This is a genomic window from Actinomyces sp. SKVG-SVH-4(1), assembly GCF_048514265.1.
GTDB classification, from domain to species: Bacteria; Actinomycetota; Actinomycetes; order Actinomycetales; family Actinomycetaceae; genus Actinomyces; species Actinomyces oris.
The window spans coordinates 57,672-173,014 of sequence record NZ_JBGEVE010000002.1 but is presented as its reverse complement, the minus strand read 5'-3'; the positions used below and the strand labels follow the sequence as shown (position 1 = coordinate 173,014).

At 68.4% G+C, this 115,343-nt stretch carries 90 protein-coding genes and 1 riboswitch (2 of these 91 cut by a window edge); of the genes, 20 read left to right on the top strand and 70 right to left on the bottom strand.

Annotated elements, in window-relative coordinates; genetic code table 11:
* Positions 1-536: the 3' portion of an ATP phosphoribosyltransferase gene (gene hisG / locus AB7V09_RS02660; protein WP_419142844.1), read on the top strand. 310 nt of this gene lie to the left of the window's left edge; only the last 536 of its 846 coding nucleotides appear in the window; its start codon lies off the left edge, out of view; its stop codon occupies positions 534-536.
* A gap of 54 nt (positions 537-590) precedes the next feature.
* Here the strand turns inward: hisG and AB7V09_RS02655 are convergent, their stop codons facing one another.
* From AB7V09_RS02655 to AB7V09_RS02605, 11 genes are all read right to left on the bottom strand, one after another.
* Complete coding sequence (locus AB7V09_RS02655; protein ID WP_419142843.1) at positions 591-1,574, bottom strand: ABC transporter substrate-binding protein; 984 nt, start codon at positions 1,572-1,574, stop codon at positions 591-593.
* Positions 1,575-1,638: 64 nt separating this feature from the next.
* Positions 1,639-2,634, bottom strand: a complete 996-nt coding sequence (locus AB7V09_RS02650; RefSeq protein WP_419142842.1) for an ABC transporter permease subunit — start codon at positions 2,632-2,634, stop codon at positions 1,639-1,641.
* A 133-nt stretch (positions 2,635-2,767) separates the two neighbouring features.
* Positions 2,768-2,918: riboswitch (FMN riboswitch) on the bottom strand.
* Positions 2,919-3,056: 138 nt separating this feature from the next.
* The gene (gene putP / locus AB7V09_RS02645; RefSeq protein ID WP_010615234.1) at positions 3,057-4,550 is read right to left on the bottom strand and encodes a sodium/proline symporter PutP; all 1,494 of its coding nucleotides are present in this window, start codon (positions 4,548-4,550) and stop codon (positions 3,057-3,059) included.
* Positions 4,551-4,811: 261 nt separating this feature from the next.
* Positions 4,812-5,318: a holo-ACP synthase gene (locus AB7V09_RS02640; protein WP_419142841.1), complete on the bottom strand. Its 507-nt coding sequence runs from the start codon at positions 5,316-5,318 to the stop codon at positions 4,812-4,814.
* Between the two features lie 143 nt (positions 5,319-5,461).
* Positions 5,462-14,914: a fatty acid synthase subunit beta domain-containing protein gene (locus AB7V09_RS02635; protein WP_419142840.1), complete on the bottom strand. Its 9,453-nt coding sequence runs from the start codon at positions 14,912-14,914 to the stop codon at positions 5,462-5,464.
* Between the two features lie 124 nt (positions 14,915-15,038).
* Positions 15,039-16,607, bottom strand: coding sequence for an acyl-CoA carboxylase subunit beta (locus AB7V09_RS02630; RefSeq protein WP_232622600.1), 1,569 nt, complete (start codon positions 16,605-16,607; stop codon positions 15,039-15,041).
* A 66-nt stretch (positions 16,608-16,673) separates the two neighbouring features.
* Positions 16,674-18,509, bottom strand: a complete 1,836-nt coding sequence (locus tag AB7V09_RS02625; protein WP_419142839.1) for a biotin carboxylase N-terminal domain-containing protein — start codon at positions 18,507-18,509, stop codon at positions 16,674-16,676.
* 383 nt (positions 18,510-18,892) lie between these two features.
* Positions 18,893-19,582 carry a ribulose-phosphate 3-epimerase gene (rpe, locus tag AB7V09_RS02620; protein WP_419142838.1) on the bottom strand — a complete coding sequence of 230 codons (690 nt, stop codon included), beginning with the start codon at positions 19,580-19,582 and terminating at the stop codon, positions 18,893-18,895.
* A 38-nt stretch (positions 19,583-19,620) separates the two neighbouring features.
* The gene (locus AB7V09_RS02615; protein ID WP_419142837.1) at positions 19,621-21,012 is read right to left on the bottom strand and encodes an RsmB/NOP family class I SAM-dependent RNA methyltransferase; all 1,392 of its coding nucleotides are present in this window, start codon (positions 21,010-21,012) and stop codon (positions 19,621-19,623) included.
* Between the two features lie 245 nt (positions 21,013-21,257).
* Positions 21,258-22,232: a methionyl-tRNA formyltransferase gene (gene fmt / locus AB7V09_RS02610; protein WP_419142836.1), complete on the bottom strand. Its 975-nt coding sequence runs from the start codon at positions 22,230-22,232 to the stop codon at positions 21,258-21,260.
* Positions 22,233-22,271: 39 nt separating this feature from the next.
* Positions 22,272-22,952, bottom strand: a complete 681-nt coding sequence (locus AB7V09_RS02605; protein WP_043537655.1) for an HAD family hydrolase — start codon at positions 22,950-22,952, stop codon at positions 22,272-22,274.
* Positions 22,953-23,295: 343 nt separating this feature from the next.
* Here AB7V09_RS02605 and AB7V09_RS02600 point away from each other — a divergent pair, with 343 nt between their 5' ends.
* From AB7V09_RS02600 to AB7V09_RS02570, 7 genes are all read left to right on the top strand, one after another.
* Positions 23,296-24,519 (top strand): arginine deiminase, encoded by a 1,224-nt coding sequence (locus tag AB7V09_RS02600; protein ID WP_419142835.1) that lies wholly within the window; start codon positions 23,296-23,298, stop codon positions 24,517-24,519.
* 65 nt (positions 24,520-24,584) lie between these two features.
* A complete protein-coding gene (gene argF, locus AB7V09_RS02595) occupies positions 24,585-25,592 on the top strand; it encodes an ornithine carbamoyltransferase (RefSeq protein ID WP_009405680.1) in 1,008 nt (335 codons plus the stop codon).
* Positions 25,593-25,595: 3 nt separating this feature from the next.
* Positions 25,596-26,576, top strand: coding sequence for a carbamate kinase (gene arcC, locus AB7V09_RS02590; RefSeq protein ID WP_279012396.1), 981 nt, complete (start codon positions 25,596-25,598; stop codon positions 26,574-26,576).
* Between the two features lie 209 nt (positions 26,577-26,785).
* Complete coding sequence (locus AB7V09_RS02585) at positions 26,786-27,913, top strand: serine/threonine protein kinase (protein ID WP_004564867.1); 1,128 nt, start codon at positions 26,786-26,788, stop codon at positions 27,911-27,913.
* A 187-nt stretch (positions 27,914-28,100) separates the two neighbouring features.
* A complete protein-coding gene (locus AB7V09_RS02580) occupies positions 28,101-29,114 on the top strand; it encodes a DMT family transporter (protein WP_314157322.1) in 1,014 nt (337 codons plus the stop codon).
* Positions 29,115-29,245: 131 nt separating this feature from the next.
* Positions 29,246-30,610: an MFS transporter gene (locus AB7V09_RS02575; protein ID WP_279012394.1), complete on the top strand. Its 1,365-nt coding sequence runs from the start codon at positions 29,246-29,248 to the stop codon at positions 30,608-30,610.
* 196 nt (positions 30,611-30,806) lie between these two features.
* Positions 30,807-31,469 carry a TetR/AcrR family transcriptional regulator gene (locus AB7V09_RS02570; RefSeq protein WP_201443644.1) on the top strand — a complete coding sequence of 221 codons (663 nt, stop codon included), beginning with the start codon at positions 30,807-30,809 and terminating at the stop codon, positions 31,467-31,469.
* Between the two features lie 47 nt (positions 31,470-31,516).
* Here AB7V09_RS02570 and AB7V09_RS02565 read toward each other — a convergent pair whose 3' ends face one another.
* The 12 genes from AB7V09_RS02565 to pyrR form a co-directional block, all read right to left on the bottom strand.
* Entirely contained in the window at positions 31,517-33,664 is a 2,148-nt protein-coding gene (locus tag AB7V09_RS02565) for a primosomal protein N' (RefSeq protein WP_419142834.1), read from the bottom strand.
* Positions 33,665-33,703: 39 nt separating this feature from the next.
* Entirely contained in the window at positions 33,704-34,909 is a 1,206-nt protein-coding gene (metK, locus tag AB7V09_RS02560) for a methionine adenosyltransferase (RefSeq protein ID WP_004564862.1), read from the bottom strand.
* Positions 34,910-34,978: 69 nt separating this feature from the next.
* Entirely contained in the window at positions 34,979-36,316 is a 1,338-nt protein-coding gene (gene coaBC / locus AB7V09_RS02555; RefSeq protein WP_314919724.1) for a bifunctional phosphopantothenoylcysteine decarboxylase/phosphopantothenate--cysteine ligase CoaBC, read from the bottom strand.
* A gap of 12 nt (positions 36,317-36,328) precedes the next feature.
* On the bottom strand, positions 36,329-36,727 hold the full coding sequence (gene rpoZ / locus AB7V09_RS02550) for a DNA-directed RNA polymerase subunit omega (protein ID WP_009405492.1): 399 nt from the start codon (positions 36,725-36,727) through the stop codon (positions 36,329-36,331).
* Between the two features lie 45 nt (positions 36,728-36,772).
* On the bottom strand, positions 36,773-37,366 hold the full coding sequence (gene gmk / locus AB7V09_RS02545) for a guanylate kinase (RefSeq protein ID WP_070510768.1): 594 nt from the start codon (positions 37,364-37,366) through the stop codon (positions 36,773-36,775).
* A gap of 57 nt (positions 37,367-37,423) precedes the next feature.
* Positions 37,424-37,735 (bottom strand): integration host factor, actinobacterial type, encoded by a 312-nt coding sequence (mihF, locus tag AB7V09_RS02540; protein ID WP_009406210.1) that lies wholly within the window; start codon positions 37,733-37,735, stop codon positions 37,424-37,426.
* 152 nt (positions 37,736-37,887) lie between these two features.
* A complete protein-coding gene (gene pyrF / locus AB7V09_RS02535; protein ID WP_419142833.1) occupies positions 37,888-38,766 on the bottom strand; it encodes an orotidine-5'-phosphate decarboxylase in 879 nt (292 codons plus the stop codon).
* Complete coding sequence (carB, locus tag AB7V09_RS02530; protein WP_419142832.1) at positions 38,763-42,122, bottom strand: carbamoyl-phosphate synthase large subunit; 3,360 nt, start codon at positions 42,120-42,122, stop codon at positions 38,763-38,765. Before carB ends, pyrF begins: the two co-directional genes overlap by 4 nt.
* Before the next feature lies 1 nt (position 42,123).
* A complete protein-coding gene (carA, locus tag AB7V09_RS02525; protein WP_419142831.1) occupies positions 42,124-43,347 on the bottom strand; it encodes a glutamine-hydrolyzing carbamoyl-phosphate synthase small subunit in 1,224 nt (407 codons plus the stop codon).
* Positions 43,340-44,662 (bottom strand): dihydroorotase, encoded by a 1,323-nt coding sequence (locus AB7V09_RS02520; protein WP_419142830.1) that lies wholly within the window; start codon positions 44,660-44,662, stop codon positions 43,340-43,342. Before AB7V09_RS02520 ends, carA begins: the two co-directional genes overlap by 8 nt.
* Positions 44,659-45,648, bottom strand: coding sequence for an aspartate carbamoyltransferase catalytic subunit (locus tag AB7V09_RS02515; protein WP_419142829.1), 990 nt, complete (start codon positions 45,646-45,648; stop codon positions 44,659-44,661). The genes AB7V09_RS02520 and AB7V09_RS02515 overlap by 4 nt, the downstream gene beginning before the upstream one ends.
* Positions 45,645-46,322, bottom strand: a complete 678-nt coding sequence (gene pyrR, locus AB7V09_RS02510) for a bifunctional pyr operon transcriptional regulator/uracil phosphoribosyltransferase PyrR (RefSeq protein ID WP_075413819.1) — start codon at positions 46,320-46,322, stop codon at positions 45,645-45,647. The genes AB7V09_RS02515 and pyrR overlap by 4 nt, the downstream gene beginning before the upstream one ends.
* Positions 46,323-46,713: 391 nt before the next feature.
* Between pyrR and AB7V09_RS02505 the strand changes: the two genes are divergently transcribed.
* Entirely contained in the window at positions 46,714-47,577 is an 864-nt protein-coding gene (locus tag AB7V09_RS02505) for a glycoside hydrolase family 16 protein (protein ID WP_075413818.1), read from the top strand.
* A 108-nt stretch (positions 47,578-47,685) separates the two neighbouring features.
* Here the strand turns inward: AB7V09_RS02505 and AB7V09_RS02500 are convergent, their stop codons facing one another.
* The 16 genes from AB7V09_RS02500 to AB7V09_RS02425 all read right to left on the bottom strand — a co-directional run bounded on the left by AB7V09_RS02500 (position 47,686) and on the right by AB7V09_RS02425 (position 64,879).
* Complete coding sequence (locus AB7V09_RS02500) at positions 47,686-48,393, bottom strand: hypothetical protein (RefSeq protein WP_256699439.1); 708 nt, start codon at positions 48,391-48,393, stop codon at positions 47,686-47,688.
* A gap of 146 nt (positions 48,394-48,539) precedes the next feature.
* Positions 48,540-49,199 (bottom strand): hypothetical protein, encoded by a 660-nt coding sequence (locus AB7V09_RS02495; protein WP_419142828.1) that lies wholly within the window; start codon positions 49,197-49,199, stop codon positions 48,540-48,542.
* Positions 49,200-49,405: 206 nt separating this feature from the next.
* Positions 49,406-50,260 (bottom strand): hypothetical protein, encoded by an 855-nt coding sequence (locus AB7V09_RS02490; protein WP_256699437.1) that lies wholly within the window; start codon positions 50,258-50,260, stop codon positions 49,406-49,408.
* A gap of 116 nt (positions 50,261-50,376) precedes the next feature.
* Positions 50,377-50,868, bottom strand: a complete 492-nt coding sequence (nusB, locus tag AB7V09_RS02485; RefSeq protein WP_419142827.1) for a transcription antitermination factor NusB — start codon at positions 50,866-50,868, stop codon at positions 50,377-50,379.
* Positions 50,868-51,431 carry an elongation factor P gene (efp, locus tag AB7V09_RS02480; RefSeq protein ID WP_009405746.1) on the bottom strand — a complete coding sequence of 188 codons (564 nt, stop codon included), beginning with the start codon at positions 51,429-51,431 and terminating at the stop codon, positions 50,868-50,870. Before efp ends, nusB begins: the two co-directional genes overlap by 1 nt.
* A gap of 90 nt (positions 51,432-51,521) precedes the next feature.
* A complete protein-coding gene (locus AB7V09_RS02475) occupies positions 51,522-52,088 on the bottom strand; it encodes a shikimate kinase (protein WP_419142826.1) in 567 nt (188 codons plus the stop codon).
* Positions 52,085-53,953: a 3-dehydroquinate synthase gene (aroB, locus tag AB7V09_RS02470; RefSeq protein ID WP_419142825.1), complete on the bottom strand. Its 1,869-nt coding sequence runs from the start codon at positions 53,951-53,953 to the stop codon at positions 52,085-52,087. Before aroB ends, AB7V09_RS02475 begins: the two co-directional genes overlap by 4 nt.
* A 76-nt stretch (positions 53,954-54,029) precedes the next feature.
* Positions 54,030-55,262 (bottom strand): chorismate synthase, encoded by a 1,233-nt coding sequence (aroC, locus tag AB7V09_RS02465; protein WP_043537657.1) that lies wholly within the window; start codon positions 55,260-55,262, stop codon positions 54,030-54,032.
* 70 nt (positions 55,263-55,332) lie between these two features.
* Positions 55,333-56,313, bottom strand: a complete 981-nt coding sequence (locus AB7V09_RS02460; protein ID WP_009406273.1) for a shikimate dehydrogenase — start codon at positions 56,311-56,313, stop codon at positions 55,333-55,335.
* Positions 56,306-57,517 (bottom strand): endolytic transglycosylase MltG, encoded by a 1,212-nt coding sequence (gene mltG / locus AB7V09_RS02455; RefSeq protein WP_009405606.1) that lies wholly within the window; start codon positions 57,515-57,517, stop codon positions 56,306-56,308. Before mltG ends, AB7V09_RS02460 begins: the two co-directional genes overlap by 8 nt.
* The gene (ruvX, locus tag AB7V09_RS02450; RefSeq protein ID WP_004564842.1) at positions 57,514-58,029 is read right to left on the bottom strand and encodes a Holliday junction resolvase RuvX; all 516 of its coding nucleotides are present in this window, start codon (positions 58,027-58,029) and stop codon (positions 57,514-57,516) included. Before ruvX ends, mltG begins: the two co-directional genes overlap by 4 nt.
* A gap of 39 nt (positions 58,030-58,068) precedes the next feature.
* Positions 58,069-60,780 carry an alanine--tRNA ligase gene (gene alaS / locus AB7V09_RS02445; RefSeq protein ID WP_278699131.1) on the bottom strand — a complete coding sequence of 904 codons (2,712 nt, stop codon included), beginning with the start codon at positions 60,778-60,780 and terminating at the stop codon, positions 58,069-58,071.
* A 237-nt stretch (positions 60,781-61,017) separates the two neighbouring features.
* A complete protein-coding gene (gene rpsD / locus AB7V09_RS02440; protein ID WP_009747225.1) occupies positions 61,018-61,641 on the bottom strand; it encodes a 30S ribosomal protein S4 in 624 nt (207 codons plus the stop codon).
* 256 nt (positions 61,642-61,897) lie between these two features.
* The gene (locus tag AB7V09_RS02435) at positions 61,898-63,301 is read right to left on the bottom strand and encodes a replication-associated recombination protein A (protein WP_009406229.1); all 1,404 of its coding nucleotides are present in this window, start codon (positions 63,299-63,301) and stop codon (positions 61,898-61,900) included.
* 129 nt (positions 63,302-63,430) lie between these two features.
* Positions 63,431-64,048 carry an L-threonylcarbamoyladenylate synthase gene (locus tag AB7V09_RS02430; RefSeq protein ID WP_419142824.1) on the bottom strand — a complete coding sequence of 206 codons (618 nt, stop codon included), beginning with the start codon at positions 64,046-64,048 and terminating at the stop codon, positions 63,431-63,433.
* 57 nt (positions 64,049-64,105) lie between these two features.
* Positions 64,106-64,879: a glycerophosphoryl diester phosphodiesterase gene (locus AB7V09_RS02425; RefSeq protein ID WP_043537658.1), complete on the bottom strand. Its 774-nt coding sequence runs from the start codon at positions 64,877-64,879 to the stop codon at positions 64,106-64,108.
* An 84-nt stretch (positions 64,880-64,963) separates the two neighbouring features.
* Between AB7V09_RS02425 and AB7V09_RS02420 the strand changes: the two genes are divergently transcribed.
* The 3 genes from AB7V09_RS02420 (at position 64,964) to AB7V09_RS02410 (ending at position 67,378) form a co-directional block, all read left to right on the top strand.
* Positions 64,964-65,293, top strand: coding sequence for an ArsR/SmtB family transcription factor (locus AB7V09_RS02420; protein WP_004564836.1), 330 nt, complete (start codon positions 64,964-64,966; stop codon positions 65,291-65,293).
* The gene (locus AB7V09_RS02415) at positions 65,277-65,600 is read left to right on the top strand and encodes a hypothetical protein (RefSeq protein ID WP_009405546.1); all 324 of its coding nucleotides are present in this window, start codon (positions 65,277-65,279) and stop codon (positions 65,598-65,600) included. Before AB7V09_RS02420 ends, AB7V09_RS02415 begins: the two co-directional genes overlap by 17 nt.
* Positions 65,601-65,821: 221 nt before the next feature.
* Positions 65,822-67,378 (top strand): serine/threonine-protein kinase, encoded by a 1,557-nt coding sequence (locus tag AB7V09_RS02410; RefSeq protein ID WP_050798015.1) that lies wholly within the window; start codon positions 65,822-65,824, stop codon positions 67,376-67,378.
* Positions 67,379-67,488: 110 nt separating this feature from the next.
* Here the strand turns inward: AB7V09_RS02410 and aspS are convergent, their stop codons facing one another.
* From aspS to AB7V09_RS02390, 4 genes are all read right to left on the bottom strand, one after another.
* The gene (aspS, locus tag AB7V09_RS02405; protein WP_419142823.1) at positions 67,489-69,288 is read right to left on the bottom strand and encodes an aspartate--tRNA ligase; all 1,800 of its coding nucleotides are present in this window, start codon (positions 69,286-69,288) and stop codon (positions 67,489-67,491) included.
* 106 nt (positions 69,289-69,394) lie between these two features.
* Positions 69,395-70,084: a DNA-directed RNA polymerase II gene (locus tag AB7V09_RS02400; protein ID WP_175284673.1), complete on the bottom strand. Its 690-nt coding sequence runs from the start codon at positions 70,082-70,084 to the stop codon at positions 69,395-69,397.
* Between the two features lie 178 nt (positions 70,085-70,262).
* Entirely contained in the window at positions 70,263-72,761 is a 2,499-nt protein-coding gene (locus AB7V09_RS02395; protein WP_419142822.1) for a hypothetical protein, read from the bottom strand.
* A gap of 408 nt (positions 72,762-73,169) precedes the next feature.
* Positions 73,170-74,429, bottom strand: coding sequence for an enterochelin esterase domain-containing protein (locus AB7V09_RS02390; protein WP_419142821.1), 1,260 nt, complete (start codon positions 74,427-74,429; stop codon positions 73,170-73,172).
* Between the two features lie 727 nt (positions 74,430-75,156).
* Here AB7V09_RS02390 and AB7V09_RS02385 point away from each other — a divergent pair.
* The 4 genes from AB7V09_RS02385 to AB7V09_RS02370 all read left to right on the top strand — a co-directional run bounded on the left by AB7V09_RS02385 (position 75,157) and on the right by AB7V09_RS02370 (position 81,228).
* Positions 75,157-76,347 (top strand): ABC transporter substrate-binding protein, encoded by a 1,191-nt coding sequence (locus tag AB7V09_RS02385; protein ID WP_009406218.1) that lies wholly within the window; start codon positions 75,157-75,159, stop codon positions 76,345-76,347.
* 6 nt (positions 76,348-76,353) lie between these two features.
* Positions 76,354-77,430 (top strand): ABC transporter permease, encoded by a 1,077-nt coding sequence (locus AB7V09_RS02380; RefSeq protein ID WP_009747434.1) that lies wholly within the window; start codon positions 76,354-76,356, stop codon positions 77,428-77,430.
* A 4-nt stretch (positions 77,431-77,434) separates the two neighbouring features.
* Positions 77,435-78,316: an ABC transporter ATP-binding protein gene (locus AB7V09_RS02375; RefSeq protein WP_009405974.1), complete on the top strand. Its 882-nt coding sequence runs from the start codon at positions 77,435-77,437 to the stop codon at positions 78,314-78,316.
* A gap of 305 nt (positions 78,317-78,621) precedes the next feature.
* On the top strand, positions 78,622-81,228 hold the full coding sequence (locus tag AB7V09_RS02370; protein ID WP_419142820.1) for a DEAD/DEAH box helicase: 2,607 nt from the start codon (positions 78,622-78,624) through the stop codon (positions 81,226-81,228).
* Between the two features lie 101 nt (positions 81,229-81,329).
* On the opposite strand, the gene AB7V09_RS02365 is transcribed toward AB7V09_RS02370, so the two are convergent.
* The 7 genes from AB7V09_RS02365 to AB7V09_RS02335 all read right to left on the bottom strand — a co-directional run bounded on the left by AB7V09_RS02365 (position 81,330) and on the right by AB7V09_RS02335 (position 90,377).
* On the bottom strand, positions 81,330-82,064 hold the full coding sequence (locus AB7V09_RS02365) for a DUF4097 family beta strand repeat-containing protein (RefSeq protein WP_419142819.1): 735 nt from the start codon (positions 82,062-82,064) through the stop codon (positions 81,330-81,332).
* A gap of 114 nt (positions 82,065-82,178) precedes the next feature.
* Complete coding sequence (locus AB7V09_RS02360; RefSeq protein WP_419142818.1) at positions 82,179-82,802, bottom strand: CopG family transcriptional regulator; 624 nt, start codon at positions 82,800-82,802, stop codon at positions 82,179-82,181.
* 84 nt (positions 82,803-82,886) lie between these two features.
* A complete protein-coding gene (locus tag AB7V09_RS02355; RefSeq protein WP_419142817.1) occupies positions 82,887-84,581 on the bottom strand; it encodes a GTPase in 1,695 nt (564 codons plus the stop codon).
* On the bottom strand, positions 84,578-86,374 hold the full coding sequence (locus AB7V09_RS02350) for a dynamin family protein (RefSeq protein ID WP_314919276.1): 1,797 nt from the start codon (positions 86,372-86,374) through the stop codon (positions 84,578-84,580). Before AB7V09_RS02350 ends, AB7V09_RS02355 begins: the two co-directional genes overlap by 4 nt.
* A complete protein-coding gene (hisS, locus tag AB7V09_RS02345) occupies positions 86,371-87,816 on the bottom strand; it encodes a histidine--tRNA ligase (protein WP_419142816.1) in 1,446 nt (481 codons plus the stop codon). The genes AB7V09_RS02350 and hisS overlap by 4 nt, the downstream gene beginning before the upstream one ends.
* Before the next feature lie 51 nt (positions 87,817-87,867).
* The gene (locus tag AB7V09_RS02340) at positions 87,868-88,683 is read right to left on the bottom strand and encodes an MBL fold metallo-hydrolase (protein ID WP_314132091.1); all 816 of its coding nucleotides are present in this window, start codon (positions 88,681-88,683) and stop codon (positions 87,868-87,870) included.
* 80 nt (positions 88,684-88,763) lie between these two features.
* Positions 88,764-90,377: an ABC-F family ATP-binding cassette domain-containing protein gene (locus tag AB7V09_RS02335; protein WP_419142815.1), complete on the bottom strand. Its 1,614-nt coding sequence runs from the start codon at positions 90,375-90,377 to the stop codon at positions 88,764-88,766.
* 293 nt (positions 90,378-90,670) lie between these two features.
* Here AB7V09_RS02335 and AB7V09_RS02330 point away from each other — a divergent pair, with 293 nt between their 5' ends.
* The 3 genes from AB7V09_RS02330 (at position 90,671) to AB7V09_RS02320 (ending at position 93,999) form a co-directional block, all read left to right on the top strand.
* Positions 90,671-92,368: a DUF349 domain-containing protein gene (locus AB7V09_RS02330; protein ID WP_419142814.1), complete on the top strand. Its 1,698-nt coding sequence runs from the start codon at positions 90,671-90,673 to the stop codon at positions 92,366-92,368.
* 390 nt (positions 92,369-92,758) lie between these two features.
* Positions 92,759-93,265 carry an EXLDI protein gene (locus AB7V09_RS02325; RefSeq protein ID WP_419142813.1) on the top strand — a complete coding sequence of 169 codons (507 nt, stop codon included), beginning with the start codon at positions 92,759-92,761 and terminating at the stop codon, positions 93,263-93,265.
* A gap of 365 nt (positions 93,266-93,630) precedes the next feature.
* Positions 93,631-93,999 (top strand): hypothetical protein, encoded by a 369-nt coding sequence (locus AB7V09_RS02320; RefSeq protein WP_419142812.1) that lies wholly within the window; start codon positions 93,631-93,633, stop codon positions 93,997-93,999.
* A gap of 242 nt (positions 94,000-94,241) precedes the next feature.
* On the opposite strand, the gene AB7V09_RS02315 is transcribed toward AB7V09_RS02320, so the two are convergent.
* Positions 94,242-95,114 (bottom strand): MerR family transcriptional regulator, encoded by an 873-nt coding sequence (locus tag AB7V09_RS02315; protein ID WP_419142811.1) that lies wholly within the window; start codon positions 95,112-95,114, stop codon positions 94,242-94,244.
* 170 nt (positions 95,115-95,284) lie between these two features.
* Here AB7V09_RS02315 and AB7V09_RS02310 point away from each other — a divergent pair, with 170 nt between their 5' ends.
* Positions 95,285-95,881 (top strand): hypothetical protein, encoded by a 597-nt coding sequence (locus AB7V09_RS02310; RefSeq protein ID WP_419142810.1) that lies wholly within the window; start codon positions 95,285-95,287, stop codon positions 95,879-95,881.
* A gap of 22 nt (positions 95,882-95,903) precedes the next feature.
* Here AB7V09_RS02310 and AB7V09_RS02305 read toward each other — a convergent pair whose 3' ends face one another.
* The 19 genes from AB7V09_RS02305 to thrS all read right to left on the bottom strand — a co-directional run.
* Positions 95,904-98,231, bottom strand: a complete 2,328-nt coding sequence (locus AB7V09_RS02305) for a RelA/SpoT family protein (protein WP_419142809.1) — start codon at positions 98,229-98,231, stop codon at positions 95,904-95,906.
* Positions 98,232-98,375: 144 nt separating this feature from the next.
* Positions 98,376-98,933, bottom strand: coding sequence for an adenine phosphoribosyltransferase (locus AB7V09_RS02300; RefSeq protein WP_004564814.1), 558 nt, complete (start codon positions 98,931-98,933; stop codon positions 98,376-98,378).
* Complete coding sequence (gene secF, locus AB7V09_RS02295; protein ID WP_419142808.1) at positions 98,930-100,033, bottom strand: protein translocase subunit SecF; 1,104 nt, start codon at positions 100,031-100,033, stop codon at positions 98,930-98,932. The genes AB7V09_RS02300 and secF overlap by 4 nt, the downstream gene beginning before the upstream one ends.
* Positions 100,030-102,093: a protein translocase subunit SecD gene (gene secD / locus AB7V09_RS02290; RefSeq protein ID WP_419142807.1), complete on the bottom strand. Its 2,064-nt coding sequence runs from the start codon at positions 102,091-102,093 to the stop codon at positions 100,030-100,032. Before secD ends, secF begins: the two co-directional genes overlap by 4 nt.
* 207 nt (positions 102,094-102,300) lie before the next feature.
* Positions 102,301-102,663, bottom strand: coding sequence for a preprotein translocase subunit YajC (gene yajC / locus AB7V09_RS02285; protein WP_279013755.1), 363 nt, complete (start codon positions 102,661-102,663; stop codon positions 102,301-102,303).
* A 175-nt stretch (positions 102,664-102,838) separates the two neighbouring features.
* Positions 102,839-103,879 (bottom strand): Holliday junction branch migration DNA helicase RuvB, encoded by a 1,041-nt coding sequence (ruvB, locus tag AB7V09_RS02280; protein ID WP_009405798.1) that lies wholly within the window; start codon positions 103,877-103,879, stop codon positions 102,839-102,841.
* Positions 103,872-104,525, bottom strand: a complete 654-nt coding sequence (gene ruvA / locus AB7V09_RS02275; protein ID WP_419142806.1) for a Holliday junction branch migration protein RuvA — start codon at positions 104,523-104,525, stop codon at positions 103,872-103,874. The genes ruvB and ruvA overlap by 8 nt, the downstream gene beginning before the upstream one ends.
* Before the next feature lie 114 nt (positions 104,526-104,639).
* Entirely contained in the window at positions 104,640-105,245 is a 606-nt protein-coding gene (locus AB7V09_RS02270) for a crossover junction endodeoxyribonuclease RuvC (RefSeq protein WP_279013783.1), read from the bottom strand.
* A gap of 70 nt (positions 105,246-105,315) precedes the next feature.
* Complete coding sequence (locus tag AB7V09_RS02265) at positions 105,316-106,080, bottom strand: YebC/PmpR family DNA-binding transcriptional regulator (protein ID WP_004564807.1); 765 nt, start codon at positions 106,078-106,080, stop codon at positions 105,316-105,318.
* 44 nt (positions 106,081-106,124) lie between these two features.
* Positions 106,125-106,862 carry a pyridoxal 5'-phosphate synthase glutaminase subunit PdxT gene (pdxT, locus tag AB7V09_RS02260; RefSeq protein ID WP_419142805.1) on the bottom strand — a complete coding sequence of 246 codons (738 nt, stop codon included), beginning with the start codon at positions 106,860-106,862 and terminating at the stop codon, positions 106,125-106,127.
* Positions 106,855-107,484: an NUDIX hydrolase gene (locus AB7V09_RS02255; RefSeq protein WP_419142927.1), complete on the bottom strand. Its 630-nt coding sequence runs from the start codon at positions 107,482-107,484 to the stop codon at positions 106,855-106,857. Before AB7V09_RS02255 ends, pdxT begins: the two co-directional genes overlap by 8 nt.
* A 44-nt stretch (positions 107,485-107,528) precedes the next feature.
* The gene (gene pdxS, locus AB7V09_RS02250; protein WP_419142804.1) at positions 107,529-108,431 is read right to left on the bottom strand and encodes a pyridoxal 5'-phosphate synthase lyase subunit PdxS; all 903 of its coding nucleotides are present in this window, start codon (positions 108,429-108,431) and stop codon (positions 107,529-107,531) included.
* A 163-nt stretch (positions 108,432-108,594) separates the two neighbouring features.
* Positions 108,595-109,899 carry a PrsW family intramembrane metalloprotease gene (locus AB7V09_RS02245; protein ID WP_419142803.1) on the bottom strand — a complete coding sequence of 435 codons (1,305 nt, stop codon included), beginning with the start codon at positions 109,897-109,899 and terminating at the stop codon, positions 108,595-108,597.
* Positions 109,900-109,903: 4 nt separating this feature from the next.
* Positions 109,904-110,671 (bottom strand): hypothetical protein, encoded by a 768-nt coding sequence (locus AB7V09_RS02240; protein WP_009747406.1) that lies wholly within the window; start codon positions 110,669-110,671, stop codon positions 109,904-109,906.
* 32 nt (positions 110,672-110,703) lie between these two features.
* Positions 110,704-111,885 (bottom strand): glycosyltransferase family 4 protein, encoded by a 1,182-nt coding sequence (locus tag AB7V09_RS02235; protein ID WP_009405677.1) that lies wholly within the window; start codon positions 111,883-111,885, stop codon positions 110,704-110,706.
* On the bottom strand, positions 111,882-112,880 hold the full coding sequence (locus AB7V09_RS02230) for a phosphatidylinositol mannoside acyltransferase (protein ID WP_009747570.1): 999 nt from the start codon (positions 112,878-112,880) through the stop codon (positions 111,882-111,884). Before AB7V09_RS02230 ends, AB7V09_RS02235 begins: the two co-directional genes overlap by 4 nt.
* Positions 112,877-113,509 carry a phosphatidylinositol phosphate synthase gene (gene pgsA / locus AB7V09_RS02225; RefSeq protein WP_009405560.1) on the bottom strand — a complete coding sequence of 211 codons (633 nt, stop codon included), beginning with the start codon at positions 113,507-113,509 and terminating at the stop codon, positions 112,877-112,879. Before pgsA ends, AB7V09_RS02230 begins: the two co-directional genes overlap by 4 nt.
* A 117-nt stretch (positions 113,510-113,626) precedes the next feature.
* Positions 113,627-114,241, bottom strand: a complete 615-nt coding sequence (locus tag AB7V09_RS02220) for an HIT family protein (protein ID WP_009747395.1) — start codon at positions 114,239-114,241, stop codon at positions 113,627-113,629.
* Positions 114,234-115,343 carry the 3' portion of a threonine--tRNA ligase gene (gene thrS, locus AB7V09_RS02215; protein ID WP_419142802.1) on the bottom strand. The gene runs 942 nt beyond the window's last position, so the window shows 1,110 of its 2,052 coding nt (coding positions 943-2,052); the start codon falls outside the window, past its right edge — the gene reads right to left on this strand; it ends in the stop codon at positions 114,234-114,236. Before thrS ends, AB7V09_RS02220 begins: the two co-directional genes overlap by 8 nt.

Below are 115,343 nucleotides of genomic sequence, written 5' to 3'. Positions count from 1 at the left end.
TGGCCGACGTCGCCGGGCGCCGGGTGGCCACCTCCTATGACGTCCTGGTGCGCAGCTACCTGGCTGCTCGAGGTGTGGATGCCCAGACCGTTCACCTCGACGGCGCTGTGGAGTCCTCCGTCCAGCTGGGCGTGGCCGACCTCATCGCCGACGTCGTCGAGACCGGAACAACGCTGCGGGCCGCCGGCCTGGAGACCTTCGGGGATCCGATCCTTGTCAGCGAGGCCGTGCTCATCACCACCGAGCAGTTCCGCGCAGAGCCCGGGCTGGCCACGCTCGTGCGGCGGCTGGAGGGGGTGCTGCGTGCCCGCGCTTACGTGCTCGTCGACTACGACATCCCCATGAACAAGCTGCACCTGGCGACGGCCCTCACCCCGGGCATCGAGTCGCCCACCGTCTCCCCGCTGCAGAACCCCGACTGGGTGGCGGTACGTGCCATGGTCCCGCGAGTGGACATGAACCGGGTCATGGACGAGCTCTACGAGGTCGGGGCGCGCGCCATCCTCGTCTCCTCACTGTTGGCCTGCCGGCTCTAGAGGCCTTCCACTGAACGTCCTCGTGCCAGATGCCCTGTCCTGATCTCCTGCGCTCTACTGCGTCAGGGGCACGCAGACCTCGGCGGCCTTGGGCGTCTTCTTGTCGCCCAGGATCTTGTGGGAGGCGAGGAACTCGATCATCGGTGTGAAGTCGTCGACCCGTACCGAGCCGACGGCCGCCTTGCCCTCCCCGCTGACCAGCTTGCCCGTGGCCACGGCGACCTCGCGGGCGTTGGCGGCCTGAGTGGAGTCAACCAGGTCCTGCACGTGCTCCTTGGTCGCCTCGACGGCGGCGTCGGGATCCTTGACGAAAGCGGTCATGCCCTCCACTGAGGCCTTGACCGCCGCCTGAAGGTCCTCACGCCTGGAGTCCAGCAGCTTACGGGTCGTCACCAGGGAGACGCCGATGAGGGGGATCGACTCGGCCGGCTGGATCGTGCGCACCGCGGTGCCGGCCTGCTTGATCTGCACGGCGTCGTTGTTGGAGAAGCCGACGACGGCGTCAACCTTGCCGCCCACGAGCGCCGCCTGCTGGGTGTAGCCGATGTCCTGGATCGTCAGGTCGGACTCGCTCAGCGAGGCGGTGTCCATGGCCAGCTGGAGGGCGTACCAGGTCTCCCCCTTGCGTCCCGGCGTGCCGACGGTCTTGCCCTTGAGGTCCGCTGGCGCCTTGATCGCAGAGCCCTCCGGGACAATGAGGCAGGCCGGGTAGGACTGGTAGTAGCCGCCGACGACGACGAGGTCGGACCCGTTGGAGGCGGCGACGACGGCCTCATCGGCTCCGGCCACGACGAGCTGCTCCTTCCCGCTCAGAAGGGCGTCGAAGAGTCCCTCCTGGGCCCCGTGATGACGCAGGTTCACCCCGGAGGCGTACTTGCTGTCCTTCTTGGCCATGTAGAAGGGGGCGAACTGGATGTTGGGCGTGTAGGTCAGGCCGATGGTCAGTGGGCTGCTCGCCTGTGAGGAGCAGGCGGCGAGCACGCCGGTTCCGCTCAGGACGAGACCACTGGCGAGCAGGTGGCGGCGTGAGAGGGGCATGAGTGTTTCCTTTCCAGGGGATCGGGGTGGGGCGACGGGTGCGAGGCGCGATGGTCGAGGTGGCTCAGCCGGCGCGCCGGCCGCGCAGGGCGTCCACGGTGCGGCTGCGCTGCTCGAGCTCGTGGAGCGCCCAGTGGATGGTGGTGGCCAGGATGCACAGGAGGGTGATGGTGGAGAACATGCCGGTGGTGTCCACCTTGTCGCGCTGGGTGGACAACAGCATTCCCAGGCCGTCGCCGCCCATAATCATCTCTCCGACGACCGCGCCGGTGATGGACAGGGTGAACCCTGTGCGCAGTCCGGTGTAGATCGCCGGAAGCGTCATGGGCAGCTCCATGTGCACGAGCATGCTCAGCCCGTGCGCGCCGTCGAGCCGGGCCGCGTCAATGATGTCCGTGTCCAGGCCCCGCAGCCCCAGCAGCACGGTGATCGTGATGGGGAAGAACACCATGAAGGCGCACAGAATCACCACCGGCAGAGTGCCGTAGCCGATCCACAGGACGAGGAGCGGGGCTAAGGCGATACCGGGAACCGCCTGGCTCGCAGCGACATAGGGCAGCACCGCCCGGGAGAAGAACCGCCAATGGTGCAGCACCCAGGCCAGTGGCAGCGCAAAGGCCGCGGCCAGCAGACAGCCCAGGAGCGCCTCCTTGAGCGTCACCCCGGCGTAGGCGGCCAGTCCTGCCTGGGTCAGGCCCAGCCACATCCGCGTGATGACGGCCAGCGGACTGGGCAGGAAGATGGCCGGAACGGCGCCTGAGGCCGCGGCGGCCTGCCACGCGACGAGCAGAGTAGCGCCGAGAAGGAACGCCGGCCACGGGCCGTGGCGGCCTGCAGTACGGATAGGAGGCTGACGATGAAGCGGCGGCGTCTGCGGCGGCTCTAAGACGGACCCCGCCGGCGAGGGCGCTGGCGAGCCTGAGGACGTCACCGGCTCGTGGGCATCGCGGGATACTGCGGTGGGGGAAGCGTAGGAGCGTGCGGCCTTGCCGATGGGGCTGGGGCTGTACACGGCGGTGTCCTCCCGGATCGTTCCGGGAACGGGTGCTCCCGGCTGCACCGGGGTCCGCCTGTGTGCCGTCGGTCGGCGCACACACGTGCTGGGCGCTCGCCCGGTTCACCTCCCGGTGAGCTCACGGCTGTCCGTGAGCTTGGGACGTTGTCTCGAGCTGCGGGTCTCCCCGCTGAGCGCCACGCGCATCCTCCCCTCCGGACTTTCACCGTCGGTGCCGGGATTCCACCGGCTCAGCCGCTGCATCCATGGCCGCCTCAAGCGGCTGCGGTGCGAGCGGGTCGCGGACTGTGACCGCCGGTTCGGACTTTCACCGACCCCGGAGCACGTTGCTGGCCGCAAGGATACAACGTTGATCGCTACGGGGCCACTGCCGCTGCGGTGACCATCGTTCTGGGTCACCACAGCAGTCGTGGACCGCTCAAGGCGCCATGATGATCCACAGCGCCGCGAGCAATGGTGTGGGCCGGCTACGCCCGTGAGGCCGCAACGGCGGCGTCGAACTCCTCGGAGATCTCCTTGGAGGGCTGACTTGCGAGAGATACGGCCACGGCCACAGCGAGGTTGCTCAGGAATCCGGGCACGATCTCGTAGAGGTCGAAGACGCCGCCCGGGCCACCGGAGACGTTCCCCCAGATCATGACGACGACGGCCCCGGTGATCATTCCGGCGAAGGCTCCCATGGCGCTCAAGCGCTTCCAGTACAGCGACAGCAGAATGGTGGGGCCGAAGGAGGCGCCGAAGCCGGCCCAGGCGAAGGCCACGAGGTCGAGGATCGTTTTACTGGGGTTCCAGGCCATGACCGCCGCGACCAATGCGATGGCGAAGACTGCCATGCGTGAGTAGAGCACCATGCGGTTGCCGCTGATCTTCTCCTCCCGGGTGCGGGCGAAGGAACCGTACAGGTCCTCGATGAGCGCCGAGGAGGTCACGAGCAGCTGGGAGGAGATCGTCGACATGATGGCGGCCAGAATGGCAGCCAGCATGAATCCGGCGACCAACGGGTGGAAGAGCAGCTTGCCCAGGGTGATGAAGACGGTCTCCGGGTCGGCCAGCTGCTTCTTGTCGTGCTGGTAGGTGGCCACGCCCACGATCGCGGTGCCGGCTGCACCGAGCACGGCGAAGAGCATCCAGCCGATTCCGATGGTGCCTCCGGCCACGGCCTCCCTGGGGCTGCGGATGGCCATGAACCGGACGATGATGTGCGGCTGGCCGAAGTAGCCCAGGCCCCAGGCCAGCGCCGAGATGACGCCGAGCAGCGTCGTCGTCGGACCCCAGATGACCCAGTAGTGAGGGTCGACCTCAGCGATGGCCTGCCTCAGGTTGGACAGTCCCCCGAGCCGAATGACACCCGCGACGGGCACCATGACCAGGGCGGTCACCATCATGACTCCCTGGACGAAGTCGGTGTAGGACACGGCCAGGAACCCGCCGATCAGCGTGTAGACCACGGTGATGGCGGCGACGATGACCATGCCGAGGCGATAGTCCATTCCGAAGGAGGACTCGAAGAAACGGCCGCCGGCGACCATGCCGGAGGAGACGTAGAAGGTGAAGTAGACCAGAATGATGAGGCCACTGGACCAGCGCAGCAACCGATGCGTGTCGTGGAGTCGGTTGTCCAGGAAGCTGGGAACGGTGATCGAGTTGTTGGCGACCTCGGTGTAGGCGCGCAGACGCGGGGCCACCAGCAGCCAGTTGGCCAGGGCTCCGACCGTCAGTCCGACGGCGATCCATCCCTCGACCAGTCCACTGACGTACAGGGTTCCCGGCAGTCCCATCAGCAGCCACCCCGACATGTCCGAGGCTCCCGCCGACAGTGCCGCCACCCAAGGATTGAGGTCGCGGTCGGCGAGCATGTAGTCGTCGAAGTTGTCCGTTCGCAGATAGGCCCAGCCCCCGATGGCGAGCATGGCCACGAAGTAGACGATCATCGCGATGGCTTGATAGGTAGTGGCAGTCATCTATATGTCCTCACGTCAGTCAGAGGGGAGATATACCGCTGCAGCCGTTGGAGAAAGGACTCCTGGAGTCTCGTGAGTGATCCGGATCGGCGCACGCGGCATATCGCGGCTCGTCGTTGATGTTCCTGATGGCGCGACCATGAGTGACAGATCAAGCACTACGGATGATGTGCAAATCCGTACATGACATGACGGGCAGCAGTGACCGCTCACTGGATCATGGTCAAGGTTTCCTCACCGGTCCTTCTGTGTGGGCACGACTCAACGCACGTGAAGGACGATGGCCGCGGCGTAGTCACCGTCATGGCTCATGGAAACCGGCCAACACCCTGGGGTTGATACCTCCTCTCCGAGGCTGCGCTCAACAGCGTGGGCAACGGTGCCGCTCAGGCGCAAAGAAGGCCGGCCCCACCGATCGGTGACAACCTCGATCTCACGCCAGTCGACGTCCTCGGCCAGGATAACCGGAGAGGTACTCGTTCCGCGACATTTTGCGCACAGAACGTGTGCCTGGCTCCAGGCCTTGATGAAGGACTCCTTGGCCGCCCATCGTGCTGCCAGGTGCTGGGCCGGGGTCGTTCCCCTCTCCTCCGAACGATTTCGGGCCTCTCGGAGCTCGCGCGCCGTGAAGGCGCGTTGTGCGAAGACGCTGCCGGGCTGATCGAGCTGGGCGGAGAAACCCGGAATGTGCACCAGGTCCGTACCCACTGACACAACAGCAGAACCGGGGGAAGGCTGTGGAGCATCTGGAAGCCGCGGCTTTGTCATCGCCGAGCCCCAATGAAGAAGAGCTTACAAATCATCGAGGAATTTCCTTTTGGAAAGACTGTGCGAGCACAAACAGTACCGGTTCCACGGAAATGGAACCCATTAGCCGTGAAACCGGTCCTGTGAGCGCTCAGGTGAGGTGGTTACTCCCCCGCGTGGTAGACGCCGTCGGAGCCCAGGCGAGCATCGGGGTCGAGCAGCATGGCGGCCTCGACCTCATGCGGGTCGCGCTGCTTGGACTCCTCCCCCAGGCGACGGCCCTGAACCTGCTCGAACAGCGGGGCCCGACCGATCATGCCGGCGCGGCGGCGCCTGGTCCCGGCGGCTAGGCGGGCGTTGGCGGAGGCCAGCCAGGCGTCAACCGCCTCCTGGCCCTCGGCCTGACGCAGGGCGGCCTCGAAGGCACCGGGGTGGACGATCGCGATGAGACCGGAGACGTGTCCGAAGCCCAGCGAGGTCAGCAGACCGGCTCGCACCGGGCCGGCGCCCGGGACGCGCCCGTCCTGGCCACCACGGCCGGCCAGACGGATGGGCCTGCGCGGCCACACCCAGAAGGCGTCCTTGGCCAGCGGGGCGTCGACGACGTCCAGGGAGGCGTTGCCGGGAGCCACACCGGAGGCGAGGATCTCGGTCAGGCCCGCAACCTGGAAGACGGCGGCGCCGCCCTTGGCGTGACCGGTGATGGTCTTCTGCGAGACTGCCACCAGCGAGTTGCCCTCGGAGCGTCCCAGTGCGCGCGCCAGACGCGTGTGCAGCTCGGACTCGTTGGGGTCGTTGGCACCGGTGGAGGTGTCGTGCTTGGAGACCAGTGCGATGTCGTCGGCCTCCACACCCAGGGCCGCCAGGGCCTTGGCCAGGCGCGAGCTGCGCCCGCCGCGGCCGGCTCCCAGGGCGCCCAGGCCGGGCGCCGGGATCGAGGTGTGGGCGCCGTCGGCGTAGGAGGAGACGAAACCGACCACACCGGCCACCGGGAGCCCCATGCGGGCCGCCACCGAACCACGGGCCAGGATCACCGTGCCGCCGCCCTCGGCCTCCACGAATCCGCCGCGACGGCGGTCGTTGGCGCGCGAGAAGTGGCGGTCGGAGATGCCCTTGGCGCGCATGGCCGCGGCCTCCGCGGTGGCGTTCATGTTGCCGAAGCCGACGACCGACTCGATCGAGATGTCGTCGATGGCGCCGGCCACGACGACGTCGGCCTTGCCCAGGGCGATCTTGTCCCAGCCCTCCTCAATGGAGACGGCCGCGGTGGCGCAGGCGCTCACCGGCTGGACCATGGCGCCGTAACCGCCGATGTAGGACTGCATGACGTGGGCGGCCACGACGTTGGGCAGGGCCTCCTGGAGGATGTCGCTGGGACGCTCCTCCCCCAGGAACCGGCCGACGAACATCTTGCGCATCGACTCCATGCCACCGAACCCGGTGCCCTGCGTGGAGGCCACGTCGGAGGGGTGGACGGCCTTGAGGAGCTCGGCCGGGGTGAAGCCGGCCGACAGGAAGGCGTCGACGGCGGTGACCAGGTTCCAGGAGGCGATGGGGTCCATGCCCTGGGTCATCGAGGCGGGGATGCCCCAGCGCTCCGGGTCGAAGTCGCGCGGGAACTGGCCGCCGACCGTGCGCGACAGCGCGGCGCGTCGCGGCACCCGGGCCAGTGAGCCGGCCAGTCGGGTGACGGTCCACTCGCCGGTCTCGGCGTCGGGAACCACGAGCGTGTGCTCGGGGTCGGAGGCCTCGATGGTGCGGGCCGTGGCCTCGTCAGGAACCGACAGGGTGATGTCGCGGTCGAGGTAGACGGTGACCTCCTCGTCGGCGATCGGCGCGATGACACCGTCGTCGACGAACTCGCGGATACCGCAGCGGGCCACGACCTCGTCGCGGTAGCGCTCCAGGATGTCGGACTCCTCGACCATCTCCCCGTCGGTGTCGTACCAGCCGGCCTTGGGGCTGTCCTGCCAGGTGAGCAGACCCATGCCCCAGGCGAGCTCGAGGACACCGGCAGCGGTCAGGTCGACGTCCTCGCCGCCGCTCATGCCCAGCTCGGCCTCGCGGCGCGTACGGCCCGATCCCCAGGTGGAGACCTCTCCGGTGGAGATGATGACGACCAGGTCATCGAGGTCGGTGCTCACCTCGCCCCACTGGGGGGCGGTGGGCTGGGTCGGGACCACCGGAGTGGGCAGGGCCTTGATGACGGCCGGGGCCTCGGTCTCCTCGGCGGGCGCAGCGGCCTGCGCGGCGGCGTTCTCACGCAGGGCCACCAGGTCGATGTCGTCACCCAGTCCCCCCGTGAGGTCGGCGTTCACCGGGGCCTGAGCCGCCCGGGTGCGCACCTCGGTGGTGCACAGGCCGGTGAGCTCGGAGGCGATCTCCTCCGTGGTCCAGGTGCGCACCCCGGCGGCCTCGACAGCGGCGACGAGCGGGTCGTTACCGCCCATGAGGCCGGTGCCCTTGACCCAGCCGATACGGGGGTGGGCCAACGTCACGCGTTGGGCCCAGGCCCGCTCCGAGGACCAGCGGTTGACGATCGCGTCCAGGGCGGACTTGACCTCGCCGTAGGCGCCGTCGCCGCCGAAGGTGCCCCGGTTCGGGGAGCCGGGCAGGACCACGTGCAGACGGTGGTCGACGTGGGTGTCGGTGCCGATGGCGCTCAGGGCGGCGATGGTGCGCTCCACCGACCACAGCAGCAGGCGGGTCTGGGACTCGGCCGCGGGGCCGGCGTCGGCCAGCGTGCCCGAGACTCGCGGCGCGGCGAAGGGGAACAGGAGGGTGGGAACCAGGGCCTCCTTGACGACCTTGGTGGAACCGCCGGAGGTGACCACCTGGTCGTTGCCGATCCACTCCGCCAGGGCGTCGACGTCCCGGTAGGAGGACAGGTTCGCGGGAACCATCCACAGCTTGGCGCCGGCCGCGGCGTGCTCGCGGTACAGGGTGGTGGCGAACTCGAGGCGCTCGTGGGTCAGGCGCGAGCTGGTGGCCACCACGGTGGCGCCACCGGCCAGCAGCTCCCCGACGACGGCCGCGGCGATGGAGCCGGGGGCCACACCGGTGACGACGGCGACGTCCTCGGACCAGCGCACCGTGGCGTCACCGGCCTGCGGGGTCTTCGGCGCGGCCTGGGCGATCGCGGTCAGGACGGCGGCGCGCTCGGCGCCGTCGGCCAGGTCGGAGGCCTTGGCCTGCTTGGCCCACCAGGTGGCGTGATCGGCCACCGCCTGTCCCAGACCCACGAAGCGCTCGGGGGCCAGGAGCCGGCGGAAGGCGTCCAGGTCGGTCTCGCCGGAGCCGAGTCGGGCGACGTCCTCACGGGCCGTGGCCCAGCGGTCATCGATGAGGACGGCGCGCTCGGGGGCGAAGGCCGGGGTGACGGACTTGACCCATCCGGCACCGAGCTCGGCGTCCAGGGCGGCCATGGCAGCCCTGGTACGGGAGGCCTCGTCATCGGCATCAGCCGCGACAGTGGCCTTCTCGGCCAGCCCCAGGGCGTCCAGGAGGGTGCGGGCCGTGGTGGCCAGGACGCCCTCGGAGCCGGTGACGCTCTGGGCGAAGGCGTCCAGGGCCGCGGAGTCGACCACTGCGCCTCCGGCACCGCCGGCACTCGGCTTGGCGACGCTCACACCGTGGTCGGCGGCGACGGCCTGGACGGCGGAGTCGATGAGGGCGTCCACGGCGCTCGCGCTGGTCAGCGGGGCCGAGGAGCCCAGGGAGGCCAGGTCCTCGCCGCGCATCGAGGCGCCCTCCCGGGTGCCCAGGAACAGGGCGGCGGTCACGTGGGAGACCCAGCCCTGCCCCAGTCCCCAGGTGCCGGTGACGCGGTCGGCGACGCGGGAGGCGCGCACGCCGGAGGGGCCCAGGAGCCGGCCCAGCCCCACGCGGATGGCCTCGGTGAGGACCGGACCGAAGGCCTTGTAACCGGGAGCGCCCTTGGCGACCGTGGCGGCCAGGGCCGTCATGTCGGCGTCGGCGGCACCGTCGATGGAGGCGAGCTCGAGCTCGGTGCCCAGGTCCATGAGGAGCTGGTTACGACGCGAGGAGACTCCGTTGGTGAGTGTCTCGGTGGTGTCCGTGGCGCCGATCTGCTCTGGGCGGATGCGCGAGGCGTGGGCCAGGAGCACCGTGAGGGCGTCGGTCGCACCGAAGGGCAGGTCGTCCACTGGTCCGGCTGCGGCTGGAGCCGGACCAGCGGGTGCGGCCTCGGCGGCGGGGGCGGGAGCCTGCTCGGCCGCAGTGCTCTGAGCGGGAGCCTGGGCCTCAGCAGCCGGCTCCTCGGTGGCCGGAACGTCGAAGTCCGGTTCGGAGAGCTCGACGGCCGGGTCGGTGTCGGTGGCCAGCACCCGGGCCTCGTCGCGACGAGCGTTGTGCACGGTGACGTGGCGCCCGGCGTGCTGGGGCAGACGCAGGGTGTTGGTGGCCAGGTTCGCCAGGGTGGGGGAATTGGCCAGGCCCACCTCGACGATGTGCTCGATCCCCAGGCCGCCCTCGCTCGGGGAGGACAGCAGGACCTCCTGGGTCTCGATCCAGCGCACCGGAGAGGCGAACTGCCAGGCCAGGAGCTCGACGAGCAGGACTCGGGCCAGCTCGGTGGGGCGCTTCACCCAGGAGTCCCAGTCGGCCAAAATCTCCTCAACGGGCTCGGAGGGCACGACCTCAAGGATCGAACGGGCGAAGTCCTGGGTCAGCGCGAAGGGCCGCGCCACGAGGTTGGGCACGTAGTGGCCCACCAGGCGCGCGACATCCAGGTCCTCGGGGACGAGCTCGAGCAGACGGCCACGGAACTCCGGCACACCGGGGCGCAGCACCTCGGAGTGGAAGGGCACATCAATGCCGGGGACGAACATGAAGGGGTTCTTGCCCCCGCGGGCCTTGGCCTTGGCACGGGCGTCCGCGGCCAGGGCGTCCAGGCCCTTGATCGTGCCGGCCACGGCGTACTGGACGCCGGCCAGGTTGTGGTTGACGATCTGGAGGAACTCGCCGGTGGCCTCGGAGATCGAGCGCACGTAGGCCTCGACCTCGTCGGCCTTGATGCCCGCCTGGTTGGGGCGCAGGGCCCCCATGCGGTAGTTCGAGGCGCCGTCGGCGTCACGGGGCACCAGCGAGTGCATGGTGGAGCCGCGCTGGAAGACGATCGAGATGGTCGTCTCCACGGGCATGACGCGCCCGTAGGCGCTCAGCGCCGTGTACTCGCCCAGGGAGTGGCCGGCGAAGGCGGCGCTCTCCACCAGGGCACCGGCCTCGGCCAGACGCGCAGTGGTCGCCATGGCGACGGTGGCCAGGGCCACCTGGGTGAACTGGGTGAGGTTGAGCAGGCCCTCGGGGTGGCGGTAGGTGACGCCGCGGGCGGTCATCTCGGTGGGGTTGTCGCGCACCAGGTTGATGACGGAGAAGCCCAGCTCGGCGCGGGTGTGGGCGTCGGCCCGCTCCCAGATCTCCCGGGCGGCCTTGGAGGAGTTCATCTCGTCCAGGCCCATGCCGGGGGCCTGGATGCCCTGGCCGGGATAGACGTAGGCGGTGGGTTCGGGCGTCGTCACGGCGGTACCGCGGGAGACGACCTCGCCGTTGATGCGGCAGATGACCTCCAGGACGTAGCCGCCGCCGACCACCAGTCCGGTGCGCTCCACGGTGATCTCGACGTCGTCGCTCAGCTCGACCGGACCGGTCATGACGTAGGTCCAGCCGGCCAGGACGTGGCGCGAGCCGTCGGCCGCGGTGGAGGCCGCCACCTGCTGGGCAGTGGCCGACAGCCACATGCCGTGGACGAGCGGGGCTTCCATACCGGCCACGTGGGCGGCGTTGTAGGAGGTGTGGATCGGGTTGAAGTCACCGGTGACCCGGGCGAACGCGGTCATGTCCGCGGGCGCGGTGACGGTGGTGCGGCGCAGGATGCGGCGTGCGGCCGGGGCCGTCTCGCGTCCGGTGCCGCCGGCGAGCTCGGGGGCGCTGGGCACGGCGTTGCCGGAGGCGCGGCCGCGGATGGCGAAGCGCTCACGCATGAGTGCCACCACGGTGCCGTCGGTGGCGTCGGTCAGCTCCAGGCGCACGTCGACGACGCGGCCGGCGCTGGACTCCTCCAGTGCGGCGACCCAGCCGGTGACGTTGATCGTGGGGCTGGTCGTGGCTGCGGCCTCCTGGAGCTGGTGGAGGGTGAGGTGCAGGTCGATGGTGTGGTCCAGGTGGACGGCACCGAGCAGGCCCTCGATGAGCGGCATGCCGTCCTCGACGACGCTGCCCAGGGCGGCGTAGACCACCGGCCAGCAGGGGCCGAGCAGGGCGTCGGGCACGAAGGGCGCGGCGGACAGGTCCGACGGCAGGGCGTCGGCGGTCACCGAGGCGTGGTCGTGGCCCAGGGTGCTTGCCAGGGTGAAGGAGCCGTGGATGGTGCCGAAGGGCTGGGTGGTGGGGCGTCCCAGGACGTCCGTGGCCCCGGCCTGCGCGGGGCGGACCTCGGGCAGGTGGTCGACGTCGTCTCCCGTGATGGACACGGCCCCCACGCCGGCGGTGGCCCGCAGCAGGTCGTTCATCGTCTCGCTGATGCGCTCGGGGTCGACCAGCGGAGCAGCGCCGTCCCAGGCGCGGGCCAGGCGCAGCGGCACGACGAGGCGGCGCACGGCGTGGATCTCATCTCCGCCGGGGGTGCCGTCCCAGTGGGTGTCGAGGCGGATGTCGAGGTCGTAGGCGTCCTCGGCCACGTCCGGGCGGGCAACGACGTTGTAGGCGTCGTCGTCCAGGACGATGGCCGGGTTGACCGTCAGGTGGCCGTTCCACAGGACGTGGGGGGCCACCTGGACGAGCTCCTTGGCGTCGGCCACGGGAGCTGCCAGGACGCCGTCGGCCACGGCGGGGGCGGCGCCCAGGCGGCCGGCGGCCTCCTGCTCGCCCGTGCCGGCCTCCTGGAGGGCCTCGACGGCGGCGGTCTCGAAGCGGCCCAGCAGCTCGCCGACCGGCTCGTTGATGGTGGTGATGCCGGCAACGGCGACCGGACCGGGGATGATGCGCACCTGGTCAGCGGTGTAGCGCGGGTCCTGGGACTGCCACAGGGAGTCGGTGCCCCACCAGCGCAGGATGTCGGCGTCGACCACGGGCACGAAGGGCACGGGCTTGGGGTGCTTGCGGCACAGGTCGACGAACCAGGCGGCGTCGACGGGCTCCACCAGGGTGGAGGCGGCCGACGGGTAGTGCTCGGCCAGTGCGGCCAGGGCGGCGTCGGAGTCGATGACGGCGTCGTAGTCGGCGAAGAGCGTGGGGATCTCGCCGTGGTCGGCCCGGCTCAGGCGGGCCTCGATGCGGTGCAGCAGGTCGATGAAGCGGTCGTACCAGCCCTCGTCGGCCCAGTCGGCACGGGTGGCGCTGCGCCCCTCGTGGGGGGCGACGCACAGCTCGGCGTAGCGGGTGGCCCACTGAAGGTAGGTCATCTCCTCCACGTCGCCGAAGTAGGGCTTGGCGGTCTTGGCCAGGGCGTCGATCATCTCCTGGCGGCGTGCGGCCATGGCGGCCTCGTCACCGGCGAGCTCCTGGATGAGGCGGGAGGCCCGGGCCGAGGAGTTGTCGATCTCGTAGAGGTCGGCGCGCAGGTGGGACAGTCCGGAGGTCATACCGCCGATGGACTCCCCGGAGGCGACCCAGCCGCCCTCGACCCCGGAGTCCTCGGGGATTCCAGGGGTGTCGACGAGGAGCTGCTTGACGTCGTCGTTGGTCTTGGCCTCCAGGCAGGTCATGGCGGCGGTGCCGATCATGACGCCGTCGACGGGGGCGGCAGCCGTGCCGTAGGCCTCGGCCCAGCGGCCGGTGAGGTAGTCAGCGGCGCGGGTGGGCGTACCGATGCCGCCGCCGACGACGAGCACCACGTTGGTCACGGCGCGGATGGCGTCGTAGGTGGCCAGGAGCATGGTGTCCAGGTCCTCCCACGAGTGGTGGCCACCGGCGTGCCCGTCCTCGATCTGGATGATGACGGGGCTGTCGGGCACGGCGCGGGCGATGGCCAGGACCTGACGGATCTGGTCCACGGTGCCGGGCTTGAAGGCGATGTAGGGGAAGCCCTCGGCGTGGAGGCGCTCAAGCAGGGCGGTGGCCTCCTCGAGCTCGGGGATCCCGGCGGAGATGGTGATGCCGTCGATCGGGGCGCCCCCGGCGCGGGCCTTGGACAGCAGGCGTTGGGTCCCCAGGTGCAGGTTCCACAGGTAGCGGTCCATGAACATGGCGTTGAAGGCCGCGGTGCGCCCGGGCTCGAGGGCCTTCTCCAGGCCCTGGAGGTTCTCGGTCAGGACGGCGGGAGTGGTCTGGCCCCCACCGGCGAGCTCGGCCCAGTAACCGGCGTTGGCGGCGGCCGCCACGATGGCGGGATCCACGGTGGTGGGGGTCATTCCCGCCAGCAGCACCGCACTGCGCCCGGTCAGGCGGGTGAAGGCGGTGTCAAGGGTGAGGCGGCCGTCGGGCAGGCGAGTGATGCGCGGGGCGAAGCGGGAGCGGTCGACGCCGGGCCGGGGGGCCGCGCCGGCCCGGTCGAGGTCGTCAATGGCCTTGGCGGTCCCGGCGGGCACGACGGTGGTGCCGGTGCCGGCCACGACGCCCTCGGTGAGACGGACCAGGACGTTGCCCGGCCCCAGGTCCAGGACGGTGCGCACCGGGGCGTCCGATCCGGCTGCGAGGGCCCCGGTGACCAGACCGGGCCAGTCGACCGGATCGATGAGCACGGCGGTGGCCAGGTCGCGGGCGAGCTTCTCGTTCAGGCCGCAGGCGGCCGCCCAGGCGGCGACGTCGTCGACCGCGCCGGCGAGCAGCGGGGTGTGGAAGGGCACCGAGGTGGTGAGGAACTCGGTGACCGGGGCCAGGACGGCGCCACCGCGGCGGCGGTCCTTGCGGGCCTTGGCGCTGCGGGCGGCGGCCGCCTCCAGCGCGGTGACGACGGCCTCGAGGTCGGCCGGGCGCCCCGAGAGGATGTGCGCCTGACGGCCGTTGGTCACGCCCACGGAGATCCGCTCCGAGCCGGGGACCCGGGACAGGACGGCGTCGAGCACGCTGCGGGTGACGCCGCGCACCGAGAGCATGGGGGTGGACTCCCCCACCGTGCCCAGGTCGAGACGGCGGGTGGTGCGGGTGGCCGCCGCGCCGATGAGGCGGGCGATGGCGTGAACCTCGATGACGCGCTCGCGCTCGCCGGCCTGCACGGCCTGGAGCAGGCTGACGCCCAGGACGCCCTGGGAGTGGCCGATGGCGCTCACCGGGGCGTGGGCGGCCGGGTCGATGCCGGCGCCGGGCAGCGAGGCCAGGGCGGCGTGCTGGGCCATGAGGATGCCGGGCACGGAGACGTCGGCGCCGTCGGCGGTGGTGCGGTGCTGAGGGGCGACCGGGGCCGCCTCGTCGTCCAGGAGCCTCGAGCCGCGCGGGGTCACGGTGAGCAGGTCGGTGGACACGGGGGCCAGGCGCTCGGCCACGGCCTGGTCGACCGCCACGACGTCAGTGGCCAGGGCGTGGTCCAGGGCGACCAGGTCGGCCAGCGTCTGGCGCCAGGGGGTGGCCTGGCCGCCGAAGGTGATGATGTAGGGCTCGCCTCCGCTCAGGCGCTCAGCGATGGTGGTCGCGGGGCTGGGGGCTTGCGAGATCGTGTGCACGGTAGTGGTGTCCTTCGGTGTTGCGACGGCGTGGTCGGTGGTCTCGGAACGGTTACCTGAACTGGGGTCGGGTGAAGAGGGGGAAAACGGCGGAGGCGGAGGCGAGTGGGTCTCGGAGCCGGGGTCAGAGGGGGATGTTGTCATGCTTCTTGGGGGACTCGGGGCGGGCGTCGTTCTTGGCGCGCAGCGCGGCCAGTGAGTCGACGATGACGTTGCGGGTGTCCTCAGGGGCGATGACGGCGTCGATCTCACCGATGGCCACGGCCTTGTCCGGGTTGATGACGGCGTCGGTGTACTCGGCCACGAGCCGCTCGTGCTCGGCGGTAGCGGCCTCCTCCCCCTGCTCGTCACGGACCTTGGCCAGGTCGCGGCGGTGGATGATGCCGACGGCGCCGGCGGCGCCCAGGACGGCGATCTCGGCTCCCGGCCAGCAGAAGTTGAGGTCGGCGCCGATGGCCTTGGAGCCCATGACGATGTAGGCGCCGCCATAGGCCTTGCGCAAAACGATCGTCACCAGCGGCACAGTGGCGGTGGCGTAGGCGTTGATGACCTTGGCTCCGCGGCGGATGATGCCGGCGTGCTCCTGCTCGGCTCCGGGACGGTAGCCGGGGACGTCGACGAAGGTGACCACCGGCAGCCCGAAGGCGTCGCAGAAGCGCACGAAGCGGGCGAGCTTCTCAGAGGCGTCGACGTCCAGGGTGCCTGCGTCCACCAGCGGCTGGTTGGCGACGATCCCCACCGGGTGGCCCTCGAAGCATGCGAAGCCGACCACGACGTTGGGTGCGAACTCCTCCTGGACCTGGACGAGCTCACCGTGGTCGACGACGGCCGAGACCACCTCGACGACGTCGTAGGCCTGCCGGGTGGAGGCCGGGACGATCTCGCCGACACTGCGGGCGGCCTCAGCGTCGGCCTGGGCGTCGGCGTCGTCGTAGGCGTACAGGGGGGCGCTGACCTCGGATGAGGAGGGCAGGTAGGCCAGGAAGGTGCGGACCTGCCCCAGGGCGTCCTCCTCGTCGTCGGCCACGTAGTGCACGACCCCGGAGACCGAGCCGTGGATCTGTGCACCGCCGAGGTCCTCGGCGCTGATCTGCTCGCCGGTCGTGGCGCGCACGACGTCGGGTCCGGTGACGAACATGTGCGAGGCCTGGCGGGTGGCGATAACGAAGTCGGTCAAGGCCGGGCTGTAGACGGCGCCGCCGGCGCAGGGTCCCAGGATGACGCTGATCTGCGGGACCAGTCCGGAGGCGGCGCAAGTGCGGTTGAAGATGCGCCCGTACTGGCGCAGAGCTCCCACGCCCTCCTGGATCTTGGCGCCGCCGGAGTCGATGAGTCCGATGACGGGGATGCGCAGGCGCAGGGCGTCGTCCAGGAGGCGGACGATCTTGTCCCCCTCGATGGTGCCCAGGGCGCCGCCGGAGACGGAGAAGTCCTGGGAGTAGACGGCCACCTGGCGGCCGTCGATCTGGCCGAAGCCGGTGACGACGCCCGAGGGGCGGGCCTTGTCGCCGGCACCTGAACCGGAGTAGCGGCCGATCTCCAGGAAGGTAGAGTCGTCGAGCAGGTCGTTGATGCGCTCGCGGGCGGTGCGCTTGCCCTTGGCGTGCTGACGGGCGGCGGCGTGCTCCTCGGCCTCCCGGTCGATGCGGGCGATGCGCTGGCGGAAGGCGGTGGTGGCCTCCGAGTCGGCCATAGTGGTTCCCTGGGCCGGTGTCTCGGCAGGTGCGCCGGGGCCGGTGATGGGGGCGGTGGTCACGGTTCAGGCCTCCTCGGAGTCGTTCTCGGGGGTGCTCATGCGCACCAGGACATCGCCGGCCGAGACGGTGCGTCCGGCGCTGACGGGGATCTCCGAGATGGTGCCGTCGCTGGGCGCGTGGACGTAGTTCTCCATCTTCATGGACTCCAGGACCACGAGCAGATCGCCCTGGCAGACCGGCTGGGCCGGCTCCACGCAGATCCGGGTGACGATGGCCTGCATGGGGGCGGCGATGACACCGGGCTCACCGCCGGCGGTCCCGGTCTCACCAGGGGCTGCGCCTCGAGGTGAGCGGGTCGCGCCCGAACGGCCGCGCAGCGGCTGGGCCCGGTTGCTGCGGGGGCTGAAGCCTCGGGCCGGGTTGGAGGGGGCGAGGATCCCGTCGGGCAGGGTCAGCTGCATGCGGCGGCCGTTGAGCTCGATGATGTAGCTGGAGCGGGTACGCGGGTTGGCGACCGTCTCCGCCGATCCGTCGGCCTGCGACGTCGCCGCGGCGTCGGCGAGATCGGGCAGCACCTCGTTCTCGATCCACCGCGTGGTCACAGCCAGCCGCCCGGTCTCGTCGGGGGCGGTGAACTCGGGGCGGGTCAGGACCTCGGAGTGCAGGGCGGTGCACACGGTGACGCCCTCGACCACCGTCTCCCGCAGGGCTCGCCGGGCTCGGGCGATGGCCTGCTCCCGGCTGGCACCGGTGATGATGATCTTGGCGAGCATCGGATCGAACAAGGGGGTGACGACGTCGCCCTCAGTGACTCCGGACTCGATGCGGATACCGGGACCGGCCGGCCAGCGCAGGCGGGTGATGGTACCGGTGGAGGGGGCCAGACCTCGGGCGGGATCCTCACAGGTGATGCGCAGCTCGAGGCTGTGACCGCGGGGCTCGTTGACCTGTCCGAGGTGACCGCCCTCGGCGATGCGCAGCTGGATTTCGACCAGATCGGTGCCGGCGACCTCCTCGGTGACGCAGTGCTCCACCTGCAGACGGGGGTTGACCTCCAGGAACCAGATATCGCCCTCGGGGGTCAGGAGGAACTCGCAGGTGGCCACGCCGACGTAGTCGACCGTCTCCAGGAGGCGACGGGAGGCCTCGACCAGACGCCCGTGGACGCCCTCGGGCAGGAAGGGCGCGGGAGCCTCCTCGAGGAGCTTCTGGTTGCGTCGCTGCAGGGAGCAGTCGCGGGTGGAGACCACGGCGAAACCGCCGTGGCTGTCGCGGGCGCACTGGGTCTCGACGTGACGTGCGGCCGTGACGAACCGCTCCAGGATGAGGGTTCCGCCGCCCTGCGCCGCGGACTCGAAGGCCGGGGTGGCCCGGACCTCGTCGTCATTGTGCAGGACGGTGATGCCGCGTCCCCCGCCACCGTCGGTGCGCTTCAGGGCGACCGGGTAGCCGTGGGCGGCGGCGAAGGCGATGACGGTCTCGGCGTCGGTGACCGAGTCGGTGATGCCCGGCACCGGGGCGACCTGGGCCCGCTCGGCGGTGGCTCGGGCGCTCATCTTGTCTCCGAGGGCGTCCATGGCCTCGGGCGAGGGCCCGACCCAGGTGATCCCCGCCTCGATGATGGAGCGGGCGAAGTCTGCGTCCTCGGACAGGAACCCGTATCCGGGGTGGATGGCGTCCGCGCCGGTGGCGCGGGCCAGCTCGAGCAGCGCCGCCGCGTCGGTGTAGGACGATCCCTCGGGCAGTGCGTAGGCCTCATCGGCGAGCTCTGCGGCGGGGCTCATGAGGTCCTCGGGCGTGTACGGAAGGATCGACGTCGCCCCAAGGTCGCGGGCGGTTCGCACGATACGCAGTGCGATCTCACCACGGTTGGCGATGAGGATACGGGAGAGGGTCACCAAGAGTCTCCTTACCTGGACGCTGCCGGGCTGGCGGCGGGCCCTCCTTGGGCCGGCGGGTTGGATCCGTGCTTTCCCTACAATCGTCGAGGGGCGGGTCCACTGGACTATGACGTTACGTGGTCAGGGCACCACATTCCATTTGTGGAAACCTCACAAAGACTGAGAGTTGCGTTGGTGTAACAATCGAGACCCCAGTAATGGGGCGGCATAACGGAGGCCTGACAAAGACGTCTCCCGCCCCTCGAATGCCTTTGAGGTTTCCCACAAGCCCGACGGGGCGGAGTGGCCCAGCGCATCGGCTGTCACACCTGCATCACGAACACCTCCTCCAACAGGGCGTCGCTGCCGGTCGCGGGCAGCGCCCCGCGGCGTCATCAGTGTCAGCCGCGAGCGCCATGGCAGTGCGAGGAGGCCGCCTCGCGCAGCTCGCAGATGGCGGCCAGGGCGTCGTCGGCCCGGTAGACGGCCGACCCGGCGACGAAGACGTCCGCCCCGGCATCGGCCGCGCGCTCAATCGTCTGGGCGGTGATGCCGCCATCGACCTGTACTCGCAGGTCGAGCCCCCTGGCACCGACCAGCTCGCGCGCCCGGCGGATCTTGGGCAGCATCGACTCGATGAAGGACTGGCCCCCGAAGCCCGGCTCCACGGTCATGAGCAGGAGGAGGTCGAACTCCCCCAGGACATCGGCGACAGCTTCCAGGGGGGTGGCGGGCCTCAGGGCGATGCCCGCGCCGGCGCCGAGCCGGTGGAGCTCGCGCGCCAGACGCACCGGCGCCGTCGTGGCCTCGGCATGGGGGGTGACGATCTGGCAGCCGGCCTCGGCGTAGGCCGGCGCCCAGCGGTCGGCGTCGCGGATCATGAGGTGGGCGTCCACGGGCAGCGAGGAATGGGCGAGCACCGCCTCGACCACCGGCAGCCCCCATGACAGGTTGGGCACGAAGTGGTTGTCCATGACATCGACGTGGAGCCCGTCGGCGCCCCGGGCGCCGACGCCGCCCGTGACCCGGTCGAGCTCGTCGGCCAGGTGGGCGATGTCGCAGTTGAGGATCGAGGGGTGGATGGCCGTCATCGGGATGCTCCTCATGATGCGCTGGTGTGGTTGGTCAGTCAGCTGGTGCGGCGCAGCAGGGCGCAGAACATGGCGTCGGTGCCGTCGAGGTGGGGCCAGAGCTGAAGCGCCTCCCGGTCGGATCCGGCCGGCGGATGAGGGGCCAGGCGGGTGGCGACGTCCCCGGCGTGCAGGGGCTCGGTGCGCAGGCCCTCGCGCTCCAGCAGCCGCGTCACGTCACGCACCACGAGGGTCGTCTCCAGGGCGTGCGGGGAACAGGTCACGTAGGTCACCACTCCCCCGCGTCGCACGGCGCGCAGGGCACTGGCCAGCAGCTCGCGCTGAAGCTCGGCCAGAACGGTGACGTCCCCTGGCTGTCGGCGCCAGCGGGCCTCGGGGCGGCGGCGCAGCGACCCCAGCCCCGTGCAGGGGGCGTCGACCAGGACCCGGTCGTAGGCGCCGGGCTCATCGCGCCCGAGGTCACGTCCATCACCGCAACGCACCCGGGCGACGTCCGGCGCGATGGCTCGCAGGGCCGAGCGCACCAGGTCGGCCCGATGGGGGCTGACCTCATTGGCCAGCAGCTGGGCGCCCGTCTGCGCGGCCCTCGCGGCGAGAAGCGCGGCCTTGCCACCGGGCCCGGCACACAGGTCGAGCCACCGCTCATCGCGGCCCTCCACAGGGGCATGAGCCGCAACGAGCGCCACCAGCTGACTGCCCTCGTCCTCGACCCCGGCCCGGCAGTCGCGGATCGCCTCGATCCGGCCCGGATCTCCTCCGACCATGACGACGGCGAGGGGACTGATCCTGCCGGGACGCGGCTCGACGTCGTGCGCCCGGTCGGCCTTGCGGGCGGCCTTGGCCAGCGCCTCCGGCGCGATGAGGCCGGGCCTGGCACACAGGGCCACCTCGGGGTCGGCGTTGTCCGCGGCCAGAAGGGCCTCGAGCTCCTCGCCGCTGCGGCCGTGGGTGACCAGGGCCTGACGCAGCGCCTTGACGATCCACTCCGGGTGCGACTGGGTGCGGGCCAGAGCGCTCGTCTCATCGGGTGCGTCCCGGCGCAGCTCATCCATCCAGGAGTCCAGGTCCCGCCCGCTAAGCCGACGCATGACCGCGTTGACGAAGGTGGCCGCGCCGCGCCCGCAGGAGGTGGTGGCCAGGTCCACGGTGGTGCTCACGGCGGCGTGCTGAGCCACCCGCATGCCCATGAGCTGGTGGGCCCCCAAGCGCAGGACGTCGAGCACGGCCGGATCGATGCGCTCCAGGGGACGGTCCGTGCAAGCGGCGATCATCGCGTCGTAGCGACCCCGCAGCCGCAGGGTCCCGTAGGTCAGAGCAGTGGCGAAGCCGGCGTCACGCCGATCCAGGTCAGCGGTCTCCAGCAGCTCGGGCAGAAGGAGGTTGGCGAAGGCGTCATCGCGGCGAACGCGGGTCAGCACCTCCAGGGCCACCTGACGCGCCGAGCCAGATCGGCCTCGCGCCGAGCGCGTCGATGCACCCGTCAGCGGGCCGTCCTGCTTGAAGGAGCGCCGGCCCCGGCCCTGGCCGCGTCCACCCTCGTGGTGACCGCCACGCCCGCTTCGCCTGCCGTGTTGCTCCCGGCGTCTGCCAGGAGCGCCACTCCGCCCGCGGCCTGCGCCTCGCCGGTTCTCGTCGTGGCCGCCCGACGCGCCCCGGCGTGTCGATCGCTCCCCCATCAGCTCATCGCCTCACCGTCGTCGTTCGTCACGCACGAGGTCCCCAGGACGGCCCCCACCTCCGGACGCGCTCCCCTGGCCCAGGCGTCGGCAGGCATCCAGCTGCGCCCGGCGGGCGCGACCTGCCCCAGACGGACGGCACAGCCCCCGGTTCCCACGAGGACCTCGCGCTTGGTGGCGCGCAGCTGGCCGGGCAACAGATCGGTGACCTCCGGGACCGGGGTGACCGGCCCCAGACGGAACCGGGACCCCAGGTAAGTGGTGTGGGCACCCGGCGCCGGAGTGACGCCCCGGATCCGACGGTCAATGGCAAGCGCCGAATCCTCCCAGCGGATCAGACCGTCGGCCGAGGAGAGCACGGGGGCCAGCGTGGCCAGCGCGTCCTCCTGCGGCTCCGGACGCACGCTGCCGTCCTCAACCCGGCGCAGCACATCGAGGACCAGGGGCGCCCCGGCCTGCGCCAGCCGCTCGAGCAGATCCCCGCTGGTGTCCCGACCGCTGATGGCCTCCGTGAGTCGGCCATAGACGGGACCGGTGTCGAGCCCCTCCTCGAGGCGGAACACGCAGGCCCCGGTGACCTCCTCACCGGCGATGACCGCCCGCTGGACCGGGGCGGCTCCGCGCCACGCGGGCAGCAGAGAGAAGTGCAGATTCAGCCAACCGTGCTCAGGGACGTCCAGCAGATCGGCCGGCACCAGGCGACCGTAGGCGACCACGACGGCGACGTCAGCCTTCAGAGCGCCGATCCACGCGTGCACGTCGTCGGCCTGCTCCCCCTTGAGGGTGGCCGGAGTGCGTACATCGAGCCCCGCATCGCGAGCCACGGCCGCCACCGGCGAGGGGTGCAGCGTCCGGCCGCGCCCTTTGCGAGCGTCAGCACGGGTGAGGACCCCGACGACGTCGTGCTCACTGGCGATGAGGGCCTCCAGGGTGGGCAGGGCCGCCTCGGGGGTTCCGGCGAAAAGCACACGCATGCGGCTGAGTCTAAGGGGCGACGTCACCCAGTGCGGGGTTCAATGCCGGTCCGGCGTGGGGAGCAGGCCCAGCGCGACGAGCTCGGAGCGCAGCCGTCCCACACCGGTGAAGTGGTGGGTGCGCATTCCCAGGCGACCAGCCGCCTCGATGTTGACCGCCGAGTCGTCGATGAACAGGGTGCGGGAGGCCTGGAGACGGTAACGACTCAGAAGAAGGTCGAAGATGGCGGCATCCGGTTTGGCCAGGTGCTCGCGCCCGGAGACCACGATGCCCACGAAGCGTTCGAGCTGGGGGACCAGGAGCCTGGCCCGCTCGAAGGGCGCGGCGTCGAAGTTGGTCAGCCCGTACAGCGCCACGCCACTCCCAAGGAGGTCGTCGAGCAGAGCGGCCATGCCGGGAACGGGACCCGTCAGCGATTCGGCGAAGCGCTGACGGTACAAGGAGAGGATCTCCGCCCAGTCGGGGCGGCCGGGGTGGGCCCGGGTGTAGTCGGCGAGCACCTGTTCGAAGGGCTCTCCCCGGTCGAGTCGTTCGTTCCAGGTCAGGAACCCTCCGTCGACCACGAACTCCTCCCACTCGTCGGCTGAGACGTATCCGGCGACGGCAGCCATGGGCTCCCACGCGTACAGGACGTTGCCGTAGTCGAGGACGACGGCACTGACGGCGTCTACGGGGCTGGAGGTCGTGGCGAAGGGGGACGGTGCGTTCACGTCCGCCATCCTCCCACTCCGGCGCCTCGGGACTCGGATGGATCCATCCGGGACGGATCGCCCTTGACGTTTGTGAGTCACCTACTGACGCGGGTCCGCTGCATCGGCGGTCCAGGGGCGCTCCACAGCAGCGCCCGAAGCGGCAAAGCGCCTGGTGGGAGCAACATCACCCTTCGACCTAGAACGCCCGATCAACATGTTTGAAACTTCTTTCTACCAGGGGGTTTCCAACTCTCAAGAACCCTGGTACGCTCGTACCATTCCGGTACGGGCGTACCACTTCTGCAGTCAGAGCGCGTGATGCGCGTCATGATCCACATCGGCGACACAGTGCTGTGTCAGAGAGGGAGTCATGGAATTTTCCGTAGATTCCGAAATCGGAAAGCTTCGCCAGGTCATCCTGCACCGCCCCGGCAACGAGATGCTCCGACTCACTCCGCAGAACAAGGACCACCTCCTGTTCGATGACGTGCTGTGGCTCGAGCGGGCCCAGGAGGAGCACGACCAGTTCGCACGAGTGTTGACCGACCGCGACATCGAGGTGCTCTACCTCAGCGACCTGCTGGCCCAGACCCTGGAGGTGCCCGAAGCCAGGCAGTACGTCCTGGACCGAGTCGTCAACGAGAACACCAACGGCCCCAGCGCCGCCGATCCGCTGCGCGCCCTGGCTCAGGGGCTGTCCGGGGCCGAGCTGGCCGAGGTGCTCGTTGCCGGGATCACGAAGGCCGAGCTGCTCGAGCGCACCTCCTGCCCGGACTCGCTCGTGCTGGCCTCCATGGACGACGACGACCTGCTTCTGCCGCCGTTGCCCAACCACCTCTTCACTCGCGATACGTCTTGCTGGATCTACAACGGGGTGTCCATCAACTCGATGATGATGCCGGCCCGCCAGCGCGAGACCATCAACTACGAGGCGATCTACCGCTGGCACCCTCTCTTCGCCGGCTCCGACTTCCCCGTGTGGTCCGAGGGCACACAGGCAGGCCCCGCCACCGTGGAGGGTGGAGACGTCCAGATCATCGGCAACGGCGCCGTTCTGGTCGGAGTCTCCGAGCGCACCACCTCGCAGGGCATCGAAAGGCTCGCCAGCCGACTGTTCGCCGGAGGCAAGGTGAACCAGATCGTCGCCGTCGAGATGAACCGGACGCGCGCCCAGATGCACCTGGACACGGTAATGACCATGGTCGACGTCGGCACATTCACCATCTACGGCGGCCTGGGGAAGCTGCCGACGCTCACGCTGCGCCCGGACGGCGACAAGCAGATCAGCGTCACACGCAACGCCCCCGAGGACATGTACCACGTCATCGCCCGGGCCCTGGGTGTCGACGAGCTCAACGTCCTCATCACGCCCCAGGACTCGATGGCCGCCGCCCGTGAGCAGTGGGACGACGGATCCAACTCCCTGGCCATCACCCCCGGTGTCATCGTTACCTATGAACGTAACGTCAACACGAACGAGTACCTTACTTCCCATGGCATCGAGGTCCTGACCATTCCCGGTTCGGAGGTCGGTCGCGGTCGCGGTGGTCCACACTGCATGAGCTGCCCAACCCTGCGGGACCCGCTTGCCTGAGTCGGCCCTGGCCGACACACAAGAAGAACTATCAGTACATCACCACACTGGACGAAGGAATCCTCATGTCCCACCCCCTGCACAACCGCAGTTTCCTCAAAGAGCTCGACTTCACGGCTGAGGAGTGGAGCTCCCTGCTCGAGCTGGCCGCCCAGCTCAAGGCGGACAAGAAGGCCGGCCGCGAGGTGAAGCGGCTGACCGGTAAGAACATCGCTCTCATTTTTGAGAAGACCTCGACGCGCACCCGCTGCTCCTTCGAGGTGGCCGCCTACGACCAGGGCGCACAGGTCACCTACCTCGACCCCTCCGGTTCCCAGATGGGCCACAAGGAGTCCGTGGCGGACACCGCTCGGGTGCTGGGCCGCTTCTATGACGGCATCGAGTTCCGCGGCAAGAAGCAGGAGCACGTCGAGGCTCTGGCTGAGCTCTCCGGCGTCCCGGTGTGGAATGGACTGACGGACGAGTGGCACCCCACCCAGATGCTGGCCGACCAGCTGACCATGCTGGAGCACGCAGACAAGCCGATCGAGCAGATCTCCTTCGCCTACCTCGGCGACGCCCGCAACAACGTTGCCAACTCACTGCTCATCTCAGCGGCCCTCATGGGGATGGACGTGCGGATGGTGGCACCCAAGGAGCTGCAGACATCTCCCGAGGTGGTGGCTCAGGCTGAGAAGCTGGCCAAGGACAGCGGCGCCCGCATCCTCATTACCGACGACACCGCCCAGGGCGTCAAGGGCGTCGACTTCCTCTACACCGACGTGTGGGTCTCCATGGGTGAGCCCAAGGAGGTCTGGGACCAGCGCATCGCCCTGCTCGCGCCCTACCAGGTCAACGCCCAGCTGGTGGAGGCCACCGGCAACCCGGACGTGAAGTTCCTCCACTGCCTGCCGGCCTTCCACGACCGCAACACCACGGTCGGTGAGGACATTTTCGCCAAGACCGGGATGGAGGGCCTGGAGGTGACCGACGACGTCTTCGAGACCGAGCGCAACGTCGCCTTCGACCAGGCCGAGAACCGTATGCACACCATCAAGGCCGTGATGGTCGCGACCCTGGGAAAGTGGGACTGACCTGTGAGAATCGTCGTCGCCCTCGGAGGAAACGCTTTGCTGCGTCGGGGGGAAAAGCCCGACGCCAGTACCCAGATCCGCAATGTCGAGATTGCGGCCCATGAGCTGGCCAAGTTGGCGGAGAAGCACGAGCTGGTCCTGACTCACGGGAACGGCCCCCAGGTGGGGGTGCTGGCCCTGCAGTCCGCCAACGACGAGCGTCTCTCCGAGCCCTACCCCTTCGACACCCTCGGTGCCCAGACGCAGGGCATGATCGGCTACTGGCTGCTGCAGGCCATGCAGAACGCCCTGCCCGGTCGCCACGTGGCCGCCATGGTCAACCAGACCCTGGTGATGGCCGGTGACCCGGCCTTCTCCAACCCCACCAAGTTCGTCGGTGAGGTGTACACCAAGGAGGAGGCCGAGAAGCTGGCTGAGGAGCGGGGCTGGGTGGTCAAGCCCGACGGCGAGCACTACCGCCGCGTCGTCGGCTCCCCCATGCCGCAGCGCGTCATCGAGACCCGTCTAGTGCGCACACTGCTGGATGCCGGCGCGATCGTCGTCTGCTCCGGGGGCGGCGGTGTGCCCGTCGTCCGCAGCGAGGAGGGCAAGCTCAAGGGTATTGAAGCCGTCATCGACAAGGACCTCACGGCGTCGGTCATGGCCGAGGCCCTGGAGGCCGATGCGCTTCTTATCCTCACGGACGTTGATGGAGTGTTTCAGGATTTCGGGACCGAGAACCAGAAACAGGTTCCGAGGGCGACGCCGGCAGAGCTGCGGTCCATGGGACTTCCCAGTGGGTCCATGGGACCAAAGGTTGAGGCGGTGTGCCGATTTGTTGAGTTGACTGGCGACATGGCGGCAATCGGACGTCTTGAGGACGCCGTTTCCATCATTGAGGGCCATGCAGGGACTATCGTGACTCCCGGGGGAAACTACGGGGGGCCGGACGATATCCACCCCCCAATTCCCGAGCAGCTCGACACGCGCATCCGCAGGGCCTGACCGGCGCAACGGCATCGGTCTTTCAAGGAGGTGGTGAACACCCTGAACCCACAATGACCGTGCCACGGTTCAGCAATCATTCTTATACTCAGATACTCCTACGACTACATTTGCAGTTCGTTCAGAGTAGAATGATTATGTTGAGCCATAGACACATCACTTGTCTTCATTCACTCATCACACATCGAGCACAAAGGAGTGACTTACTCATGACGAAGATCGTCAACTCTTGGAACGACTTCGACCCTCTCAAGCGTGTCATCGTCGGACGCGCCGACTTCTCGGTTATTCCTCCCGAAGAGCCCGCCACCTCTGAGAAGGTGCCGATCGACTCCGAGATGCGCGGCATGTGGGGCCCCCGTCCCACCGCCACCGTTGAGGCCGCCAACGAGCAGCTCGACAACTACGTCAAGATCCTCGAGGGTCTGGGCGTCCAGGTGGACCGCCCCACGCCGCTGCAGTGGAACCAGGCCATCCAGACGCCTGACTTCCGCACGGAGTCGGGCTTCACCCAGATGCCCCCGCGGGACATCCTGCTCACCATCGGTGACGAGATCATGGCGTCGGCCAACTCGTTCCGCTGCCGCTACTTCGAGTACCTCGCTTACTGGCCCCTCATGAACCAGTACTTCGAGGAGGACCCGGAGTTCAAGTGGACCCAGGCCCCTCGTCCGCGGCTGACGGACAAGTCCTACAAGCACAACTACTACGACGAGCGGATCTCCCTGGAGGAGCGCCTTGAGCGCACCGCCGCCAAGGACTTCGTGACCACTGAGGTCGAGCCGATGTGGGACGCGGCCGACGTCATGCGCGTGGGTAAGGACCTGTTCATCCAGCACGGTCTGACTACCAACCGCAAGGCCATGGAGTGGTTCAAGCGCTACTACCCGGACCTGCGGGTGCACGCAGTGAACTTCCCCGGCGACCCCTATCCGATCCACATCGACGCCACCTTCGTGCCGCTGCGGCCCGGGCTCATCATCAACAACCCGCACCGCCGCCTGCCCGAGGAGCAGCGTAAGATCTTCGAGGCCAACGACTGGCAGATCGTCGACGCGGCTCCCCCGGCCCACGAGGTTCCGCCGCCGCTGTGCTACTCCTCCGTCTGGCTGTCCATGAACTGCCTGGTCATCGACCACAAGACCGTGTGTGTCGAGGCCAGTGAGGTCCACCAGATGGAGCAGATGGACAAGCTCGGCATGAACGTCATCCCGGTTCCCTTCCGTGACGCCTACGCCTTCGGCGGTGGTCTGCACTGCGCAACGGCCGATGTCTACCGTGAGGGTGGCTGCGAGGACTACTTCCCCAACCAGGTCGCTGACCCGACTCTGGTCTGATCTCAAGGGTGCGGGGCGGCGGCTCATGGGACCGGGCTGCCGCCCCGCACCTTACCCGGCTCTGCTCTTCGCAGCGCGGTCAGCGGACGCTCCATAGGACTGGGAAGGCCCACCTGACCGCGTGAGACCTGGCAAGGATGCCGGTCCGTCGCGCACGCCGGGGGAGAACTCAGGAGACACAACTGCCATGTCACAGACATCGTCCGCTGAATCCTCTGTCACAGAGTACGTCATGAACAAGAAGCTGGGCGCCATCGCCATGCTTCTCTCCGCCACCGGGATGGGGCTTGTCGGCACCATCAGTCGTGGTACGACCGCCGGCCTCGCTCACGCCGACAAGTCCGTCATCGGTTCGTTCCTGGCCTTCGGCCGCATGAGCGTCGGACTACTCGGGTTCATTGTTATCCTCATCTTCACAGGGAAGGCCGGGCTGTTCAAGAGCACCCGCCTGAGCACCACTGTGATCCTGGGAGGGGTCAGCATCGGCCTGTCCCTGGGGTGCTACATCTCCTCGACATTGATGACGACCATTTCCAACGCCGTCTTCCTCATCTACACGGGACCCTTGTTCTGCGCACTGCTCGCACGCATTTTCCGCAAAGAAAAGATCAGCGTGCTCTCCGGCATCTTCCTGTCGCTCGTGTTCATAGGAATGCTGCTGACCATTGGAATCATCGACTACAAGAATGGGAGTCTGACTTTCGGACTGGATCTGTCTGCCACAACGCCCGAGTTCCCTCAGAAGAGCCTAGGAGATCTTTTAGGTCTGTTGTCCGGCATCTTCTACGGTCTGGCACTGTTCTTCTACGGGTACCGCAAGGATGTCGATTCAATCGTCCGCGGTGTGTGGAACTTCTTCTGGGCCGCCTGCGCGACGCTGGTCATGTCCATCGTCTTGCGTCCTTGGCACGGCGTTTCCACCTTCACCGCCACCAACTGGATGTGGGCAGTGGCCCTCTTCCTCGTCTGCGGCCTCTTCGCGCTGGGATTCCTGGTCGTTGCAGGGCGCAACCTGCCCGCCGTTGAGTACTCGACGATCTCCTACTGGGAGTGTCCGGTCGCCATTCTGTGCGGCCTGCTCGTCTGGGGAGAGAAGCTCACGCCCATAGGGATGATCGGTGGACTGCTCATTGTCGGTGGTGGGTTGGCCCCGATCATCGTGGATGCCATCGCCCGGAAATCACGCGCCTCCACGTCCTGATCCTCCTGTGATCCTGTCTGCCTGCGCCAACTCCCAGCGGGCAGACAGGATCACATGTAGAGTCATCAACGTCTCACCTTGGGATGACCATTACGTCATCGTCGACATCCACCGAGCCGGAGTCATAGGCTATGAACACCTCCCACTCAGGAAGCACGAAAGACCATCATCTGGACTCAGAACGAAGTCTCGCACTGAGGCGTGCAGCGAAGGCGAGCTTCATCGGAAACTTCATTGAGTGGTTCGACTACGCCTCTTACGGATACCTGGTCACCGTTATTGGTCACGCCTTCTTCCCAGAGGCGGACAAATCAGTCCAGCTGCTCTCAACATACGCAGTATTCGCGATGTCCTTCATTCTGCGCCCGATCGGAGCCGTCGTATGGGGGGCATGGGGAGACCGTTGGGGGCGCCGTTGGGCACTGTCCTGGTCGATTCTTATCATGTCCGGATCGACATTCTTCATCGGTCTCCTTCCCACTTATGCGGCTATCGGCATGGCAAGTGCTATCGGCCTCCTTGTCCTGCGAATGATTCAGGGATTCTCCGCCTCCGGTGAGTACGCGGGCGCCGGAACCTTCCTTGCCGAGTACGCACCTCCGGCTCGACGCGGTATCTACACGTCACTGGTTCCGGCTTCTACTGCCTGTGGCCTCCTTGCCGGTTCTCTCATGGTGACGGGTATGTTCTCGGTCCTCAGTGACGATGCCATGAACACCTGGGGGTGGCGAGTTCCCTTCCTCCTGGCGGGGCCACTGGGTCTCATCGGCCGCTACATCCGGGTGCACCTGGAGGACTCCCCGGCGTACCAGGAGATGCGCGCGGAGATGCCGCAGGAGCAGAAGGCCACCAGCTGGTCCGAGCCTCTGCGGCTGCTGCTGCGAGACCACCTGCATGAGACCCTCATCACCTTTGGAGTCTCCTGCCTCAACGCCGTTGCCTTCTACATGCTTCTCACCTACATGCCGACGTATGTTCACGAAGAGCTCGGGTTCTCCCAGGACACCTCCACTCTGGCTACCTCGGTGATGCTGGTCGTCTACATTGCGGCGATCTTCCTCATGGGACACCTGTCGGACTCATTCGGGCGTCGTCGGATGCTCATCGCCGCCTGCGTCGCGTTCATCGTGCTCACAATTCCGCTGTTCGTTGTGATGACGAAGGCTGCGGGCATGCTTGCAGCGGTCATCCTGTGTCAGATCGTGTTCGCTATAGCGTTGACGGCCAACGATGGAACTCTGGCCACCTTCCTGGCTGAGTCCTTCCCAACCAACGTGCGCTACTCGGGCTTTGCCCTATCCTTCAACGGGGCCAATGCGCTTCTTGGCGGAACAACGCCGTTCATTGTCACATGGCTCATCAAGGTCACTGGTTCCCCCCTGGCGCCTGCGGTCTACCTCACGGTGATCGCGCTGATCGCCATGGTGGCAATCTTCCGTTCTCGTGCGATTCATGGGTCGGAGCTGACTGAGGAGCAGGCTCACTCCGAACTCTGACCCACTCACTGATAGCATGTGGCGACAAGTTGAATATAGCCTGCTTGCTCACGAGGTCATTATCACCGTCTTGTTACGGACTTCAACGCGTCGTCGTCGTAAGATAATGGGTATGGCTCGTACTGATGCAGATGACGCCGGAGAGGCAGCGAGTAGTGATACTTCCGTTCCCGCAGGCTCTCGCACGGAATCGCGAGTGACCCCGCGAGGTGAGGACCGTCGTCAGACCATCATCGAAGCCGCGGCGGCCATCATCCGTGAGTCTGGACCGTCCGCGATCAGCCACCGCAGTGTCGCCAAGCGAGCCGGGTGCTCCTTGTCCGCGACAACCTACTACTTCGACGGCTTGGAGGATCTCCTCCACCAGGCGGGGCTGGTCAACATCGGACTGTGGGCGTCTCGGGCGGAGCACGTCGCCGACCGGGTGGAGGCCTTCAAGGGCGTTCCGGACGTCCCCCAACGGGTGCGGTTCATCCTCCAAGCGACTCTTCCCGCCCATGGCGCCTACTTCGGGCACTATCTTCAGCTCATCTCAGCCAGCCAGGCATCACCGGTGAAGCACGCCTATCGTCAGGGGCGGCAACGTCTCAATGCCGCACTGCGCCGCGTGCTGCGCCAGCTCGACAGCCCGCTCGAACCGGAGATGGTCATCGCTGTCGTGGATGGTGCTGCGGTCACCGCGCTCAGTGAGGGGTGGAACGTCAAGTCCACCGCCGCAGGGCTACTGACGGATCTCATCTCCTTGGCCCATGGCATGCCGCCCTTCCAGGCGCCTGGTGGCACAGTGAGCGCTGCGTCGCCTCATGGCTCCCCTGCCACACCGGCCGTCGCAGCGGTGACGGGTAGCACCGCCGACTAGTGCACCGTCCGAGCGGGTCTGCCTCCCGCCTCGATGTTGATGGCCCCTCACCACAAACGGGTGGGATCGAGCTCAACACGAACCGGCTCCTCGCGGTGGGCTGATCGGTCGCGCAGTCGTACCCCGAGCATGGTGGCAAGCGCCTTGCCACGTGACAGCGGAGCGCGCACCAGGGCCCTGGCCGCGCCGGGGAGCACCTGGCCGTGAACGGGCGGTGGAGCCACCGGGCCGAGCACCTCAAAGCCATCGGCCTCGGCCTGAGCCAGAAGGGACTCCACGGCGCGCACCGGCCCGTCCAAGCGGGCCACTCGCCATGCGGGCGGTAGGTGCAGGTCGGCCCGCTCCAGAAGGTCTCTGCGGGCGAATCCCGCCTGGTCCCATCGCACGAGAGCCTGTGCCGCCACCGGATCCGGGCCTCCCAGAAGGACAACGCGGGCCGACGGCGCCGCCAGCACCACGGCATTGGACCACTGGCGCAATGCCTCGCCGGCAGCACCAAGATCGGGACGGGAGGACAGTGCGGCGCCGTCGAGGAGTAGGACAGCCCGGAATCCGCCCTCGGCCACCGGCTCCGCCCCGGGCGTGGCCACCACGAGACGTGGCGCGTCGTCTACCTCGTCGATGACGCCGTGGGCCTCCCTGGCTCCTGAGACCACCACGGGGACGCCGGGAAAGGCCCGCCCCAGCTCCTCACCCGTACGCGTGGAACCAACCGTCGCCATCCTCAGTCCATGGCCGCCGCACTCGGGGCAGTTCCACCGCCCCACCGTACGAGCGCACCAACGGCAGGAGGTGCGCCCCCGTTGGTCCATCGCCAGCGGGCCGCCACAGACAGCGCACTGAGCGGCTTCGCGGCACCGGGCGCAGGCCACCAACGGCGCGTAGCCGGCGCGCGGCACCTGGATGAGAACCGGTCCGTCCTGCAGGGCTCGCCGCAGTGCTTGATGGGCGAGCGACGGGAGCCGGGCCGCACCGGACGCACCCTCCCGGTCCAGCTCTGCCGGGCCAGGAACCTCCACACGAGGGACAACACCGCGCACAATGTGCCGTGGCGCCGCCAGACTCTGGCACCATCCCTGCTCGACGAGCGACTGCGCTTCCACGGAACGGCTGAATCCACCGATGAGCAGGCCGGTTCCATCCAACGTCGAGCGCAGGGCCAGGACTGTGCGCGTATGACTGTAGGGGGCGTGAGGCTCTTCCAACCGGTTGTCCCCGTCGTCCCAGACGACCGCCAGCCCAAGCCGGTGCACCGGGGCGAAGGCCGCCGCCCTGGTGCCGACGACCACCCGGGCTCGCCCCAGCAGGAGAGCCAGGAACGCCCGATAACGGCGCGCAGGACCGTGCTCGGCCGAGAGCACCACCACCGGTTCCCCCTCCAGGTCGCGCCTGAGCCGGGCTGCCAGGGTCTCAGCGTGATGGGTCGTTGCCACCACGACGACGGCGCCGCGAGAGCTCGCCAAGGTGGCCTGGACGGCTCGGGCCAGACACAGCTGCCACGGCGACACCACCGGGACGCGCCTGCCGTCGTCGTCCGACGAACGTGCTTCGGGCGGCGGCAGCTGGGCCGGCAGGGCGGACCAGACCGCGCGTGGAGCCTCACCGTGAGCCAGCCGTCTCAGGAACTCCTCACCACCGTCGTAAGGCTGCCAGCTGAGCTCACTTGAGGACGGCGGCTCCCAGGTGGGAAGTGCGAGGGGAGCCTTGTCCCTCTCAGCCTTCTCCGTGGTGGCGTGCCTGGCCGGAACCGCAAGACGGATGACGTCGGAGCGTGTTCCGCAGCTGCGGGAGGCAACGGCCTCGATGAGGCGACGCGAGCCCTCCGGCAGGACCGGGAGGTCGGAGACCACTCGCCGCAGAGCCGAGAGCCGGCCGATATGGGTGGTCGTGGACCCTCGCTCCCAGATCCATCCGCGCATCTCCTGCTCACCGAAGCGAACCATGACCCGGGTGCCAGGCAGGGCCTGCTGCGCCATCGCCGCAGGAACCAGGTAGTCGAAGGTGCGGTCGAGGTGCGGCACCGGGGAGTCCAGGAGAACCCTGGCCACGGGGTCACGGACCCCGGCCACCGTCACTGTGCGCTGACCGGGCTCCGGCAGCTCCAGCAGCTCACCCTGCCTGCTGACGCCGTAGCCACGTGCGGGGCCATCCGACTCGCCGGAGGCAGAAGCGGCGTCGTCGTAGCCGGTTGCCATACAACCCCTCGGAAGTCTCCCGCCCCGAGTACGCGGGACTCAGACGGCCTGGCGCAGGGCCTCGACGCGGTCGGTGGCCTCCCAACTGAAGCCGGGACGCCCGAAGTGGCCGTAGGAACTGGTGGCGCGGTAGATGGGACGCAGCAGGTCGAGATCGCGCACGATCGCGGCCGGGCGAAGGTCGAAGACCTCGTTGACGGCCTTCATGATGCGCTCCTCAGGAACGGCCGCCGTCCCGAATGTCTCCACGTAGACGCCCACAGGGTGAGCGGAGCCAATGGCGTAGGCCACCTGAATCTCACACCTTCTGGCCAGTCCGGCTGCGACGACGTTCTTGGCGACCCAGCGCATGGCATAGCTGGCGGAGCGGTCCACCTTCGAGGGATCCTTGCCGGAGAATGCGCCCCCGCCATGACGGGCCATTCCGCCGTAGGTGTCCACGATGATCTTGCGTCCCGTCAGGCCGGCGTCACCTGCCGGACCACCGATGACGAACTGTCCCGAAGGGTTGATGAGGACGTCGGTGTCGGCGGTGTCGAGCTCGGTACCGGCCTCTGCCTGGGCGGCCAGCACTGGCTCGATGACCTCTGTACGCAGAGCGTCGGTCAACCAGGCACGAGTGCGGTCCGCGTCGTGCTGGGTGGAGATGACCAGGTTGTCCAGGCTCACCGGGCGCTGGCCGTCGTAGCCGATCGTCACCTGCGTCTTGCCGTCGGGGCGCAGTCCCGGGACGATGCCCTGCTTGCGCACGAAGGCCAGACGCTCCGCCAGACGATGAGCCAGATGGATGGGCAGGGGCATGAGAGCCGCGGTGTCGTCGCAGGCGTAGCCGAACATGAGCCCCTGGTCTCCGGCACCCTGCAGGTCGAGAGGATCGATGTCCGTGTCGTCCCGACGGGCCTGAAGGGACTTGTCGACCCCCGCCGCGATGTCCGCGGACTGCTGCCCGATCGATACCGACACACCACAGGAGCGAGCGTCGAAGCAGACATCTGAGGAGGTGTAGCCGATGGCGGAGATCTCCTGGCGAACGATCTCAGGGATCTCAACGTAGGCCCTCTCCGTCGTGACTTCTCCGGCCACGTGCACCAGGCCGGTCGTCACCATGGTCTCCACCGCGACGCGCGCGGTGGGGTCCTGCTCGAGAATGGCGTCGAGAATCGCATCAGAGACACGGTCGCAGATCTTGTCCGGGTGACCTTCAGTGACCGACTCGGACGTGAACAGACGTAAGGAGGAACTCACGCACCCATCGTAGTCACCGCCGGAACTGATCCGTCGTGGCGTTACCCACGAAAATGCGGAAGCCGGCCCTCAGGCCCCATTCACCAGGTCAGCGGTCAGAGAGATGAGAAGGCGGGCGACGTCCATCTTGCTGCCCTGTCCACGCGCGACTTCAGTGCCGTGGGCATCCAGGACGACGACGGCGTTGGGGACGTCTCCGAAGCCGAGCTCCTCCCCCACCGCGTTGACCGCCAGAAGGTGCGCCCCTTTTCGGCGGGCCTTGGCCCTGCCGTGGAAGAGCACGTCACCGTTCTCGTCCCCGGTCTCGGCGGCGAATCCGACCACGATCTGTCCGGGCCGAGGCGGGTCGCTCACCAACCCGGCCAGGATGTCCGGGTTGGTGGTGAGCTCAATGGACATGGTCGGTTTGCTGAGGGGCTCCTCGCCGGCGGGCGCCTGCTTCTTGAGCTTGGTGGTGGCCACGGTGACGGGTCGGTAGTCGGCGACGGCGGCAGCCATGATGACGGCGTCAGCGTCGCGGGCGGCGTCGCGCACGACACGGAGCATGTCCGCGGCGGTACCGGCCGCAACAACGCTCACCTGCGCAGGCAGGGCTTTGAGCAGGTCGGAGGCCACGTGCGCCTGCACCAGGGTGACGCGGGCTCCCCGTTCGGCAGCGGCCGCTGCCAGTGCGCAGCCCTGGCGCCCTGACGAGCGGTTGCCGAGGTACCTCACCGGATCGATGGGCTCACGCGTCCCACCGGCCGAGATGACGACGTGCCGTCCTGCCAGGCGCTTGTCAGTCTGCCCCGAGACGTCCTGCTCCCCCGTGGCCCCGCCAGCGGGCGGAGTCAGGGCAGCCAGGGCCTGCGACACGATCTGCTCGGGTTCGGGCATCCGGCCCACTCCGGAGTCCTTGCCGGTCAGGCGCCCGCTGTCCGGCTCGATGACCGTCAGACCACGCTCACGCAGCACTGCCACGTTCTCCCGGGTGGCGGGGTTGACCCACATCTGGGTGTGCATGGCCGGCGCCAGGACGACGGGGGCCTGGCAGGTCAGTATCGTCGCGGTGAGCATGTCGTCGGCCCGTCCTGCCCGTACCCGTGCCAGCAGATCCGCCGAGGCCGGAGCGACCACGACGAGCTCGGCCCACTCGGCCACGGCCACGTGCTCGACGGCGGCCGGGTCATCGAAGACCCCGGTGGATACGGGCCTGCCACTGACCGCCGCCAGAGCCGGAGCACCGATGAACCTCAGCGCCGACTCGGTGGCCACCACCTTGACCTCGTGCCCGGCCTGACGCAGCAGTCGAACGACGAAAGGGGCCTTGTAGGCGGCGATCGACCCGGCGACGCCAACGACGACGCGCCGTGGCCGCTCGACGGCGGTCACGGCGCGTTCAGTCACAGCAGTGTGCGGCTCGTCCATGGCGAGCCGGGCTCAGAACTGGATGTCGTCGAGGCTGGTGGGAGTCTCGCCGCCCTCGAGGGACACCGGGGCATCCAGCGAGATGTCGCTGAACATGTCAGCCTCCGCGGCTCGACGGGCCTCCTCGGCCTCGGCGCGGCGGGCTCGGGCCACGTCCCCGGGGATGACCTCGAGCTTGTCCTCGGCGATCTCACGCAGAGCGATGCCCAGGGACTTCTCGCCGACCTCGGAGTCGACCAGCGGACCGAAGAACTCGAACTGGTTGTCCTCGAGCTGCTGGGTGTAGGTGTTGATCTGGCGGGCGCGCTTGGCGGCCTCCACCACGAGCCCGTACTTGGAGTCGACCTTCTCCAGAAGGTCGTCGATCGGCGGGTTGGTGATGCCCTCGGGCTGGGGAGAGGTTCCGAGCATGTGCATGCCTCCGGTTCAATCTCGATAGTTCAGAGCCACGTTATTCTAACTGCCCAATCCCATGAGTCTCTCCAGCTCCGCGGTGGCGCTCGCCACGGTGTCGTTGATGACGACGTGGTCGAACTCGCCGGCCGCGTCCAGCTCGGTGCGGGCCGTGGCCAGGCGCCGTTCCTGCTCATGGGCATCCTCAGTACCGCGACCGACGAGCCTGCGGACGAGCTCCTCCCAGCTCGGCGGCGCGAGGAAGACGAGGCGGGCCTCAGGCATCGCCCGACGCACCTGCCGGGCACCGTCCAGGTCGATCTCCAACAGTGCGGGGCATCCGGCATCGAGCCGGTCCTGGACCGGGCCCCGGGGGGTGCCGTAACGATGCGCTCCGTGGACCAGTGCCCACTCCAGCATCTGGCCACTGGCGACGAGCGAGTCGAAGTCCTCATCGCTGACGAAGTGATAGTGCACGCCGTCGACCTCACCGGGACGAGGCCGACGGGTGGTGGCCGAGACCGAGATGAACAGGTCTGGATGGCGTCTGCGCAGCTCGGTGACGACAGTGCCCTTACCCACCGCCGTGGGGCCGGCCAGAACGGTCAGGCGGGCGAGAGCGGGAACGGACGGGTCTGTGGCAGCAACGTCGGTCATGGCCACATCATGGCCTACCGGGACCCGTCGGCACGACCCAGCGTCAAAGCGGCCTTCCTAGCCGAAGCGCTCCACGAGTGCCGCCCGCTGGTTCGCTCCCAGCCCACGCACTCGCCGCGACTCGGCGATATGCACGTCAGCGAGGATGGCATCAGCTGTTGTGGTCCCCACGCGTGGCAGGGAGATGAGCAGTGCTCTGACCTTCATCTTGCCCAAGACATCATCCGTCTCTGAGGCGGTGAAGAACTCGGAGAGCTTGAGCTCCCCGCTCTTGAGCTCGGACTTGATACGGGCGCGATGCGATCGCGCCGCTGCAGCCTTCTCCAGTGCCTGAGCCCGTTGCTCGGGTGTCAACGTCGGAAGCGTCATGGTGTGTCTCCTCCCGGTCGAATACCAGTGACCCGCACCACGAGCATAAGTCGGGCCAGGTGTACTCGCATTCGCAGGGGCCTATATTCCACCACCGACTTCGTGTTTCCGCACACATCCTCAATCCGAGGCGGGCTGCAGCACCTCCAGACTCAGCGCAGGGCTGTTGCGGCCTCATAGGCGGATGCCGACGCTGCTTTTCGCAGCTCGTCGATGGAGGGTCCCGCCTTGAGAACCCCGCGTGAGGTGGAGGCCAGGACCTGACGGCGCGCCGTTCCGAAAACCGCCTCCAGCTCGGCCGGCCCAGCGCCTTGGGCGCCCACGCCCGGCGCCAGCAACGGACCATTGGCGCGCTGCAGGTCGATTCCCAGGTCGCTCACGGCCCCACCGACGGTGGCGCCGATGACCAGCCCGATGCTGCCGAGCCTGCCTTCGCCACTGGCCTGGGCGTTGGAGGCGGTCACGCCCTCCACGATGCCGGCGGCCACGGCCTGGTCCCCGTTGACGGCGTGCTGGACGCCGGCTCCTTCCGGATTGGAGGTCAGGGCCAGGACGAAGACGCCGCGTCCGTTGGTCTCGGCGAGGTTGAGTGCAGGTGTGAGGGAACCGTAGCCCAGGTAGGGCGAGACGGTGATGGCGTCGGCGGCTGTAGGAGCGTCGTCGGACAGGTAGGCCTGAGCGTAGCCGGCCATCGTGGAACCGATGTCCCCGCGCTTGACGTCGAGAACGGACAAGGTGCCGAGGTCGCGTAGGGCTGCCAGGGCCTCCTCGAGGACCGCGATGCCGGCGCTGCCATGACGCTCGAAGAAAGCGGACTGGGGCTTGACGGCGGCCACGTGTCCACCAACCGCATCGATGGTCCGCAGGGCGAAGTCCCGCAGGCCTGCGGCCGAGTCGGCCAGGCCCCAGGCCTCGAGCAGGTTCGGGTGGGGGTCGATGCCGACGCACAGGGGCCCGTGGTCGTCCATGGCGTCAGCCAGGCGGGCTCCGAAGGGGCGTCGACTGGTCTGGTGAGCGGCGGCGGAACTCATCTGGTCTCCTTGTCGTCAACGGGGGCCACGGGGTGGGACTCGGATACCGAGCCTCGCCGGGATCGGCGGGCGGCGATGTGCTCCTGGAGGCTGCGAACCCGGAAGGGACCGCGCAGCTGGGCCTCGAGGGCCTGGACCACTGCCTGGAGCTGTTGGACGGTGGTGATGATGGGACGGTCGGCACCGGTGGTGGCCGCGCGGATGGAGTAGCCGTCGGCGCGGGCCCCCTGGCCCTTGGGGGTGTTGACCACCATGTCGATGGCTCCGGACTCGATGAGCTCGGCGATCGTCTGCTCGCCGTGGTCGCCAACGCCCTGGCTGATCTTGCGCACCGCCAAGGCGTCGATCCCGTTGCGGCGCAGCACCTGTGCGGTCCCGGTCGTGGCCAGGACCGTGAAGCCGAGCTCCGCGAGCCGAGCCACCGGCAGGATGATGGCTCGCTTGTCCCGGTCGGCCACCGAGACGAACAGCGTTCCCTCTCCTGGTAGACCGCCGTAGGCACCGGCCTGGGACTTGGCGAAGGCCCGCGGGAAGTCGACGTCGTAGCCCATGACCTCGCCGGTGGAACGCATCTCCGGCCCCAGGATCGTGTCGACCACTCGGCCCTCGGTGGTACGGAACCGTTTGAAGGGCAGGACCGCCTCCTTGACGGCGATCGGGTCATCGGGATCGGTGACGGCGGCGTCGGCCTCGGGAAGGCGACCGGAGCGCCTGAGCGAGGCGATCGTCTCCCCCGTCATGATGAGGGCCGCCGCCTTGGCCAGTTGCACACCGGATGCCTTCGAGACGAAGGGGACTGTGCGCGAGGCCCTGGGGTTGGCCTCGATGACGTAGAGAACGTCGGAGACCAGGGCGAACTGGATGTTGAGTAACCCTTGCACGCCCACACCTTTGGCGATCGCCTCAGTGGAGCGCCGGATGCGAGCGATTTCCGTGTCGGACAGGGTCATGGGCGGCATGACGCAGGCGGAGTCACCGGAGTGGATGCCGGCCTCCTCGATATGCTCCATGACGCCACCGAGGAACAGCTCACTGCCGTCGTACAGGGCGTCAACATCGATCTCGATGGCGTCGTCGAGAAAACGGTCGATGAGTAGTGGCCCAGTACCGTAGACGCCGCCGGGCTCAAGACCGGCGCGCTGGAGATAGTCGTCGAGACCCTGGGCGTCGTAGACGATCTCCATACCGCGGCCGCCGAGCACGTAGCTGGGGCGCACCAGGACCGGATAGCCAATGCCCTGGGCGACTGAGCGCGCCTGCTCGTCGCTCAGAGCGGTGCCGTGCGCCGGTGCGGGCAGACCGGCACGCTGAAGAACGACCCCGAAGGCCTCACGGTCCTCGGCGGCGTCGATCGCCTCGGGACTCGTCCCCAGGATCGGCACCCCGGCCTCGGCCAGCCTGGCCGCCAAGGACAGCGGTGTCTGACCACCGAGCTGGACGATGACACCGGTCACGGGTCCGGCTGCCAGCTCGGCCTCGTAGATCTCGATGACGTCCTCGAAGGTCAGAGGCTCGAAGTAGAGCCGATCGGAGATGTCGTAGTCGGTGGAGACGGTCTCAGGGTTGCAGTTCACCATGACGGTCTCGTAGCGATCGGACAGCGCCATCGCGGCGTGAACACAGGAGTAGTCGAACTCAATGCCCTGGCCGATCCGGTTAGGACCCGAGCCCAGGATGATGACGGCCTCACGCTCGCGGGATGCCACCTCGGTCTCCAGGTCGTAGCTGGAGTAGAGGTAGGGGGTGCGTGAGGCGAACTCGGCGGCGCAGGTGTCAACGGTCTTGTAGACGGGCCGCAGGCCGAAGGCATGGCGGACCTCTCGCACCGTGTCCTCACTGATGCCGCGCAGGGAGGCGACCTGGACGTCGGAGAAGCCGTGGCGCTTGGCCAGGGCCAGGACGTCCGCGGTAAGCGCGGGTGCGCCCTTGACCTCTTGGGCCACCTCCTCAAGAAGCAGCATCTGGTCCAGGAACCAGGGGTCGATGCGGGTGGCCTCGTGGAGCTGAGCAATGGTGGCTCCACCGCGCACGGCCTGCTGGAGGTCGACCAGCCGGTGCTCGGTGGGCACGGCGATGGACTCCAGCAGCTCAGCGGTCTGCTGCTGGCTGGGCGCCGGTCCGTCCCAGTGGAAGACGGTTCCCTTCTTGTCCAGAGAGCGCAAGGCCTTCTGGAGGGCTTCCGTATAGGAGCGACCGATGGCCATGGCCTCGCCGACCGATTTCATGGTGGTGGTGAGCCGGGGGTCAGCGCCCCGGAACTTCTCGAAGGCGAAGCGCGGCACCTTGACGACCACGTAGTCCAGGGTCGGTTCGAAGGAGGCCGGGGTTGAGCCGGTGATGTCGTTGGGGATCTCGTCGAGCGTGTACCCCACGGCCAGGCGTGCGGCGATCTTGGCGATCGGGAAGCCGGTGGCCTTCGAGGCCAGGGCTGAGGACCTCGAGACGCGGGGGTTCATCTCGATGACGATGATCCTGCCGGTGGCCGGGTCGACGGCGAACTGGATGTTGCAGCCACCGGTATCGACCCCGACCTCCCGGATGACGGCGATGCCGATGTCCCGCAGCCTCTGGAGCTCGCGGTCGGTGAGGGTCAGGGCCGGGGCGACCGTGATGGAGTCGCCGGTGTGCACTCCCACGGGGTCGACGTTCTCGATGGAGCACACGACCACCACGTTGTCGGCGGTGTCGCGCATGAGCTCGAGCTCGTACTCCTTCCAGCCCAGGATCGACTCCTCCAGGAGGACCTCGGTGGTGCGGGAGGCCGCCAGACCCGCTCCGGCGATGCGATGCAGGTCCGAGTCATTGAAGGCGACACCGCTGCCCAGGCCGCCCATCGTGAAGGAGGGGCGCACGACGACCGGGTATCCGCCCAGGGCATCGACCCCGGCGCGGCATTCATCCATGGTGTGGGCGATGACGCTGCGGGCGACCTTGGCGCCACAACGCTCGACGACGTCCTTGAACTCGTCACGGTCCTCCCCGGCGTTGATGGCCGCGGCGGAGGCGCCGATGAGCTCGACGTCGTACTCATCGAGCACGCCCCGCTCGACCAGGCTCATGGCGGCGTTGAGGGCGGTCTGCCCGCCCAGGGTGGGCAGGAGGGCGTCGGGCCGTTCCTTGGCGATGATGGTGGTCAGCACCTCGGGGGTGATCGGCTCGATATAGGTGGCGTCGGCGACGTCGGGGTCGGTCATGATCGTGGCCGGGTTGGAGTTGACCAGGATGACGCGGATTCCCTCAGCACGCAGGACGCGGCAGGCCTGGGTGCCGGAGTAGTCGAACTCGCAGGCCTGTCCGATGACGATGGGGCCCGATCCGATGACCAGGACGGAGCTGATATCAGGGCGAACAGGCATGTCAGTTCGTGTCCTCGCGGTCCTGGCCCCGGCGGTGCTCCCGCATGAGGCGGATGAATCGGTCGAAGAGGTGCTCGGCGTCATGGGGTCCAGCAGCGGCCTCGGGGTGGTACTGGACGGAGAAGGCCGGCAGGTCCAGCGCCCGTAGCCCTTCGACCACACCGTCATTGAGTCCCAGGTGGGAGACCTCCACCCGACCGTAGCGACCGTTGTCGAAGGGGGCTACAGAGGGCTCATCGATGGGGGCGTCGACGGCGAAGCCGTGGTTGTGGGCCGTGATCTCCACCTTGCCGGTGGCACGGTCCAGAACGGGCTGGTTGACGCCGCGGTGCCCGTAGGTGAGCTTGTAGGTGCCGTAGCCCAGGGCACGTCCCAGCAGCTGGTTGCCCAAGCAGATGCCGAAGAAGGGGATGCGCGCGTCGAGGACGCCTCGCAGGAGCTCGATCTCGGCGTCCGCTGTCCCCGGGTCTCCGGGGCCGTTGGAGAACAGGACGCCATCGGGCCTGAGGGCAAGGATCTCGGAGAGGGTGGCGGACTGGGGCAGGACGTGAACGCGTACGCCGCGCTCAGCGAACTGCCACGGGGTGCGGGACTTGATGCCCAGGTCGATGGCGACCAGCACCGCGACCGGCTCCTGTCCCTCGGCCGGTCCGGTGGGCTCGACGACGTAGCCGGAGGGAGTGGTCACCTCGGCGGCCAGGGCGCGGCCGCTCATGGGCGGCTCACTGCGCACGGCCTCCAGGCAGATGTCGATGCAGGCCTGGCTGGGACCACCGGGGTCAGTGCCTCCGGCAGGCAGGGCGTCCCCGGAGAAGATGCCGCCACGCATCGCACCCGCCTCGCGCAGATGCCGGGTCAGGGCCCGGGTGTCGACCTCGCAGAGGCCAACGATGCCGGCGTCACGCAGATCGTCCTCCAGCTCCCGACGGGAGCGCCAGCTGGAGGCCCTCCGGGCCGGTTCGCGTACGACGTAGCCGGCCACCCAGATACGGTCCGACTCGGCATCCTCGTCGTTGACCCCGGTGTTACCGATGTGTGGCGCGGTCTGTACGACGATCTGGCGGTGGTAGGAGGGATCGGTCAGTGTTTCCTGGTACCCGGTCATCCCGGTGGAGAAGACGATCTCTCCAATGGTGCGCCCTTGGGCCCCGTAGCTGCGGCCCCGCAGGGCCCAGCCGTCCTCCAGCACGAGGAGGGCGGCTGGGCGGTGGCTCAGCTCAGGCATGAGCCGAGCCGGTGGGAGCCTCAACGGGAGCGCCGTCGAGCACGGTGGGGCGGCCGTGGAGGAAGGTGGCCATGACCTGTCCCGGCAGCTCCATCCCGGCGTAGGGGGTGTTGGTGGAGCTGGTCCACTGGGCGGAGGCGTCGACGGTGCGGCGCACTTCGGGGTCGACCACAGTGATGTTGGCCGGGGCGCCGACCTCGAGCTCGCAGCCCTGGTCGCTCAGGCGGCCGATGCGGGCCGGGGTCGAGGACATGGCCCGGGCGATGTCGCGCCAGGTCATGCGGCCGGTGGCGACCATCGTCTCGATCAGGACACTCAGTGCGGTCTCCAGGCCGGTCATACCGAAGGCTCCGGCCTGCCACTCGCAGTCCTTGTCCTCCACGGGGTGCGGGGCGTGGTCGGTGCCGACGACGTCGATGGTGCCATCGGCCAGGGCCTCGCGAACCGCCTCGACGTCCTCGGCCGTGCGCAGCGGGGGGTTGACCTTGTACAGCGGGGAGTAAGTGCGGGCCATCTCATCGGTCAGCAGGAGGTGGTGCGGTGTGACCTCAGCGGTGACATTGATGCCGCGGGACTTGGCCCAGCGGATGATCCCGACGCTGCCGGCGGTGGACAGGTGGCACACGTGCAGACGCGAGCCGACGTGCTCGGCCAGCAGGACGTCGCGGGCGATGATCGACTCCTCGGCCACCGCCGGCCAGCCACGCAGTCCCAGCTCGGCGGAGACGACGCCCTCGTGCATCTGGGAGCCCTCGGTGAGGCGGGGGTCCTGAGCATGCTGGGCGATGACGCCGTCGAAGGACTTGACGTACTCCAGGGCCCGGCGCATGAGGACGGGGTCGGAGACGCACTTGCCGTCGTCGGAGAAGACCCGCACCCGGGCGGCGGAGGTCGCCATGGCACCCATGTCGGACAGGTGCTCACCGGCCAGCCCCGCCGAGACGGCGCCCACCGGGTGGACGTCCACCCAGCCGGCTTCACGGCCCAGCCGCAGCACCTGCTCCACGACACCGGCGTTGTCCTGGACGGGCGTGGTGTTGGCCATCGCGAAAACGGCGGTGTAGCCGCCGACGGCTGCGGCGCGGGTACCGGAGTAGATGGTCTCGGCGGACTCCCCTCCGGGCTCGCGCAGGTGAGTGTGGATGTCGACGAGCCCGGGCAGGGCGATGAGCCCGTCCAGGTCATGGCGCTGGACGTCGGCCGGGGCCTTCGTCGCAGCGTCAGGGCCGATGGCGGTGATGGTGCCATCGGTGATGAGAATGTCAGTGGGGTCCTCGCCGTAGGGGCGGACACCGGTCAGGAGGTGGGAGGTCACAGCTGGTTCCCTTCGTCAGCGAGGAGGAGGTAGAGGGCGGCCATACGGACGGAGACTCCGTTGCCGACCTGCTCGATGATGCGCGAGCGGGGGTCGTCGGCGGCCTCGGCGGTGATCTCGAGGCCACGGTTCATGGGGCCGGGGTGCATGACGATCGCGTGCTCCGGCATGGCCCGGCGACGGGCGGAGGTGAGGCCGTAGACGCTGGAGTACTCGCCAGGGCTCGGGAAGAAGCCCCCTCCTGCGGCACTCATGCGCTCGCGCTGGACGCGCAGCATCATGACGGCGTCGGGCTGAATCTCCTCGATCGCCTCATCGAGGTTGTAGGAGACCTCGCAGGGCCAGTCGTCCATGCCGACGGGCAGTAGCGTGGGCGGCGCTACGAGTGTGACCTTCGCGCCGAGCGCCGTCATGAGGTCCACGTTGGAGCGGGCCACCCGGGAGTGCAGGACGTCTCCGACGATGATGAGGCGGGCGCCCTCCAGGTCCCGCCCCTGCGGGGCGGGGCTGCCGTCCGCTGTGGCCGGCGCTCCGGGGACGTACCAGCGCCGCAGCGTCATGGCGTCCAGAAGGGCCTGGGTGGGGTGCTGGTGGGTGCCGTCGCCTGCGTTGAGGACCGGCACGTTGATCCAGCCGGCGTGGGCCAGCAGGTGCGCGGCGCCGCAGGCGGAGTGGCGCACGACGACGGCGTCCGCCCCCATGGCCATGATCGTCTGGGCGGTGTCCTTGAGGGACTCGCCCTTGGACACTGAGGAGCCCTTGGCCGAGAAGTTGATGACGTCGGCGCTCAGGCGCTTGGCGGCGGCCTCGAAGGAGAGCCTGGTGCGGGTGGAGTCCTCGAAGAAGAGGTTCACCACGGTCTTGCCGCGCAGCGTCGGGAGCTTCTTGACCGCATGACGCTGGGTGGCGGCCATCGCCTCGGCGGTGTCCAGGACCATGACCGCCTCGTCGTGGGTCAGGTCCTTGGCGGAGAGCAGGTGCTTCATCGGGTGGCCTCCTGGTTGCTGCGCTCGCTCGAACGCTCAGTGGGGACGTCTGCGGGGACGATGGTGACGGCGTCGGTGGAGGCGCCGAGCTCGGTCAGGGAGACCACGACCTTCTCGGTGCGGGAGGTCGGCAGGTTCTTACCCACATAGTCGGCTCGGATGGGCAGCTCCCGGTGTCCGCGGTCCACGAGCGTGGCCAGCTGCACGGCCCGGGGGCGGCCCACCGCGCCCAGGGCGTCGAGGGCGGCCCGGATGGTGCGCCCGGAGTAGAGGACGTCGTCGACGAGGATGACGACCTTGCCGTCAATGCCCCCCTGGGGGATCTCCGTGGGACGGGGAACACGGATGGGGTGACGTCCCAGGTCATCGCGGTACATGGTGATGTCCAGGGTGCCGACCGGGACCTTGGCGGCGGCCTGTGCCTGCTCGGCCTGCTCGGCCTGCTTGGACCACTGCGTTCCTTCGCTCGAAGCGACGGCGAGCGCCTCAACGAGTCTGTGCGCGAGTGGTGCTCCCCCACTGGGGATCCCGAGGACGACGATGTCCTGCGTCCCGTGGTTGCGCTCCAGAATCTCGTGCGCGATACGGAACAGGGAACGGGCTATATCGGGAGGTCCGAGGATCTCCTTGCCCTGGATCGGTGCGCCAGAGGCGCCTGACAAACTTTCGGCCATTTCAGGCCTCCTTCCCCGCCTCTCTGGACGGACTTAAAGGATGTTGGTCGCCATCGAGTGTACGTCACCTCCGGCAGGATGTGCTCGCCCACACAGCACGACCTTCGGAGACGAAGGTCACGCCAACGGCTGCGGAACGGCTCAGCACCTGACGACGATCGCAACAGGACGTGTTTCGCATCTACAAACTATCCGTAACAATGTTTAGTCTTAGCCCAATGCTCAGGCGTCGTCAGACGCTGACTGCGAGATCGTCACAACATGTCGAGAGCTTGAGAAGTGAGTGCCGGATCCATCTGAGCCCGATTGAGAGCTGAACGATGTCGCAGGGCAGGCAAGGTCCGGTGTTGCTGCTGCGTCAGCGACTTCTTCTCAAGCAAGGAATGCCCTCATGACACTCCCTACTCGACGTTCGATCATCACCGGCCTCAGCGCCGGGGCAGGACTGGCCGCCGCCGGTCTCGCCTCCCCCTCTCAGGCAGCGGCTGCGGAGTCCTCCTACGACTTCAGCAGCGTCATCTTCACTGAGCAGTTCTCTGACGGAACGGACTTCTCCCCGTCACGGTGGCGGGACAACCGCTCAGAGCCCGAGTCCTGCGCCAGCTACGACTGGGGGGTGTTCACCCATGACACCCACAGCGTCAGCAACGGTGTCGGTCACGTCCTGTGGCGCAAGCGCGCCACCCCTCTCAAGGGCTTCCAGAACCGCTTCGACAAGGAGCCGACCCTGCGCTACGTCGACCAGGCCTTTGTCACCACGCAGGGGCTGTTCTCCTTCGTCTACGGCTCCTTGGAGACCAGGGCGCGTTTCCCCCAGTCGGCTGAGGGCCTCTTCGCGGGCATCTGGCTGCGGCCGGACGACGACGACAATGGTGGCGAGATCGATGTTGTGGAGACCTATGGCGGCGGCAGCGCCACCGGCATCGCCGAGTCAACTGTGCACTACGGCCAGGCGGGGGGTACAGGAAGCAACCTGGGGGTCTCGCCGCGGCCCAATCTCACCCAGTGGCACACCTACGGGATGGAGAAGACCCCCGAGAGCATTCTCTTCCTCTTTGACGGTCAGCCCTACCACGAGGTCTTGCGTTCAGCATCGCAGAAGGAGTTTGATGCCTGCTTCGGTGACGACGCCGCATACCACATCTGCCTGACCACGCACAGCGGAAGCATCCACCGGGGGCGACTCAAGCATGAGGGCTTCACGCAGGCCCAGGTGGATATTGACTACATCGTCGTACGGGCGATGGATGAGTAGCTGATGCGGCGCCCCTCAGCCCGCGCTCCGGCCTGGTACACCAGGACGCGTCGGTGCGAGCTGAGGGGCTGCGCCGGCGGCCGAGTTATCACCGGCACTGGGACCGGATCATGCCGACTGCGTCCCCGGGGCCTGAGGAACTCTGATCGCAGGGTCAAGCGCCTTGCTCTTGCGGAGAAGAAACACGAACCCCACTATGATAAAAACCTCCACCAGGTCACAGACGACAAGCTGCGATTGCAAGAAGTCGGCGTTCGTATTCACAGCAGCGGAGCCAAACAAGGCCGACGAGAACCAAGTGAGATAAATGATGAGGATGGGAAGTCCCGCCACGATACTCCCGGTAAGCAAGGCCGACGCTAGCATCTTGGCCTCGATCCATCCGTCGGGCTGGACCCGAGGCGTGCGGGAATGCGCCCGAATACAGGCGATGAGAGCAAGGGTGAACGTAGCAATCCACCCGGGGCCAACGACGAACGGGGCGGCGATCAGCATGACAAGCGACAGCAACGCGGGCCCCAGGTTCTCTTCCCCCGTGACGTTGATACCGACGAACAAGTAAGTGGTGATGATCATCTGGATGATCATGGTGATGAGCCCAATGATGCTGCTGGCGACGGAGACCTTGCGGGTCGCGGAGCGCTTGCGCTGAACCTCCATCAAGACCGGGTCGATCGAGCCGAAGCCGGCAGCAGACGTCTGCCCCACCGGAGGGTTGTAGCGGCCGTAAGGAACAGCCGTGGGAGCGTTCCGTGGGTGGCCGGCGCCCTGGATATGGGGGTCGTTGTTGGGATTCTGGGGAGGTAGGTGGCTCATGGGGTACTCCGGCATTGGCAAAGGGGATGGCCGCAGCCTAGGTCAACCGCGTCGGATGGGCACAGCTCGCGGCATAGGGAGTCCACCCCATGTGCCGCGAGCCCCTCAGTCCATGCCTCAGCGCTCAGCATTCGAGCTCCCTGCACCTAAGACGCTCTCACCGTTGGGTCCAGTGCCTTGCTCTTACGGAGCAGAACGATGAATCCCACTGCGATCAGAACCTGCACCAGGTAGCTGACGACGAGCACTGCGTAGAGGACGTAGGTGTCGGTGCCCCGGTGGATCTGCCAGAACCAAGTAAGAAAAATAACGAGAGTGGGAAGTCCCGCCACGATACTCGCCGCCAGCAGAGCCGACGTTGGCATCTTGGCCTCGATCCATCCGTCGGGCTGGACCTGAGGCGTCCGGGAGTTCGCCCGAATACAGGCGATAAGACCGAGGATGAACGTCACGATCCACCCGAGGCCAACGACGAACGGGGCGGCGATCGCCATGAGAAGGGCGAGGAACACAAATTCCAGGGGCGGCAAGATGTAAGCGACGAATACGGAGCTGGTGGCGATCACCTGAATACTCATGGTGATGAGCCCGATGATGCTGCCGGCGACCGAGACCGTGCGGGTCGCGGAGCGCTTGCGCTGAACCTCCATCAAGACCGGGTCATTCCAGCCGAAGCCAGCAGCAGGCATCTGCCCCACCGGAGGGTTGTAGCGGCCGTAAGGAACAGGCGTAGGGGTGTTCCGTGGGTGGCCGGCGCCCTGGATATGGGGGTCGCGGTTGGGATTCTGGGGAGGTAGGTGGCTCATGGGGTACTCCGGCATTGGCAAAGGGGATGGCCGCAGCCTAGGTCATCCGCGTCGGATAGGTGCAGCTCAGGGCATAGGGAGCCCACCCCATGCCGCGAGCCTCCTCGCACCCTGTACCAGCGCCCAGCATCCCGCAGTGATCGGCGTCGACAAGCATCTCAATGACACGTCGGCTCCCGAGAGTTCGCATCGCTGCTGCGAACAGATCATGCGGGCTGCCCTCCCGGGACCTGAGATGTTCCGACCGCCGGGTCCAGTGCCTTGCTCATACGGAGAAGAAACACGAACCCCACGACGATCAGGACCTGGGTCAGGCCGCAGAACATGAGTAATGGCTCCAGGAAGCCATCGATGAAATCATCGGTGTCGTCGCGTGAGAGTGCCTCGTACAGGACCACGTACATGATGAGGGTGGGCAGTCCCGTCACGATGCTGGTGACCAGCAGCGCCAGCGTTGGTGTCTTGGCCTGGATCCATCCGTCCGGCTGAACCTGCGGCATGCGGGAACGGGCCTGAATACAGGCGACCAGAGCCAGGATGAAGGTGGTGACCCATCCAAGGCCAACGGCCATCGGAGCGAGGACCACGATGAGAAGGGACATGAACAGCAAGAACTCGCCCTGCTGGCCCGCGTACCCGATGGCGAGGAACATGGTGACGATGATGGCCATCTGGATCACCATGGTGATGAGCCCGATGATGCCGCTGGTGAGCGAGACCTTGCGGGTTGCGGAGCGCTTGCGCTCGCACATGAGGACCGGGTCGTTCCAGACGATTCCAGGAACCGGGTTCAGTCCCATTGGAGGGTAGGGACTGTAAGGAACAGGCGTGGGTCCGTTCCACGGATAGCCTCCGGGTGCTGCTGGAGACGGCGGGAGGCCTCCGAAGGGATGGGGCCCGGTGGGGTAGGGCATTCCCGATCCCGCCCAGGGGTAGCCGGCCACGTGGGGGCCGGACAGTACTGCTATAGGGTTGTCGACGCCGCTTGGCCCTTCCAGCGGTGCGCCGGTGCCCTTGATGTAGGGGTAGTCGTTGGGATCCTGGGGAGGTAGCTGACTCACGGAGTACTCCAGCATCGGCGGAGGGGGCGGTCTCAGCCTAGGCCACCGCTGCTGGACGGACGCAACTCACGGCATAGGGAGTCATCCCCATGCCGTGAGCCCCTGCGCGCCGTGATTCAGCGCAACGTGTCCGCGAGGTCTCCGATACGCCCCAGAAGTCCACCGAGGTACCTGGGTGACTCGTCGGTGGAGAGCATCCGGCTCAGCGTCATGGCCTCATCCACGGCGACGGGCGCATCCACCTCGTCGTTGTAGACGATCTCCCAGGTGGCGACTCGAGCAATGGCGCGGTCGACGGCCGGCATCCGCCCCAGGGTCCACCCCTGGGCGTAGGTCTGGATCGTCTCGTCGACGTCGCCCAGGTGATCGCACAGACCGTCGAGGATCTCCCGCGTGTAGGCAGGAGCCTCGGTGTGGTTGGCCGAGCTGACGGCGCGCAGCTGCGCGAAGGAACGCAGCTCCTCGGAACCCTCGGAGCTCAGCATCCCGCGCTGATCGGCCTCGAAGAGGATCTCGATGGCACGCCGGCGCGCCTTGGTGCGGGCGGTGACCGGGTGGCGCGATGCGGGGCTCGAGTGGATCGAGACCTCCTCGGGATGCTCGGTCATCAGTCGTTGACGCGGGAGATGTAGGAGCCGGAGCGGGTGTCCACCTTGACCTTGTCACCGGTGTTGAGGAACAGCGGGACCTGGATCTCAGCACCGGTCTCGACCGTGGCGGGCTTGGTACCGGCGCTGGAGCGGTCGCCCTGCAGGCCCGGCTCGGTGTGGGAGATCGTCAGGACCACGGAGGCCGGCAGCTCGACGAACAGCACCGAGTCCTCGTGGAAGGCCACGATGACCTCCTGGTTCTCCAGCATGAAGGTGGCGGCCTCGCCGACGGTGGCTGAGGGGACGTAGGTCTGCTCGTAGGACTTGACGTCCATGAAGACGTAGTCGTCGCCGTCCTTGTAGAGGTACTGCATGTCACGCCGGTCGACAGTGGCGGTCTCGACCTTGAGGCCGGCGTTGAAGGTCTTGTCAACGGTCTTGCCGGACAGGACGTTCTTGATCTTGGTACGCACGAAGGCGGGGCCCTTGCCGGGCTTGACGTGCTGGAACTCCACTACCTGCCACAGCTGGCCCTCAAGGTTGAGCACCATGCCGTTCTTCAGGTCGTTCGTCGTGGCCACGAGGGTTTCCTCACTGTTGCATTGCATCTGGGACGCGCTGATCCTACCGCGAGGCACTGCGCTCCCCCGGCGACGGGCGTGTCGCACCGATCACGAGTGGCGGGACAAATCGGCTCCGACGGCACTCATGACCTTCTTGCCGGCCTCGTCTGGGGTCGTTGAGGTGGTGTCGATGACGACGTCGGCCAGGTCCTGGCACCGGGCCTGACGCTCGTGGAGCATCTGGACGAACTGGTGGTGGATGGTTCCCAGGGCCACGGACCGGGGTGCGTCGAGACCGTTACGGGTGGCCAGGGCCCGGGTGGCGCAGATCAGGGCCACGACGCGGTGACTCTGACGGTTGGCGAGCCTAAGACGCTCAAGGCTCTGGCGTACTCCAGCAGCCTCCAGACAGCCCGATCCCAGGGCGACGACGACGCTCCCGCTCTGGGCACGCTCCAGGAGCCTCACAGCGGTGTCAGCCTCGACGCGGCGGTACTCGGTCTCCGGCACCGCAACGAGCGCCAGGTCCGGGCGGGTTCCCAGCTCGTCGGCAACGAGCCGCCCCAGATCGAGCACGGGCAGGCCCTGGGCACTCCCGACGGCACGGGCCACGCTCGAGCAGCCGGCACCCGGCGGGCCGATGAGGATGAGTGAGCCCGGTGCCGTGGCACTCAACCGCGGTGCCCTTCTGCTTGGTGGGCCCCACCGGTGACAGCCTCATGAGCCGACAGGAGAATACTCTCCACCGGCGCCTGAACCCGCACGGGCCTGGCGATGTCATCGAGCAGGACGAGACGTAGTCGGCCGCCGCGCACCTTCTTGTCGCTCATCATGGCCTCCTTGAGCTCCTCCCAGCGTCCCTCCCCTTCGGGGAAGCGGGTCGGCAGGCCGACCGCCTCGAGGCTCTGCCGGTGCAGGGCGAGTGCGTCACTGCTCAGACTGCCGTTGCGGTGGGCGATCTCGGCGGCGAAGACGCAGCCGACGGCCACCGCCTCTCCGTGACGCCAGGAGTACCCGGTGACCTTCTCGATCGCGTGGGCGTAGGTGTGGCCGTAGTTGAGGACCTCCCGTAGGCCGGCCTCAGTGAGATCCTCCCCCACGACGGCTGCCTTGACCGCTACCGAACGGGCAACCAGGTCGGCCAGTACTGGCGAGTCCCAGGTCAGGCAGTCGGCGGGATCGGCCAGGACCCGGTCGAGAATGACCGAATCGGCGATCAGGCCGCACTTGATGACCTCACCGAGTCCGGCCCGCAGCTCGGAGGCCGGCAGCGTGGAGAGCGTCTCCAGGTCGGCGATGACAGCGGCCGGCGGGTGGAAGGCACCCACCAGGTTCTTGCCTGCCGGCGTGTCGATCCCCGTCTTACCGCCCACGGCGGCGTCCACCATGGCCAGAAGCGTGGTGGGCACCTGCACCACGGGAACACCCCGCAACCAGGTCGCGGCGGCGAAACCGGCCAGGTCCGTCGTCGCTCCGCCACCGAGTCCGATGACGAGCCCGTCACGGCCCAGGCGGAAGGAGCCGAGCCGCTCCCACAGGTACTCCGCGACGCGCGCCTTCTTGGCTACTTCCCCATCGGGGACCTCGACGCTCAGGACGCGCAGCCCCTCGGCGGTCAGCGCCGCTTCGGCAGCGCGGGCGCGGTCGGCAAGCGCCTTGGCGTGAACGACGGCGACGCCACCCGCACCTGCTCCGGGGACGTCCTGCACGATGCGGGGCAGCTCGGCCAGGATCCCGTGGCCGATGAGGACGTCGTAGGGGCTCGGGCCGCCGACGGTGACCCTCCGTGCGCCGCTGCTGGCCTCGGTGGTTGCCACGGGCCGGACGCGGACGCGCCGTGGCGAGGCGTCGGCCCCGTCCGGGGCAGCGGGCGAGTCTGTCTGCGTCTCGGCCATGGGAGCCAGGACACCGACTGCCTGAGAGGTCTGGACCCCCAGCGCCACCAGGATGAGAGCGGCAACCTGCTGGGGACTGAGCCCATCAGTGGGCACGGTCAGCGTGGCGACCTCGGAGTACAGCGGCGAGCGCTGAGCATGGAGGGATTCCATCCGCGCCAGGACGCCCGCGTTTTCGCCCTGCTCCTCACAGCACTGCTGAGCGGCACGGGCCTGGTCCGAGTCCGCGTCCGGAGCCATGACCGGGCGCCCGGCCCCGTCCCCCACGTGCTTGGCCGCAGTGCTCGGAGAGGCGGACAGGTAGATGACCGTGTGACCGCGCAGCAGGTCTCGGTTCTCAGGGCGCAGCACCGCTCCCCCGCCCAGGGCGATGACACCCTGAGCGGCCGCCGGGGAGTCCAGGACTGCCCGCATGGCCCGGTGCTCGCGGTCGCGGAAGCTCTCCTCCCCCTCGGCGGCGAAGATCTCTGGGATCGTCATGCGGGCGCGCCGGCGGATCTCAGCGTCGGTGTCAGTGACCTGGACGCCCAGGGCCTGGGCCAGGAGCCTGGCCTGGGTGGTCTTGCCCGCGCCGGGCAGCCCCACCAGTACCAGGGGCAGCTGGTCGTCGCGCAGAGCGATGGTCGGAACACGCTTCCAGGTCATGATCGTGACTCCCTCTCCGTCGAGATCGCTGTGGGTCGTACCAGTATCGCCCGAGCAGATCGACTTGCCACAAGATTCACCGCTCGGTTCGCCACTGCGTCCGTTCAGCGATGCGGTCCAGGTAGGAACGCAGGTTGCGTCCGGCCTCATCGACCGAGTCCCCTCCGGTCTTGTCCAGCAGAAGATCGGCCAGAACCAGAGCAGTCATGGCCTGTGCAATGACCGCTCCGGGGACGACGGCACACACGTCTGAGCGTTGGTGCAGCCCGGTGGCGGGCTCGCCCGTGGCCAGGTCGACGGTGCGCAGGGCCCTGGGCACCGTGGAGATCGGCTTGAAGGCGGCCCGTACCCGCACGTCGGAGCCGTTGGAGATACCGCCCTCGATGCCACCGGCGCGGTTGGTGGACCGGGTGAGCGTTCCACAGTCCACTGAGACGATCTCGTCGTGAGCCGCTGAGCCCCGCCGGGCCGCCTCGGTGAAGCCGTCACCGATCTCCACGCCTTTGACGGCCTGGATCCCCATGAGCGCGGCCGCCAGGCGCGCGTCGAGGCGGCGGTCGGCGCTGACGTGGGTGCCCAGTCCCACCGGAACACCGGTGGCGATGACCTCGACGACGCCCCCGAGCGTGTCACCGTCCTTCCTGGTGGCATCGATCTCGGCGACCATGGCGGCACTGGTGGCCGGATCCGTGCAGCGCACGGGGTCGGCGTCGAGGCGCTCGGTGTCCTCAGCTCTCGGCGGGGGTACGTCGTCGGGCAGGGCAACCGATCCGATCCGCACGACGTGGCTGACCAGGCTGACACCGGCCACCTGCTCCAGGATGGCCTCGGCCACGGCCCCCAGCGCCACGCGGGCGGCGGTCTCGCGGGCTGAGGCCCGTTCCAGGACCGGACGGGCCTCGGGCAGGTCGTACTTGAGCATCCCCGGCAGGTCTGCGTGCCCGGGCCTGGGGCGGGTCAGCGGGCGGTTGCGGGCGATCTCGCGCTCGTCACCGGTGCCGGCGTCGATGAGCAGGTCGTGGGGGTCCACGGGGTCGGCGCTCATGACCGTGGACCACTTGGGCCACTCGGAGTTGCCGATCTGCAGGGCGACGGGGCTGCCGATGGTGCTCCCGTGGCGGATGCCGCCCAGGACCCGCAGCTCGTCGCGCTCGAAGGCCTGGCGGGCACCACGCCCGTGCCCCAGTCGCCGCCGGGCCAGTGCCGCCCGGATGTCCTCACTGGTGATCCGCACGCCCGCGGGCACGCCTTCCAGCACCGCGGTCAGAGCCTCGCCGTGGGACTCCCCGGCCGTCATCCATCGAAGCATGGGGTAGATACTCTCACACGCCGATGCCGCCGCCGGTGTCACCCGTCCTGGATCGTCGCTGTGGTGCGGGTCAGTTGGAGGTTTCCGAGGTATCCGTGGTGGGGGCGAGGGCCGCTAGGAGCGCGGTGCGCATGAGTTCAATATCGGGCTGCTGCCCGGTCATGAGCTGCACCTGAGGCACGGCCTGGTGCAGAAGCATGAGCCAGCCCGGGGCGAGGGCTCCCCCGGCCTGCGCCCAGGCACCGGCGACGGCGGTGGGCCAGGGGGCGTAGACGACGTCGAGCATGGCGGCTCCTGGGCGGGTGCCCTCGGCCTGGTCCAGGGCCTGCCTCAGTGGGTCTGCCAGCGGGTCGGCCGCATGCGCGGGCAGGGTCGAGATGACGACGTCGGCTGCGGCCAGACGCCGGGCCGCCTCGGTGTTGGAGGCGGAGTCGGCAGGCTTCCAGGTGAGGGTCTCCATGTCCAGCCCCATGCGGTGGGCGGCGCTGAGTGCACGACCGGGGCCGGCGTGTCGTCGGGCCACGACGGTGATCCGGCCGGCCCGGAGCTCTCCGAGCGCTGCGAGGGCGGAACAGGCGGTGGCACCCGATCCGAGCACCACGGCCTGCTCGATTCGCGGGCGGACGCCTGGGCAATCCGGTTCCTGTGTACGGGTGGTCTCCCGCAGCGCGCCGACAATACCGGCGACGTCGGTGTTGAAGCCGGCCAGGAGCGCACTTCCTGCGCCGCTGCGCTGTGCCACCACGGTGTTGACAGCGCCGACGGCCCCAGCGAGAGGGTCGATGACGTCCAGGCGCGCCAGGAGCGTCTGCTTGTGGGGCATGGTGACACTCAGGCCCGCCCAGGCCGGACCGGCCTGAACCGGAGCGGCCAGCTCGGCGAGCAGGGCCGACAGCGCCTCCGAGTCGGTCTCGCGCCGCTCGTAGGACCAGTCGTCCAGTCCGAGCCCGGCGTAGGCGGCCCGGTGCAGCACGGGTGACAGCGAGTGGCTCACCGGACTGCCGATGACGGCGGCGCGGTGGCGGATCTCCCCCGCCGGCGACTCAGCCACTCTTCTTCTCGCCGTTGCAGATCTCCTGGTTCTTCTTGCAGTAGTCGTTGAGCTTCTTGGTGTTGGTCTTCTGCTCCTCGTTGGTGGAGGCGAACAGAGTCTCGCCGGTCTCGAGGTTCACCGTGACGAAGTAGAGCCAGCTCCCGGCCGGCGGGTTGAGCACCGCCTTGATGGCCGCCTCGCCAGGGCTGCCGATCGGCCCGGGCGGGAGACCCTTGTGAACGTAGGTGTTGTACGGGTTGTTCGCGTCCTGAGTCTCCGCCTCGGTGGGGATGCCTCCATACCGTCCCAGGCCGTACTGCACTGTCGAGTCCATCTGGAGCAGGCCGTGGGTCTCGCCGTCTGTCTGCGACAGACGGTTCTCGATGACCCTCGCTGCCTGCCCGTAGTACCGCTCACTGTTGACCTCGCGCTCGACGATGGAGGCCTTGGTCAGCACCTTCTGGTAGTCCTCCTTGGGCACCTGGAGCTCTTTGAGCTGGGTGACGGTCTGGGAGACCATCTTCTTGACCAGGTCCTTCGGCGTGGCGTTCTCAGTGACGTCGTAGGTGCCCGGGGCGAGCCAGCCCTCGACATTACCGCCGGCCTCGGCAGGCAGACCGATGGCAGCGGAGTCGGCATAGGCCGCCTCGATCTGCTCGTCGGTGAAGCTGCCGACCTTCTTGAGCCGGTCCTTGACGATCTGCTTGGAGACACCGGCGGGGATGGTCAGCGTGTGATCGCCCTTGCTCTCAGGATCGAGCAGCGCCTGGAGAGCGGAGTTGGCGGACATCTTCTTCTTGAGCTTGTAGGTACCCGGCTGGATCGTATTGCCCTTCGGGTTGTTCTTCGCCGCATTGGTGAAGGCCTTGCCGGAGGCGACGACGCCCTTGCTCTGGAGGATGTCTCCGATGTCAGCTCCGGAGGCCCCCTCCGGGATCGTCACGGTGACCTCGCCCTCACCCTCACCCTTGTAGTCCTCGGCGTGAGTCGCCTGGGCGGAGGCGTCGCGCATGATCCCGATGGCCTTGTAGCCCAGGACGCCGACAGCCACGAGGGTGATGACGATGACAAGGCTGGTCAGCCAGTGCCGACGCCGCTTGCGCTGACGGCGCTCGACCTTCTCCATGCGCCGCTGCCTGCGGCTCTTGGGCTTGTCCTTGGCGTCACCAGCGTCCTCATCGCGCTGGATGCCGAGCTCGGCGAAGAAATCGTCGTGGCTCACGCTCTGCCTCTCTTGATCGGGTGGACTCGCTCACCGGCCGGGACCCCGGACATCCGCTCAGTGGTGATGGCCTGTTCGAGGATGACGACCGCTGCCGCTTGGTCGACAATACCGCGGAAGCTCCTCTCCTTCAGGCCGGCCGCGTGCAGATCCCGGTGAGCAGAGACGGTGGTGAGCCGCTCGTCGACCAGCCGGACGCACACTCGCTGCGGCAGGCGGCTCGCCAGGTCTCGCGCCCACTGGCGGGCATCCCTGGTTGAGCTCGAGCTGCCGCCGCCCATGTGCTTGGGCAAACCGACGATCACCTCGAAGGCACCGTACTCCTCGACGAGGTCAACGGCCTCGTCGAGGTCTGCACCATAGCGGTCCCGCCTGAGAGTTACCACAGGAAACGACAGGATCGCGTCCTGATCGCAACGAGCGACACCAATACGTGCCTTTCCGACATCGAAGGCGATGCGGACACCGGGACGGAATTGCGTCGGGTCCGGTTGAGCCGATGAGCCTGTCACAGGATCTGCTACGCGTGCGGGGCGATCCGGTTCCCCGGATCAGGCCTGGATCTGCTCGGCCACGGCGCGCAGCGCCTCGTCGAGAGCCTGGGGGTTCTGACCACCGCCCTGGGCCAGGTCGTCCTTGCCGCCGCCTCCGCCGCCCAGAACCTGGGCGGCGGTACGCACCAGGGCACCGGCACGGATGCCCTGGTCACGGGCACCGGCATTGGTGGCCACCACCACGACCGGACGCGAGCCGACGACTGCGCCGACGGCGACGACGGCGGGCTCGGCGTCACCGAGTCGGCTGCGGGTGTCGAGGACCAGCGAGCGTACGGCATCGGCCGAGCCGACGGTCCCGAGGTCGGCTGAGGCAAGACGGACCTCGCCCAGCCGGACGGCGTCGGAGACGATGCCGGCCGTGCGCGCCGACAGCGCCGCCTGCTCGGCCGCGGCCAGGCGCTTCTCGGCGTCCTTCAGGCGCGTCATGAGGCTCTCGACGCGCTCGGGCAGGTCCTCGGGGCGGCCCCCGACCATGGTTGAGAGCTGGGAGACCAGCGCGTGCTCCTTGGCCTGGTAGCCGTAGGCGCCCTCACCGACGAGGGCGTCGATGCGGCGCACGCCCGAACCGATCGAGGACTCGCCCAGCACCGCGATGCGGCCGATGTGGCCGGTGCTGGGGACGTGAGTGCCGGCGCACAGCTCCTTGGACCAGTCACCCCCGATGGAGACGACCCGCACCTGCTTGCCGTACTTCTCCCCGAACAGGGCCATGGCGCCTGCGGCGCGGGCGGCGTCGATGTCCATGACCTCGTCGGTGACGGCCAGGTCCTCCGAGAGCCTGTTGTTGACCCGCTCCTCGATGCCGGAGATCTGGTCCGAGGCCAGGGCTGAGCCGTGGCGGAAGTCGAAGCGCATGCGGGAGGGCGAGTTCTCGCTGCCGGCCTGGGTGGCGTTGTCGGAGACGATCTCGTGGAGCGCCTTGTGCACCATGTGGGTGGAGGTGTGGGCTCGGGCGATCGCCAGGCGGCGCGCCGAGTCGATCTGGGCGAAGGCCTTCTCCCCCACCGCGATCGTGCCCTCGGTCAGGGTGCCGCGGTGGACGTGCAGCCCCTTGACGGGGGCCTGGACGTCGTCGACCTCGACGGTGCCGCCGTCGGCCAGCCGGATCGTGCCCTGGTCGGCGAGCTGGCCGCCCATCTCGGCCCAGAACGGAGTCCGGTCCAGGACGACCTCGACCTCGGCCGGGGCGGTGACGACGCTCTGCGGGACGCCGTCAACGAGGATCCCGGCGACGGTGGCATCGGCGGAGGACTCGGTGTAGCCCAGGAAGGTCGAGCCGCCGCCCATCTCCTTCTCCAGCTCGCGGAAGACGCGGATGTCGGCGTGTCCGGTCTTCTTGGCGCGCGCGTCGGCCCGGGCACGCTCCTTCTGCTCGTTCATGAGGCTGCGGAAGGCGCTCTCATCGACATCGACCCCCTGCTCGGCCGCCATCTCGAGGGTCAGGTCGATGGGGAAGCCGTAGGTGTCGTGCAGCTCGAAGGCGCTCTTGCCCGACACCAGCGGACGCCCGGAGCGGCCCGCCTCCTTCTTGGCCGAGGCCACCGCGGTGTCCAGGATCGTGGTGCCGGCGGCCAGGGTGCGACGGAAGGCGTCCTCCTCGCCGTAGGCCACCTCGGAGATGGTGCTCCAGCCGGTCTCCAGCTCGGGGTAGGAGGACTTCATGGCGTCCTTCGAGACGGTCAGCAGCGTGGGCATGGCGGCCTCGTCGACGCCGAGCAGGCGCATGGAGCGCACCGCCCTGCGGATGAGGCGGCGCAGGACGTAGCCGCGGCCGTCGTTGCCGGGACGCACGCCGTCGGAGATGAGCATGAGGGCCGAGCGCACGTGGTCGGCGACGACCCGCATGCGCACGTCATCGTGGTAGGCCTCGCCCGCCTCGGGGCCGGCCGAGCCGCGGCCGTAGACCTTTCCGGACAACTCCTCGGCGGCCTTGATGACGGGGAAGACCTCGTCGATCTCGTACATGTTGGGCTTGTCCTGCATGATGAAGGCCAGGCGCTCCAGACCGGCACCGGTATCGATGGCCGTCTGGTCGAGCTTGCCCAGGAGCTCGAAGTCGTGGCCCTTGCCCTCTCCGCGCAGGAACTCGTCGAAGACGAGGTTCCAGATCTCCAGGAAGCGGTCACCCTGGGTGTCGACGGCGGGACCGCCGTCGGGCCCGTAGGCGGGGCCGCGGTCGTAGTGGATCTCGCAGCAGGAACCGGCAGGGCCGGGCTGGCCCGTGGACCAGGAGATGTCCTTGAAGGGAAGGAGCTGGATCCGCTCTGCGGGCACCCCGATCTCACGGGTCCAGTAGTCGAGGGAGACCTGGTCCTCCTCCCAGATCGTCATCCACAGCCGGTCCCCGTCCAGACCGTAGCCGCCCTCCTCGCGGCTGCCTGTCAGCAGGCCCCAGGCGTAGGAGATGGCCCCCTCCTTGAAGTAGTCACCGAAGGAGAAGTTGCCGTTCATCTGGAAGAAGGTGCCGTGGCGCGTCGTGATACCGACGTTGTCGATGTCATTGGTGCGGATGCACTTCTGCACCGAGGCGGCCCGGGGCCAGGGGGCCTCCTCGGTACCCAGGATGTAGGGGATGAAGGGCACCATGCCGGCCACGGTGAACAGGATGGAGGGCTCGGGAGACACCAGGGAGACCGAGGGCCGGATCTCGTGCTCGTTCGCGGCGAAGTAGTCCAGCCAGCGGCTGCGGATCTCGGATGTGCGCATGGGGTCCTCATCCTGTTCGAGGTGTGCCCGGGCACTGCGGCTCTTGGGCCTGGTGCTGGGCGGGTGGACGGTGTGGTGTGGCCGACCGGCCGGCCAGGTACTCGGCGGAGACGGTGGAATCAGTCGCCTGCGGACGCGGAGCCGGTCGAGTTGCTCCATGGTGAGCGTACTCCCACGCCGGGGCGCCCCGAACCTCTCATGGGTCCGGGGCGCCCCGGCGTCAGGTGGGCGTGAGGGTCAGCGCGAGTAGTACTCGACGACCATCTGGACGTCACAGGTCACGGGGACCTCGTCGCGCTTGGGACGGCGCACCAGCGTGGCCGAGAGCTTCTCGAGGTCCACGTTGAGGTACTCCGGGACGGGGGGCAGCACGTCGCGGTGCGCACCGGCGGCGGCGACCTGGAAGGGCACCATCACCTGGGAGCGGGGACGGACCTGGATGGTCTGGCCGGGCTTGACGCGGTAGGAGGGGCGGTCCACGACCTTGCCGTCGACGAGGATGTGGCGGTGGACCACGTCCTGGCGGGCCTGGGCGATGGTGCGGGCGATCCCGGAGCGCAGAACGAGGGCGTCCAGGCGCATCTCGAGCAGCTCGACGAGGGACTCACCGGTCAGGCCCTGGCCGCGACGGGCCTCCTCGAAGACGCGCTGGAGCTGGGCCTCGCGGATGCCGTACTGGGCGCGCAGGCGCTGCTTCTCCTTGAGGCGGACGGCGTAGTCGGACTCGGTGCGGCGGCGGGCGCGGCCGTGCTCACCGGGGCCGTAGGGGCGGCGCTCGAAGTAGCGCACGGCCTTGGGGGTCAGCGGGATGCCGAGGGCGCGGGAGAGGCGCACCTGGCGGCGGGAGCGTGAAGAGCTCATGTGTGTCATTCCTGTCGGATCGATGGTCGCACGCCGTGGCGGGAGCCGACGGCGCGGGGTCAAGCCTCGGTTCGGGCCGGGACCCCAGGAGGTCCGCATCGTCGTCGGCCGGTGACACCTGCGGGAGGCGCCTGCCGTTTCCGATGTGGACAACTCGAGAACTCTAGCGTGCTCACCGGCGAAAACCCATGTCGGAACCGCCCGGTGTGAGACGGTCCTCAAGCTCTGCCCGGATGGGGTGCTCAAGGCGTACGCACTATCGCTCGTCGAGGATGCGCCTGACCGCCTCGAGGCGGGAGGCCAGCTGCTTCTCGAAGCCGTTGCCGGTGGGCCGGTAGTACCGGCTGCCCTCGAGCCCGTCGGGCAGGTACTGCTGGCCGACGACGGCGTGGGGAAAGTCATGCGGGTAGCGGTAGCCCTTGCCGTGCCCGAGCCCCTCGGCCCCGGAGTAGTGGGCGTCGCGCAGGTGAGCGGGAACGGCCGCGGCCTTACCGGCCCGCACATCGGCCAGTGACTCGTTGAGCGCCGCGGTGACCGCGTTGGACTTAGGAGCGGTGGCCACGGCGAGCGCGGCCTCGGCCAGGATGAGCCCGGACTCCGGCATCCCGATCATGGCGACCGCCTGCTGGGCGGCAACGGCGGTGGACAGCACCGTGGGGTCGGCGAGGCCCACGTCCTCGGCGGCGTGAATGACGATGCGGCGGGCGATGTAGCGGGGGTCCTCCCCTGCGGCGATCATGCGCGCCAGGTAGTGCATCGTGGCGTCGGGGTCCGAGCCGCGCATCGACTTGATGAAGGCGCTGATGACGTCGTAGTGCTGGTCTCCGGCGCGGTCGTAACGCACCGCTGCCACGTCCGCGGCCCGCTCGACGTCGGCCACCTCGATGAGGGGCGACGAGCTGGAAGCAGGTGTCTGCGCCAGGACCGTGCCGGCGGCGGCCTCCAGCACGGTGAGCGCCTTGCGGGCGTCGGAGCCGGCCATGCGCACGATCTGCTCGCGCGCCTCCTCGCTGATGCCCACGGTGCCGGCCAGGCCCCGCTCGTCATCCAGCGCGCGATCGATCAGGCGCCCGATGTCATCGGCCCCCAGAGGCTGGAGCGTCAGAAGCAGGGAGCGGGACAGGAGCGGTGAAACAACGCTGAAGGACGGGTTCTCCGTGGTGGCCGCGATGAGCGTCACCCACCGGTTCTCCACGCTCGGTAGCAGGGCATCCTGCTGGGAGCGGGAGAATCGGTGCACCTCGTCGATGAACAGCACCGTCTCCTCCCCCGCCGCCAAACGGCGCCGGGCATCGGAGACGACGGCGCGCACGTCCTTGACGCCGGCCGTCACCGCTGACAGCTCCACGAACCTGCGGCCACTGCCCCGTGCCACCAGGTAGGCCAGCGTCGTCTTGCCGGTTCCGGGTGGGCCCCACAGGATGACCGAGGACAGGGAGGAGCTAGACGGCCGCGCGGCGGCGCCCCGTTCACCAGCATGGGAGCCCCCGCTCGCCTCGGCCGGCTCCACGAGGCGGCGCAGAGGCGATCCGGGGGTGAGCAGGTGTGCCTGCCCCTGGAGTTCATCGAGCGTGCGCGGACGCATCCGCACCGCCAGCGGCGCGTGGGAGTCCACGGGGATCCCGGCGTCATCCGTGCCGGCCGACTCGAACAGGTCCATGCACCGACCCTATCTCCCCTGACGCCGGCCCCACGGATGCACGATCTCCAGGAACTTGCAAGGCCTCACGCGAAGGCGGGCCCGGCAAGCAATACGAGCTCAGCGATGGCCGAGTCGGCCACAGATCGGTCACAGGAGGCTGACGTCTCCGGCACCCTCACGCAGCACCTCGGGGACGTCGTCGGTCAGGTCGACGACGGTGGTCGACTCCCCCTGTCCTACGGGCCCCTCGATGACGACGTCGATGAGGTGCCCCAGCGAATCCTGGATCTCCCATCCGTTGGTCTCGGGCTCCTCCTGGCCGGGGCGGATGAAGGTGGAGGACAGGATGGGAGCGCCGAACTCGGCGACGAGGGACTGGGTGATGGCGTGGTCGGGGATGCGCACGCCCAGCGTGTGCTTCTTGGGGTTGAGCGTCATCCGGGGCACGTCCTTGGTGCCCTTGAGGATGAAGGTCCACGGCCCCGGGGTAAGCCGCTTGATGAGCCGGAAGGCGTTGTTGCCCACGATGGCCAGCGGCCCGACCTGGGCGAAGTCGGCGCACACGAAGGTGAAGTTGTGCTTGCCGTCGAGCTGGCGGATGGTGCGGATCCGGTCCAGCCCATCCTTGTTGCCCGGCGCACAGGCCAGGGCGTATCCGGAGTCGGTGGGGTAGGCGACCAGGCCGCCGTCGCGCAACGTGTCGACGACCTTCTCAACCAGACGCACCTGCGGGTTGACGGGGTGGAGCTCGATGTAACGTGCCATGCCCCCACCCTACCCCGGGTGATGGTTCTCACATAGCGTTCTGGGGACAGACGGGTGTCAGCAGCCAGGGATCTGGTGGGCGACGTCGGAGAAGACGCCGGTGGCCCCCCAGCTGAAGAGCTCGTCGGCTCGGCTGGGCGAGTTGACGGTCCAGATGTTGACGCCGTAGCCCGCATCCCGAAACTCCTGGACCTGCTGCCGGGTCAGGCCGGAGTCCTCGGGGTGGATGAAGTCGGCGCCCACGATCTCAAGGGTGCTCCTCCAGTCACCCGACAGCGCACGACTCTCGTAGAGGCACCCCACGGGGACCTCCGGGGCGCGCTGCTTGAACAGGTGGAGCAGGAGGTGACTGAAGGAGGAGACGATGACCTTGACGTCGGGGCGCAGGCGCTCGAGCTGTGTGATGACGCCATCGATGAGGCGCAAGGTCGCCTCCTTGCCGGTCTCGTTGGGCTTGATCTCGATGTTGGCGTTGAGACCACTGTCGTTCATGAGGTCGATGAGATCGCTCAGGGCGGGCAGCGGCTCACCCACAAACCGAGGGGAGAACCAGCCTCCGGCGTCGATGCCCGCCAGATCGGCCGCAGTCAGGTCGTCGTACCGACCGGTGCGATTCGTGGTCCGGTCCAGGGTGGAGTCGTGGCAGATGATGACTGTTCCGTCGGCGATGACGTCGACGTCGGCCTCCACCCACTTCACCTGATGATCCACTGCACAACGGAAAGCGGCCATGGTGTTCTCCGGGGCGAGCGAGCTCAGGCCCCGGTGCCCGAAGATCATGCGCTCGTCTCCGCGTACGCACCCTCCACTGTCTGAGGTCACCGATGACATGGCCGGAATGCTACATGAGCCGCACGAACGCACTCCGCGGAAGAACGCTTTGACATCAAGGCAAGTTGATATAAAATCCCTTGTATGCGAAAGGTCGCGACACCACCGGAGGCCCCCCTTGGGGAGGACTCGGCCGTGGTGCAGCTGTTCAAGGCGCTGGCTCACCCCATGAGGGCGAGCATCGTCTACCGCCTCATCAGCTCACCGGCTGACGTCACCGAGCTGGTGACGTTCCTCGGCGTCTCCCAGCCCCTGGTCTCGCACCACCTGCGGGTCCTGCGCAACGCCCACCTGGTCGAGTCGGTCCGCGACGGCAAGCGCCAGAGCTACTCCCTCATTGACGACCATGTCGCATCCATCTTCATCGACACCCTCGAGCACACGAAGGAGCACGATCATGACTGCCACCACTGAGCACCGCCCCGCTGAGGCCCACCAGCACACCCACGGCCCCGACTGCGGGCACCTGGCCGTCATCCACGGAGACCACGTGGACTACATTCACAACGGCCACGCCCACCACGAGGACAACGGCCACTACGACGAGTGCGACACCTGCTCGTGCGAGCACTGCTCGGACCCCTGCGCCGTGTGCGAGTGCGAGGACTGCACCTGCCCCACCTGCAACCACAACACCTGCTCGTGCGAGCACTGCTCGGACTCCTGCTCCTCGTGCACCTGCGAGGACTGCACCTGCCCGACCTGCACGCACGCCGCCTGAGCGACTCAGTCAGTCACCCCTGGACGGGCTCCGCCTTCAGGAGGTGCGCCCCTGTGAGGGCCTTTTGCCGAATGACGTATGTCGGCAGGAGGCCCTCACGGTTTGCGGCAACGCTGTAGCCGACGGCACCCGGAGCAGACGGTCAGTGGGAGGCCCCTGGACGATGAGGCTCAGGGAATGGCGGGTTTGCACCGATGCGCACGCGCAACGATCATGTGCCCATGAGCAGTCCCCTCCCTGTTTCCGGTGCTTCTGGGCACGTTGCACCGCCTGTGCCCGGTGTCCGTCTGGGACAGGTGCTGGGTCAGGGAGGATTCGCCACCGTCTACGCCGGGGAGCAGGTCTCGTTGGGGCGCCCAGTGGCTGTCAAGATCGACTCCAGGCCGCTGCACGACGAGCGCAACCGCCGACGTTTCATGCGGGAGATGGCGGCCGCCAGCCGGATCAGCGGGCACCCGAACGCGGTCTCGCTGATCGACTCCGGAGTGCTTCCCGACGGGCGCCCCTACCTGGTCATGGAACGCTGTGACGGGGGCTCCTTGGCCCAGGTCCTGCAGCGCGGCGAGATCAGCGCCGCTCAGGCCGTCAGCATCGTCACGGCCGTGTGCTCCGCCCTGGGCGCCGCTCACGACGCCGGGGTTCTCCACCGCGACATCAAGCCCGGAAATATCCTCATTGACGCTTATGGAAGCCCGCGTTTGAGCGACTTCGGCCTGGCCGCCGTCCAGCGCGAGGGCATCGATTCCTCCGTCACCCTGGAGACGATGACGCCGGACTTCGCTCCCCCGGAGGCCTTCACCCTGGCCGCGCCCTCACCCAGGGGCGACGTGTGGTCGATGGGGGCCGTTCTCTTCGCGCTCCTGACCGGACGCGGTCCTCGACGCACAGCCGACGGCGCACCCCAGAGCCTGCCGGAGATCATCAACCACCTGTCGGTGCCCATCGACACCTCCGACGCGCGCATCCCCGAGGCGTTACGCCCGCTGCTCGACCGGGCGCTGCACCCCGACCCCGCTCAGCGGTACCGCGACGGCAATGAGCTGACTGAGGCACTGACTCGGGCCGGCGGGCTCTCGAACGGCGCGTTCAGCACCCCTCACTCGGCGCTACGGGATTCCCACCCCCTGCCTGCGGTGATCTCGACGCCCACAGCCGGATCGCGCCGCTCGAGCAGGGCACTGATGCTCCTGGCACTGGGGGTGACAGCGGGCGTCGTCATCTCCGCCGCTGTGCTGGGCGCCGTCAGGCTCATCGACTCGGTGCCGTCAGCGAACCGGGCGGCCCAGGGGGCCTCTGCCTCGCCCGTGCTACATGCCGGGGCCCGAGCGGAGCAGGGCGCCGGCAGCCGCCCCTCGGCCACGGTACGGGCGACCGTGCCCGGCTCCCGGAAGGCCTCGCCCTCCCCGACAGCCGCCCCGACTCCCGTGCAGGTCAACGCCCAGGGCATCCCCTACTCCGACGACATGCCGTGGCCTCTGGGGACCTGTCTGAGCCGGACGACCTCGGTCGTGGGCGGCACGAGCGTCAGCCAGGTCGACTGCTCCCAGGCCGACTGGATCGTCTTCGCCGGCGGAACCTTCGATCCGGCCACGACCGCTTCCAGCGCCACCGAGGCCATGGCGAATGACCCTCAGGTCGAGGCCGCCTGCACCAGCGCCTACGCGCAGCGCTACGGACTCGACCTGTCCACCAGCTACACGATCAACACGCTCGGTCCCAATGATGAGGAGTGGGCCGCGGGCAGTCGGGGTTTCGCCTGCGTCCTGGGCCGGTTGTAGAGCTGCCGAGCCAGTATCGATGTTTCAAGGCATCGACGGGTGCGCGCCAGATCATTCGTTCTGACACGCACCCGTCGACCATCTCGGTTTGCCGTGGGCCCTGTGGGCTCTCAGGCCTTGTTCGCTACCTCAGGCTTATCGGCCGTGTCGGGCTCGGCGTCAACCCCGGCCTCCTTGCGCTGCTCGGGCGTGATCGGGGCGGGCGCCTCGGTCAGTGGGTCGAAGCCACCACCGGACTTGGGGAAGGCGATGACGTCGCGGATGGAGTCGGCCCGGGTCAGCAGGGAGACGATGCGGTCCCAGCCGAAGGCGATGCCGCCGTGCGGCGGAGCACCGAACTTGAAGGCATCCAGCAGGAAGCCGAACTTCTCCTGGGCCTCCTGCTCGCCGATCCCCATGACGTTGAAGACGCGCTCCTGGACGTCGCTGCGGTGGATACGGATGGAGCCGCCTCCGATCTCGTTGCCGTTGCAGACGATGTCGTAGGCGTAGGCCAGGGCGCTTCCCGGGTCGGTGTCGAAGGTCTCCAGGCACTCGGGCTTGGGTGAGGTGAAGGCGTGGTGGACCGCGGTCCAGGCGGACTTGCCCAGGGCCACGTCGCCGTCGGCCTTGGCCTCGGCGGAGGGCTTGAACAGGGGGGCGTCCACGACCCACACGAAGGACCACTCGTCGTCGTCGATGAGGCCGCAGCGCTTGCCGATCTCCAGACGGGCAGCGCCCAGCAGGGCGCGCGAGGAGTCCACGGGCCCGGCGGCGAAGAAGATGCAGTCGCCGGGCGCGGCGCCGGCGGCCTGGGCCAGGCCCTCGCGCTCGGCGTCGGTGATGTTCTTGGCGACGGGTCCGCCGAGGGTCCCGTCCTCGGCGACGGTGACGTAGGCCAGGCCCTTGGCGCCGCGCTGCTTGGCCCACTCCTGCCAGGCGTCGAAGGTGCGGCGGGACTGGGAGGCCCCTCCGGGCATGACGACCGCGCCCACGTAGGGGTTCTGGAAGACCCGGAAGGTGGTGTCCTTGAAGTAGTCGGTCAGGTCCACCAGCTCGCAGCCGAAGCGCAGGTCGGGCTTGTCCGAGCCGTACCTCTCCATGGCGTCGTGGTAGGTCATGCGGGCGATGGGCGTGGGCAGCTCGTAGTCGATGAGCGCCCACACCTCACGCAGCACGTCCTCGGCGACGGCGATGACGTCGTCCTGCTCGACGAAGCTCATCTCCACGTCGAGCTGGGTGAACTCGGGCTGGCGGTCGGCGCGGAAGTCCTCATCGCGGTAGCAGCGGGCGATCTGGTAGTAGCGCTCCATGCCGGCCACCATGAGGAGCTGCTTGAACAGCTGCGGGCTCTGCGGCAGGGCGTACCAGGAGCCCGGTGCCAGTCGAGCCGGGACCAGGAAGTCGCGGGCGCCCTCCGGGGTGGAGCGGGTCAGGGTGGGGGTCTCGATCTCCACGAAGTCATGGGAGTCCAGGACTCTGCGGGCGGCCTGGCTGACCTTGGCCCGCAGGCGGATGGCGTGCTGCATGGCGCTGCGCCGCAGGTCGAGGTAGCGGTAGCGCAGACGCGCCTCCTCGCCGACCTGTCCGGCGTCCTCGGCGTGGTCGGAGACCTGGAAGGGCAGCGGCGCGGAGGCGTTGAGAATCTCGACGTCGGAGACGACGACCTCGATCTCGCCGGTGGGCAGGTTCGGGTTGGCGTTGCCCTCGGGCCTGGCGCTCACCTCCCCGGTGACGGCCAAGACGTACTCGGCGCGCAAGTCGTGGGCGATCTCCTCGCGGATGACGACCTGGGCGATCCCCGAGGCGTCCCGCAAGTCGATGAAGGCCACGCCTCCGTGGTCACGACGTCGATCCACCCATCCGGTGAGGGTGACGACCTGGCCGATGTCTGAGGCGCGCAGAGAGCCTGCGTTTCGGGTTCGCAGCACGGTGCTGAGTTCCTTCCGTGTGGGGCACTGAGCCGGTGCCCGTCGGGGCGCACCACGAGACGGGTGGGCGCCGGCGGCAGTTTACAAGGAGCTCGGGTCTCAGCCCTCAGGCCATGGCCCGACGACGTTGATAGGCAGCCATCCTGCGACGGTTGATCGCCACGAGCACCGACAGCACCACCAGGATCACGCTGAGCCCGAGGACGAAGGCACCGATGATTGGGAAACCGGCCGACTCGCCACCTGGCCCCGCGGCTTGAATGCCGGCGGCGGTGCCGTTGGCCCGGCCCGAGGCCGCGACTTGACGGGGCGGTGGGGTGGGAGCCGGCGGAACGGTGGGAGGGGCGGACCCGCCTATGACCGTGACACCCGATACCGTGAAGTAGGGGCTCTTGTTGGTGTAGTCCGCCGCGTTGCCCTCCTGGCCGCTCTCCCCCTGGGCCCCGAAGACCCGGAATCGCAGCCAGTGGTTGCCCTGCTCGACGTACTCGGGCAGCTCGAAGGAGCCTGCGGCAGTGCCGTCCTTCTTGACGGTGATCGTGGTGACCACCTCGGACTCCCCGGGGCGCGAGGCGACCAGGGCACCGTCGTCGATGAGGACCTGGACCGTCACGCCGCTGGGGAATCCCGACAGCGTGTACATGATCGTTCCTCCGACAGCGACCGTCGAGGGGCTGACTGTTGAGGCGGTTCCTGTAGTGGAGGGACCGGTTTTGGTGTCCGCGCTGGCGACGGGGCTCGTGGAGACCACCGCCACCAGGGAGGCCAGGAGCACGGAGCAGACGATGACCAGCATCCGAGGTGCCCCCTGAAGGCGCCTCAAGGCACTCCGATGTCGACTCGGCACGGGACGCCGCTCACGCCGTACGCGCTCAGTCATCCGGAATATCCGGATCATCTGCTCACACCTCCTTTCCACGGCCGCGTGCTCCGGCTCCTTGACGATGTCATTGACGCTCTCCTACTACACCGTCTCAGCGCCTGCGCGGAAGCCGCAGGGTGGTCCGTGGTGCGCGCAGTGGCATCCCGGAGAACGCGGCGACCAGCAGGCTCACGGCTCCGACGACCAGCAGCCCTCCGGCGCTCCCCAGGAGCATGTCGTTGGCACTCAGGCCCTTGGTGGGCGCAGCCGCGGTGTCCGGGAAGGTCAGCAGCTGAGCCTGTGCCGGGTTGCGAGGATCGAAGGACGCAGAGGAGATCTCCAGCTTCGCCCATCCCAGGAGGCTGTTGTCGCGATCGGCCACCGCCAGCTCGTAGGAGCCGGAGTCGAATGTTGAGATATCGATGGAGACGCTGTTGGCATCATCAACCTGCACCCATCCCTTCGTGGTGGCGCCGGGGAAGACGAACACCGAGACCCACTCGCCCGCCTGCGCCTTGGACTTGGGCAGGACGAGGTTGACGATGTTGCCCTGGCGGGAGCCGGACAGGGAGCCGGCGTTGTCCGCGCTCAGGTGGGCCGCGCTGGTCACCGGGGCCACCGGGCTCCGGTCCGGACGGACGGTGCGCTGTGAGCTCGCGTCAGCCTCAGGCGAGGCCTGCGCCGAGGCCGCGGAGTCTTCCGAGGCATGGACGCGTTCGCCTCCTGAGCCACCGGCGTTCGGGGCGGGCGCCGCCCCAGCGTTGGCCGGTTGTTGGGCGGAGCCGTCCTGCGAGGTCGAACGGGAGTCCGATCCGGCATCGGGGGCCTGCGGCGCGGAGGAGTCGGCCTGGCTGCCTGCGCCTGTGTCCGCGCCCGCACCTGAACCAGCGCCCGAGCCGGAGCCCGTGCCGCCGGGGTTGCCACCTGGGTGGTTGCCCGCGGCGTTGTCCGTTCCGGGGCGCCCACTGTCATCCGGGTTCGGCTTCGGAGCGTTCTGGTCGGATTCGGTGGTCTGAGGTGCAGGAGCCGGGGACGCCGTCTCGGAGGGGTGGGCTGAAGGTGCCGGCGAGGCGGAGGGCTCCGACGACGGAGCAGCCGAGGGCGTGGGAGCAGGGCTGTTGGGTGAACCAGTCGGCTCCGGTGCGGGTTCGCTGGTGGGCTCCGCAGTGGCCGAGGGCTCCGCGGTCGCAGTAGGAGCCGGGCTCGGCGCGGGGGACGGCTCCGGCGTGGGCTGCGGGGCGACGGCCTTGTTGAGGGCGAAGATGTTGGTCGCGGCCGTCAGTCCGGAATCGATGGGCGAGAGCTGCAGGTAGTAGCGCCCCTTGTCGACCTTCCCCCCGGTGTAGAGGGCCGACAGGTTGAGCTGGGCGTCGAAGGCCCCGTGACGGAAGGTGACGGGAACCGAGAGCGTTCCCGGAACCACGTACCCGCCGTAGGCCGCGACCTTGATCTCGACCGGCTTCTCGCCGTCGAGCATCGTCCCCTGCGAGCACCAGCCCGTACCCCGCACCCTGACTGCAGTATCCGGGTCGTAGGAGGGCTCTGTCCCCTGGAGATCCGAGCCATCGGAACCGAGCACCTGGACGGCGGGCTTGACCTGGCACGTCTTAGCGGTCGCGCTCGGCTGGGCAGAGGCAGCCGGCTCGGGCGACTTGGAAGGCGAGGGCGATGCGCTGGGTGAAGCAGCCGCGGAAGGACTGGCCGTCGGACTGGGCGCCGCAGAAGGAGACGGTGAGGGGGCTGCCGACGGGCTGGGTGCCGCGGAGGGACTCGGTGAAGGCGTCGGTGTAGGTACCGGCGTGGGAGACGCCGAGGGCGCCGGCGACGGCTCATTCGAGGCATGAGGAGCCGGTTCCGCAGTAGGTGCGGTCGTCGGTTCAGCAGTTGGCACCGGACCGGGTGCAGCACTCGGCTCCGCAGAGGGTTCGGGAGTCGGCTCCGCGGTAGGCTCCGGCGTCGGCTCCGCGGTGGGCTCCGCAGAGGGTTCGGGAGTCGGCTCCGGCGACGGCTCGGGAGCCGGAGGGTTGATGACATCCGGGTCCTGCTTGACGAAGGAGAACAGGCCCGTGGTCGCACTCACCGTTCCACTGGTGTAGGTGAGGCTGAAGACCTTCGTGCCGACCTCCCAGCCTTTGTCTCCGGTGGCCTGACGCACGCCCTTGACGAGGTAGTCAGTCGGGATGAACACATCCTGCTCGCCGTTGGCGGGAGCCGGACGCTCAAGCTCGGCCTTGATGCCGGGAAGCAGGTAGGGAGTGACGGTCTTGCCCTCGACGACGTTGAGCGTGATGGTGGGGTCCTCCAGGACCTCCCCAGCGGTACTGCACCAGCCCGACAGGATCGACTCGACCCCCACGCCGAACCCGGTCTCATAGACCGGCACCACGTACTCGGGCGCCGACTGGCCCTCGGGGTAGACCATTCTGGCCGCGGGGTGGCAGGCCGAACCGCTCTCATAGTCCTCAACAGCATTGCCTGCATTCAAAAGGGGCATGGCGGCAACACCGGCGGTGGCCAGAACAATGCCGAAGGCTGTCAGAACAGCAAGAATCGCGCGCAGGCCGCTCCTGACGGAAGGGAGGGCGGCAAGCAGCCGCTGAGCGTATTGCATGACGTGGTCTCGTTCATGGGCAGGGGCAGATGGACTTACTCGTACAGCACACGGTTGACAACCGAGATGCACGAGGAAAGGACGCACCACGAAGCAGGCGCGACTGCCTTTCGCGAACGATGATAGACGGACGCCTCCCTTCTAAGAATCCGCTATCACCCGAAAACATCGTCCGCGTTGTCGATTCCGGGTTAAGTATACACAGCGGTAACCCGTCAATCGGTCGGGTTGAGACCATTCAGAACCGGGAGACTTGAGGAAACTCGAGCAATGGTAACGATAAATTGGGATACGTAACCCCTTTGTTGCCAAGATTTCTTTTGCATCACGGTTTTATTTGCGCAGTAGATCCGCCCCGGCAGTGCGCCCCGAGCTGGCGGCAGCCGCACGCGGAGCACCTCAGGAGGCTCATGAGCAGAACCCCAGGTCCTGCTCATGAGCGTCAAGCCCCCACGACAAGGCATGACGCCACCAGGCGTAATCGTGCCCGCCACGCTCCTCGCGATACTCGAGCAGCGCTCCTTCGACCCCAAGAAGCTCTGAGACGGTGCGAGCCCCCTGACGCAGGCCGTCTTCATGGACCCCGCACTGGACCACCAGTCGCGCCCCCAGCCCATGGCCATCATGAGGATGCTGGTCGCTTCTCGGGCGCTGCAGGCTCCGAGCCTCGGAGCGGTGACGCAACCAGCGCAGCAGCTCTCCCTCACCCTCGCCTCGGCGCTGAGAGCCGAGCCAGAAGGAGCCGGACTGGACAATGGCACGAGTAGCCAGCTCGGGATGACGCAGAACCAGGTCGGCCGCAGCAACCCCTCCCAAAGACTGCCCAGCCACCACGATCCGATCCGGGCGCCATAGGCAACCACCACCATCCTCAGAGGACACAGCAATCCTGCAGCCTCGCCCGCAGACGGCCCGATGTGCCGCCTGCAGACACCTACGGAGCAGTTCTCTGCTGCGTCGCGGATCCCCCAGGTCGCGTGAGCGCATGGCCAGGCTGCCGGAGTCGATGAGCAGCACATCCCATTGGCGGGATCTGGGGGCCAGGTGATCGACGGCATGGTTACCACGCCAGATGTTTCCGTCGAGCAGGATCAGCAGACCCCGCTCACTGTGCCCGCAGGAGGCCTCCTGGACACGGCCCCCGCACCACAGTGTGACTCGCCGTCCGGGGTCTCCCGGCTCATCAAAGTCTGTGAGCACCTCGTTCTCCAGGTCGAACCGGAGGACGTACCTGTCGTGTTCATCCTGGGGACGGTTCAGCGCCTGCCACGCCCCCTCTGCCGAAGCGCCCGAGCCGATCATCCAATCCGGGTGCAGCACGGCCTTGGGGCCCGCCCATAGCGAGGACACCAGACCGAAGCCGTCATGCAGCCGCTCGGGATTGAGGGGATCGGGCCGTCCCAGTGCATGAACGCGCTTCCAGCACTCGCGTCGGGTCCCGGCATCGTCAGGCAGGGCGTCGTGAGTCACGACGATCCGGTAGCTCAAGAGCGCATCCCGCGGCAGCAGGATGTGAAGCGCCCACCAGCCGGTCCCAGGAACCCGGGCGGCCAGTGCCGGCGCGATGTGAGCGCGATGATTGTCGGTCAGGGTATTGAGATGGATGAGCACACTGGGGCTGGCGCCGTGCCGGTGGTCATCGCGCCACAAGAAGCTCGCCTCCACCATCTCAACCCCGTTGATGATGCGTCCCTCCCCCAGGACGGGAGTGCCGTGCACCGCGGCAGCGGCCAAGGCTGAATCGTCGGGAACCGGAGGCCACCATGCCGGGGTGATGCGAAGCGGGCCGCCGTCCTGGGCCACAGGAGTCGCGACCAGCTGTCTCCACCGTGCCTTCGGCACAGGCGGTTGATCGCCACACCCCCCACTCACGTCGCCGACTCTACAGCCACTCAGTATCGGTTCCACGTATCGGTTCCACAGTGATCCGGCGATGGGAGGCTCGCATCATGGGACGCATGGCAGGCTTGCATTGTTCCGGGGAGGGTGGCATAGGGTAGTCGTCATGACGCACATCGTTCTTACGGCCACAACCGCTCCTGGCGCACAGGCGCTCGCGGTCATGTGTGGTGCGCAGATGTGTTGTTGTCGAGCCTGTTGATTCCGTCCCCTCCCCCGGCGTTGAACCTGCCCGGGGAGCGTGACGACGCCTCAAAGCAGCGTTGACGCCGGCCGAGAACGACAACCGGCCATGACGTCGTGGGCTCCCGTGCCGCGTTTTTTCCGCTCGCCAGAGTACGGAGACGCCCTTTCACACGCTCTGATGGCCTGAGGCTGTGTCCGCACTTACTCGGCTTGCTCCGCTCGGCTTCTTGTGCTCCTCCTCCACCATTTTCACCGGGACGCTGCTGCGTCATGCGCATCGAGGCCCGTTCCCACCACTACAGGAGAAACCATGTCCACGTCCTCGTCGTCCTCTTCTTCCTCCGATCCGTCCCAGTCCTCCGACTCCTTGTCCTCCGTCCCATCGGAGGCCGAGGTCGTGGAGACTCAGGAGGTCACGGCTGAGAACGCCGCCGCGATTCTGGCAGCCGATGACGACATCGATGATCCCGACGCCAATGAGACGGATCAGTCGCATCGCGGCAAACCGTCACGGCGCACGCTACTCACGATTGGGGGACTCGCAGCCACTGCCGCGGTCGGTACCGGTGCGTACCTGACGATTCGGCGCACCAACCAGGGTGTCATCGGAGCCCACGAGGCACTCCCCCTGGTGATTGGCGGCGACATCTGCGCCGCACCACTGTACGCCGCGTACCACCGGGGTTTCTTCGACGACGCGGGACTGAAGGTCACGCTGGCGCGCACCCAGCAGACCGAGGACACCAAGGACGGCGTGGGCGCCGGTAAGTACATTGGCGCTCCGGGAATCTTCTTCTCCTGGCTGGAGCCGATCTACAACGGCCTCAACGCCAGGCTCACCGCGGGGCTACACGCCGGCTGCCTGCGCCTGGTGGTGCGCAAGGACTCTCCGTATCAGAAGCTGGCTGACCTGAAAGGCACCACCATCGGCGTGCCGTCACTGTCGTCATCCGCCTTCGCCTACTTCGCGATCGGGCTGTCCGAGGCCGGCATCAACGTCAAGCCGGACGGAGGCGACATCACGTGGCGCACAGTCGATGCGGACTCCTTGGGGACCGCACTGACTGACGGTCAGGTGGACGCCATCATGGGCTCCGACCCCGGACCACTGCTTCCCGTCTTCAACGGGACGGCCCGTGAGCTGGCCAACAACGACGCTGAGGAGTTCTGCTGCTCGGTAGCGCTCAACGGAGACTTCGTACGCCGACAGCCCAAGGAGGCGAAGGCTCTGACCGAGGCCTGGTTGAAGGGCTCGGCCTACGTACCGGGCCACATCGAGGAGATCGCGAAGATCGAGGTTGACAACGACTACGTCGCCGCCGACCAGGACGTCGTCGTCCGGGTGCTCAAGACATACGGGTTCAAGGCCTCGGCCTCCAGGTTCCGGGCCGCGATCGAGCCCGGCATCGAGAAGTTCAAGGGGACCGGCTTCATCGCATCCGACGTCTCCGCCCGGAAGCTGACCGACACCGTCGTCGCCGACCTCGGCATCAAGGACTGAGTGACGATGCCCACTGAAGTGACTCCCGCGACCGCATCGACCGCGTCCTCCAAGCCCGTCGACGATGGGCATCCACGACCGCCCTCCTCCACAGCCAGGCAGAGCGCACCAAGCGATCGCCGTTCCAGCGCAGGCGCGCTTGTGAGCACGACGGCGCTGTTGTTGTGGTCGGCCTACCTGGTCCTCCTCATCGCCCTGCCGGAAGCCGACCTTCTCCGCAAGGAGTCAACCACTCCAGTCGCAGTCCTTGCCGGGGCATGGCTGACCGCCCTGATCGCGTGGACACTCACCGCACGGGTCCGACCGGCCTCTTCGGCAGCGAGGTCTCTGACGCACTTCCTGCCCTGGATCAACGCCGCCGGCGCATGGTTCATCGTCTGGCAGCTGACAACATCCAAGCTCGGACTGCTCACGCCCCCGTACTTCGCCGCCCCAGAAGTACTCATTGCCTCCTTCCTCGGAGACTGGAGGCTGCTGCTCAGCTGCCTGGGTGCCTCGGCGCTGCTCTTCATCATCGGGTACACGGCCGGATCGGTGCTGGGGTTCTTCACCGGCCTGCTCATGGGCTGGTCGAGGCGCGCCGACTACTGGCTCCATCCGCTCCTTCAGACCATCGGCCCAGTTCCCGCGGCCTCTCTGCTTCCGCTGGCGCTGCTGCTGCTTCCGACGACGTACACCTCGGCAGCCTTCATCGTCGGCTTCGGCGCCTGGTTCCCCATGGCGACCATGACTCGGGCGGGAGTTCGCTCCGTGCGCCGCGACTACATCGACATGGCCCGCACGCTGGGAGCCGACGAGTTCTTCCTCATCAGACGAGTGGCCGTGCCCTCCGCGCTACCAGACATGCTCACCGGCCTGTTCACGGGACTGGGAACCTCGCTCGCCGCTCTCATGACCGCCGAGCTGACCGGCGTCGACAAGGGCCTGGCCTGGTACATCAACTGGGTCAAGGGCTGGGCGGACTACCCCCGGATGTACGTGGGCCTCATCATTCTGGTGACCTTCTGCCGCACGCTCATGGTCCTGCTGTTCAAGATCCGCTCCTCGCTGCTGGCATGGCAGCAGAACCTTGTGAGGTGGTGAACCGATGTCTGCTGATTCGTCGGCGGCTACTACCGCGCCGCAGGTCTCGACTCCGTCCGTCCCCCGCGGCGCACAGGTCGATCTCGCTGGTGTCTCCCACAGCTACCCGTTGTCCCATGACCTGGAGCACGGGTGGCTCCATCTGCTGCTGCGCCGGTTCTCCCCCGCTGCGAGGGCTCGCTACGAGGCTGAGGCTGCCAAGCCGGATCAGCTTGCCGTCCTCAATGACATCGACCTGACGGTGGCACCCGGGGAGTTCGTCTCACTCGTGGGGCCGTCCGGCTGCGGGAAGTCCACGATCCTGAGACTGCTGGCCGGATTGGAGCAGCCCGTCGAGGGCAGCGTCACCGTCGACTCCACGCAGGTGACCGGCCCCTCGCCTCTGCGCGCGCTCGCGTTCCAGGACGCCACGCTCCTGCCGTGGAGGACCGTGCGGGACAATGTCGCCCTGGGCCCTGAGGCAAGAGGCCGGGTGGAGCGCGACCGACGCCGGGTGGAGGCGGCCCTGCAGATCGTGGGGCTGCGGGACTTCGCCGATTCCTACCCCGCCACGCTTTCAGGCGGTATGGCTCAACGGGCCTCACTGGCCCGAGCCCTGGTCAACCGGCCCCGGCTCTTTCTCCTGGACGAGCCCCTGGGCAAGCTCGACGCCCTGACACGCCTCCAGCTCCAGGACGAGATCCTCAAGCTGTGGGAGTCCCAACGCTTCACCGCCGTCCTGGTCACCCACGACGTGGACGAGGCCCTGCGCCTGTCCAACCGAGTGGTCGTCCTGTCAGAGCGCCCCGCTCGCATCGTCGCCGACATCGAGGTGCCCGAGCACGACGAGTCGAGTGACGAGGTCCGCGAGCTGCGTCGGAAGATCCTCGGCCTGCTGGGGCGGTGAACGGGCCACGAGACCGACCTCACCTGTGATCCAGCCCGTGGAGCGCGGAGTTCCGCTGATTCTCCCGTAGCCTGGTCGCAGGAGCGATCCGTGCCCTGATGACCCCGTTCGGGTCCTGCCGCACCCGGTGTGCGGCACGAGTATCCCGTGAGTCTGTGCGTGTTAGCCCATGAGTCACCCGGCCAGTCCGGGTGCGGGGCGAGTGTGGTGGGCCAGGTACGGCAAAGAGCGGAGGACAAAAGGTCCTCCCCCACACTCCGCCGCGGTCCCCACCATCTTCATGGGGACAGATATGGGATAACTTCATGACTCACTCCAGCAGCACTGCGCCTGGCGCCTCCGACGCTCAGAGCCAGGACGGCAACGGCCCCCTCAGCCTCGATGCGCTCTTCTCCGCCGAGCTCTCCGGCGGCGAGCAGACCGGCCCGACCAAGAACGATGAGGAGAGCACTGTCGCCGCGCCGCACCACCGCGACGGCACCACCTCCTCCCCCGAGGACTTCGCCACTCCCGCCTCCTCTGATTCCCCTGAGGACCCGGAGGACGTCGACCACGAGGAGGAGGCGGACGACATCGACCGAGACCTCCCCGAGGCCGACCCGGAGGACGGGATCGACGACTCCGATGAGGACGACGGCGTCGACATTGATGAGGACGAGGTTGACGGCCACACCCCCTTCATCGACACCGATGCCGACTCCGACAGCCACCAGCGCGATGTCGAGCGCGCCGCCTCGCCGCGCGACCGGGACAAGAGCGAGGTGAGGACCGCTCACGAGGATGAGGAGATCACCTTCGCCGACCTGGGTCTTCCCGGTGACCTGCTCAAGGCCGTCACCGACATGGGCTTCGTGACCCCCACCGCCATCCAGAAGGAGGCGATCCCGGTTCTGCTGGCCGGCCGCGACGTCGTCGGCGTCGCCCAGACCGGAACCGGCAAGACGGCGGCCTTCGGGCTTCCGCTGCTCGACGCCGTCGACTCGCGTGACAACGTCGTTCAGGCGCTCGTTCTGGCCCCCACCCGCGAGCTCGCGCTCCAGAGCGCCGAGGCCATTACCGACATGGCCGCCCGCTCCCGCGGACTGGAGGTGGTGGCCGTCTACGGTGGCGCCCCCTACGGCCCCCAGATCGGCGCGCTCAAGGGCGGCGCCCAGGTCGTCGTCGGCACTCCCGGCCGCGTCATCGACCTCATTGACAAGGGCGCGCTCCAGCTCGACGACGTGCGCTACTTCGTCCTGGACGAGGCCGACGAGATGCTGCGGATGGGCTTCGCCGAGGACGTGGAGACGATTGCGGAGTCTCTTCCCGCCGATCGGCGCACCGCCCTGTTCTCCGCGACGATGCCGCCGGCCATCCAGGCCGTGGCGCGCCAGCACCTTCACGAGCCCGTTCAGGTCGAGGTCTCCAGGCCGGCCTCCACTGTCGCCACCGTCCACCAGACCTACGCGGTGGTTCCCTTCCGTCACAAGATCGGCGCCGTCTCCCGGGTCCTGGCCGTCACCGACGCTGAGGCCGCCATCGTCTTCGTACGGACCAAGTCCACGGCCGAGGACGTCGCCATCGAGCTGGCGGGCCGGGGCATCCAGGCCGCCGCGATCTCCGGTGACGTGCCTCAGCGTGAGCGCGAGCGCCTGGTGGAGCGGCTGCGCGCCGGCACCCTCGACGTGCTGGTGGCCACGGACGTCGCCGCCCGAGGCCTGGACGTGGACCGCATCGGCCTGGTGGTCAACTTCGACGTGCCCCGCGAGGCCGAGGCCTACGTGCACCGTATCGGTCGCACGGGCCGCGCCGGCCGCCACGGCGAGGCCGTCACCTTCCTGACCCCCAAGGAGAAGGGCAAGCTCCGCCAGATCGAGCGCCTCACCGGAAGCCGTCTGGAGGAGATCACCCTGCCCTCCCCCGCGGACGTCTCCGAGCACCGCGCCCGCAAGCTCCTGTCCAAGGCAGCCGCCCGCCACGAGCGCGGCCGTCTGGACATGTACCTGCCGCTGGTCGCCGACTCCGCCCAGGAGCTGGACATCGACGTCGAGGAACTGGCGGCCACGCTGCTGGCCCTGGCCGTGGGAGACGAGGGACCGCGCAGGCGCGAGGACCGGGGCGGTGAGCGCCCGCAGCGCGCCCGCCGGGAGGAGAACCTGGACTCCGAGGGGACCTTCCTGTCGGCCTCCTTCGAAGGCGGCCGGGAGAAGGGCCGTCGCGCAGAGCGAGGAGACCGCGGCGAGGGACGCCGCTCGGCCACGCGTTCCGGGCGCCGCGAGCACGAGGGCCCCGGGACCGTCTACCGCGTGGAGGTCGGGCACCGCGACCGGGTCCTGCCCGGAGCGATCGTGGGCGCGCTGGCCAACGAGGGCGGTATCGAGGGCTCCGACATCGGCAAGATCGACATCCTCCAGTCCTTCTCCCTGGTCACGATCTACGCCGACCTCAGCCCTGAGCAGCTGAGCGTCATGGGGCGGGCGACCTTTGCCGGCCGCGAGCTGCGAATCCGTCCCGACGAGGGTCCGGGGCACGGCTGGTCCGGCCCCAACGGCGCCGAGCGGCGTCCTAAGCGGCGTGACTGGGAGGACCGCAAGGACCGTGGCGACCGCAGCGACCGCAGCGACCGCGGCGAGCGGTCAGAACGCGGTTTCCGTCCCCGCCGTGAGGACGGCGAGCGCGGTTGGAAGGACCGTGATGGGCGCGGCGGCAGGGGCGGCTACGACCGCTCGGAGCGCGGGGAGCGCCGTGACAACCGTCGGTGGGATGAGCGCCGTGGCGATCGGGACGGCTTCCGTGGCCGGCGCGAGGACCGGGGTGGCCGCGGCTACGACCGCGACGGGCACCGGGGCGAGCGCCGTGGCTACGGCGAGCGCAACCAGAACCGCTTCGGCGGCCACCGGGGCGGCTTCCGTGGAGGGCGCGGCGAGCGCTGAGTCCCGAGGACTCCTCTGATGCGGTTGGGGGCGGCAACATGTGTTGCCGCCCCCACTACTCTTCCCCTACTCCGCCATCTGGTCGTCGCATGGGTGGGTGCTCAGGCCCTGCGCACCCGCACGGTCCCCATCTGGGTACGGGCCCGCAGCTCGAGGCGTCGTTCGAGGGCATCGGGGCGCTCCTGGCGGGGCAGGTCGGTGGCGACTCGACCGAAGTCGGAGTGGCAGTCGGCCAGGACCGCGGTTCCCTCGGGCACTCCCACCGACACGGTTCCCATCTCGCTGGACAGATCCAAGGATCCTTCACGGGCCTCGACGATCTTGACCGAGCCGGCCTCCGTGTGGGCAGACACCGTGCCGGAGGTCGAGCGGATGCGCACAGAACCGGCTTGGGCCCGCACGCTCCCCTCATGCAGGGCGCCGATGACGATGGAGCCGGCGTCGGCGTGCACCTGCGCACTCATGCAGTCGCCCAGCCGGATCGATCCTGCCGAGGTCCGGATCTGCACGTGCTCCCAGGAGTGCTCAGCGCTGATCGATCCGGCATCGAGGCGGGCATCCAGGTGCGTGCCGTGCGGCACCGTGACCCGAACTCGAGATGTCTGCGGGCCCCACGGCCAGATGCCAGCGAATCGTTCACGTCCCACGAGAGCGATCTGGCGGATGCTCACCTTGGCCCCGTCGGCGGTGACGTCCAGGAGGGGGTTCAGGCTCTCATCGGCCTCGACGGTGATCGCGCTTCCCGTCCCAGGCGCAGTCACCACGCTCAGGGTAGACAGATCCAGGACGAGGCTCGGCTGAACGTCGTCGGGAAGGTCGAAGGTCCAGATCGGCATGGGTGGTCTCCTCAGGTTCCAGGTATCTGCGCGGACCGCCACGATGTGGTCATCCAGCGGGTGAGTCATTGGGATCAGGTGAGATCAGTGGCACGACGGCGCGCTGGTACGGGGTCAGCCGAACCAGCCGGTGAGCGTCGCCCCCGAGCTCCGGTGCTGCGCCGGTCCGGCACGCCAGTCGGTGGGGCGTCCGCCGTCGGAGCCACTCGCAGAGCGATCAGACCCCGCCCAGTCATTCCCGGTGCTCGGTGGGCGCTGGGAGCCCGACGCGGACGACTGTTCAGACAGCGCACCTCGAGCCGCTTCCACGAGCCAGGCGTTGACCGAACGTCCCTGCACCCGGGCGGCGGCATCAATCTGCTGCTTGAGTGACTCGGGCAGGCGTAGCGTTGTGCGAACCTCCGGGCCCTCCTCCACCTCAGGTACTGCGTGCACCGGAGTCTCGGCATGGCGGTCCGGGCCCGTCACGTGGTCCTGCTCCCGCTCATCAGACCGATCAGCCTGGGTCACCAGAAGGTGGGGTGTCGCACCGTCCATCACAACGGCGACATGAGCTCCGTCGAGCTCGCCGTTGAGCTCATCTGCGGTATCCGTGAGCATCTGCAGGGCGACGAGGCGCAGCGCCGGATCGAGTGCAGCTGCCAGGGAGCGGGCCACGTCCTGGGTCCGGTCGTCACCCAGGGACGAGGTCTCCACGAGGGTACGACGCAGGGTCTCGGTGTAGGCATCCACATGCATGACACCATGCTGACACCACTAGCCACCCCAGCCAAGAGAATTTGATGTCAAGTTGATGTCAAATCGGAACATGATGGTGTCACATTAGGCGATTCGCTCCAGGATCCGCGCGAGCTCCACCCATCCATGTGTTTCGGCCCTGAGCGGCTCGATGAGCTCGGCGTTCACGACCTCGTCGGTGGCCCGGCGCAAGCGCTCGACGATCCGCCTGCGGTGACGCCTGGCCTGAAGGCCGGCCAGGAACGTCCCCAGACCCGCCAGGACCAGTCCGATCAGCAGGCCTCCGAGCAGGAGGACGGTGGGCCAGGGGACTGCCCCCCAGCGCGGAACGTCGATGCTGATGAGCAGGAGGTAGTCCTCCAGCACGTGGATGGCCACCAGCCACAACCCGCCGATGAGCGCAGCCAGTGCGGTCACCCACTGCAGTACGTTCGCAGCTTTCCACCAGACCGGGCGCTTCCACGTCCCGTAGTCCACCTGGGCCACAGCCAGTTCCAGAGGCTCGGCAAGCCTCTCGGCGCGCTCGTCGCTGCGCAGAACGGCCTGAGCGGCCAGGTCACCGGGCAGGGCGGAGCAGGCCGCCACGGCGTAGACGTGAGCACTGCTGCGCAGCCTGCCCGTTGCGGCAGGTCCTGCGGGGGGCAGGGAGGTCAGGTCGATGACGCCGGAGCCCGTGGCGCCGTCGGATCGTTCCGCGTCTGCGGACCTCGGGGCCGGCGGACGCCCGGTCCCCAGGTGAAGGGCTCGAAGCGGATCGCGTCTGAGGTGTCCGATCCACCGCAGCCAGAACCAGCCGACTCGGGTGCGGGCCCGGTGACGGTCCGATCCTTCAACCGCCTGTGAGACGACGTCGACCCCGGCGAGGCTCGCGGCCGCCTGCCGCAGGGCAGTGAGGGAATGACGTACCTGCGGCTCCTGCTGAGCGGCCGGGCCCGGTGTTGGCGCACCACGGCCGGATGGAGCGATGAGCCCCGTGCGCTCGCCCAGCTCACTGGCTGCGCGCCGGGCGTGGGCGGCCAGGCTTCGCGCACTGGCCAGCCTGTTCGAGGCGACCGAGGCCACGGTGCGTGCCAAGGTCTCTACGCCCTGTCCGGTGCGGGCGCTGACGGCAATCACTGAGACGGCTCCAAGACCTTCTCGGTCCAGGATCCTTCTGAGGTCGGCGAGCACTGCGTCCCGGCTCTCGGGGTCGAGCCGATCCACCTGGTTGAGGGCGACCACCATGACCTCGGCGTGCGCCGCCATAGGGATGAGGAAGTCGCGATGAACGACGCCATCGGCGTACTTCTCCGGATCGAGGACCCACACCAGGACGTCGACCTTGCCCGCCATGCGCTCGGCGATGGCCCGGTGCGCGGGTTCGTCGGAGTCGATGTCGGGCAGATCGACCAGCACCGTCGTCTCGCCCAGGGCCCAGCCGCCGTCGACGCGCACTCTGTGGTTGATGGAGAGCCAGTCCAGCAGCTCAGTGGCCTCAGCGGCCGTGTCCGGGACGACGGCGAGGGGCTGGGTCGTCGTCGGGCGGGTGCGGGCGGTTCGGGACACCTCGGAGCCGGCCATGGCGTTGGTGAGACTGGACTTGCCCGACCCGGTCGCCCCGAGAAGGGCCGCCACCGTGGTCTGCGGCGCCAGACGCCGTCGGTGGGAGGCCTGCGTGAGGACGTCCCGGGCCTGGGTGAGCTCTTCGCGCAGACCGAGCTGCTCGCCCAGGTCGACCGCCCTGGCCAGGTCCTCAAGAACCTGAGGCAGGTCGAACGCCTCGGAGCGGTCGGTGGTCACCTGACCCTCCTCCCGGCCGTACGGCGACCGCGGGCAGCCGGCAGGACGCGCAAGGACGTGGCCGCCTCCTGGCAGGCCCGAAGCTGTTCTCGCAGCGTGTCCGCGCTCGGAGTGGGCAGCGGAAGAGCGTCGGTGAAGCACTTCGCCTGGTTGGCGAACAGAGCCGTGGCACGCTCGCTGAGGTCCTCCCGGGCCCGCTTGGTCATGCCACGCATTGCCTGGTCCCCGAAAACGGCCTCCAGGACACGCTGAGCCAGGATGGCGGTACCTCCCGCGATCCCCACCTCTCCCCCGGTCAGTCCACCGGTGTGAGCGAAGACGAGAATCATGAGAACGACTCCGGCGCCGTTGACCCCCAGGGACAGCAGGCGGGCGGTGAGCCGTTTGTCGGACCCCTCGGATCGAACGAGCGTGAGAACCTGACGCTGCCAGTCGTGGACGAGGGCCGCGGCGACAACCTCCAGGCCGGTCTGACTGGGCACCTCCGCCAGAGCCCGGTTGAGCGCCTGCTGGGAGGTTCCGGCCCGTCTCCAGGAGCGTTCCGTGGCCAGGCAGGCCCGTTGGGACTCGGCGACCAGGAGCTCAACCAAGGAGGAGCCGATCGCCTGCTCGACGCGCTTGGCCGGCGCCGGACGTCCCCGCAGAAGCGACGTGACGCGGTCGCGGACCCGCCCCACCTGCACCTCCAAGGACCGGAACAGGTCTCCGGTGCCCACGAACTCCTGCCAGCGGGCCAGCACCTCGCCATGCAGCATGGAGCCGTCCTCGGTGGCCTCGATGACGCGCTCGAGAGCGTCATCGTGCTCGGAGGTGGCTGCTCGCCGCAGCTCGGCGTGCTCGGCCTCCTGGGAGGCCAGCTCGACGGCGAGCAGCTCGCTCTGCGCCAGGAGGGAACCAATGGCGCCGGTCAGGCTGCGGTGCGCGATGTCCTGGCGAGCAGCCGCGTCGGAGGCCAGCGCCCCCAACCACTGGCGCAGCGGCGAGACGCAGGACTCGGGCAGGAAGCCGTCATCGTCCAGAGCGGTCTCGGGAATCGTGAAGACGGGTGCCTCGGCCAGGTGCGCCTGCGCGAGCCGGCGCCGTAGGTCTGCCTCCACCTCGCTCTGCGCGCCCTGCGGTACGCGGTCCAGGACGATGGCGGCCGTGATGTGCCGCTCGGCCGCGGCCCGCAGGTGCTCCCAGGGGACGGCGTCGGCGTAGCGCGCCGCCGTGGTGACGAAGATCCACAGGTCCGCCCCTGCCAGGAGCGTGGCAGCCAGGTCCCGGTTGTCCTCGACCACGGAGTCGACATCGGGTGCGTCCACGATCGCCAGTCCCTCGGGCAACCCCTCACAGGCCCGCAGCTCGAGCTCTCTGGGCGTGTGGTCGGTGGCCGGGCTCGCCGGTGCGTCGGCGTCCACGCGCATGCGCGACAGAGACCCCAGGACCCGGTCGGTGTCGAACCAGGCGGCGTCGGTCGGTGCGTGCAGCAGCAGGGGGCGGCGCGTGGTGGGGCGGATCGCCGAGGCCCTGGCCACGTGCCGGCGAACGAGCGAGGACACGAGGGTCGACTTGCCGGCCCCGGTCGAGCCGCCCACCACGGCCAGCAGCGGTGCGTCCAGGCTGGCCAGGCGGGGAAGGACGTAGTCACCGAGCTGGTCGCGGATGAGCGTGGCCTTGTCCGAGGCGGCGGCGGTTCCCTGAAGGACATAGGGCATGGACAGGGCCGTCAGGCTGTCCCGGAGGGCGGACAGCGCCATAGTCGCCTGCTGGACGTGGTGCGTGCTGCTGGACTCGCTCCGGCTCGTGGTCATGAGGCTGAGTCGACCTCGCAGCCGTCCTGGCCATCGGCCGGGGAGCAATCCGCAGCCGGGCTGACGGTGATCCGGGGGGCGGCATCCTCGGCGGGCGGCTGCCAGGTGGCGGCGTCGGCCTCGACCTGCTCGCCGGAGCGGATGTCCTTGACCGAGTCGGGGGCCCCCTCAGAACCGGGGAACCACACGAAGGGAATGGAACGCTTGTCCGCGGCCTTGATCTGCTTACCGAACTTGGCGGCGCTGGGGGCCACGTCGGCGCTGATGCCGCGGGCGCGCAGCGCATCGGCGACGGCGTCAGAGGCGCAGCGGTGGGCCTCGTCGGTGACGGCCACGAGCACCGTCGTGGGCACGGCTCGACTGACCTGCACCAGGCCCTCGCCGATGACGCGGGCCAGGAGCCGGGACAGGCCGATGGAGATGCCCACACCGGGGAAGGTGCGCTTGCCGTTGGTGGCCAGGGAGTCGTAGCGGCCCCCGGAGCACACTGAGCCCAGATCCTCGTGGCCGGCCATGAAGGACTCGTAGACCGTGCCGGTGTAGTAGTCCAGTCCGCGAGCGATCTTGAGGTCGGCGATGACGGCGCCGGGGCGGCGCCGTCCGGTGGCCTCGAGCAGGGCGGTCAGCTCGGCCAGGCCCTCGATGAGGAGCTCGGTGGGCTCGGCGCCGGCCAGCGCCCGCAGGACCTGATCGGAGACGTCCTGACCATCGGTGCCGGTGATGGTGGCGAGCCTGAGGGCCTGTGCCGCCTGCTGCGCGCTGGTGCCGACGCTCTGAGTGAGCTCGGCGGCCACCTTCTCGGGGCCGATCTTGTCGAGCTTGTCGACCACGCGCAGGACCTCGATGAGCCGGTCCGTGTCAATGCCGATCGACTGGTAGAAGCCCTGGGCGACCTTGCGGTTGGAGACGTGGATGGTGACCGCGGGCACCGGCAGGGCGCTGAGCGCCTCGTGCATGATGAGGGGGACCTCGACGTCGTGGTGGAGCGGCAGGGCGCCGTCACCGACGATGTCGATGTCGGCCTGGATGAACTCGCGGAAGCGTCCCTCCTGGGGCCGTTCCCCGCGCCAGACCTTCTGGATCTGGTAGCGCTTGAACGGGAAGGTCAGCAGCCCGGCATTGTCCACGACGTAGCGGGCGAAGGGGACGGTCAGGTCGAAGTGGAGCCCCAGCTGCTTGCGCGGATCCGTCTCGGACTCGGCGTCGGCGGGATCGGCCTGAAGGCGGCTGAGCAGGTAGACCTCCTTGGAGGTCTCCCCCTTCTTCGTCAGCTCGCTCAGCGGCTCGACGGCGCGGGTCTGGATGCCGCTGAAGCCGTGGAGCTCGAAGGTGCGGCGCAGGATGTCGACGAAGTGCTGCTCGACGATGTGGCCCGCGGGGAGCCACTCGGGGAAGCCGGACAGTGAGGAGAGAGCTTGTCGTACCTGTGCCATGGTCCGCATTGTGTCATGACGAGCAGTGAGCCTGCGCGTCGCCGTCGGGCCCTGGCGCCATCAGGCCTTGAGGTCTCCCCCACGGATCTTGGCCTCAGCGAGGTAGGGGTTGCCGTGGTGCTCGTGCTCCATGGTGGTGACTGCACCGTGCCCGGGCAGCAGGATGGTGGCCGGGTCGACGGCGTTGGCCAGGAAGCGCAGGGTGGCGAGCATCTGCACCTGGTCCCCGCCGGGCAGATCGGTGCGTCCCACGGAGCCCTTGAAGATGACGTCGCCGTCGAGGGCCATGAGGTAGGTGTGCTCCTCGTCGGCGACGGCAGGGTCGTCATCGATGACCTCGGCCTCGTAGAGCAGGGCGTTGTCGGCCAGGCGGGCCTCGAAGAAGAACAGCGTGGAGCCCTCCGAGTGGCCCGGGGCGGGGACCGCGCGCAGCGCTATACCGGGGGCCAGCTCGATGGCCTGGGAGAAGCCGTCTCCCGGGAAGAGACGGATGTCGGCGGGCTGCTTCCACTCGCTGCCGGCCATGTCGGTGAAGGTCATGCCGTTGGCGCTGATACCGGTGGTGATGTCGGGCTCCTCGAGCCGGTAGCGGTCGCGCTCGGGGATGTAGACCGGCACGTCGACGGCGTCGTCACTGGTGAGCAGGCCCTCGGCGTGGGCGGCTTCGATGAGCGCCTGGCTGTCCCACACGTGGTCGGCGTGACCGTGGGTGAGCAGGATGGCGCTCAGGGTGAGCCGATGGGAGCGAAGCAGGGCCAGGGCGCCGCGGGCGGCACCGGCTCCGGGGTCGACGACGAGGGCGGGTTCGCCCGGACCTGCGGCCAGGACGTAGCAGTTGGCGGCGAACACGGGTGCGATGGTGCGCTCCAAGATCATGCCCCCACCCTACTTGGGTCGTCTGGGAACAGTGACGATACGGATAAAAGAACTGCTCCGGTCCGCATGACCCGGCTGGCTCACCGAAGGTGGAGCCGCCGCCCCCACCAGTGCTCAATGAGCCAGCGGTCGTGGCTGGCGACGATGAGCGTGCCCGTCCATGTCCTCAGAGCGGCCTCGAGCATCTCGAGGGCGTCCAGGTCCAGGTAGTTCGTGGGCTCGTCGACGACAAGCACCTCAGGCCCAGCAGCAGCGGCCAGGGCCAGCTGAACGCGGCGCTGGTTACCGTCGGAGAGCTCGCTGACGGGACGGTTCCACAGGCGCGGGTGCAGTGCGCCCCGGCCGCTGTCCCCAATCCCCTCGGTCCACACGCTCTCATCCATCCCAGGGTCGCCGAGTTTCGGCAGGTGCTGGGGTATCCGGAGCACTGAACCAGATACCGTGAGGCTGCCGACGGAGTCCTCCGTGGGTGCTGACCGTCTCCCCATCCAGGCCAGAAGCGTGGACTTGCCGCTCCCATTGGCACCGGTGACCAGCAGGTGCTCGCCTGCCATGACATCGACCGTGACCGGTGCAAGGCGCCCGGGTACGGCAGCTGACCGGGCCGAGACCGCCATCCCTGTTCGCGGCGCCGGTTCACTCAGGCCCAGCTGCAGGTCGTAGGAGCGGGGCCTGCGCACCTCGGTACTGGCGAGCGCCTCCAGCCGGCGGTCGTCCTGCGTCTGGCGCCGGGTGGAGACCCGCTGGGCGCGGTCGGCGTAGAACTTCCGGGCTATGCGAGCCTCGGTCCGGGGCGCTGCCCCGCTGTGCCCAACGATCTCGGAGTCGCGACGGTGACGCACGAGCTTGCGCCGCTGCTCCTGCTGACGCTGGTGAAGACTGCGGTGGGACGACCTGGCGTGCGCCTTCTCCACGAGGTAGTCGCTGTATCGCCCCGCACACCGGTAGGCACCCATGGGGCCGCTGTCCCCGGAGGCGGTGGCGAGTGCCTGCCACGGCGCTGTGTCCAGGTCGACGACGGCGGTGGCCACCTCGTCAATGAAGGCACGATCGTGAGAGGAGAACAGGACCGGTCCGGGCCATGACACCATCATCTCGCTCAGGTAGCTACTGCTACCGGCATCCAGGTGGTTGGTGGGCTCGTCGAGCACCAGCGCCTGACCGGCTGAAAGAAGCAGAGCCGCGATCTCCAGCCTCCCCCGTTGGCCCGGCGACAGAGAGGAGACAAGGCGACCTGTATCCACGCGTCCCAGTCCCAGCCCGGCGAGCGCCTCAGCCCGTCGAGCCGGCAGGTTCCAGGCGTCGAGCGACTCGAGCCGGGTCAGTAACACGTCGTAATCCTCGGCGAGGGAGCCGGTTTCAGCTCCGGCATGGGCGATGGCCTCGCCCATGCGCTCGAAACGATCAAGCGCGTCCAGAGTCTCAGCGCAGACGGCGTCGAGATAGCCCTCGATCGACGTGGCGGTCGCCTCCTCCAAGTCGGCCGCCTGCGGGCCAGGCTGCTCGGGAATGCTGACAGTCCCCTGGTCAGGCGACAGCTCGCCAGTGGCCAGGCGCAGGAGCGCGGACTTCCCCGATCCGTTGGGGCCGACGACGCAGACGCGTTCGTCGTCGGAGACCGTGAGGTTGATGCTCTCCAGCAAGGGGGCGGCGGTGTAGGAGAAGCTGACATGGGAGAAACTGATCGCAGGCATGACTCGTCCTTGGCATGAGGCGGTGGGGGGCACAGGGGCGAGTCACGCGAGCATGGTCACATGCTAACAGCGCCAGCCGTCGACGAGGTGGGGCAACCGACACCGGCCCGCTCGTGAGGGGCACCGGCGCTCAACGAATCAACTGAAATCAGTGGGACGAAGGATGGTGAATGGAGCCAGCGGGAACGTAGACTTTCGACACTGCCGTCCTCCGACGGCACCTCACCACCACCCGGCTTGAGAGCCGGGCGCGAACGGAACGGAGCGGTCACGCCGCTCCCTCCCCGTCAACCATGAAGGAGCATCCCGTGACTGAGCGGAACCAGCCCGACAACCGGTCTGACAACCAGCCCGAGGCTGAGCAGACCATCCAGCCGACCGACCTGAACGAGTCGGCAGCGCCCAGCCCGACGGAGCAGGCACCAACGGCCGACGCCTCCCCCGCCGATCCCGCGGCCGAGGCCGTTGCGTCAACGCAGACCAGCACCCCGCAGACACATGCCGACGTCGAGTCCTCCAAGGAGCCCGAGCCCGGCGAGCCCGCGGAACCCGTCGAGCAGTCCACAGCGGCGTCCTCTGACGAGCCGGCGTCTCCCGCCTCCGAGGAGCCTGCCCAGACCGAGCAGCCGACCGAGAAGGTTCAGGCCACCGAGACCACCTCCGAGGACGCCACGCCGACCCCGGCCGAGGTTCCCGCCCCGGCAGCGGCGCCTGCGGCACCTGCCGAGCCGGCCGTCGACCCGCAGGAGGCCATGGACGCCGCCAAGTGGGGACGCGTGGACGGTGAGGGCCGGGTCTACGTCCAGGACGGTGGCGCCGAGCGCGAGGTCGGCCAGTTCCCCGATGCCCCGATCGCCGAGGCCATGGCCTTCTACGTGCGCCGCTACCTGGACCTCAAGGCGACCATCGACCTGTTCGCCACCCGCCTGCCCCAGCTCAGCGTCCGAGAGATCGACTCGACCCTGTCCTCGATCTCCGAGTCCCTCACCGAGCCGGCCGCCGTGGGCGACCTGGAGGGACTGCGGGCCCGTTTCGCCGCGCTCAAGACCGTGGCCGCCGAGCGACGCGAGGCCGTCTCCGCCGAGCGCGCGGCCGCCAAGGAGCAGGCTCTCAAGGAGCGCACGGCGATCGTCGAGCGCGCTGAGGCCATCGCCGAGCAGGACCCGGCCCGCACGCAGTGGAAGAACTCCGGCGCCGAGCTGCGTGAGCTGCTCGAGTCCTGGAAGGCCGCACAGCGGCGCGGGCCGCGCCTGGACCGTCCCACCGAGGACGGGCTGTGGAAGCGCTTCTCCCACGCGCGCACCACCTTCGACCGTCACCGCCGCCAGTTCTTCAGCGAGCTGGACGCCAAGCAGGCGCAGGTGCGGGCCGCCAAGGAAGCGCTCATCAAGCGCGCCGAGGAGATGCAGACCTCCACCGACTGGGCCGGCACCTCCGCGAAGTACCGTGACCTGCTGGCCGAGTGGAAGAAGGCCGGACGCGCCTCCCGCAAGGAGGACGACGCCCTGTGGGCCCGTTTCCGGGCCGCCCAGCAGGTCTTCTACGACGCCCGCCGTGCCAAGGACGAGGCCGTCGACGCCGAGTTCGCCGAGAACCTCAAGGTCAAGGAGGCGCTGGTGGCCAAGGCCGAGGCGCTCCTGCCCATCAAGGACATCAAGGCCGCCAAGAAGGCCCTGCGCCCCATTCAGGACGCCTGGGAGGAGGCCGGGCGGGTCCCGCGCGGCGCCGTGCGTCGCATTGAGGGCCGCATGCGCGCCGTCGAGGACGCGATCCGTGAGGCCGAGAACGCCGAGTGGCGCCGCACCGATCCGGAGACCAAGGCCCGCGCCGAGGGCCTGGCCGGTCAGCTCCAGGACGCGATCGCCGGTCTGGAGAAGGACCTGGCAGCCGCCCAGGCCGCCGGTGACGCCAAGAAGATCGCCGAGGCCGAGGCCGCGCTGACGGCTCGCCGGGCATGGCTCGAGCAGGTGCTGCGCTCAGCCAAGGCCTGAGCCGAGCACCTTCCGCTCAGTTCTGAGACTGAAGGAACACCTGAGGCGGGGCCGATACCACCCACCGGTGTCGGCCCCGCCTCGTGTCTCGTCCTGGCATCCCTAGTTGTTGTGAGTCATGAGGTTGTAGTCGTGGGTGAGGGCAGCGGGACTTGAGCTGTCAGAATGAGTGGCGCTGAATCATCGTTCTGACAGTAGAAATCCCCGCTGTCATGACCCACCGTAACGCTGTGTTGACGCCTCGGAGCCGCTACCGGCTCGTGATGCGTGTCCAGGCCGGTCGCCCCATCGCCCATGTAGCCGCCGAGGGCCGAGTCTCCGTCGCGGGCATCCCTGATGAGCCTCGTCGGGATCTTGACGTCGATCACTAATATGTGCATAGTCGTTTTCATGCCAACACGAAACGTCTATGTTTCAGAGGATGATGTGAGCCTTTTCGCTGAGGCGGGAGAGATCGCCGGCAGTCTCTCGACTGCCATCGTTGAGGCCCTCCGTGACTATGTCAAGAAGCATGACCACTCGGCCGAGGGCTATCAGGAGATCGAACTGAAGCTGTCTACGGGCGACGTGGATCGTCGGGTCACGTTCGTCGGTCGACGCCTGGTGCGCCTGACGAGACCGGATCCTGAGGGGACCCGCATCGACACGGTCTACCTCACAGCCAAGGGCCAGCTGGCTGTAGCGACAAAGGTTCAGAGGAGGCTGCCGGACTGGACTGCTGGCCAGGACGACCTTTGGTCCAACCCGGAAACATGGAGTCGGAACTTCTGGATCGCCGGGAACAGAACTCTGAGTGTCTTCCCAGACATTGATCACCTTCAAAAGGAGGATCCGGTTATGGCAGAGCAAGCCCGGGCGGCGCTGGCCACTCCGGCTCTCGAGGTCTTGGACATCTGACATGCAACCTTCAACCCCAAAACAGTACGTCCAGGCTCCTACTTTATCTGTCCTGGATGTTGCCAAAATATAAAATCGGAAGTTGCTACGAGGTGCCAGCACTTAATGGAGTATTTTGGCTCTTCAGTACCTAATGGAGTGGGTAACACAACTCTCGTCAGAATCGAAATTCATCCCTCTCCCTGGCCTCATCGACCAATGTGGCGACGAGTCATTTCTCCCCCATCCCATGGGAGGTCACCCCTCCACTAGCAGCATCGAGGCTGCCAACTACTAGTTACGTAAGGATCATCGACGAACCGGGGACACTTCTCCTCTGATAAGCCGGAGGACAAACCGCTGAAGACTGGTGATCTGCGACACCTGTGGGCAAAAGAGTCCGAGAACGCGACAAGGAGAAAAGGCTAGCCCCGTCCAAGCACAAGGCCAAGAGCAAACTCGTCGACGGACAGGTCACCACCGACTGGAACAAGACCCTGACCCAGTTCACCGCCGCCTACCTCAACCAAATCGATCTAAACCTTACACAAAACACTGGACAGGCTCGTGAGGGACTCACCGACTACCTCGTCGATATTATTTCAAACCTTGAGACGGTGGACTGGGAGATACCGGACTCATTTCCCAACGTCTGCATGAGGTCACCAGACCTTACGGCTGGAAATCCCTCGATTCAGGCTTGGCAGATCATGGCGATGGTGCCAGCGTCGCTCAGGTCCTGCAGACCGACCTGAAGCAGACAGTGGATGCGTCATCATAGCCAGGTCCGGATCAGTCAGGACTTCCTGGGTCAGCGTGGACACAGCAGACTGGTGAGGAGGCATCATAGGAGTACCTCCTAGTGAATCTTGATCGAGAAACCGGGTCCTATGATGCCTCCCTGACTCTCTTCTCAGCCAGGAACCTCGCAGGAACTACCACCACACTAAGAGACTCACCCCGCGTCTCGTCCTGGTGTCGCTGGTCGAGCGATCTGCTACTCCCAGGTGGCGGTCGCGGGGTCCACTCCCTCAGACCTGGCGCAGGCGTCGATGACGTCCTTGAGCCAGGCCGCCAGGCCCGGCTCACGCTTGTCGTAGTAGCGGGCATAGCGTTCGTCCGCCACATAGCCGCGGGCGATAATGACCTGCTTAGAGGTGGAGACCTCGAACCACCGGTTGAAGTCCTTGCGGTGCCACCGCGCCAGGGCATTGGCCTCGGGGCTGCCCGGTTCGACGCCGTTGCGCATCGCCTCGGCAAGCGCGGTCTCCAGAGCGACGGTCTCCTCGTGCGCCTGCACCCAGTCGGCGCGAGACATCCGAGCCTTGCGTTGGTAGGACTCGGCCCACTCCGGTGTATCCCCCCACTGGGCGCGGGCCTCCTCGACATAGACGGGGTCCCAGTCGGTCCCCCAGATCTCCGCCATCTCAGCCACGGAGATCCTCGCTCCCAACTGATGTATATCGATCACCATGTCGATGGAGCTGAGCTTGTGCTGCAGGTGGGAGATCTGTCCTTGCACCAGCTCGCGCTGACGGCGCAGGTGCGTCAGTGCATCGGCGCCCGGCTCGTCAAGGACTGCCTTGATGTCGGCCAGGCTCATGCCGGTCTGCCGGTAGACGAGGACCTGCTGGATGCGCATGATGTCCGCCTCGCTGTAGAGCCGGTAGCCGGCGGCACTGCGCTGGGAGGGATGCACCAGGCCGGACTCGTCCCAGTGATGCAGCGCCCTGACGCTGACGCCCAGGAGCGTTGAGACCTCACCGACCGTCATGGCGATGTCAGCATCGTCCGACACGGCATCGACCGTGGCCTCGGCTGCCGTGCCAGGCCTTTCAGCTCCAGCATGACGGTGTTGAGAGTCCTTCACCGTAGTCTCCTTCCTCAGTACTGGTTCCACCTGGCGCGTGTCCGGGTGCGTGTCGTCCACCGTGGAGCCTCCCGCCGCGTGAGGGTCAATTCCGCGCGGTCACCACGAGGTTATCCACAGGCGGCCGGTTCACTGTGGCGCCCGCGCCCGGTTGACGTCCACGATGGCATATGGCTCGTTTTGTCCCGGTACCCGGCCACGCCGCCGTGGCCCATCTGTCCGCCCGCCCGCTGACCCCGGTTCTGGGCACGCTTCCGCCTCAGGACATGGAGGTGCTCAGGTGCGCCGGCCTCGATGCCCGGCTGTTGGTCAACATTCTGGGCAACTTGCAACCGGCCGACACGCTGCGCTCGGCCGAGGGACGTATGCGGGCCATTGCCGCTGCGCTGCCCTGCCGAGGTGTGCTTTTGGCGAGCACTGCCCTGTGGGTGCACGTCGGTGGGCCCCCACCCGACTCCCTGGAGGTGAGCCTGCCCGGAGGTCGTCGGAGTCGACTGCCCTACCTGGTGACTAAACGAGGTCGGCTGCCCCACTGCGACACGACCGTGATCGGGGGTATCACCTGCGCCACGATCGCCCGAGCCGCCGTCGACATCGCTCGTCTGGGGACACCGGTGCAGGCTGTGCAAGCCATCCTGACCGCCCGCAACCACGGAGTGAGCCGAGTCCGTCTCCTGCTCACGCTCAACCACTGTCGCGGGGCTGCCAGCAGAGGCTGCCCGCGGGCGCAGCACATCATCGAGGAGATCATGGCCTGCGTGCCGTAGCAGGCGCCCAGGACCATGGCACTCAGTTGGAGCGGCGCGCGGCTGACAGGCTTCTGCGCGCCTCGAAGACGCCGTCGATACGACGCAGGGCCGCCAGCGTGTGGTCCAGGTGCCCGACCTCGGCCAGCTCGACGACGAACCGCCCGGTGACCACCCGGTCCCGGCTCGTGGCGATGGAGGCGCTCACCAGGTTGACGTGGCTGTCTGCCAGCGCTCGGGTGATGTCGGCGAGCAGGCCCCCGCGGTCCAGGGCCTCGACCTCCACCTGGACCAGGTAGGCCGACTGGGCGTGATCCGCCCAGGAGACGGTGATGAGGCGCTCGGGCTCGCGCTGGAGCTGTTCGACGTTCTGGCAGTCGGCCCGGTGCACTGAGACACCCGAACCGCGGGTGATGAAGCCGACGATGGGGTCACCCGGCATGGGGGTGCAGCAGCGCGCCAGCTTGACGTAGACGTCGCCCTCGTCCATACCGGCGACGACGACTCCGGCGTCGGCCGTACGCGGCCGGCGGTGCATCGTGGCCCGGGTGGGCAGGATCCCCTCCGCGAGGGTCTCCTCGGCGCCGTCCTCCCCGCCCATGGTGGCCACCAGGGTGTCGACGACGTGCTGGGCCGACACGTGTCCCTCACCCACCGCGGCGTACAGGCCGTCAATGTCGACCTTGTCGAGGGTCTTGGCCACGTTCATGAGGGTCTCGTGGCTCATGAGGCGCTGCAGGGGAAGGTTCTGCTTGCGCAGGGTGCGGGCGATGGCGCCCTTGCCCTCCTCGATGGCCTCCTCACGACGCTCCTTGGAGAACCACGAACGTATCTTGTTGCGGGCCCGGGTGGAGGCGACGAAGGAGAGCCAGTCGCGCGAAGGTCCGGCGTTGATGGCCTTGGAGGTGAAGACCTCCACCGTGTCACCGTTCTCCAGGCGCGTGTCCAGGGGCACCAGTCGGCTGTTGACGCGTGCGCCCACGGTGCGGTGGCCGACCTCGGTGTGGACGGCGTAGGCGAAGTCCACCGGGGTGGCTCCCGCCGGCAGTGCGAGGACATCACCCCGGGGGGTGAAGACGTAGACCTGGTCCCCGGCCATCTCGTAGCGCAGGGCGTCGAGGAACTCGGTGGGGTCCTGGGTCTCCTTCTGCCAGTCGACGAGCTGACGCAGCCAGCCCATGTCGCCCTGGTCGGAGTCTCCGGGCCTGCCGCCCAGGGCGCTGGGGCCCGAGGCGTTGGGGTCCTCCTTGTAGCGCCAGTGCGCGGCCACGCCGTACTCGGCCATACGGTGCATCTCGTGGGTGCGGATCTGAATCTCCACCGGCTTGCCACCCGGCCCCACGACAGTCGTGTGCAACGACTGGTAGAGGTTGAACTTGGGGACGGCGATATAGTCCTTGAAACGTCCGCTCATGGGGGTCCAGCGCGAGTGCAGGGAGCCCAGCACCGCGTAGCAGTCCTGGACGGTGTCGACGATGACTCGCAGCGCCACCAGGTCGTAGATATCGTCGAAGTCCTTCCCCCGCACGATCATCTTCTGGTAGATCGAGTAGTAGTGCTTGGGCCGTCCGGTCACGGCGCCCTTGATCCTGTTGACCCTCAGGTCCTCCTCGATCTGAAGTCGGACCTGGCGCAGGTACTCCTCACGAGCCGGGGCCCGCTCGGCCACCATGTGCTCGATCTCCTCGTACACGCCAGGGTAGAGGGCCTTGAAGGACCGGTCCTCCAGCTCCCACTTGATCGTGTTCATCCCCAGGCGGTGGGCCAGGGGCGCATAGATCTCCAAGGTCTCCTTGGCCTTGCGGGCGGCGTTCTCCGCGGAGACGTACTTCCAGGTGCGGGCGTTGTGAAGGCGGTCGCCGAGCTTGATGACCAGCACCCGGATGTCCTTGGACATCGCGATAATCATCTTGCGCACCGTCTCGGCCTGGGCAGCCTCACCGTACTGGAGCTTGTCGAGCTTGGTGACGCCGTCGACGAGCAGGCTGATCTCGTCGCCGAAGTCGGCGCGCAGACGCTCGAGGGTGTAGTCGGTGTCCTCCACGGTGTCGTGCAGGACGGCAGCCGCCAGCGTCTGGGCCGTCATTCCCAGCTCGGCCAGAATGGTTGCCACCGCCACCGGGTGGGTGATGTAGGGCTCCCCCGACTTGCGTCGCTGACCGGAGTGAGCCTTCTCCGCCACCTCGTAGGCGCGCACGATGAGGCTCGTGTCGGCCTTGGGGTGGTTGGCGCGCACCGCGCGCAGCAGCGGCTCGATGGCCGCCGGCGTGGAGTGTCCCCGGGAACCGAACCACGCCAGACGGCTGCGCACGCGCGAGCCGGGGACAACACTGTCACCTGACGTATCCGGGGTGTTCTTCGTCTCCGTCATTGACGCATCATATAGCGGCCGGCACACCGAGGCGTGCCGGCACTGCCGGTGAACGTGCGGTGTCGCGTCCTTCAGAATCACGACACCGCACGAGAAACAGCCCCGGCCACCCGTCGAGCAGCAGGCCTGCGACGAGCTGCCGCCTCAGAAGATGACGATCGAGTCGACCTCACGCCCCTGGAGCTGGCGGCGACCGCCCAGATCGGACAGCTCCAGCAGCATGCAGATGGCCTCCACCGTAGCGCCGGCCTGCTCAATGAGGGAGATGGAGGCGGCGGCCGTCCCACCGGTGGCCAGCACGTCGTCGATGACCAGGACACGCGCACCCTTGGTGACGGTCTCGGGCCTCAGCTCCATCCGGGCCGTGCCGTACTCGAGTGCGTAGTCCACACCGATGACCGGGCCGGGCAGCTTGCCGCCCTTGCGCACCGTAATCATGCCGACCCCGAGCCGAACCGCCAAGGGCGCCGCCAGGATGAAGCCGCGTGACTCGAGCCCCGCGATCGCATCGATCCGACCCCGGTAGTGATCGGCCAGCCCCTCGACGAGAGCGGCGAAGGCCTGACCATCGGCCAGGAGCGGAGTGATGTCCCGGAAGAGGACCCCCGGCTCGGGGAAGTCGGGAATCTCGCGCAAGTGGCTCATGACCAGCCTGGTCAGAGACTCGGGCACCGACTCGGAATGGGCCACGGGAGCGGTCATCTGCGCTTCTTCTTCCTTTTCGGCTGAGCCGCCACGCCGAGGTGGTGGCCGGGAGTGACTGGTGAGGCGGCCGGAGCCGCGTCAATCTTAGCCAGTTCCTCGGCGTCGTCACCGGCCTCGTCCCGACGGTGCTGGCGCGCCGCGGCGACCTTGGCGGCCTGCTCCTTGATGCGCTTCTCACGTGAGCGCAGGTCCACCAGGAGGGGGGTGGCCAGGAAGATCGAGGACAGGGTTCCGGCGATCATGCCGATGAACAGCGTCAGGGCGATGTCGCGCAGCGTTCCCGCCCCCAGGATGAAGGCGCCGACGAACAGCAGCGAGGCCACCGGGAGCACGCCAACCACGGAGGTGTTGATCGAGCGGATGAAGGTCTGGTTGACCGCCAGGTTCGCCAGCTCGGCGTAGGTGGATCGGCTCTGGGACTCGAAGTCCTCGGTGTTCTCACGGATCTTGTCGAAGACCACCACCGTGTCGTAGAGGGAGTAGCCCAGAATCGTCAGCACACCGATGATCGTGGCCGGGGTGACCTCGAATCCGGACAGGGCGTAGATGCCCACGGTGACGATGATGTCGTGGCACAGGGCGAGCAGGGCCGCCGCCGCCATCTTCCAGGTGCGGAAGTACGCCCAGATGAGCAGTCCGACGAAGATGAAGAACAGGACCAGTCCTCGAACCGCCTTCTTCGTGACATCGGAGGACCAGGTCGGTCCCACAGTCGTCGCTGAGACGTTGGAGGCATCGGTCTTGTAGGCGGTGGCGAGCTGACCGGCCAGCGAGTCGAGACGCTGCTTGCTCAGCTCAGAGGTCTGCACCCTCACCGACGACGACCCCATGGTCGTCACCGAGGAGCCGGCCGCCAGGTCGCTCTTGGAGAGGACCTCGTTGGCAGGACGCTCTGAGGGGGAGGACAGCCCCGTAACGGTGATCTCCGAACCGCCCTTGAAGTCGATGCCCGGAGTCAGTCCCACAGTGCTCAGGAGCGTGGCCGAGCCAAGAATGATGACGACGGCGATGAGATACCAGATCTTCCGTTTACCGACGAAAGGGATGGATGTCTTGGCCGAGTAGAGCTCGTTACCGAGCGTGGCGAGAGACTTCACTTCGTCTCACCGTCCTTTCCCTTGTCGGCCGCGGCATCGACCGCATCACCTTCCTGCTGCTCAGCATCATCGTCGGCGGCCTCGCCGTCGGACTCCTCATCCGCGCCCTCCGGGCTCTCGGCGTTCCTGCGGGCCTCGGCCTTGCGGCGCGCCAGCGACCCGGTCACGCGGTCGGCGACGGCCTCGCGCCCCTTGCCGTAGGTCGAGGACGTCGCCCCGAGGTGCTCGGGGTCGAGGCCGGAGAGGCGGTGCCCCTCGCCGAAGAAGCGGAATCGGACGATCCACTCCATCATCGGGTGGGTGAACAGGATGATGATGGCCAGGTCCACGCACGTGGTAACCCCCAGGGTGAAGGCGAATCCCTGCACCCCGCCGACGGCCAGGAAGTACAGGACGATCGCGGCCACGAGGTTGACGGCGTCGGAGACGAGGATCGTGCGCCTGGCGTGCTTCCATCCCTCATCGATCGCGGTCCTCAGGGTCCGTCCCTGACGCACCTCGTCGCGGACGCGCTCGAAGTAGATGATGAAGGAGTCGACCGTGATGCCGATGGAGATGATGAGTCCAGCCACCCCTGCCAGGGACAGGCGGTACCCCATGGTCGCGCTCAGTGCCGCGATGACCAGGTAGGTGCCGGCCGCTGCCACCACCAGGGAGGCCACGGCCACCACCGCCAGGCCGCGATACTGCCAGGCCAGGTAGAGGATGATGAGGGCGAAGCCGATGAGTCCGGCGATCAGGCCGTTGCGCAGCTGCTCGGTTCCCAAGGTGGCGGAGATCTGCTGCTCGGACTGCACCGTGAAGCTCAGTGGCAGCGAGCCGAAGGAGAGCTGGTTGGCCAGCGTGTTGGCCTGGTTCTGGGTGAAGCCACCGGTGATCTGGACCCGTCCGTCGGTGATCGGTGAGTGGACGGTCTCGTTGAAGCCGGAGGCCATGATGGTCAGGCCGTCCAGGACGATGGCGAACTGGGCCTTGTCCCCGCTGCTCTGAGCCTGCGGGTTCTGAGCGCCCTGCGCGCCGGCGGCACTGGCCTGGTCGCGGTAGGCCAGCAGCCGCTTGGACAGCTCGGCGAACTTCTTGGTGCCGTCCGCATTGAAGGCCAGCGAGACGACCCACTGCTGGGTGGCTTGTCCTCGCGAGTCGGTCTCCAGGCCCGAGTTGGCGCTCTTGAGCTCGGTGCCGGTGATCTCGGCCGGGCCGAGGATGTAGGCGCCTTGGTGCTGGGAGCCGGCCTCCTTGGAGCAGGAGATGACGGCGACCTTGGGGTCCTGCGTCTGACCGGTGAGGTTCTTCGGGTCGGAGCAGTCGGTCATGTAGCCGTCGTAGAGGAGCTTCTCGGTGATCCAGGAGTCCGATGAGTACGTCTTGTCCTGAGCCGGAAGCGGGTCGGAGGAGATGACCCCGTCCTGGTTGACATCCGCCAGCTGCTTGGCGATCTCCTCGGGAGTCCTGGGCTGTGCCGTCGACTGGGCCGTGGGCTGTGCGGTGGGGGCCGGGGTCGCGGCCGCCTGCTCGCCCTGGCCCGAGCCCTCCTCGGCGCCCTCGGAGTCCGCCGCCGGCTGACTCGCCTCGCTGCCGGCGCTCGGGCTGGGCTGAGCCGCCTGCGCCGGGGTCGGCCCACCAGAGGGGTTCTGGCTGGCGATGTTCTTGGCGGCCTGCTGGGCGCTGCCCGGCAGGATGCGCAGGACCGGGCGGAAGTACATGACGGCCGAGGTGCGCACCAGCTCCAGGGTGGCCTGGCTGGGCTTACCGGGCAGCGAGACCACGATGTTCTGACCGCCCTGGCGGGAGATCTGCGCCTCGGAGACACCGGAGGCATCCACGCGCTGGCGAATCACCTCGATGGCCTGCTCGACGTCGTTGTCACTGATCGCCGAGCCGTCAGAAGTGGTGGGCGTCAGGATGAGCTGGGTCCCGCCCTCCAGATCGAGGGCGAGGCCGGGGGTGAGCGAGGCCTTGTGCCTCATGCTTCCCGCCACGAGCGCACCGAAGCCGATGACGAGGACGAGGATGAACATCAGGAGGCGGCGCCCTGGGCGCTTTCGCTGCTTACTGGACACGTGGTCCCTTCCTGGAGTGGAGTGTGCTCGAGCACATGGCCCGAAGGCTGAGGTGAGTGTGGGGTAGGGATGCTTGGCGGGCACCACCGTGAGACGCACCGTTTCCGGTGGACTCGGCGAGTCTGGTCGCCAGGCGCGGGTGGGGCGTGCAGGGCTCCGCGGGGAGCCGCCGCGCTCACATCGTGGGAGGACGTTCGGTTCGCGGCATCAGGACTGCGGCTCGGCCGCGTCCTGCTCGGAGTCCTGGATGCCGTTGTCAGTCTGCTCGACGTCGGAGCCGGACTCCTCGTGGGCGGAGGCCGAGCCGAAGGGCGGCTCCTCGATGGCGGCGATCGCCCGCTTGCTCCACAGGGTCTCGTCGCCCAGCGGTGTGGCCAGGGTGACCACGTCGCCGTCGACCTCGACAACCGTGCCGTAGAAGCCGCCGATGGTGCGAACCCAGTTGCCGGGTACCAGGCCCTTCTCGGTACGGCGCTTCTGCTCCTCCTGCATCGCGCGCTGCCTGCGGCTGACGAACCACATCATCAGGAACATCCCGATGAGCATGATCCAGATGAAATACGACGACATGGAGGCCTCTTCCGTTTCGACTAGGCAGTCCCGGCTGATGCAGACCTACGACTGTCACAGGCCGGCGGTGGCGAGTCTATGGCACGCGGGCCAGAGCCTTACCGACCGTTGGCGAGTGGTCGGGCACAACTGGGTACCAACCGGTTACAAAATGGTCACATTACCCGGTTGTCGCTCAGGAGAACAATGATCCGTCGGCAGGGGGCTCGAGTCCCAGATGGCTGTAGGCCGCCGGCGTGGCCGCCCGCCCCCGCGGGGTGCGCACCACGAGCCCCTCACGCACCAGGTAGGGCTCGGCCACGGTCTCCACCGTCTCGGGCTCCTCCCCCACGCTGACCGCCAGCGTCGTCAGCCCCACCGGGCCGCCGCCGAACCGGGTGCACAGGGCCTCAAGCACCTGGCGGTCCAGACGATCCAGGCCCAGGGCGTCGACCTCGAAGACGTCCAGGGCGCCGCGCGCCGCCTCCAGATCCAGCCGACCGGGACGCCCGTGCACCTCCGCCCAGTCCTGGACCCGGCGCAGCAGCCGGTTGGCGATTCGGGGCGTGCCGCGCGAGCGTGAGGCCAGCTCCTTGGCGGCGTCCGCCTCCAGGCTCACCCCCAGCAGCCCCGCGCTGCGCGTGAGGATACGGGTGAGCTCGCCCGGCCCGTAGTAGTCGAGGTGCCCGGTGAAGCCGAAGCGGTCCCGCAGCGGCGCCGGCAGCAGCCCCGCTCTCGTGGTGGCCCCGACGACGGTGAAGGGAGGCAGGGACAGGGGGATGGAGGTGGCGCCGGGTCCCTTTCCCACGACGATGTCGACCCGGAAGTCCTCCATCGCCAGGTAGAGCATCTCCTCGGCGGTGCGTGCCAGGCGGTGGATCTCATCGATGAACAGCACATCCCCCTCCTCCAGGGAGGACAGGATGGCCGCGAGGTCTCCGGCGTGCTGGATGGCCGGCCCCGAGGTCAGGCGCAGGGAGCCGTCCACCTCGGCGGCGATAATCATGGCCAAGGTGGTCTTACCCAGCCCAGGCGGCCCCGAGAGCAGAACGTGGTCAGCGGTCACTCCACGGGCCAGGGCCGAGCGCAGCACCACCGAGAGCTGGCCTCGCACCACCTCCTGCCCGGTGAAGTCCTCCAGGCGTTTGGGCCGCAGGGCCGCCTCGGCGGCGCGCTCGGTGGCGTCGGCACCGCCACCGACCAGGCGCTGCCCATCGAGCTCATCGGGCTCAGCCACGGTGCCCGCCCCCCAGCCACCTCAAGGAGGCCCGCAGCACCGCCGCCGTGTCCGACTCCTGGCCTTCATCGGCGGCATCAGCCGTCACGGAGGAGACCGCCTGGTGCGCGCTGGCCTCGTTCCAGCCGAGCTGCACCAGGGCGGCAACCACGTCCGCGTGGGGCTCGGGACCGCCGTCGCTCATCGCCTCCACCCCCTGCGCGCTCTGCGCAGCAGTCTGCGCGGCCCCCAGATCGTCCCCGGTGACAGGGCCCAGCTTGTCGGCCACGTCCAGGATGACGCGCTGAGCGCCCTTGGGTCCCAGGCCGGGTACCCGCGTGAGGGCGGCGACGTCCTGGGAGGCGATGGCCCGCCTGAGCGCGTTGGGCGTGTGGACGGCCAGCATCGCCAGCGCCAGCTTGGCTCCGACACCCTTGGCGCTCATTAGGGTGCGAAAGCTGTTCCTCTCGTCGGTGTCGGCGAAGCCGAACAGGGTCAGCGAGTCCTCACGGACCACCATCTCGGTGTGGACGAGGGCCTCCTCACCGACCCTGAGGCCGGACAGCGTGGTGGGCGTGGCCTGGATGCTCATGCCAACGCCGCCGGTCTCAATGACGGCACAGGTCAGGCCGACACTGAGGACAGTGCCGCGCAGGGAGGCGATCATGGGCGACTTCTCCTGGAGTTCTCAGCGGATCGAGCGCCCTCAGGCATCTTTGACGGAAACCGACGGGGCTCGAACAGACGTTCGGATCCTAGCAGCCCGACGTCGGCGGGGTCCTCAGCGCCGCACCCGTCGCGGGTCGACGGCGCCGGTGCGCCGGGCCGCGGCCTGGGCGGCGGCCCACTGGCGCTGTGCCGGCGTGCGGGCCGAGACACGCACCGCTCCCCCGGCGGAGACCATCTCGGTGGCGTCATCCGTCCCCGTTCCGCCGCCTCGCCAGCCGTGGCAGATCGCCTGCGCCAGGGCGTCGGCGGCGTCGGCCGGCCGGGGTGGGGCGGCGAGGCCGAGGATGCGAGTGACCATGGCCTGGACCTGAGCCTTGTCAGCCGTGCCCGAGCCCGTGACGGCGGCCTTGGCCTCACTGGGCGTGTGCTGAGCGACCTCCAGGCCCGCGCGCGCCGCTGTGGCCATCGCGGTCCCCATGACCTGGGCGACCCCGATGACCGAACGCAGGTTGTCCTGCGCGAAGACCCGCTCGATGGAGACCACCGACGGGCCCAGGCGGGCGATCCAGTCCTCAATGGCCTCCGTGATGGTCAGCAGCCTCAGCTCGGGGCTCTGGGAAGGCGGCGTGCGAACCACGCCGACCTCCACCAGGCGCACCTGACGGCGAGGGTCGACATCGACGCATCCCAGACCGCAGCGGGTCAGTCCGGGATCGATTCCCAGGACCCGTTGCTGGGCGACGACGGCGCGAGCCGAACGCGGCCGGGGGCCGGCGAGGTCCAGGGGCTCAGTCCTCGTCGCCGGCGAACTCGGCGGCCACCTCCGGGCTGAGGTCCACCGAGGTGTAGACGTTCTGGACGTCGTCGGAGTCCTCCAGGGCGTCGATGAGGCGGAAGACCTTGCGGGCTCCTTCGACGTCGACCTCCACCTTGGTGCCGGCGACGAACTGGACCTCGGCGGAGTCGTAGTCCATCCCCGCCTCCGTCAGGGCGGTACGCACGGCGACGATGTCACCGGGCTCGGAGTAGATCTCGAAGGACTCGCCCATGTCCTCGACCTCCTCGGCGCCGGCCTCCAGGACGGCCATGAGGATGGAGTCCTCGTCCACGCCGTCGGCCTTGGCGACCTCGACGACGCCCTTGCGGGTGAAGTTGTAGGCCACCGAGCCGGGGTCGGCCAGGTTCCCGCCGTTGCGGGAGAAGGCCACGCGCACGTCGGAGGCGGCCCGGTTGCGGTTATCGGTGAGGCACTCGACGAGGAAGGCGACCCCGCCGGGGCCGTAGCCCTCGTACATGATGGTCTGCCAGTCGGCGCCACCGGCCTCCTCGCCGCTGCCGCGCTTGACGGCGCGGGTGATGTTGTCCGCCGGCACGGAGTTCTTCTTGGCCTTCTGGATGGCGTCGAACAGAGTGGGGTTGCCGGTGGGGTCACCACCGCCGGTGCGGGCGGCGACCTCGATGTTCTTGATGAGGCGTGCGAAGAGCTTGCCGCGCTTGGCGTCGATGGCGGCCTTCTTGTGCTTGGTGGTGGCCCACTTGGAGTGACCCGACATAAGTGCTCCTTGGGAGTCGATACTGAGGGCGCTGCCGGACCTGCTCAGGCCCGGCGCGTCACCATGGAGACGAAGACGTCGTGGACCCGGTGGTCGCCTCCGACCTCCGGGTGGAAGGACGTGGCGAGCAGGGACCCTTGACGAACCGCGACGATCCTACCGCCGTCGGCCTCACCGACCCCAGCCGCACGTCCGGCGCGGGTCGTGGCGAGGATCTCGACGCCCGGGCCCACCTCCTCCACCCAGGGGGCCCGGATGAAGACGGCGCGCAGCGGTCGGTCCGGCCCCGCACCCAGCGCCGGGGCGAGGAGGTCCTCCTCGTAGGAGTCCACCTGCCGGCCGAAGGCGTTGCGGCGCACGGTCATGTCGATGCCACCCAGGAAGGCCTGACCCTCCTGAGCCCCCTGTACGCGGTCGGCCAGCATAATCATCCCGGCGCAGGACCCGTAGGCGGGCAGGCCCGCGCCGATGAGCTCACGCAGGGGCGTGAGCATGTCGAAGGCGACCAGCAGCGTGCTCATGGTGGTCGACTCCCCTCCGGGGATCACCAGGCCGTCAAGCCGGTGGCCGGGGGCCTCACCCAGATCGGCGGCGCGGCGCACCACGACGGGTCGCGCTCCGGCCGCCTCGAGGGCCAAGGAGTGCTCGCGCACGTCGCCCTGAAGGGCCAGGATCCCGATCGTGGGGCGGGAGTCGGGCGCTGCGAGCGCGGGGAAGAGCGCCCGGGGGTGGCGGGCGTCCATCGTGTGGGCCGGGCGGTGGGCGTGGCTCGGGTCAGTCATTGGGGTCCTTGGAGGTCGGTACGGGAGGCCGGTGGGCGGAGAGCTCGGCCAGGACCTCGGCGTCCACCGGATCGGTGAAGTCGATCGGCTCACCGCTCCACCCGGCGGCGAGCTCGCGTGCGAGCACCGGCAGGCGCGCCGGGTAGATCTCCCGACCTCGTTCCTGGGCGACCCGCAGGTCATGGGGGCTCCACCAGGAGATCGAGTCGACGACATCGCGTTCCAGATCGGTCCAGCCCTCCTTGCCAACAGGGCGCCTGGTCGACAGGCGCAGAAGGAAGAAGATCTCGTCCTGACGGCAGGTGACGGAGGCGAAGCGGAAGATCGCCTCCCGGTGGGCGACGGGGCCTTCGAGATCGACGGGGGCGACGTCGATCCCGGACTCCTCGGCCAGCTCGCGCACGGCTCCGGCGCGCGGGTCCTCGCCGGGACGGAGCCCTCCTCCCGGGGTGAAGACCCAGGTGTGATCCGGGTTGGCGGCGTCGTGCCCTACCAGGAGCAGCATGTCGGCGTCCCGGGTGACGACCAGGACCCGCGCGGCCGTTCTGAAGGGCAGACCGTCCTCCCCCAGGCTCCACTCGGCGGCGTCGAGGTGCTGGTTCCAGTCCTCGGGGACCAGCACCGGGTGACGACTCGGAGCGGGAGCAGCGCAGTCCGGGGACCGGCTCACCAGCCGCGTTCCGCGAGCCGGTGCGGCTCGGGGATCTCGTCGACGTTGATCCCCACCATCGCCTCGCCCAGTCCGCGTGAGACCTCGGCGATGACGTCGGGGTCGTCGAACTGCGCGGTGGCGCGCACGATGGCGGCTGCCCGCTTGGCGGGGTCGCCGGACTTGAAGATGCCCGAGCCCACGAAGACGCCCTCGGCACCCATCTGCATCATCATGGCGGCGTCGGCCGGGGTGGCGATGCCGCCGGCGGTGAACAGGACGACCGGCAGGTGCTCGGTGCGGGCGACCTCGGCGACGAGCTCGTACGGCGCAGCGAGCTCCTTGGCGGCCACGTAGAGCTCATCCTCAGGAAGAGAGGTCAGACGGCGGATCTCGTCGCGAATGGTGCGCATATGCGTCACCGCGTTGGAGACGTCGCCGGTGCCGGCCTCTCCCTTGGAGCGGATCATGGCCGCGCCCTCGGTGATGCGGCGCAGCGCCTCACCCAGGTTGGTGGCGCCGCAGACGAAGGGGACCGTGAATGACTGCTTGTCGATGTGGTGGGCGTAGTCGGCCGGGGTGAGGACCTCGGACTCGTCGATGTAGTCCACGCCGAGGCTCTGGAGGACCTGGGCCTCCACGAAGTGACCGATACGGGCCTTGGCCATGACCGGGATGGAGACCGCCTCGATGATGCCGGTGATGAGGTCGGGGTCGCTCATGCGGGCGACGCCGCCCTGGGCTCGGATGTCGGCCGGGACGCGCTCGAGCGCCATGACGGCGACGGCTCCCGCGTCCTGGGCGATACGGGCCTGCTCGGGCGTGACGACGTCCATGATGACACCCCCCTTGAGCATGTCCGCCATGCCGCGTTTGACGGTGAGGGTGCCGGTGCTGGGAGTGGTCTGCTCTGTACTCAATCGTGGTCCTCCGGCCGTGAGCCGTGGCCGCCGCACGGGGGCGGCAGCAACGTCTCCGAGAAAATGCTGACGCACAGCATGCTACCGCGAGCCTGCGCAACAGTCCCCGGTGCTCACGCTGCGAGACCCGAGCCGTGGAAAGGCTTCCGGCTGCTGTCGTTTCCTACCCGGCCCCCAGGAAGGACTGGCGCGCCTGGCTGATACGGTCGAGCAGCTCGGTCTCCTTGAGGGACAGCTCGCCCAGATCGTGGCTGTCCACCGCCTGCTGGCGCAGCTGGGCCAGTTCCGCAGCACCTTTCTGGAAGGTGTTCATGGCCGCCGAGGCCTGCAGCCCCCTGGTGGCGGCCCACCGTCTGCCCGACCGGCGCCCCGCGCCGGTGGTGAGCATCTGAACCTCAGCTGGGGAGAACCAGCCGGCGTGGGCGTAGTCCTCCAGCCCGCGGCGCATCGACCGACGCTCACTCCAACGCAGCCACGAGACCAGTCCGGTGCACAGACCGTAGAAGGGGAACTGAAGCAGCAGGTACACCCCGAAGTTCGCAGCAACGAACCCGTTCCAGGTCGCATGAAGGAGGATCGCACCGACCAGACCAACAGGAGCCATCCACGCCCAGGCGTACTGAGAGCGCCGGCGGGAGGAGACACCGATGGCCACTCCGGTGCAGGCGGTGAAGGTCAGGTGGGCAAACGGGGACAGGACCCCTCGCATGACGAAGATCGTCCCCACGTACTCCCACCCCTGAACGAAGTAGAGAATATTTTCCACGAAGGCGAAGCCTGCGGCGGTGAACGCCGCATACACGACCCCATCGATCGTCCCATTGATCGTGCGGCGCCAGATGAGGAAGACGAACAGGACGCCCAATCCCTTGGTCAGCTCCTCCACCAGGGGCGCTGAAATGACGCCGGCCGCGTTCGGGTCCCCCATGGCCTCGGTGATGACCCGACCCACCCAGCCGTTGACCACCAACGAGCACAGGGTGGACACGCTCGTCCCCCACAGGAACGCCACCAGGAGCGTGACCACCGTGAACACACCGGGAGGCCTGGGCTCCCAGCGGACGTACCAGAACACTCCCGCGAGCAGCATCGTGACCACCAGCACCCCGCCCAAGGGGATGAGCGCCAGCAGAAACGACGGAAGCACGACCGGACCGAAATCGTCTCGAAGCCCTGAGAAGAAGTACACGGTGAGCAGCGAGAACAGAACGATCGCGGTGAGCATGATGATCGCCCCGACCCTCGCCGGAATACCAGGTGGGATGAGGGAGGCCACCTGCTCGTGCTGCTGCCGTCCATCCTCAGGATCCGTGGTGGCCCGCGAAGGAGGCGTGCCCTGAGTGTCACGATGAACCTGATACCGCTGCCCGACTCCGGGAAGGGGGCCGGAGTCGGCTGGGGTCTGCGGCAGGGCGCTGGAGCGCCGGTATCCGGGACGGGGAGCCCAGGGACTGGGGGGCATGCTCATGGAATCACCTCGGTTGCACCTCGTCGTCGCGCTCGGGCGGCGTCTCAGGGGTGGTGTCGTCGTCGGCATCGAAGGTCTGGGGCATGGGCGCGTGCCCAGCCAGGTGGCACATCCGGACGAGCAGCCGTGCCCTGAGGGCCTGGGCCTCGCTGACGTGGGTGTTGTGGAACCTGCGGGCCAGGACCAGGCGGGAGCAGGCCCGGTCCAGGCGGTTGAGCGCGGGCAGGCTCAGCGGGTCGGCGGACAGCTCGCGGCGTGCGGGCTCGCTGACCACCGTTCGCAGGACCCGGCTGAGGTCGGACTCGATGAGGGCCCGACTGCGGGCGGTCGGCGTCGGGAGCACCGCGCCGCTGGAAGCAGGATGGGAGGAGGGGGTGTCCTCAAGAGGCGTGGAGGTGTCCAGACCGTCATCGACGAGAGGCCCCTCGGCGTCCAGCGCCTCACGAGCGGCTCGGCTGAGCAGCAGTCCGGAGGCCGGATCCAGGGCGGGAACGGTGGCCAGCTCCGCTGCGGCCTCGGCCCGGTGAACGAGCTGGGCCTCAAGCGTGGCCCGAGCGCCCAGCACCTGCCGGTGCAGCCGGTCCACCCGCACTGCCCTGGCGTAGAGGGCCCACCCGGCGGTCACGGCCAGCCCGACCAGCAGCACGACGATGCTCCACATCGGCGCCGTCATCGCGCCGGACTCTGTGGAGGACAGTGCCGGTAGGGCCGTGGTCGCACTGGCCGGGGTATCAACGGCCTGCGTCATGGCCGTCGTCATGCTTGCTGCCATGGTCGGTTCCTCATCACTCCTGAGATCAGCTGCTAGTCGTCCAGGGCATCGCGCAACCGGCCCAGCATGGTGCGCGAACCGGGGGCGGGCTCGACCCGGGTGTGAGCGGTGGACAGAGCCATGTCATAGACGTCGAGCACCTCGTCGGTGACCGCGGACCAGTCGTAGCGGCCGACCACCTGACTGGCCGCCTGGACGCGGGCCTGAGCGGCCGTGGCGTCCTGCAGGGTGTCGATGATGACTCGGGCCAGGTCGCCGCCGTCCTCATTGCGGAACAGGGCCCCATAACGGCCTTCGCCAAGCACGTCCGAGAAGGCCTTGAGGTCGGAGGCGACGACCCGGGTGCCGGCGGCCATGGCCTCCACCAGGACGATGCCGAAGGACTCCCCTCCGGTCTGCGGGGCCACGTAGCAGCTGGCCGAGGCCAGCATGGCGGCCTTGTCCTCGTCGCTGACGCCCCCCAGGAAGACCACGGAGTCGCTGAAGCGGGCCAGCTCCTGACGGATCTCCTGGGCCTGCCCGCGCCCTGCGATGAGGAAGCGCGCCCTGGGCACCGACTCCAGCACCGTCGGGATGGCATCGGCCAGAACCCGCAGTCCCTTGCGGGGCTCGTCCAGACGCCCCAGGAAGGAGATGGTGGGGGCCTCGTCCGTGCCCAGGAACCGGGGGTCGTCCTTGGGGGCGTCGGCGAAGGGCCCGACATTGACGCCGTTGGGGATAACGACGGCGTCGCCGCCGTGGTACTGGATGAGGGTGCGGCGGGCCTCCTCGGAGACGGCGATGCGGGCCGAGAGCTTCTCCATGAGCGGCACCGTCGCCGGGCTCAGCAGCTCACGGGCCAGCGAACGGTCCATGGCGGCGTGGAAGGTGCCCACCACCGGCCCGGTGGCGGCCTGCAGGGCCAGCATCCCGACGCTGGGGGTGATGGGCTCATGGATGTGCAGGATGTCGAAGTCCCCGGCATCCAGCCAGCGTCGGGCCCGCCTGGCCACGAGGGCGCCGAAGTTCAGCCGCGCCACCGAGCCGTTGTAGGGAATGGCAATGGAGTCACCGGCGCTGGTGACCCAGTCGGGAAGCTCGGTGTCCTGGGAGGCCGGCGCGAGGACCTGTACCTCGTGGCCGCGGCGGAAGAGCTCACCGGCCAGGTCCATGACGTGGACCTGGACACCTCCGTGAGCGTCGAAGGAGTAGGGGCAGACGATACCGATCCTCATGCGTCCTCCTCGTGGGCGCCCTGCTGGTCGCGGGCGTGGCTGCGAGCCAGGCGCTCCTGGTCCAGGTCGGCGTCGAAGACGGGCTGAAGCATGTGCCAGTCCTCGGCGTGCTCGGCAAGCAGGGGCTCCAGCGCGGCGACCCAGGCGCGCGTGTGCGCCACGACCTGCTCGCGTCCCTCCATCTGCTGGGGCGCCGGAACCCTGCGGGCGGTCAGCACGATTCCCCAGGGCGATCCAGCCCGACGGCGCCTCTGCCCGGTGAGCGGCTCGTAGTGGATCGAGGCGGCGTACAGGGGGCGTCCCAGGCGCTGGGCGATCGCCGCGGGACCGGCAGCCACCCGTGCGGTGGCGCCACCCAGCCGCGCAGTGATGCCGGCCGAGGACAGGTCCCGGTCCGCCAGGAGTGCGACGACGTAGTGCCCCTGGCTCGCCGCCTCAAGGAGGCGGTCGAAGACCTTCTCCCCGTGGGACTGGCCGATGATGCGCATGCCCAGTGACTGGCGGAAGGAGACGAACTGCTCGAAGAGGTCCTCGGGCTCCAGGCGCTCGGCGACGGTCAGGACGGTGGCGAGCTCACGGCAGGCCCAGGCTCCGATGAGGTCCCAGTTGCCCATGTGTGGCAGGGCCATGACGACGCTGCCGACGCGCACGTCCTCGTGCAGCTGGGGGTCGATGTCGGTGCGCACGCGCGCCAGGATCTGCTCCGGTGTGATACCGGGCAGGGCGAAGGCCTCGTAGAAGTAGCGCATGTAGGAGCGCATGCCGGCTCGGGTGGCCCGGCGCAGCGCGCGCGGTGGTGTTCCCGCCGGGAGGATGCGTGCCAGGTTGCGCTCGAGCTGTCCCACCCCGGCGGTGGAGCGGCGCAGGCGCTGCCAGACCCACAGCGCGTCGGCGACAGAGTGGGCAAGGCCGTAGCCCACCGGCGCGGGCAGGTGGCGGGTACCGCGCCAGGCCAGGCGGTAGGCGTCTGAGGCGGCTGGCAGGCGCATCCTCATGCCTTCTCATCCTCCTGCCGGACCTGCTGGTGGACGGCGCGCGCGCGCTGGATCACGGTGATGAAGGAGGCGATTGCCACGTAGAGGAGCCCAACGGTGAGCACCCACTGGGGTGCCCCGAGCCCCACGAGGAAGGTGGAGCCGAGCGCGACCAGGAGCCGGTCGGTGCGCTCGGCGATCCCTACGGAGGCGGTGGCGCCGATGGACTCGGCCCGCGCCCGGGCGTAGGGAACAGTGGCCGCCATGACGACGGCGACCAGGGCAGCCGCGACGGTCACGGTGCGCAGCGCGCCGACGGGCATGGACAGGGCCGCCCAGGCCGCGAGGGATCCCAGAACTGCCCCATCGGCGAGGCGGTCCATGGTGGAGTCCAGGAAGGCCCCGAACACCGAGCTCTTCCCGGTGGCCCGGGCCAGAATGCCGTCGAAGGAGTCGGCCACCAGCACCACGAGCAGGACCAGGGGCCCGGTCACGAAGTGTCCCTTCGGCAGCAGGGTGACCGCCGCCGTCACGGACAGGGCAGTTCCGGTGACGGTGAGCATGTTGGGAGTAACCCCGAGCCGCCCGAGCGCGAGGGCGGGTCGGGTGAACAGGGCCTTGGTCAGGCCGCGGCCGTGGTTGCCGAGCATGAGGTCCTTAACACTGGGGTGGAGCTGTCTAAGAGACGGGCCGTGATGGCACGGGATGGACAAGGACGCAGGGGCGCCCCTCAGCCTGCCGGAGCACGTCGATCGAGGCCAGGGGGATCAGTCCCCGCTCTGCCCGACCGGGGCGGCCCAGGCGGCGGCGAGCATGTCCCGCTGCTCCCCGAGCAGCTGGGGAACGGGCTTGGTCCGACCGATGATGGGCATGAAGTTCGCGTCCCCCTTCCAGCGCGGCACGATGTGCTGGTGGAGGTGGGCGGCGATCCCCGCACCGGCGACTTCACCCTGGTTCATCCCCAGGTTGAACCCGTGGGGGCGGCTCACCGAGCGCACGACGCTCATGGCCGTGGCGGTCAGCTCACCGATCTCCTGGCGCTCGGCCGCGGTGGCCTCGGTCCAGTCCGAGATGTGCCGGTAGGGGCACACCAGCAGGTGACCGGTGTTGTACGGGTACAGGTTCATGATGACGTAGCTGGTCTGGCCCCGGTGGACGATGAGGGACTCCTCGTCACCGCGTTGCGGCCCGGTGCAGAACGGGCACTGTGCGGGGGTGTCATCGGAGGGCTTGTTCTGCCCCCCGATGTAGGCCATGCGGTGCGGGGTCCACAGCCGCTGAAAGGCCTGCGGAGCGCCCTCGTGGTAGAAGGGAGCCTCCACCTCGACGTCGTCACCGCCCCCGGGGGCGCTGATCGTCTCTCCGGTCACTTCCTCAGTCACTGTGCAGCTTCTCCCCCGCCGGGTCGTTGATACGGGCGTCGATGACGCTGACGATGTGGGCCACGGCCTCCTTGACGGGCACGCCGTTGGTCTGCTGGCCGTCGCGGAACCGGAAGGAGACGGCGCCGGCCTCGGCGTCCTCTCCCCCGGCGATGAGGGTGAAGGGGATCTTGTCCTTGGAGGCGTTGCGGATCTTCTTGCCGAAGCGGTCGTCGGAGTGGTCCACCTCGACGCGCACCCCCTGGGCGCGCAGCTGGGCGGCGACGTCGTCGACGTAGGCGTCGAAGGCCTCGGCCACGGGGATGAGCCGGACCTGCACCGGGGAGAGCCAGGCGGGGAAAGCGCCCGCGTAGTGCTCGGTGAGCACCCCGATGAAGCGCTCCACGCTGCCCAGCTTGGCCGAGTGGATCATGATGGGGCGCTGGTGGGTACCGTCAGCGGCCGTGTACTCCAGGTCGAAGCGCTCGGGCTGGTTGAAGTCGTACTGGATGGTGGACATCTGCCAGGTCCGGCCGATGGCGTCCTTGACCTGGACCGAGACCTTGGGACCGTAGAAGGCGGCGCCACCCGGGTCGGGAACGACCTCCAGCCCGGAGGCGTCACAGGCGTCCTGGAGGGCCTGTGTGGCGGCGGTCCAGTCGGCATCGGATCCGATGAACTTGTCCTTCTTGGTGCCGTCCTCGTCGCGGGTGGACAGCTCGAGGTAGAAGTCGGTCAGTCCGAAGGCCTTGAGGATGGACAGGAAGAAGTCGATCTGGGCGCGGATCTCCTCGCCGGCCTGCTCCGGGGTGCAGTAGGTGTGGGAGTCGTCCTGGGTGAAGCCGCGCATGCGGGTGAGCCCGTGGACGACACCGGACTTCTCGTAGCGGTAGTCGTGGCCCATCTCGAAGAAGCGCAGCGGCAGCTCGCGGTAGGAGCGTCCGCGGGAGCGGAAGATGAGGTTGTGCATCGGGCAGTTCATGGCCTTGAGGTAGTACTCCTGGCCGGCCTTGGTGATGTTGCCCTCGGCGTCGCGCTCCTCGTCGGCGAGCATGGGCGGGAACATGGTGTCGGCGTAGTAGGGCAGGTGGCCCGAGGTGTGGAAGAGCCCGCCCTTGGAGAT

What these genes read in the sequence shown, in the direction of transcription:
- alaS (WP_278699131.1), bottom strand. Translation starts at nt 60,780, where the DNA reads ATGCGCACATCCGAGATCCGCAGCCGCTGGCTGGACTACTTCGCCGCG.
- gmk (WP_070510768.1), bottom strand. Translation starts at nt 37,366, where the DNA reads ATGACCGACGTTGCTGCCACAGACCCGTCCGTTCCCGCTCTCGCCCGC.
- AB7V09_RS02235 (WP_009405677.1), bottom strand. Translation starts at nt 111,885, where the DNA reads ATGAGGATCGGTATCGTCTGCCCCTACTCCTTCGACGCTCACGGAGGT.
- AB7V09_RS02640 (WP_419142841.1), bottom strand. Translation starts at nt 5,318, where the DNA reads ATGACAAAGCCGCGGCTTCCAGATGCTCCACAGCCTTCCCCCGGTTCT.
- AB7V09_RS02325 (WP_419142813.1), top strand. Translation starts at nt 92,759, where the DNA reads ATGCCAACACGAAACGTCTATGTTTCAGAGGATGATGTGAGCCTTTTC.
- fmt (WP_419142836.1), bottom strand. Translation starts at nt 22,232, where the DNA reads ATGCGTGTGCTTTTCGCCGGAACCCCCGAGGCGGCCCTGCCCACCCTG.
- argF (WP_009405680.1), top strand. Translation starts at nt 24,585, where the DNA reads ATGTCCCACCCCCTGCACAACCGCAGTTTCCTCAAAGAGCTCGACTTC.
- AB7V09_RS02395 (WP_419142822.1), bottom strand. Translation starts at nt 72,761, where the DNA reads ATGCAATACGCTCAGCGGCTGCTTGCCGCCCTCCCTTCCGTCAGGAGC.
- AB7V09_RS02565 (WP_419142834.1), bottom strand. Translation starts at nt 33,664, where the DNA reads ATGGCAACCGGCTACGACGACGCCGCTTCTGCCTCCGGCGAGTCGGAT.
- rpoZ (WP_009405492.1), bottom strand. Translation starts at nt 36,727, where the DNA reads ATGCTCGGAACCTCTCCCCAGCCCGAGGGCATCACCAACCCGCCGATC.
- AB7V09_RS02515 (WP_419142829.1), bottom strand. Translation starts at nt 45,648, where the DNA reads ATGAAGCACCTGCTCTCCGCCAAGGACCTGACCCACGACGAGGCGGTC.
- AB7V09_RS02655 (WP_419142843.1), bottom strand. Translation starts at nt 1,574, where the DNA reads ATGCCCCTCTCACGCCGCCACCTGCTCGCCAGTGGTCTCGTCCTGAGC.
- AB7V09_RS02585 (WP_004564867.1), top strand. Translation starts at nt 26,786, where the DNA reads ATGACGAAGATCGTCAACTCTTGGAACGACTTCGACCCTCTCAAGCGT.
- ruvA (WP_419142806.1), bottom strand. Translation starts at nt 104,525, where the DNA reads ATGATCGCCTCCCTGCGCGGCACTGTCCTCAGTGTCGGCCTGACCTGT.
- AB7V09_RS02365 (WP_419142819.1), bottom strand. Translation starts at nt 82,064, where the DNA reads ATGCCGATCTGGACCTTCGACCTTCCCGACGACGTTCAGCCGAGCCTC.
- AB7V09_RS02240 (WP_009747406.1), bottom strand. Translation starts at nt 110,671, where the DNA reads ATGGCAGCAAGCATGACGACGGCCATGACGCAGGCCGTTGATACCCCG.
- AB7V09_RS02400 (WP_175284673.1), bottom strand. Translation starts at nt 70,084, where the DNA reads ATGCTGGTCATCGTCTGCTCCGTGCTCCTGGCCTCCCTGGTGGCGGTG.
- pyrF (WP_419142833.1), bottom strand. Translation starts at nt 38,766, where the DNA reads ATGAGTTCCGCCGCCGCTCACCAGACCAGTCGACGCCCCTTCGGAGCC.
- AB7V09_RS02340 (WP_314132091.1), bottom strand. Translation starts at nt 88,683, where the DNA reads ATGATCTTGGAGCGCACCATCGCACCCGTGTTCGCCGCCAACTGCTAC.
- coaBC (WP_314919724.1), bottom strand. Translation starts at nt 36,316, where the DNA reads ATGGACGAGCCGCACACTGCTGTGACTGAACGCGCCGTGACCGCCGTC.
- AB7V09_RS02370 (WP_419142820.1), top strand. Translation starts at nt 78,622, where the DNA reads ATGACTCACTCCAGCAGCACTGCGCCTGGCGCCTCCGACGCTCAGAGC.
- AB7V09_RS02580 (WP_314157322.1), top strand. Translation starts at nt 28,101, where the DNA reads ATGTCACAGACATCGTCCGCTGAATCCTCTGTCACAGAGTACGTCATG.
- AB7V09_RS02435 (WP_009406229.1), bottom strand. Translation starts at nt 63,301, where the DNA reads ATGGACCTGTTCGAGTCGGCCGGCACGGATGACGCCGGGATCCCCGTG.
- AB7V09_RS02600 (WP_419142835.1), top strand. Translation starts at nt 23,296, where the DNA reads ATGGAATTTTCCGTAGATTCCGAAATCGGAAAGCTTCGCCAGGTCATC.
- carB (WP_419142832.1), bottom strand. Translation starts at nt 42,122, where the DNA reads ATGCCTGTTCGCCCTGATATCAGCTCCGTCCTGGTCATCGGATCGGGC.
- pyrR (WP_075413819.1), bottom strand. Translation starts at nt 46,322, where the DNA reads ATGGCCGAAAGTTTGTCAGGCGCCTCTGGCGCACCGATCCAGGGCAAG.
- AB7V09_RS02330 (WP_419142814.1), top strand. Translation starts at nt 90,671, where the DNA reads ATGAAGGAGCATCCCGTGACTGAGCGGAACCAGCCCGACAACCGGTCT.
- AB7V09_RS02265 (WP_004564807.1), bottom strand. Translation starts at nt 106,080, where the DNA reads ATGTCGGGTCACTCCAAGTGGGCCACCACCAAGCACAAGAAGGCCGCC.
- AB7V09_RS02245 (WP_419142803.1), bottom strand. Translation starts at nt 109,899, where the DNA reads ATGAGCATGCCCCCCAGTCCCTGGGCTCCCCGTCCCGGATACCGGCGC.
- AB7V09_RS02425 (WP_043537658.1), bottom strand. Translation starts at nt 64,879, where the DNA reads ATGTCATCGGTGACCTCAGACAGTGGAGGGTGCGTACGCGGAGACGAG.
- AB7V09_RS02495 (WP_419142828.1), bottom strand. Translation starts at nt 49,199, where the DNA reads ATGAGCCACCTACCTCCCCAGAATCCCAACCGCGACCCCCATATCCAG.
- aroC (WP_043537657.1), bottom strand. Translation starts at nt 55,262, where the DNA reads ATGCTTCGATGGATGACGGCCGGGGAGTCCCACGGCGAGGCTCTGACC.
- AB7V09_RS02575 (WP_279012394.1), top strand. Translation starts at nt 29,246, where the DNA reads ATGAACACCTCCCACTCAGGAAGCACGAAAGACCATCATCTGGACTCA.
- AB7V09_RS02335 (WP_419142815.1), bottom strand. Translation starts at nt 90,377, where the DNA reads ATGCCTGCGATCAGTTTCTCCCATGTCAGCTTCTCCTACACCGCCGCC.
- AB7V09_RS02430 (WP_419142824.1), bottom strand. Translation starts at nt 64,048, where the DNA reads ATGGCACGTTACATCGAGCTCCACCCCGTCAACCCGCAGGTGCGTCTG.
- AB7V09_RS02415 (WP_009405546.1), top strand. Translation starts at nt 65,277, where the DNA reads ATGACTGCCACCACTGAGCACCGCCCCGCTGAGGCCCACCAGCACACC.
- AB7V09_RS02410 (WP_050798015.1), top strand. Translation starts at nt 65,822, where the DNA reads ATGAGCAGTCCCCTCCCTGTTTCCGGTGCTTCTGGGCACGTTGCACCG.
- AB7V09_RS02310 (WP_419142810.1), top strand. Translation starts at nt 95,285, where the DNA reads ATGGCTCGTTTTGTCCCGGTACCCGGCCACGCCGCCGTGGCCCATCTG.
- AB7V09_RS02500 (WP_256699439.1), bottom strand. Translation starts at nt 48,393, where the DNA reads ATGAGCCACCTACCTCCCCAGAATCCCAACAACGACCCCCATATCCAG.
- mihF (WP_009406210.1), bottom strand. Translation starts at nt 37,735, where the DNA reads ATGACGCTTCCGACGTTGACACCCGAGCAACGGGCTCAGGCACTGGAG.
- hisS (WP_419142816.1), bottom strand. Translation starts at nt 87,816, where the DNA reads ATGCGGACCATGGCACAGGTACGACAAGCTCTCTCCTCACTGTCCGGC.
- AB7V09_RS02380 (WP_009747434.1), top strand. Translation starts at nt 76,354, where the DNA reads ATGCCCACTGAAGTGACTCCCGCGACCGCATCGACCGCGTCCTCCAAG.
- yajC (WP_279013755.1), bottom strand. Translation starts at nt 102,663, where the DNA reads ATGTCGTCGTATTTCATCTGGATCATGCTCATCGGGATGTTCCTGATG.
- AB7V09_RS02385 (WP_009406218.1), top strand. Translation starts at nt 75,157, where the DNA reads ATGTCCACGTCCTCGTCGTCCTCTTCTTCCTCCGATCCGTCCCAGTCC.
- AB7V09_RS02630 (WP_232622600.1), bottom strand. Translation starts at nt 16,607, where the DNA reads ATGGCCGACTCGGAGGCCACCACCGCCTTCCGCCAGCGCATCGCCCGC.
- AB7V09_RS02605 (WP_043537655.1), bottom strand. Translation starts at nt 22,952, where the DNA reads ATGGCGGACGTGAACGCACCGTCCCCCTTCGCCACGACCTCCAGCCCC.
- rpsD (WP_009747225.1), bottom strand. Translation starts at nt 61,641, where the DNA reads ATGAGCTCTTCACGCTCCCGCCGCCAGGTGCGCCTCTCCCGCGCCCTC.
- AB7V09_RS02505 (WP_075413818.1), top strand. Translation starts at nt 46,714, where the DNA reads ATGACACTCCCTACTCGACGTTCGATCATCACCGGCCTCAGCGCCGGG.
- pdxT (WP_419142805.1), bottom strand. Translation starts at nt 106,862, where the DNA reads ATGACTGACCCGAGCCACGCCCACCGCCCGGCCCACACGATGGACGCC.
- AB7V09_RS02375 (WP_009405974.1), top strand. Translation starts at nt 77,435, where the DNA reads ATGTCTGCTGATTCGTCGGCGGCTACTACCGCGCCGCAGGTCTCGACT.
- rpe (WP_419142838.1), bottom strand. Translation starts at nt 19,582, where the DNA reads ATGACGGCCATCCACCCCTCGATCCTCAACTGCGACATCGCCCACCTG.
- nusB (WP_419142827.1), bottom strand. Translation starts at nt 50,868, where the DNA reads ATGACCGAGCATCCCGAGGAGGTCTCGATCCACTCGAGCCCCGCATCG.
- AB7V09_RS02230 (WP_009747570.1), bottom strand. Translation starts at nt 112,880, where the DNA reads ATGAGGATGCGCCTGCCAGCCGCCTCAGACGCCTACCGCCTGGCCTGG.
- AB7V09_RS02420 (WP_004564836.1), top strand. Translation starts at nt 64,964, where the DNA reads ATGCGAAAGGTCGCGACACCACCGGAGGCCCCCCTTGGGGAGGACTCG.
- AB7V09_RS02390 (WP_419142821.1), bottom strand. Translation starts at nt 74,429, where the DNA reads ATGGTGGAGGCGAGCTTCTTGTGGCGCGATGACCACCGGCACGGCGCC.
- AB7V09_RS02350 (WP_314919276.1), bottom strand. Translation starts at nt 86,374, where the DNA reads ATGACCACGAGCCGGAGCGAGTCCAGCAGCACGCACCACGTCCAGCAG.
- AB7V09_RS02300 (WP_004564814.1), bottom strand. Translation starts at nt 98,933, where the DNA reads ATGACCGCTCCCGTGGCCCATTCCGAGTCGGTGCCCGAGTCTCTGACC.
- pgsA (WP_009405560.1), bottom strand. Translation starts at nt 113,509, where the DNA reads ATGCTCGGCAACCACGGCCGCGGCCTGACCAAGGCCCTGTTCACCCGA.
- aroB (WP_419142825.1), bottom strand. Translation starts at nt 53,953, where the DNA reads ATGACCTGGAAGCGTGTTCCGACCATCGCTCTGCGCGACGACCAGCTG.
- AB7V09_RS02360 (WP_419142818.1), bottom strand. Translation starts at nt 82,802, where the DNA reads ATGCATGTGGATGCCTACACCGAGACCCTGCGTCGTACCCTCGTGGAG.
- carA (WP_419142831.1), bottom strand. Translation starts at nt 43,347, where the DNA reads ATGCCTGAGCTGAGCCACCGCCCAGCCGCCCTCCTCGTGCTGGAGGAC.
- AB7V09_RS02305 (WP_419142809.1), bottom strand. Translation starts at nt 98,231, where the DNA reads ATGACGGAGACGAAGAACACCCCGGATACGTCAGGTGACAGTGTTGTC.
- putP (WP_010615234.1), bottom strand. Translation starts at nt 4,550, where the DNA reads ATGACTGCCACTACCTATCAAGCCATCGCGATGATCGTCTACTTCGTG.